Here is a 103,464-nt window from a genome sequence, read left to right on the forward strand (position 1 = left end):
TCAAGAATCGTTCCCCAGCAACACTTTTGGAGAGTTCTGACTGTTAGGTCCACTTAAGCAGATAAGCAGTAAGTATGTTCGAAGCCGACGCGTCATGGGAGCTGGTGCTCTGCATCGGTGACTCGGTGTCGGAAGAGGCCATGCTCATGGCGTCGCGGATGGCGATGATCGGTGAACTGCTCAACCGGCGCATCGCCGAAGTCGAGATTGAGGATGACGATCCCGGCCACATGTTGCTGACCGGGTTTGCCCGCACCGTCGCCGAAGTCGGTGCGGCCATGCACCTGTCGCCGTCGGCGGCGTCGCAGGTCGTGTCGCAGGCGGAATCACTGACGAACCGATTGCCACGGGTGGCGCAGGTGTTGCGACGCGGCGAGATCGATTGGGAGTCGGTGGCGGTGATCATCGCTCGCACCGAGCTGGTCGTCACCCCGTCGATCCTGGCTCGGTTGGATGAGACGTTGGCTGAGCGGATTGCCGGGTGGACGTCGTGGTCACGCAAGCGGGTATCCAACGCCGTCGATGCCTTGGTGCGCGAACTGGATCCCGATGCGATCGCCGAACGTGAGCAGGCTGAACGTCGCCGATACATGCGGGTGCGTCCCGCAGGCGACGGCACAGTACGGGTGGATGGAGTACTCACTGCGCGGGGCGGCGCGGTGTTCGACCAGCGGCTGACGGAAATGGCGCGGGGAGTGTGTGCAGAGGACCCTCACACGCTTGCCCAGCGCCGGTCGGATGCGGTCGAGGCGCTGGCAGAAGGACTGCCATTGCGGTGCCTGTGCGGTCGGGATGAGTGCCCGCAGGCCCAGACGACTGAACCGAGCCCGGTGCGGGTCGTGCTCAATGTGATCGCCCCGCAATCGGCACTGCTCGGCGGGCGGGAGCCGGCCTACATAGCGGGGCACGGTGTGATCGACGCGGACAAACTGCGTGAGTTGGCGGAGCAGGCCACGCTGCGGATCCTGCAGGCCCCCGATGTGCCCACCGGTGACGCATTGCGCTACCACCCGTCAGCTGCGTTGGCGCGCTGGATCCGCTGCCGTGACATCACGTGCCGGTTTCCTGGGTGTGACCGTCCCGCCGAACAGTGCGACATCGACCACACCATCCCGTTCGATCATCGGCGCCCTGAAAACGGCGGTCTGACAGTCCCGTGGAATTTGAAATGCCTTTGCCGTCAACATCATCGCTTGAAAACTTTCCATGACGGATGGCAGGATCACCAGCTGGCCGACGGGACGGTGATCTGGACGGCGCCGACCGGGCAGACCTACCGGACCTGCCCCGGCGCGACCGAGATCTTTGCGCCGGAGGCTCGGCCTCGGCGTCGCCCGCATAGGTCCATGCCAACCTCCCGGGCGGCGCGGGTCGCGCAGCGCCGTGCCAAGAACAACCGGCTACGGCCTCTCAATGCCGAAGCCCGCCGAGTCAAGACGGCTCGTACCAAAGAAATCCGACAGCGCACCGAGCGCAACCGTATGCGTGCCACGCTGACCCTGTTCAAAGGCACTCGGCCGAGCACCAGCCCGTTCTGCGCCTGGATCAACGATCCGTATGAACCCGAAGATCTTCCGCGCGACTGGCAACCCCCACCGCCGCCAGACCCGGGCCCTGACGAACCGCCGTTCTGAGCGGGGCGACGTCTCCACGCGTTGCGATGGCCGAACTTGTCGGTGTCATCGGCGACAATGACGGGGTGACTGACACCGCTGCGACCCGCAAAGCGCGCGGTGCGTTCTTCACGCCACCCGAGATCACGCGCTACCTGACTCGGTGGGCCATTCGGTCTGCCGACGACGAGGTCTTCGAACCGGCAGCCGGGGAGGCCGCATTCCTGGTCGAGGCCGTTACCCGATTGGCCGAATTGGGGGCTGCCCAGCCGAGGGTGGACGGGGTGGAGTTCCACGCGGCCAGCGCAGCCACCGCGCGCCGCCGGGTCGCCGAGGCCGGGGGACGGGCCAGGATCAGGACGTCCGACTTCTTCGCCGTGGACCCGCGTGCCGAGTACACCACGGTGATCGGCAACCCGCCTTATATCCGCTACCAGGATTTCCGGGGCGCCACCCGGACACAGTCGCGCCGTGCCGCGCTCAAGGCCGGGGTGACGTTGTCGGGGCTGGCCTCGAGTTGGGCCGCCTTCACTGTGCATGCCGCCTTGTTCCTCCGGCCGGGTGGGCGCCTGGCGCTGGTGCTGCCCGCCGAACTGCTCAGCGTCAACTACGCGGCGGCGGTGCGGAAGTTTCTTTTCGACCGGTTCGCCAGCGTCGAGCTGGTGATGTTCGACGAGCAGGTGTTCCCCGAGGCCGAAGCCGATGTGGTGCTGCTGCTGGCCGACGGCTATGGCGGCGGCCCGACCAGCCACGCCGTCATCCACCGGGCCCGCAACGCGAGCTCGTTGACATCCGAACTCGCACAACGCCGTTGGTCACCGCGCGATCCCGCCGACAAATGGGTCAGCGGCCTGATCGGTAGTGCCCCGGTGGATGCGCTCCACGGTCTGCACGATGACGGTCACTTCTCCATACTGGAAACCTGGGGTGACACCACCCTGGGCATGGTGACCGGCAACAACAGCTTCTTCGCGCTGTCCCCGGACCGGGTACGCGAATTGGGGTTACGTCGCAGTGATCTGCTGCCGTTGTCCCCGCCGGGCAGTGCCCATCTGCGAGGTCTGGCTTTGTCGCGGGCGCAATTGGACCGGTTAGGGGAGGACGGGCGGTCCATCCACCTGTTCCGGCCGGCCGGGCAACCGTCAGCGGCCGCGCAACGCTACATCGATGCCGGCCACGCGGCCGGGGTGCATCTGGCCTACAAGTGCCGGATGCGTCAGCCCTGGTATCTGGTACCACTGGTGAACCCGGCTGACCTACTGCTGACCTGTATGAATGCCGACACCCCACGGTTGATCACCAACCGGGCCAAAGCGCATCACCTCAACTCGGTGCACGGTGTGTACCTGCGCGCCGGGGTGCGGACCTTGGGCCGTGATCTGCTGGGGTTGGCCGCGCTGAACTCGGTGACGGTGTTGCATGCCGAGATCGTCGGCCGCTCCTACGGCGGCGGCATCCTCAAGATCGAACCGCGCGAGGCCGATCGTTGGCTCGTTCCCTCACCCGAGCTCGTGACCGCTCGCGCCGATGCGCTGCGGGCGGTACGGCGACGCGTCGCAACCTTGCTGGAGCGCGGCCGGCTGCTCGACGCGGCTCAACTCGTCGACGACGCGTTGGGGCTGGAGACCGAAAGCCCGCTGGAACCCATTCGTACTGCGCGCGATTCATTGGCCACTCGCAGGACGGTAAGGTCTCGGCGTGCCCGCTGAACCGTCGACCAAAGCGACCGCATGGGCGATCTTCGACCGAATCGTGGCCGATGCGGCACCCGCCGGTGTGCACACCAACCCGTGGGTGCGCAGCGCGGGGGAGCTGAGTTATGTTCCCGATTTCCGGGTGCTGCGCAAGCTGCTCGGCGTGCCGCTGTACCTCGATGCGCCGTCCACCACCGGCGTTCCGGCGCTGGCGCTGGACGTCTGGTTGTCCTACGAACTCCGCCGCGCCGGCTTTGCCCCAGATGCGGTGTGGCCGCGGCCCACCGATCCGCGCATCATGCCCAGCGCCATCGCCAGCCTGCTGGAGGCGCTGCCGCAGAAGGAGCGCCAGCTTATCGAACAACGGCTGCGCCGGTCGATGAAAGGGGTTGCCGCGTCGAGTGCGAGCGTGCTGGGCAAGCACTACATGAAACAGGTCGATGTGGTGATGTCCGATTGGGACACCGGCCCGGAACTACTGATCAGCACCAAGCGGATGGATTCGAGCTTCGGCAAGAACGCCGCCAACCGGGTCGAGGAAAGCTACGGCGACGCCAAGAATCTCCGGCTGCGACATCCGTTGTCAGCGCTTGGGTTCGTCTACGGCCTGCGTTCGACGATCCTGAGCACGGAGCCGGACAAGGCCGAGTGGCTCATCGACCTGCTCGGCAAGCTCGGCACCGAAGACGACGCCTATCACGCTGTGGCGTTGGTGATGATCGACTACGACTCCGAGGTCGCGGAGGCCGCCGACGAGGAAGTGGACAGCATCGAAAAGGCCGAGCCCGATACTCTTTTCGAGATCGTCGACGTGGCGACGGCCGCCGTCGACGAGGCGATGGCCGCATTGCCCGACATCGCCATCCGCCACGACACCGTGCCTGCACAGCTGCAGCCGTCACGTTTCCTGGCCACCATGGTCGGCCGCGTCATCGACACCACCCCGGTGACCCGGCACCGCGAGGCGCGTCGGCGTCGCAACACCCCGGCCGAGGCCTGACGGCAGCGCCGAGATCAACGCTAAGGTCGTAAATCCGCGCGGCGAACGACCTTAGCGTCGCACTCGCGGGAATCACAGCACCCGCGAGCTGGCCTTGGCCCGTGCGCTCCAGCGGCCGTCGTCGTAGCCCACCACCACCGGATGAGCGAAGGCCTCACTGACGTGCTCGGTGTTGACGACGTCACGCGCCAGTCCGCTGGCAACCGTGCGGCCGTGCGCGATCAGCAACGCGTGGGTGGTGCTGGTCGGCAGTTCCTCGAGGTGATGGGTGACCAGGATCGAGGCCATCTCCGGATGTGAATCATCCAGGGTGTCAAGCGTTTCCAGGAGCTGCTCACGTGCGGCGACATCGAGACCGGTGGTGGGCTCGTCGAGTAGCAGCAGCTCCGGATCGGAGATCAGCGCCCGGGCGATCAGGGTGCGTCCCCGCTCACCCTGCGACAGGGTCGGCCACACCGAATCGGCCCGCTCGGCGAGTCCGACGGTGTCGATCAACTCGACGGCCCGCTGCACCTGCTCGTCAGTCGGCGTCCAATGCGCGGCGATGTCGATGGTGGCGGTGATTCCGGTCAGCACCACTTCACGCACGGTCAGCGGGTACTGCAGGCGGTGGCGCGGGTTGACGTGGCCGATCGAGCGGCGCAGCACGGACAGATCGGTGCGGCCCATCTGGTTGCCGAGCACCCGCACGGTGCCGGTCGTCGGAAATGTCACGGCCGCACAGAAACCCAGCAGGGTGCTCTTGCCGGCGCCGTTCGGTCCGAGCAACGCCCAGTGTTCACCGGCCTGCACGGTCAGTGAGATGCCGTCGATGATCTGCTTGCCGTCACGACGGAACGTCACATCGTTGATGTCGAGGACCGGGGTCATGAGAAGGACTCCTTCAAAGAGCTCAGGTGGGTTCGGCTGGCCGCGGCGGCGGCCTCGGGATCTCGGGCGGCGATCGCCCCGGCCAGGTGCTCGTGCAGCTCGTGGTCGCACGGCTCGGAGACGACCGGCCGGATTTTGAGCATGTCGATCATCGCCAGCCGCAGCCGCGGCAGGAACGCGTCGAACAGCTGGGTCAGTACCTCGTTGTGGGCCGCGACAATCACGGCGCGGTGAAACGCCATATCGGCGTCGACGTGCTCGGGCACCGACTGCCCCGGCACGCTGCGGGCGGCCAGGGTGCGGCGAATCGCGCGCAGATCGGCGGGGGTGCGTCGGGCGGCGGCCAGCGCGGCGGCCTCGGCTTCGATCGCGATGCGGGCCTCGATGACCGAGACGATGGTGGCGCGCCGCAGCACGGTGTCCCAGTCCTCGGGCACATCGAGGGCCGTGACGAACACCCCGGCGCCCTGGCGGCTCTCCAGCACGCCCCTACCGGCGAGCTCGCGGATGGCTTCGCGCAACGTGGAGCGTCCCACACCGAGCTGCGCGGCCAGCGTCGTCTCACCTGGCAACCGATGGCCCAGTGGCCACTCGCCGTCGCGGATGCGGGCGAGCAGTAGCGACGCGGTTTGTGCAGCCAACGGATGGCGCTGGACCTGGGCCGTCATCACAAAACCTCTCTACTTGTCTGAGGAGTTGTGTATAGTCTAGCCATCATGACGCGCGTGCTCCTGCTTAGCCGCCGCGGCGGGGCCTGAACCGACCGGCCCCCTGCCGTGGGGCTGTGTCGCGCCGGTCGAACCCCATCCGACCGAAGGCACCCCATGACCACTTCTGCATTTCCCACCGTCAACACCCCGGCCGGGGACATCCCAGCCACCGCGCCGATCTGGAATCGGCAGCGGCATTCGCAAATGCCGTCTCACCGGTACGCCGGCGTCTATGACCGCGTCGAAGTTCCCATAACGCAACGAGATTGGCCCACCGCCCGGATCGATACCGCGCCCCTGTGGGTGCCGGTGGATCTGCGTGACGGCAACCAGGCGCTGGCCGAGCCGATGGATCCGGATCGCAAGCGCCGCTTCTTCGAGCTGCTGGTGGCCATGGGCTACAAGGAGATCGAGGTTGGATACCCGTCGGCGTCGCAGACTGACTTCGACTTCGTCCGGCTGCTGGCGCAATCTGACATCGCGCCGCCCGACGTCACCATCGTGGTATTCGTCCCAGCCCGCCGCGACCTGATCGAGCGGACCGTCGAATCGGTGCACGGCGTCGCCAACGACGTCGTCATCCACATGTACACCGCCACCGCACCCACCTGGCGTGATGTGGTCCTGGGTAAGGACCGCGCCGAACTGCGGGACCTGATCCTCGCCGGTGCTCGCGATGTTCTGGAATTGACCGACGGCATGCCGAACATCCGGTTCGAATTCTCCCCGGAGGTGTTCAACCTCACCGAGCCCGACTACGTGCTGGAGCTGTGTGACACGGTGACCGAGCTCTGGCAGGCCACGCCGGACCGTCCCGTCATCCTCAACCTGCCGGCCACCGTCGAAATCGCCACGCCGAACGTCTATGCCGACCAGATCGAGTACATGCACCGCAACCTGTCCCGCCGCGACAGCGTCATCCTCTCGGTGCATCCACACAACGACCGGGGCACCGGCATCGCCTGCGCCGAGCTCGCCGTGCTGGCCGGGGCGCAGCGGGTGGAGGGGTGCGTGTTCGGCAACGGGGAGCGCACCGGCAATGTTGACATCGCCACGTTGGCGCTGAACCTGCATGCCCAGGGCGTGGATCCGATGATCGATTTCTCCGACATCGACGAGATCGCCCGCACCGTCAGCCATTGCACCCGCATGCCGATTCACGAACGCCATCCCTACGTCGGGGACCTGGTCCACACGGCGTTCTCCGGGACACATCAGGATGCCATCAAGAAAGGCTTTGCCGAACACCGTCGACGCGCCACCGCGACCGGGCGCTCTGAACGTGAAATCGATTGGCGGGTACCGTATCTGCCAATCGACCCGGCCGACATCGGTCGCAGCTACGACGCGGTGATCCGGGTGAACTCGCAATCCGGCAAGGGCGGTGTCGCCTACCTGCTGGCCACCGAATACGGGCTGGAGTTGCCGCGGCGGCTGCAGATCGACTTCGCCCGCCACGTCCAGGCCCACACCGACGAAAGCGGCGCGGAGGTGACTGCCGCCGACCTGTTCGACCTGTTCGAGGCGACCTATCTGGATCCGTCCGGCCCGGTGCAACTCAAGGACTGGAACACCGGCGGCGACGGTGAGGCTGCGGTCACGGAGCTGACCTTGATCACCGACGGACGCACCATGACCAGCCGTTACCGCGGCATCGGCCCGGTGGACGCGCTGTGTGCCGCACTCGCCGAACTCGGGTACCCGATCGAGGTGCTGAGTCTGACCCAACAATCGATCGGTTCCACCGCGATCAGTTATCTGGAATACCGGTCGGGCGATCGGACCGGCTGGGCAGGCGGGCGCAGCGATTCGGTGCTCGCCGCGTCGATGGCGGCGGTACTGGTCGCGGTCAACGCGCCTTGAGCACCTCCAGCGCCTTGTCGGCGTGGGTGTCCATGCTGATTTCGCTCGAGATCACCGCGAGAACAGTGCGGTCGGTGTCGATGACGAACGTGGTCCGCTTGACCGGCATCAGCTTGCCGAGCAGGCCACGTTTGACCCCGAACTGGGCCGCCACCATGCCATCGGCATCCGAGAGCAGCGGGTAGTCGAAGTTCTGGATATCGGCGAACTTCGCTTGTTTGGCGACCGGGTCGGTGCTGATGCCGACCCGGGTCGCGCCGGCCACGGCGAACTCGGCGGCCAGGTCCCGGAAGTGACAAGCCTCCTTGGTGCATCCCGGTGTCATCGCCGCGGGATAGAAGAAGAGCACCACCGGTCCGTCGGCGAGCAGGCTCGTCAGGCTGCGAATCGTGCCGGTTTGATCCGGCAACTCGAACTCGGCGACGGTGTCACCCGTCTTGAGGGAAGTCATGGCTGCCCACGCTACGCCGTCTGCCTGCCGGGGCAGTGGCGTCAGTCTGGGAAGATTGGTCTGTGCAATCCACCTCCGACAGCCTCACCAGCACCACCTCGCGCGAGGATTTCCGGGCGCTGGCGGCCGAGCATCGCGTGGTCCCGGTGACGCGCAAGGTGCTGGCCGACAGCGAGACGCCGTTGTCTGCGTACCGCAAGCTCGCCGCCAACCGTCCCGGCACGTTCTTGCTGGAATCGGCCGAGAACGGGCGCTCGTGGTCGCGGTGGTCATTCATCGGCGCCGGCGCACCGTCGGCCCTGACGGTCCGCGGCGACGAGGCGGTGTGGCTGGGCACCGCCCCCACCGACGCGCCCAGCGGTGGTGAACCGTTGGCGGCGCTACGCGCCACCCTGGACGTGCTGCAAACCGAGGCCGTGCCGGACTTGCCGCCGCTGTCCTCGGGGTTGGTGGGCTATTTCGCTTATGACATGGTGCGTCGGTTGGAGCGGCTGCCCGAGCTGGCCGTCGACGACCTGGGCCTGCCGGACATGGTGTTGCTGCTGGCCACCGACATCGCTGCCGTCGACCACCACGAGGGCACGATCACCCTGATCGCGAACGCGGTGAACTGGAACGGCACCGATGAGCGGGTCGACGAGGCCTACGACGATGCCGTCGCCCGGCTCGATGTGATGACCGCCGCGCTCGGTCAGCCGCTGCCATCGACGGTGGCGACCTTCAGTCGGCCCGCCCCCAACCACCGGGCCCAGCGCACAGTCGAGGAATACACCGCCATCGTGGAGAAGCTGGTCGGCGATATCGAGGCAGGTGAAGCATTCCAGGTGGTGCCGTCGCAGCGGTTCGAGATGGACACCGCCGCCGATCCACTCGACGTCTACCGGATGCTGCGGGTGAGCAACCCGAGTCCGTACATGTACCTGCTCAACGTCCCCGATGCCGACGGTGGACTGGACTTCTCGGTCGTCGGCTCCAGTCCCGAGGCGTTGGTCACCGTGAAAGACAGACGGGCCACCACCCACCCGATCGCCGGGACCAGATGGCGCGGGGCCACCGAGGAAGAGGATGTGCTCCTGGAGAAGGAGCTGCTGGCCGACGACAAGGAACGGGCCGAGCACCTGATGCTGGTCGATCTGGGCCGCAACGACCTGGGCCGGGTGTGCCGTCCCGGGACGGTGCGGGTCGAGGACTACAGCCACATCGAGCGCTACAGCCACGTCATGCACCTGGTGTCGACGGTGACCGGTGAGCTGGCCGAAGGGAAGACCGCGCTGGACGCGGTGACGGCCTGCTTTCCGGCCGGCACGCTGTCCGGGGCACCAAAGGTGCGGGCCATGGAGTTGATCGAAGAGGTCGAGAAGACCCGGCGTGGCCTCTACGGTGGCGTGCTCGGCTACCTCGACTTCGCCGGCAACGCCGACTTCGCCATCGCCATCCGGACCGCGTTGATGCGCAACGGCACGGCATATGTGCAGGCCGGCGGGGGAGTCGTCGCCGATTCCAACGGCGTCTACGAGTACAACGAGTCGGCGAACAAGGCCAAGGCCGTCCTCAACGCCATCGCCGCGGCCGACACCTTGGCCGAGCCGTGACGCGGGGGGCGCAGGCGCTGTTCGTCGTCGCGGCCGCGGCACTGTGGGCGGCGTCGCGGATGACCTGGGTCGAGGTGACGTCGTCGGACGGGCTCGGCCAGCCCAAGACCACGGCGGTCAGTGGCGCGACCTGGTCGACGGCGCTGATCCCGCTGGCATTGCTGGTGCTGGCGGCGGCGGTGGCGGCGCTGGCCGTGCACGGCTGGGCGTTGCGGCTGCTGGCCGTGCTGATCGCGGCGGCCAGTGCCGGGATGGGCTACCTGGCGATCAGCTTGTGGGTGGTCAAGGACGTCGCAAAGCGGGCCGCTGACCTGGCATCTATACCCGTTGCCCAGTTGACCGGGGCCGGTACCGGAACCAGCCGGTCCTACGGCGGCGCGGTATTGACCCTGGCCGCAGCGGTATGTGCCCTGGTCGGCGCCGTACTGCTGATGCGGTCGGCCAAGGGTGCCAAGCGGGCGGCGGCCGGCCGCTACGCGGCGCCGGCCGCCCGCCGGAATGCGATCAAGAGCGACGACAGCGGAGAACCGCTGTCGGAGCGAATGCTGTGGGACGCGCTGGACGAGGGGCAGGATCCGACCGGCGACGACAGCGACCCACCACAACGCGATCCAAGACAATAAGGGCCGGTGAACGGTGAAGGTGTGGCGACGGCTACCCTTCCAGGGAGGGCAACCGGGACCGGCCCGGAGGCACCAGAAAGGAACCGACGGGCGATGAGTTCGGCCACAGTGCTCGACTCCATAATCGAGGGAGTCCGCGCCGACGTTGCCGCCCGCGAGGCCGTTATCAGCCTGGCTGATATCAAGGCGCGGGCCCAGGACGCACCTCCGCCGCTCAACGTGATGGCTGCGTTGCGGGAACCGGGAATTGCGGTGATCGCCGAGGTGAAACGCGCCAGCCCGTCCCGGGGTGAATTGGCGAACATCGCCGACCCGGCGCAGTTGGCACAGGCGTATGAGGCCGGCGGTGCCCGGGTCATCAGCGTGCTCACCGAGCAGCGCAGGTTCAACGGGTCGCTCGCCGACCTCGATGCGGTGCGGGCCGCGGTGTCAATCCCGGTGCTGCGCAAGGACTTTATCGTCAAGCCCTACCAGATCCACGAAGCTCGGGCGCACGGCGCCGACATGTTGCTGCTGATCGTGGCGGCGCTCGAGCAGTCGGTGCTGGAATCTCTGCTGGAGCGCACGGAATCCCTGGGGATGACCGCACTTGTGGAGGTACACACCGAGGAAGAGGCCGACCGGGCGCTGCAGGCCGGGGCAAAGGTCATCGGTGTCAATGCACGCGACCTCAAGACCCTGGAAGTCGATCGTGACTGCTTCGGCCGCATCGCCCCGGGGCTGCCCAGCAACGTCATCCGCGTCGCGGAGTCCGGTGTCCGCGGGACTGCCGATCTGCTGGCCTACGCCGGTGCGGGCGCCGATGCTGTGTTGGTCGGTGAGGGCTTGGTGACCAGCGGGGATCCTCGCACTGCGGTCGCCGATCTGGTCACCGCCGGTACGCACCCGTCCTGCCCGAAACCGGCTCGCTGAATCACGCAATGAGCCGCTTGCACGAGAAGGCACTTTGATGGCGGATCTCGCGGGGCCCGAGCTGCCCCGGTCCAGCGCAGGCGTCGCCGAACCCACCGCTCACGATCCGGATGCCCGGGGGCATTTCGGTTCCTACGGTGGCCGGTTGGTGCCCGAGGCGCTGATGGCAGTGATCGAGGAGGTCACGGCGGCATACGAGAAGTCGCGGGGTGATCAAGCTTTTCTCGACGAACTCGACCGGTTGCAGCGTCATTACAGCGGCCGGCCGTCACCGCTGTATGAGGCAACCCGGCTATCCGAGCATGCCGGCGGTGCGCGGATCTTCCTCAAACGAGAAGACCTGAACCACACCGGCTCTCACAAGATCAACAACGTCCTGGGGCAGGCGCTGCTGGCGCGGAACATGGGCAAGACCCGCGTCATCGCCGAGACCGGTGCCGGCCAGCACGGCGTGGCCACCGCCACCGCGTGTGCGCTGCTCGGTCTGGAATGCGTCATCTACATGGGCGCGGTGGACACTGCCCGGCAAGCTCTCAACGTCGCCCGGATGCGGCTGCTCGGCGCCACGGTGGTGTCGGTCGAGGCCGGGTCCAAGACCCTCAAGGACGCGATCAACGAGGCGTTCCGGGATTGGGTCACCAACGCCGACAACACCTATTACTGCTTTGGGACGGCCGCGGGCCCGCATCCGTTCCCGCTCATGGTGCGTGACTTTCAACGGGTCATCGGCCTGGAGGCACGGGCGCAGATTCTCGATCAGGCTGGGCGGCTGCCCGACGCGGTCACCGCTTGCGTCGGCGGTGGGTCGAATGCCATCGGCATCTTCCACGCTTTCATCGACGACCCGGCCGTGCGGCTGATCGGTTTCGAGGCGGCCGGCGACGGGGTGGAAACCGGACGTCACGCTGCGACTTTCACCGGTGGATCTCCCGGGGCATTCCAGGGATCGTTCTCCTACCTGCTCCAGGACGAGGACGGCCAGACCATCGAATCGCATTCCATTTCAGCAGGTTTGGACTACCCCGGCGTCGGGCCCGAGCATGCCTTCCTCCGCGACATCGGCCGCGCCGAGTACCGCCCGGTGACCGATACCGAGGCCATGGACGCGTTCTCGCTGCTGTGCCGAAGCGAGGGGATCATCCCGGCGATCGAGTCGGCCCATGCCGTGGCCGGCGCGCTCAAGCTCGGACCGGAGCTGGGCAGCGGGTCGATCATCGTGGTGAACTTGTCCGGACGCGGCGACAAAGACGTCGAGACGGCGGCCAAATGGTTCGGACTGCTCGATGAGGGGAGCGCGGGATGAGCCGGCTGGCGGAGTTGTTCGACGGCTGTCGGGCCGACGGTCGCGCCGCGCTGATCGGTTACCTGCCGACCGGGTTTCCGGATGTGCCCACCTCGATCGCCGCGATGACCGCCATGGTCGAATCTGGCTGCGACCTGGTGGAAGTCGGCGTGCCGTACTCGGATCCGGGTATGGACGGTCCGACCATCGCAGCCGCTACCGAGACGGCGTTGGCCGGCGGTGTGCGGGTGCGTGACACATTGGCCGCCGTCGAGGCGATCAGCAATGCCGGCGGCCGCGCGGTCGTGATGACCTACTGGAACCCGGTGCTGCGCAAGGGCGTTGACACCTTCGCACGTGATCTGGCTGCTGCCGGCGGGTACGGCCTGATCACCCCCGATCTGATCCCCGAGGAAGCCGACGACTGGATGGCCGCGTCCGAGACGCACAATCTCGATCGGATCTTCCTGGTCGCTCCGTCCTCGACCCCGGAGCGCTTGGCGGCCACGGTGAACGCCTCCCGCGGCTTTGTGTATGCGGCCTCCACGATGGGTGTGACCGGGGCGCGTGACGCGGTGTCGAACGCGGCACCGGAACTGGTACGCCGGGTCCGGGAAGTGTCCGACATCCCCGTTGGGGTCGGACTGGGCGTACGTTCGGGGGCGCAGGCAGCCGAGATCGGCGCGTACGCGGACGGAGTCATCGTCGGGTCGGCTCTGGTGTCGGCCCTGGGCGAGGGATTGGACGCGGTGCGTCGCCTCACCGAAGAACTGGCCAACGGCGTTAGGCAGAGGATTTCAGCTTGACCACTACCGTGCTCGCATATTTGCCCAGCCCATCACAGGGCGTTTGGCATCTGGGGCCGGTGCCGATACGCGCGTATGCGCTCTGCATCATCATCGGGATCGTCGCGGCGCTGATCATCGGCGATCGGCGTTGGCAGGCGCGAGGCGGGCAAGCCGGCGTCATCTACGACATCGCCTTGTGGGCCGTACCTTTCGGGCTCGTCGGCGGGCGGCTTTACCACGTCATGACGGACTGGCGAACGTATTTCGGGCCCGGAGGCAAGGGCCTCGGTGCGGCGTTCCAGGTCTGGGAAGGCGGACTGGGCATCTGGGGCGCGGTCGCCCTCGGCGGCGTCGGAGCCTGGATCGCCTGCCGTACACGCGGGATCCCGCTGCCGGCCTTCGGCGACGCGATCGCACCCGGGATCATCCTGGCTCAGGCCATCGGCCGTCTCGGGAACTACTTCAACCAGGAGTTGTACGGCGGGGACACCACGCTGCCGTGGGGTTTGGAGATCTACCAGCGTCTCAATTCCTACGGCCAGGTCGACTACCTCAACGGGGTGTCCACCGGCGAGGTGCTGAAGGTGGTGCACCCCACCTTCCTCTACGAATTGCTGTGGAACCTCCTGGTTTTCGCTCTGCTGATCTGGGCCGACCGCAGGTTCAAACTGGGCCACGGGCGGCTGTTCGCGCTGTATGTCGCCGGTTATTGCGCCGGCCGCTTCATGGTCGAATTGATACGCACCGATGCGGCAACCGAATTCGCCGGGATCCGGGTCAACACCTTCACCTCGACGTTTGTGTTCATCGGCGCCGTCGTCTACATCATGCTCGCCACCAAGGGCCGAGAAGATCCAGCCAGTCTGGCCGGCAAGAGCGATGACGAAGACCAATCGACCGTCGACGAACTCGGCAAGGAACTGGTTACCGCGGCCGCCGGCAGCGGTGTGGTTGCGGCTGCGGCGGCGGCCGGGCACGACGAAGACGACGACAGCGCCGACGACGCCGACCACATGCATCCCGATGAAGTGGGCGCGAGCGAGGACGACGGAGCTGAAGCCGCCGCGGCAATCGAACTCAAGGCGATCGTCAAGGAACCCGGTGACGCCAGTACCGACGAAGACGAAGACGAAGACGAAAGCGACGAAGCAGCCGACGAGGCGCAGGAACTCGCCGGAGCGACCACTGACGAAGAGGCAGTCGAAGACTCCGCTGAAGTTGACGGTGAACCGGACGCTGAGGCCGACGAGGCGGACGCGGCGGACACGGCGGCAGCTGAGGATGAGGAGCTCGAAGCCGAGGCGGGCGCCGACGAAGAATCTGGTGACGAGCCGGCCGAGGCTGAGGGCGAACTTGTCGATGAGCCGACCGACGTCGACGCCACTGACGAGGACGTAGAGGCCGACGAAGAACTCGAAGCCGAGGCAGACGTCGAGGACACTGAGGGCGACGAGTCTGTAGCTGTCGCTGAGGGCGACGAAGCTGAAGCGACGGTGACTGAGGAGGACACCGACGCCGACGAGGAGCTCGAAACCGAGTCCGACGCCGGTGAAACGGCCGAGGCTGAGGCCGAACTTGTCGATGAGCCGACCGACGCTGACGCCGCTGGCGAGGACGTAGAGGCCGACGAGGAACTCGCGGCTGAGGCGGATGCCGACGAACAATCCGCCGACGGCACTGACGTCGAGGACACTGAAGGTGCCGAGTCTGTAGCTGTCGCTGAGGGCGACGAAGCTGAAGCGGCGGTGACTGAGCACCACACTGACGCCGACGAGGAGCTCGAAACCGAGTCCGACGCCGGCGAAGAACCTGGTGACGAGCCGGCCGAGGCTGAGACCGAATCCGTGGATGAGTCGGCAGATGCTGACGCCGCTGGTGAGGACGCAGAGGCCGACGAGGAACGTGAGGCTGAGGCGGTTGCCGACGAACAATCCGCCGACGGCACTGACGTCGAGGACACTGAGGGCGACGAAGCTGAAGCGACGGTGACTGAGGACGACACCGACGCCGACGCCAAAGAAGAACCTGGTGACGAGCCGGCCGAGGCTGAGGCCGAATCCGTGGATGAGTCGGCAGATGCTGAAGCCGCTGGCGAGGACGCAGAGGCCGACGAAGAACTCGAAACCGGGGCAGAAGTCGACGAAGAGCCTGCCGACGTCGGTGGCGCCGAGACTGAAGCTGTCGCTGAGGGCGACGAAGCTGAAGCCGAGGAGCTCGAAACCGAAGCCGACGCCGATGAAACGGCCGAGGCTGGGGCCGAATCCGTGGATGAGTCGGCAGATGCTGAAGCCGCTGGCGAGGACGCAGAGGCCGACGAGGAACTCGAGGCTGAGGCGGTTGCCGATGTACGGCCCGCCGACGGCACTGACGTCGAGGACACCGAGGACACCGAGGACACCGAGGACACCGAGGGCGACGAGGCTGTAGCTGTCGCTGAGGACGACGCTGACGCCGACGAAGAGACTGCGGATCAGATTGCCGCCGGCGATGAGTCTTCCGAGGCGGAAGACGCCGATCCTGACAACGAGCCCGAGGGGCAGGAGCAGGAGTCGGGCGTCGAGGCCGATGGTGTCGACGACACTGAGACCGCGGGTGTCGAAGCAGATTCCAGCGACGCTGCTGACGAGTCGGAGGCTGCGGAGCCCGCTGAGGAGTCCGAAGCGGTGGAGGCTGCCGAGCCGCCCAAACCTTCGGCGCCGCAGGGTGGCCGGTTGCGCCGCTTGTTCCGCCGCAACCGGTAGTCACCCGCTCTCTGGCATCCTGGCTGTATGACTGATCCGTCGCAGTCCGCCGGCCCGTCGGACGGGCCGCAGGCCAGCTTTCCGCCGCCGTCGTCGGGCTATCCGCCGCCTGCCGGTTACCCGCAGTATTCGTCGGCGTATGTGGACCCCGGCGCGCCGTATGGCCGCCACCCGCTCACCGGCGAGCCCTTCTCCGACAAGTCCAAGGTCGTTGCCGCGCTGCTGCAGTTGGTGGGGTTGTTCGGCTTCGTCGGGATCGGGCGCATCTACCTCGGCCAGACCGGGTTCGGCGTGGCCCAGCTGATCGTGGGCCTGGTCACCTGCGGACTGGGCGCGGTGATCTGGGGCATCATCGATGCCATCCTGATTCTCACCGACAAGGTGCGCGATCCGTACGGACGTCCGCTTCGAGATGGAACCTAGCGGTCCTTCGAGCACCACGACGGGCCGGATTCCGCTTCTCGTCGGGGGCGTGCTCGGGGTCGGCGCGCTGACCTATGTCGGCGTGGCCGACCCGCACCGCCCGGGCTTCCTGTTTCCCGGGTGCCCGTTCAAAGCACTCACGGGGTGGGACTGTCCGGCCTGCGGCGGCCTGCGGATGACCCACGATCTGCTGCACGGTGACCTCGGGGCAGCGGTGGTCGACAACGTGTTCGCACTGGTCGGCCTGCCGATGCTGGCCCTGTGGCTGCTGGTGCGGTGGCGACGGGGCAAGTCGCTGTTCCCGTTGCCGGCGGTGGTGACCATCGTGGTGACGTTGGTGGTCTGGACCGTGGTGCGTAACCTACCGGGCTTTCCCCTGGTACCGACCTTGACCGGCCAGTAGTAGCCCACCAGCGCTGATACACTGAAAATTCGGGCCGGTGCAGTCCCGGGACCAGGATGTTCCGGACTTGCGGAGGTGCGATCAAGTGCTGTTCTCGGCATTGCCAGAGGCGCAGGGGCTCTATGACCCTGCCAATGAGGCCGATTCCTGCGGCGTCGCCATGATCACCGATATCCAGGGCCGTCGCTCCCACGGCATCGTCTCTGACGGTCTGACCGCATTGGAGCACCTCGAACACCGCGGCGCGGCCGGGGCCGAACCCAACAGCGGCGACGGTGCCGGCATCCTGTTGCAGCTGCCGGTCGAACTGCTGCGTGACGTGGTCGACTTCACGCTGCCCGGCCCTGCGGCCGACGGCAGCAACACCTTCGCCACCGGCATCTGCTTCCTGGCGCAGGATGAGGACGCGCGCAGCGCCGCCCGCGCCCGCATCGAAGCGTTGGCCGCCGAAGAAGGCCTCGAGGTGTTGGGTTGGCGGGAGGTGCCCGTCGATCCGGACGGTGCCGGAATCGGACTGACCGCGTTGGGCTGTATGCCCCACATGGCGCAGTTGTTCGTCGCCGCACCAGAGGTCAACGGTGCGCGTCCGGGCGGCATCGCGCTCGACCGCCTGGTCTACCCGCTGCGCAAGCGAGCCGAACAGGCTGCCGGCGTCGACGCCGTGTATTTCCCGTCGTTGTCGAGCCGCACCATGGTCTACAAGGGCATGCTGACGACAATGCAGCTGCCGCAATACTTTCCGGATCTGCGCGACGAACGCTGCATGAGTGCGATCGCCATCGTGCACAGTCGCTTCTCCACCAACACATTCCCGTCGTGGCCATTGGCGCATCCGTTCCGGTTCGTCGCCCACAACGGCGAGATCAACACCGTGCGCGGCAATCGCAACCGCATGCACGCCCGGGAGGCCCTCCTGGCGAGCGCGAAGATTCCCGGTGACCTGAGCCGGTTGTCGCCGATCTGTACCCCGGATGCCTCCGATTCGGCATCCTTCGACGAGGTGCTCGAGCTGCTGCATCTGGGCGGCCGCAACCTGCCCCATGCCGTGCTCATGATGATCCCCGAGGCGTGGGAGAACGCCACCACGATGGATGCTGCCGAGCGGGCGTTCTGGAAGTTTCACGCCTCCCTGATGGAGCCCTGGGACGGTCCGGCCTGCGTCACCTTCACCGACGGCACGGTGGTCGGTGCGGTGTTGGACCGCAACGGTTTACGGCCCGGGCGCTGGTGGCGCACGGTCAACGACCGGGTCATCCTGGCCAGCGAGAGCGGGGTGCTCGACATACCGTCGGGAGAGATCGTCGCCAAGGGCCGGCTGCAGCCCGGCAAGATGTTCCTGGTCGATACTGCCGCCGGACGCATCATCGGCGACGACGAGATCAAGGAGCAGTTGGCCGCGGCCGCACCGTACGCGGAGTGGCTGCACGCCGGTCTGCTCGATCTGGGCACGTTGCCCGAGCGGTCCCGCAGCTGTCCCAACCACGATTCGGTGGTGCGCCGGCAGATCGCCTTCGGCTATACCGAAGAGGAGCTGCGGATCCTGCTGACGCCGATGGCGGCCTCGGGTGGTGAGCCGCTGGGTTCGATGGGCACCGATACTCCGGTCGCGGTGCTCTCGAAGCGCTCGCGGTTGCTGTACGACTACTTCGTCGAATTATTCGCTCAGGTGACCAACCCTCCGCTGGATGCCATCCGTGAGGAGGTGGTGACCTCGATGGCCCGGGTGATGGGGCCCGAGGAGAACCTGCTGGAATCCACGGCCGCCTCCTGCCGCCAGATCGTGCTGCGCTGGCCGGTTCTCGACAACGACGAGCTTGGCAAGATCATCCACATCAACGACGACGGTGAGCATCCCGGGCTGCGGACCACGGTGCTGCGCGCTCTCTACGACGTCGAGCGGGGCGGGGAGGGGCTGGCCGAAGCGCTCGACGACCTACGGATGCGGGCCACCGAGGCGATCGACAAAGGCGCTCGTACCCTGGTGATCTCCGACCGCGACTCCGATCACACCCGGGCCCCGATCCCGTCGCTGCTGGCGGTGTCGGCGGTCCACCACCACTTGGTGCGCACCAAAGAACGCACAAAGGTGGCGCTGGTGGTGGAATCCGGCGACGCCCGTGAAGTCCACCACATCGCGATGCTGATCGGCTTCGGTGCCGCCGCGGTCAACCCGTACCTGGCGTTCGAGTCGATCGAGGACCTGATTCGCGAAGGTGAGCTCACCGGCGTCGAAACTGCCACCGCGGTACGCAATTACGTCAAGGCCCTGGGGAAGGGCGTGGTCAAGGTGATGAGCAAGATGGGCATCTCCACGGTCGCGTCCTACACCGCCGCGCAGGTGTTCGAGGCGATCGGGCTCAGCCGCGAGGTGGTCGACGAGTACTTCACCGGGACCACCAGTCAACTCGGTGGCGTCGGCCTGGACGTGCTGGCCGAGGAAGTCCGGTTCCGGCATCGGCGCGCCTACCCGGAGAATCCGACCGAGCGGGCGCACCGACGGCTGTCGGTCGGCGGCGAGTACCAGTTCCGCCGCGACGGCGAGCTACACCTGTTCACCCCGGAAGTGGTGTTCCTGCTTCAGCATTCGACGCGGACCGGTCGGCGCGACATCTTCGCCAGGTACTCCGAGGAAGTCGACCGGCTGTCCCGTGAGGGCGGGACGCTGCGCGGATTGTTCGAGCTGAAGAAGGGCGTGCGGCCCCCGGTTCCGCTCGACGAGGTGGAACCGGTCGAGGCCATCGTGGCCCGGTTCAACACCGGCGCGATGAGCTACGGCTCCATCTCGGCCGAAGCGCACGAGACCATGGCGATCGCCATGAACAACCTTGGTGGGCGGTCCAACAGCGGTGAGGGCGGCGAGGATGTCGACCGGCTCTATGACCCGCGCCGGCGCAGCGCCGTCAAGCAGGTGGCATCCGGGCGTTTCGGGGTCACCAGCGACTACCTGGTGAACGCCACCGACATTCAGATCAAGATGGCCCAGGGCGCCAAACCCGGCGAGGGTGGCCAGCTTCCGGGCTACAAGGTGTATCCCAACATCGCCAAGACCCGGCACTCGACTCCCGGTGTGGGGCTGATCTCACCGCCCCCGCACCACGACATCTATTCGATCGAGGATCTCGCACAACTGATCCACGATCTGAAGAACGCCAACGCCGATGCCCGGATTCACGTGAAGCTGGTCAGCAGTGTCGGGGTGGGGACGGTCGCGGCCGGGGTGTCCAAGGCGCACGCCGACGTGGTGTTGATCTCCGGGCACGACGGCGGTACCGGTGCTGCGCCGTTGACCTCGCTCAAGCACGCCGGCGCGCCGTGGGAGATCGGCTTGGCCGACACCCAGCAGACGTTGGTACTCAACGGTTTGCGAGACCGCATCACGGTGCAGTGCGACGGCGGTATGCGCAGTGCCCGCGACGTGATCGTGGCGACGCTGCTGGGCGCCGAGGAGTTCGGTTTCGCCACCGCACCGCTGGTGGTGGCGGGCTGCATCATGATGCGGGTCTGTCATCTCGACACCTGCCCGGTCGGCGTGGCCACGCAGAATCCCGAACTGCGGGCACGCTTCAACGGCAAGCCCGAGTTCGTGGAGAATTTCTTCACGTTCATCGCCGAGGACATTCGTCGCTATCTCGCCGAGCTGGGTTTCCGCAGCCTCGATGAGGCCGTCGGTCATGCTGAGCTGCTCGACACCGATCCCGGTGTGGCGCATTGGAAGAGCCATGGGCTCGACCTCAGCCCGGTCTTCGCCGTCCCCACCGATGCCCATGGGAACATCACCCAGCGCCGGCGCGTGCGCGACCAGGACCATGGTCTGGAGCAGGCGCTGGACCGAACCCTCATCCAGCTTGCCGAGGGTGCGCTCGAGGACGCGCTTCCGGTTCGGCTGGAGTTGCCGGTCCGCAACGTCAACCGCACGGTGGGCACTCTGCTGGGTTCGGAGGTCACCCGCCGTTACGGCGCTGCCGGGTTGCCCGACAACACGATTCACGTCACCCTCACCGGTTCGGCCGGACAGTCGATCGGTGCCTTCCTGCCGCCCGGGGTGACCCTGGAACTGGTCGGTGACGCCAACGATTATGTGGGCAAGGGTCTTTCCGGTGGGCGGGTGATCGTGCGTCCACCCGACGATGTGTTGTTCCTGCCCGAGGACAATGTGATCGCCGGCAACACCCTGCTCTATGGCGCCACCTCGGGAGAGGTGTTCCTGCGCGGCCGGGTCGGCGAGCGCTTCTGTGCCCGCAATTCTGGGGCTCTGGCGGTCGTCGAGGGCGTCGGCGACCACGCGTGTGAGTACATGACCGGTGGGCGGGTGGTCATCCTGGGTAAGACCGGACGCAATCTGGCAGCCGGCATGTCCGGTGGCATCGCCTATGTACTCGGCCTGGACCCGGCCCGGGTCAACACGGACATGGTGCAGTTGCAGCGTCTGGAGGCCGAGGACCTGGTCTGGCTGCACGACGTAGTGGCCCGGCACGCCCGGCATACCGGCAGCACCCTGGCCGGCTCGATCTTGGCTGACTGGCCAAGGCGCAGCGCACAATTCACCAAAGTAATGCCCACCGACTACCAGCGCGTCCTGCAGGCGACCCGGATGGCCAAGGCCGAGGGACGTGATGTGGACAGCGCGATCATGGAGGCCAGCCGTGGCTGATCCGACCGGATTTCTTCGTGTCCCCAAGATCGAGGCGGCCAAGCGGCCGGTCGAGGAACGGGTGGGGGACTGGCGCGAGGTGTACGAGCGTGAGGACCCGAATGAGCGCGCCGGCGAGGTGTCGCAGCAGGCGCGCCGGTGCATGGACTGCGGAATCCCGTTCTGTCACTCCGGCAAAGCCGGATGCCCGCTGGGCAACCTGATCCCGGAGTGGAACGACCTGGTGCGCCGCGGTCGGTGGGATGCGGCCAGCGATCGGCTGCATGCCACCAACAACTTTCCGGAGTTCACCGGGCGGTTGTGCCCGGCGCCGTGTGAAGCCGCGTGCGTGCTGTCGATCGCCGAGGAGCAGACCGGCGGCAGCGTGACGATCAAGCGGATCGAGCAGACCATCGCCGACCACGCCTGGATGAACGGCACCGTGGAACCGCAGCCCGCCGCGATCGCCACCGGCAAGAGCGTCGCGGTGGTCGGTTCCGGGCCGGCCGGATTGGCTGCGGCGCAACAACTCACCCGCGCCGGCCACGAGGTGACCGTGTACGAGCGTGACGATCGAGTGGGCGGGCTGCTGCGGTACGGCATTCCCGAGTACAAGCTGGAGAAGTCGGTGCTCAATCAGCGGCTGGCCCAGATGCGCGCCGAGGGAACCCGATTCGTCACCGAATGTGAAGTCGGTGTCGATATGACCGTCGAGCAACTGCGTCAGCGCCATCAGGCGGTGGTGCTGGCGGTCGGTGCGCTGCGTGGTCGCGACAACGATGTGCCCGGGCGTCAACTGGACGGGGTGCACCTGGCGATGGAGCATCTGGTGCCGGCCAACCGGGAGTGTGAGGGCGACAGGGAGTCGTCGCTGTCGGCGGCCGGGAAGCACGTGGTGATCATCGGTGGCGGTGACACCGGTGCCGACTGCCTGGGCACCGCGCACCGGCAGGGTGCCGCCTCGGTGACCCAGCTCGACTACAACACCGAGCCGCCCGAGACGCGCGACGACGCGCTGTCGCCGTGGCCGACGTGGCCCCTGGTGCTGCGGACGTCGCCGGCGCACGCCGAAGGCGGCGCCCGTCACTTCGAGGTGGCGGTGCAGCGCTTCATCGGCGACGACAACGGACATGTGCGGGCCATCGAGATCGCCGAGGTGCGGGTGACCCGCGACGCCGAGGGGCGCCGGGAGATCACGCCGGTGGGCGAGTCGTTGGAGATTCCCTGCGACCTGGCGCTGTTGGCCATCGGGTTCGAGGGGGTCGAGCAGATGGCCCTGCTCGACGACCTGAACCTGGAGCTGACCCGGCGCGGCACGGTGTCGTGCGGGTCGGACTGGCAGACCGACGCGCCCGGGGTGTTCGTCTGCGGGGATGCGCACCGGGGCGCGTCGCTGGTGGTGTGGGCGATCGCCGAGGGGCGCAGCGCGGCGCATGCCGTGGACGCTTACCTGATGGGCGACTCGGACCTGCCGTCACCGGTACGGCCCGGAACGCTGCCGCTGAGCGTCGTCTGAATCGATCAACGACTATGCTGACATGACGTGAGCAGACGCGGAAAGATCGTTTGTACGCTTGGCCCGGCGACCAGCTCGGATGAGACGGTACGTGCCCTGGTCGAGGCGGGTATGGACGTCGCCCGGCTGAACTTCAGCCACGGTGACTACACCGATCACGAGGCCGCGTACAAGCGGGTACGGGCGGCATCGGATGCCACCGGGCGCGCCGTGGGCGTCCTCGCCGATCTGCAGGGCCCCAAGATCCGGTTGGGCCGTTTCGCCGAGGGGCCGACGTACTGGGCCACCGGCGAATCGGTGCGGATCACCGTCGATGACTGTGAAGGCACCCACGACCGGGTGTCCACCACCTACAAGCGGCTGGCCGAAGACGCCCGGTCCGGGGACCGGGTCCTGGTCGACGACGGCAACGTCGGGCTGGTCGTCGACGAGATCGACGGCAACGACGTGGTCTGCACGGTCACCGAGGGCGGCCCGGTGAGCAACAACAAGGGCATGTCGTTGCCCGGCATGAACGTCACGGCCCCGGCGCTGTCGGAGAAGGACATCGACGACCTGGAGTTCGCGCTGCGCCTCGGCGTGGATCTGGTGGCGCTGTCGTTCGTGCGGTCACCGGCCGACGTCGAGTTGGTGCACGAGGTGATGGACCGGGTCGGTCGGCGGGTTCCGGTCATCGCGAAGCTGGAGAAGCCCGAGGCGGTGGAGAACCTCGAGGCCATCGTGCTGGCGTTCGACGCGATCATGGTGGCGCGCGGTGATCTCGGGGTGGAGCTGCCCCTGGAAGAAGTGCCGCTGGTGCAGAAGCGTGCCATCCAAATGGCAAGGGAGAACGCCAAACCCGTCATCGTCGCCACCCAGATGCTGGAGTCGATGATCGAGAGTTCCCGGCCCACCCGGGCCGAGGCGTCCGATGTGGCCAACGCCGTGCTCGACGGTGCGGACGCGGTGATGCTGTCGGGGGAGACGTCCGTCGGCAAGTACCCGCTGGAAGCGGTCAAGACGATGGCCCGCATCATCAAGGCGGTCGAGGACAACTCGGTGTCGGTGCCGCCGTTGACCCACACTCCCCGCACCAAGCGCGGGGTGATCTCGTATGCGGCCCGCGATATCGGGGAACGTCTCGACGCGAAGGCATTGGTGGCCTTCACCCAGTCCGGGGATACGGTGCGTCGGCTGGCCCGGCTGCACACCCCGCTTCCGGTGCTGGCCTTCACGGCACTGCCCGAGGTGCGCAGTCAGCTGGCGCTGACCTGGGGCACCGAGACGTTCATCGTGCCGCAGATGGCCAGCACCGATGACATGATCCGTCAGGTCGACAAGTCGCTGCTGGACATGGGCCGTTACAAGCGTGGTGAGATGGTGGTCATCGTGGCAGGCGCCCCTCCGGGCACAGTAGGCTCCACGAATCTGATCCACGTGCATCGCATCGGCGAGGACGACGTCTGACCTCGAAAGGCCTTCCGTGACACACCCGGATTTCGAGGAGCTGCTGGCTGTCCTCGATCTGAACCGCGTCGATGACGATCTGTTCATCGGCTCGCATCCGAGCAAGAACCCGGTGCGGACCTTCGGCGGGCAGATGATGGCCCAGGCGTTCGTCGCCGGTGGGCGCAGCTTGGAGCACAAGGTCGCCCCGAGCGCGTTGAATGCCCATTTCATCGCCGGTGGTGATCCGGAGAAGGATCTGGAGTTCCACGTCGTGCGGCTGCGCGACGAGCGGCGGTTCGCCAACCGCCGGGTGGATGTCATGCAGGACGGCAACCTGCTGACCAGCGTGATGATCTCGTATATGAACGCCGGCCGCGGCCTGGAGCACAGTGTGCCCGCCCCGCAGGTGCCGCATCCGGACACGCTGCCCAAGATCGACGAGTTGTTGCGCGGGTACGAGAAGACGGTGCCGCTGTTCGTCGAGGCGTTGCGTCCCATCGAGTGGCGCTACACCAACGATCCGTCCTGGGTGATGCGGCGCAAGGGCGGCAAGCTCGACCACAACCGGGTGTGGCTCAAGACCGAGGGGATGATGCCCAGCGACCCGGTGTTGCACGGTGCGGCACTGGTGTACTCGTCGGACACCACGGTGCTCGACTCGATCATCACCACCCACGGGCTGTCCTGGGGTTTCGACCGGATTTTCGCGGTGACCATGAACCACTCGGTGTGGTTTCACCGGCCGATCAAGTTCGATGAGTGGGTGCTGTATTCCACCACGTCACCGGTGGCGGCGGAATCGCGCGGGCTCGGCACCGGACATTTCTTCGACGCCTCGGGCCACTTGCTGGCGACCGTGGTGCAGGAGGGAATCGTCAAGTACTTCCCGGCGTGATCCCGCTCAGGGGGTAGGGGTCGGCGTCACGCCGAAGGAATCCTCGACCCGCCGCTGGAAGTCCTCTTCACAACGCTGCTGCGCGATGTGGTCGTCACCGGCCCGCTGCATGCAGCGCACGTAGTCGCTGCCACCGACATCGTCGAACCAGCGCACGCCGGCGGTCACCATGATGACGGTGAACACCACAGAGAGCGCCATCGCGATGAACCCGAGCACGATTCCGGTGGTGGCGACGCCGATGTTGTCGGCTTCGCCTCGTTTGCACCGGCCACGTGCGACGAATCCGAGGACGACCGCGACGATTCCGAGCACCAGGCCACCCAGCACCGTCCAGAACGACAGCAGCCCGATGATCGCGGTGACCAGTGCGGCGATGCCGAGTCCGTTGGCGGGGCCGCGCGCGGTCGGCGGCATCGGATAGCCGTAGCCGCCGTAGGGCGGCGGGACCGGAGGATAGGCACCGGGGTATGGGCCGGGAGGCGGCCCGTAGGGGTAACCGGGCGGGGGTGGGGTGGCGCCGCCCGGCGCCGGTTCGTCAGACCCCGGCGGGTTGGCTCGCTCGTCGGTCATGTCTGTGAGGCTACCCGCCGACGAGGCTGCCGGGTTGTAGGCAGCGGATGACGGGACAGGCGACGGTGTCGGGCAGATGGTGGGTGGCGACCACCACGGTCTGCTCAGGCGTGAACCACTCACCGGGGGTCAGGATCTCGGTCAGGATGCGGTCGCTGTCGGCGGCGTCGAGGTTCTCGGTGGGCTCGTCGAGCAGAACGACGGCGAATTTCGACAGCAGCACCCTGGCCAGCAGCAGGCGGCGGCGTTGTCCGGCCGACAGCGCGGTGTGGCCGCCTTCGAGGATGGTCGCCAGCCCGTCGGGCAGGCCGGTCAGCCAGTCGGTGAGGCCCACTCGTCGGAGTGCGGCGAGCAGTTCGGCGTCGGTGGCATCGCCGCGAACGACGAGCAGATTGTCTTTCACCGTGGTCTCGAAGATGTGCGCGTCCTCGGCGAAAAATGCTGCGCGCCCGGTTGTTCCACCGAGCTTGTCGGCCAGTGACATCAGCAGCGTGGTCTTGCCTGCGCCGCTCGGTCCGACGACCGCCAGTCGGCCGCCGGGTGGCAGGTCCACGTCGGGAGCCGCCGGACGCTGACGTGCCTGTGGATCGCTCTCGGTCAGCTCGAGCAGGCGCCGGGCGGCGATGCGGGCTCGGGTGAGTCCGACGGCGGCATCGGGGAGGGCGGTGGTGGCCTCGAATGCCGACAGCGGCAACAGCATCAGGATGGCCAGGGTGGTGGGCGCGGTGGTGGGGGCCAGCGCGATGCCGGCGACGACGGCCCCCACCACGCTGGCGCCGATGGCGATGCTGGGCATCGCGGCGGCCAGCGCTGCCGGGGCGGCGGCCCGGTCGGTGGCCCGGCCCCAATCGTGGTGGTGCCGTTCGACGTCGGCGATCACCTCGTCGAGGCGTCCACTGACCCGCAGCTCCGGCGCGTGTTCCAGGGCCAGCATGGTCGCGGCGTCGCGGTCGCTGCGGTGTTGGACCGCAATGGTTTCCGCGGCTGTCGCGGCGCGTGCGGTGAGGGCCGGGGCCAGCACCCCGGCGATCAGCAGGGACAGCGCCAGGACAGCGGCGGCGCCCGGTGAAATGACTGCGACCACTGCGACGGCCGCGCAGCTGAGCACGGCGGCCACCACGATCGGCAGCACCGAGCGGACCACCACGTCGGCCAGTTCGTCGACCGAGCTGCCCACCCGGGCCACCAGTTCGCCGCTGGGCAGCCGCATCGCCTCGTCCTCGGGTGCCGCGGCGAGCCGGCGGTAGAGCCCGGTCCGGGCATTGGCGGCGGCGCGCAGTGCGGTGTCGTGGGTGGCCAACCGCTGGCAGTAGCCGAGTACCCCGCGGGAGATGGCCAGCGCGCGCACGGCCACCACCGCCACCGACAGGTCCAGGATCGGCGGCATCTCCCAGGCCCGGGTGATCAGCCAGGCCGACACACCGGCGAGGGCCAGCGCAGCGCTCAGCGACAGCACCCCGAGGACACATGCGAGCAGCAACCGTCCCCACCGTGGCCGTAGCAGGTCCAGTGTCAGCCGCAGCAGCGGGTCACGACGCAACATGCGCGGCTCCCATCGTGATCACCTCATCGCCGATGGCCAGCACGGGATCTCGGTGCCCGACGACCAGCACGGTGGCACCGGAGCGGGCCCGGTCGGCGATGACACACAGCACCCGGCGCTCCAGCGCGGCATCCAGGTGGGCGGTGGGTTCGTCGAGGAGCAGCACCTGCGCGGCCGAGCCGAGGACGCGGGTCAGCCCCAACCGTTGGCGCTGTCCCAGCGACAACCCCACCCCGGCGCGGCCGATCCTGGTGTCCAGTCCATCGGGCAGCTCATCGAGCACTTCGTCGAATCCGGAGTCGCGGCAGGCCCGGTCCATATCGGTCAGCGGTCCGAGCAGTTCGAGGTTGTCGCGGACGGTTCCGGGGATCAGCACTGGACGGTGGGGGAGCCAGGCGATGTGCTGCCACCAGGCGGCCGGATCCAGCTCGCCGACGTCGACCCCGTCGACGCGTACCGCACCGCCGGGCAGTGGGGCCAGACCGAGAATGGCTTGCAGCACAGTCGATTTTCCCGCCCCGTTGGGTCCGGTCAGCACGGTCGCCCGGCCGGGCTCGATGTCCGGGCCGATCCCGTCGAGGTGGATCGTCGGAGCGGAGTCCGGTGCTGGGCGGATGCCGGTGACGAAGGATCGTGCCGGGCACAGCCGAAAAGCTTGTTCTGCTGCGGTTTTCCCGTCCTGAGCGGCGTGGAATGCCGCGCCGACCCGGCGCAGCGGCCAGAACACCTCGGGAGCCAACAGCAGCGCGGTCAGGCCCGCGGCGAGGGTGACCTCGCCGTACACCAGCCGCACCCCCACGCTGACGGCTACCAGTGCCACGCCGAGGGCAGCCAGCAGCTCCAGCACCAGCGAGGACAGGAAGGCGATGCGCAGGGTGGCCATCGCCGAACGACGGTGTGCCGCAGCCAACTCGGTGATGCGTTGGACCGAACCGCCGGCCCGACCGACGGCGCGCAGGGTCGGGATGCCGGCTACCAGATCGAGCAGACGGGCCTGCAGCGTGGTCATCGCGGACAACGCGGCCGCCGAGCGCTCGGCGGTGAGCAACCCGATCAGCACCATGAAGATCGGGATCAGCGGCAGCGCGATCACCACGATCATCGCTGCCTGCAGGTCATAGCAGGCCATCACGATCACCGCTGCCGGCGTGAGCACCGCAGCTTGCACCACCGCGGGCAGATAACCGGTGAAGTAGGGTCGCAGCCCGTCCAGACCGCGGGTGATCACCGCAGCCGCCGAATCGCGGTCGGTCGCCAATTGTCTTGGTGGTGAGGTGGTTACCGAGCGCAGCACCTGAGCGGACAACTCACCGATCACCGCCGTGGCGCCGCGCTGCGACAGCCGGCCCTGCAGCCACTGCCCGGCCGCCCGGATGAGCCACAGTGCGCCCAACGCGACGAGGGCGCCGCCGTGCCGGGTCGCCGAGTCGGGGTTGACGATGATCCCGGCCACGAGGTGGGCCAGCACGACCGCGGCGGCAATGGTGGCGGCGCTGATGGTCACGCCGCATGCCACCGCGGCCAGCAGGTATCGGCGCAGCGTGGTCGTGGACTCGGTGGCGCCGCGGATTCCGAGTGCGCGCCAGAGATTCAGGCCGACCGCCGTGACAACCCGACCGGAGCGGGGATCCGATCCGCGGAGATCCGCTTGCGGAACACCCAGTACGTCCAGCCCTGGTACACCAGGACCAGCGGCAGCAATGTCAACGAGGCCCAGCTCATGATCTTGAGGGTGTACGGGGTCGACGAGCCGTTGTAGATACTGACGCCCCACTGGAGATTCAGCGTGGACGGCAGCAGGTTGGGATACATCGAACCGAACAGCAGGATGACGACCGCGGCCACCACCACCACGGTGGCGACAAACGCCCATCCCTCCCGCGCCCCAGACCACATGAGGCCCACCGCGATCAGCAGGGCGACGACCGCCAGCGCCAACGCCGCCCAGGTCCATGGCTTGCCGTGGGCGAGCTGAGTCCACAGCCCGAAGCCACCGGCCAACACGATCACCGGCACGGTCAGGATGCGGGCGAAGCGGAAGGCATCGTCGCGCACCGCGCCGGCGGTTTTCAGCGCGATGAACACCGAACCGTAGAACGCGAACAATGACGCGGTGGCCAGCCCACCGAGCAGGGTATAGGCGCTCAGTACATCGCCGATCGAGGTGTGCACCCGATGGTCGGCGTCAATCGGCAACCCGCGCACCAGGATTGCGAAGGCAACGCCCCAGAGGATGGCGGGCACCCAGGACCCCACGGCGATGCCGATGTCTGCCCATTTGCGCCACTTGGTGTCATCGATCTTTCCGCGCCATTCGATGCCCACGATGCGCAGGATCATCGCGAACAGAATGGCCAGCAGCGGCAGGTATAACGCCGAGAACAGTGTTGCGTACCAGTTCGGGAAGGCCGCGAACATCGCTGCGCCGGCGGTGATCAGCCACACCTCGTTGGCATCCCACACCGGTCCGATGGTGTTGAGGACGGCACGCCTGCGGCTCTCGGGATCGCCTTCGCCGGTGCTGCCCAGCGGCGCCATCAGCATCCCGACGCCGAAGTCAAATCCTTCCAGCACCACGAAGCCGAGGAACAGCACCGCGATGAGCACGAACCACAGTTCTTGGAGTCCCATCTGAGATCAGTCCTCTCAGTACGCGAAAGACAGTGGGCCGGATTCATTTTCGTCCGGAGGCGTGGGTGGCGCCGGCTCGGAATCGTGTTCCAGGGGCCCTTCGGCCACGTAGCGACGCATGAGCCAGAACCAGACGACCGCCAAGACGCCGTAGAGCAAGGTGAAGACCGCAAGTGAGAAGAACACGGTGCCGGCCGAATGGTCCGAGACACCCTGCTGCACGGTGAGCCTGACCAACTGGTCGCCGGTGGGGTTGGGGACCACCACCCAAGGTTGCCGCCCCATCTCGGTGAACACCCAGCCCGCGGAATTGGCCAGGAACGGTGTGGGCAGGGTGAGCAGGGCGAAAGTGCTGTACCACCGCTGGTTGGGGAGCCGTCGGCGGCGGGTGAGCCACAGCGTCACCAGGGCGAAGGCCAAGGGCACCACCATCAGTCCGATCATCGCGCGGAACGACCAGTAGGTGACGAACAGGTTCGGCCGGTAGTCACCTGGCCCGAACTTCTCCTCGAAGGCGGCCTGAAGGTCCGTCACCCCTTCGAGGTGGACGCCGCTGAACTTGCCCTCGGCCAGGAACGGCAGGACGTACGGCACCTCGATGAGGTGGACGACGCTGTCGCAGTTGTTGTGCGTACCCACGGTCAGCACCGAGAAGTTGGGGTCGGTCTCGCTGTTGCACAGTGATTCGGCGGAGGCCATCTTCATCGGCTGTTGGACGAACATCAGCTTGCCCTGGATATCGCCGGTGAAGAACAGCACGGCTACCGCCGCCAGTGCGACCACGCTGCCCAGAATCGTTGCCGGTCGGTACATCCCGGCGGAGTCGCCGCCGTTTTCGGCGGGCGGCGTCTCCAGCTCTTCACCGCGGGCGGCCCGGCGTCGCTCCCGCACCATCAGCCAGGCGCTGACGGCGGCGACGAAGGTGCCTGCGGTGAGCAGTGATCCGGCGACGACGTGCAGGAAGGCCCAGATCGCCGTGTTGTTCGTCAGCAGGGCGCCGAAGTCGATCAGCTCGGCGCGACCGCTCTCCGGGTTGAACTTCGCACCGACCGGATGCTGCATGAACGAGTTCGCCGCGATGATGAAAAAGGCCGACGCGTTGACCGCGAAGGCCACCATCCAGATGCAGAACAGGTGAATCGAGCGGGGCAGCCGGGTCCAGCCGAAAATCCACAACCCGATGAACGTGGACTCGACGAAGAACGCGACCAGGCCCTCGAACGCCAGTGGTGCGCCGAAGATGTCCCCGACGAACCGGGAGTATTCGCTCCAGTTCATGCCGAACTGGAATTCCTGCACGATGCCGGTGGCGACACCGATGGCGAAGTTGATCAGGAACAGTTTCCCGAAGAATCGGGTCAGCCGATACCAGCTGTCATTTCCGGTGACCACCCACGCCGTCTGCATGACGGCGATCAGTGGCGCCAACCCGATGGTCAGCGGAACGAAAATGAAGTGATAGACGGTGGTGATTCCGAACTGCCACCGCGATACGTCCAAAGCGTCCATCTGGCCCTGCTTTCGAGGTCTCAGACCAATCTACGACGGAGTGTAGTAGATGGTCGGGGAACGAACGCCGGCCATGACCCGTGTGTTAGGTCACGGTTGGCGGCTGGGGTGTGAATGCGGCCTGAAGTTTCTTGGCGTCGCTGCGGATTCCGAAGGCCGAGATCACCTCGAAGATCCCGATGACGATGAGGATGATGCCGGTGACCTGGGCCAGAGCCACCAGGCCCTCCAGCGGAGCCACGAACATGATGATGCCCGCGATGACGCTGACGATGCCGATGATGATCTCCCACACCCGCCCGGGAAGTGAGGGGTCTCCGATGGCCGACATCGCCGTGGCGACACCGCGGAAGATGAACCCGACACCGATCCAGATCGCCAGCAGCGAGACCGAATTGTCCAGGCTGATGAAGCAGAGCACGGCCAGCACCAGCGCGGCGGCGCCACCGATGAACAGCAGCACGCGCCCACCGACCGACGTGCGCAAGCTGAATGCCAGTACGAGCTGGGAAATGCCGGTGAGCAACAGATAAACACCGAGGAAGATCGCGGCAACCAAAATGGTGATGCCGGGCCACACCAGGACGAGGATTCCCAGGATGACGGCGAGAATCCCTGAAACCAATGTCGATTTCCACAGATGTGGCAACAAGTTTGGCGAAGCAGTGGTTTCCATGCAGGCAGTTTGACACAAAAGCAGATGTAGATCGCGGTTTTTGCGGTACAGCTGTGATGTCGATCCGGGCTCGTTAAGGTTCCGTTACCGGCGCTGTGGCTCCGGTCGGTGACCGTTAACGTCTGCGATTTGGAACACTGCGACCGCAGTCGAGACACAGAGAAGAGGCAACCGTGACAGCTGGACGTCATCCTCGCCGGGGCAAGATGTGGCGGTTCGCCGTGGTCGTCGCGGCCAGTGGCGCGCTCGTGATGTCGGGCTGTGCCACCAACACCGAATCCGGCGGCTCGGAAACCACGCCCACGGTGGCGGCAAAGGCCGAGAAGGTCGACGCGATCGCCAACACCGTTCCGGAGCCGATCAAGTCGAGTGGCAAGCTGATCGTCGGCACCGATCCGTCCTATCCGCCCAACGAATTCAAGAACCCGGCCGGCGAGATCATCGGCTTCGACGTGGACTTGATGAATGCCATTGCCGCCACCCTCGGCCTCAGCGCCGAGTACCGACCGTCGTTGTTCGACAAGATCATCCCGTCGGTGCAGGGCGGCAACTACAACGTCGGCATGTCCTCGTTCACCGACTCGAAGAAACGTGAAGAGCAGGTCGACTTCGTGACCTACTTCAAGGCGGGCTCGGCATGGGCGCAGAAGGTCGGTGCGGGAATCGATCCAGAGGACGCCTGCGGCAAGAAGATTGCGGTGCAGACGGCAACGGTGCAGGACACCGAAGAGATGCCGGCGCGCAGCAAGAAGTGCACTGACGCGGGTAAGCCGGCCATCAACGTGGTCAAGTTCGACGACCAGACCGCGGCCACCAGTGCCGTGATGCTCGGGCAGGCCGATGCCATGTCGGCGGACTCACCGGTGACGGCCTACGCGATCAAACAGAGCAACGGAAAGCTTGAGGCGGCCGGGGACATCTTCGATTCCGCGCCCTACGGTTGGGCGGTGCAGAAAGGCTCGCCGCTTGCGGTGTCCTTGCAGCAGGCGTTGCAGCACCTCATCGACAACGGTACGTATGAGCAGGTGGCGAAGAACTGGGGCGCGGAGAACGGGATGATCGACAAGCCGGTCATCAACGGCGCGACCAGCTGAGCCGGCCGTGAGTGAGGCACTGCCGCCGGCGGCCATCGATGCCGTCCCGCTGCGCCATCCGTGGCGCTGGGTGGCGGCGGTCGTCATTCTCGTGCTGCTCGGACTCTTCGTCTGGGGTGCGGCGACCAACGAGGCATACGGCTGGGACACCTATGCCAAGTATCTGTTCGACAAGCGCATCTCGCAGGCCGCCTGGAACACGTTGCAGCTCACGATCTATTCGATGATCCTGGCGCTGGTCCTGGGCGTGCTGCTGGCGGTGATGCGGTTGTCGCCGAACCCGGTGCTCAAAGCGGTGTCGTGGACGTACCTGTGGATCTTCCGCGGCACGCCGATCTATGTGCAGTTGGTGCTGTGGGGCCTGGTACCGGTGATCTACAAGAACATTCAGCTCGGCATACCGTTCGGTCCGCGGCTTTTCGAGTTCAGCCTGTCCGATCCGAACGTCTTCTGGCTGGCGGTGGTCGGGCTGGGCCTCAACGAGGCGGCCTACATGGCTGAGATCATTCGGGCGGGTATCAATTCGGTGCCGGAGGGGCAGACCGAAGCCTCGGTGGCGCTTGGCATGTCGTGGAGCATGACGATGCGCCGTACCGTGCTGCCGCAAGCCATGCGGGTCATCATCCCCCCGACCGGCAATGAGTTCATCAGCATGCTGAAGACCACGTCGCTGGTCACGGCCGTGCCGTACAGCTTCGAGTTGTACGGTCGGTCAAAGGATATCGGCGTCGAGCTGTTCCAACCGGTGCCGCTGCTGTTGGTGGCATCCACCTGGTACCTGGCGATCACCAGCATCCTGATGGTCGGTCAGTACTACCTTGAGCGGCACTTCTCCCGCGGCGCGTCACGCAAGCTGACCTCCAAGCAGCTCGAAACGCTGGCCAAAGCGCAGATGGGGGAGCCGCATCCATGACCGCCGCCGAACCGATGGTGCGGGCCGAGAGCGTCTGCAAGAACTTCGGCGCGCTGCATGTGCTGAAGGGCGTCACCTTGGACGTCGGGCGCGGCGAAGTGCTGTGCATGATCGGCCCGTCCGGCTCGGGCAAGTCGACCTTCCTGCGCTGCATCAACCATCTGGAGCAGGTCAACGCCGGCCGGCTGTATGTCGACGGCGCGTTGATCGGTTATCGCGAGCGGGGCGGCAAACTGCACGAGATGCCCCCGCGGGAGGCCGCCAAGCAGCGCCGTGACATCGGCATGGTGTTCCAGCATTTCAACCTGTTCCCACATCGAACGGCGCTGGAGAACATCATCGAGGCGCCCATCCATGTCAAGGGGGTGAAGAAGGACGCCGCGCTGGCCCGGGCCAAGGATCTGCTCGATCAGGTGGGGCTGGCCGCCAAGGCCGACGCCTACCCGGCGCAGCTGTCGGGCGGACAGCAGCAGCGCGTTGCGATCGCGCGGGCGCTGGCCATGAACCCGAAGTTGATGTTGTTCGACGAGCCGACCTCGGCCCTGGATCCCGAGCTCGTCGGTGAGGTGCTGGCCGTCATCAAACGGCTGGCCGCCGAGGGGATGACGATGGTGGTGGTCACCCACGAGATGGGTTTCGCCCGTGAGGTCGCCGACAAATTGGTCTTCATGGACGGCGGCGTGGTCGTCGAGAGTGGTGCCCCCCGCGAGGTGATGGCCAACCCCAAACATGAACGCACAAAGGAGTTTCTGTCGAAGGTGAGGTAGCTTCGACGACATGGCTTCCGCGCGGGATGACGTATTCGTCACGGTCGGAGAACTTCGCGGGCTGATCGCCGCGGGCGGTCCCGTCGTTGTGCTGGATGTGCGCTGGTCGCTGGCCGAACCGGACGGAGAACAAGCCTATCTGGCCGGTCATCTGCCCGGCGCGGTCTACGTCTCACTCGACGACGAGCTCACCGACCACGGCGTCACCGCACGTGGTCGTCACCCATTGCCGTCGGGGCAGCACCTACAAGCGGCTGCGCGCCGCTGGGGTGTGCGCCAGGGGGTCCCCACCGTTGTCTACGACGACTGGAACCGTGCCGGATCGGCGCGCGCGTGGTGGGTACTGACGGCAGCCGGGGTCGGGGACGTCCGCATTCTCGACGGCGGGCTGTCGGCCTGGTCCGCCGCGGGTGAGGGCCTCGAGCGCGGCCCGGTCACACCCGAACCGGGCGACGTCGAGATCCGCCACGACGACCTGTATCGCGGAGCCCGTCGCACGCTCACCGCCGAACAGACACAGTCCGGCGTCGAGGTGCTGCTGGACGCGCGGGCACCCGAGCGGTTCCGCGGCGAGGTCGAGCCAGTCGACCCGGTGGCCGGGCACATCCCGGGTGCGGTGAACCTGCCCAGCACCCAGTTGCTTTCCGCCGACGGCACGCTGCTGCCCGAGGCGCAACTGCAGGCACTGTTCGCCGATCGGGGTGTGGATGCCGGCTCCGACGTCGGCGCCTACTGCGGATCGGGCGTCACCGCGGCGCTGGCAGTCGCGGTGCTGGCCGCCGCCGGGGTGGATGCTGCGCTGTATCCGGGTTCATGGTCGGAGTGGGCATCGGACCCGTCCCACCCGGTGGCCCGGGGCGCCGGGTAGCCCGACTCACCAAACGGTGCACCTACCCGCCGGTGAGCGACTTTATGCTGGGCAAATGCCCACGCGCCCGGATCCGGTCACCCCGTTGTGGCGTGCCGCTCAGATCTTTCGGTTGCTGAGCTGCCTGTACGCCCTGGGGTTCCAGATCGCGGTCAACGACGACCTGGCGCGGCCGGTGCTGGCCTGGACACTGTGCGCGGTGCTGATCCTGTGGAGCGTGGCGTGTGCGGTCGCCTACCTGCAGGGTTTCGGTCGGCGCACCTGGTGGGTGATTGCCGAGGTGGTGGTGGTCCTGGCGCTCATGCTCTCGACCGAGGCGGTGGCGTCCGCGCCGTGGATCGCCGACAACCAATCCTGGCCCACGACACTGTGGGCCACCAATGCCACCATCTCGGCCGCACTGCAATTCGGCCCGGTCGGCGGGATGGCGGCCGGGCTGGCGGTGATGGCCGCGGCCGCGACGTTGAAGGGCTACGTCAGCATCAATCTCGGCCGTAATGCCACCATCGTCATCGAGTTGGCGGTTGGCCTGGCAGTGGGCATGGCCGCCCAGACCGCACGGCGCGCCCATGCCGAGTTGGAGCGCGCGGCCCGGCTGGCCGCGTCGTTGGAGGAACGCGAGCGGTTGTCGCGTCGGGTCCACGACGGGGCGATCCAGGTGTTGGCCCTGGTGGCCCGTCGTGGCCGGGAAATCGGTGGTGAGACAACGCAATTGGCCGAGCTCGCGGGGGAGCAGGAACGTGCCCTGCGCAGATTGGTCAGCGCGCCCGACCGGGATGTGACCACCGGCGGGACGGCCGACATCGGGGCGCTGCTGCGGTCCAGGGCCTCGGACCGGGTGGCGGTGAGCCTGCCGGCCGAACCCGTGCTGCTCGAGCACGAAGTGGCCCAGGAACTCTTCGCCGCGGCCACCAATGCGCTGGACAACGCGGCCGCCCACGCCGGCCCCGAAGCCCGGGTATACGTGCTGCTGGAAGACCTGGGCGACGCCGTCACGGTGAGCATTCGTGACGACGGCGTGGGCATCGGCGACGGGCGACTGGCCGAGGCGGAACGCGAAGGCCACGTCGGCATCGCGAAATCGATTGTCGGACGGATGGACTGGCTGGGCGGTCAGGCACAGTTGAGCACCGGCCCGGGCTGCGGCACGGAATGGGAGCTGACGTTGCCGCGCGCGCCGGGCCGGCGGGCCGTCGAGAAGGGACAGGGATGACCGAGGCTGCACTGACCGTGATGGTCGTCGACGACCACCCGATCTGGCGTGACGCGGTGGCACGTGACCTTGCCGACGAGGGATTCGACGTGGTGGCCACCGCCGACGGGGTGGCCTCGGCGCGACGGCGGGCCGCGGTGGTGCTACCCGACGTGGTGGTGATGGACATGAGCCTGTCCGACGGCACCGGCGCGGTGGCGACCGCCGAGGTGCTCGCCGTGTCACCGTCGTCGCGGGTGCTGGTGCTCTCGGCGTCGGACGAGCGTGACGACGTGCTCGAAGCCGTCAAGGCCGGCGCCACCGGGTATCTGGTGAAGAGCGCATCCAAAGCGGAGTTGACCGCGGCGGTACACGCCACCGCGCAGGGCCGGGCGGTGTTCACGCCGGGCCTGGCCGGTCTGGTCCTGGGCGAATACCGCAGGATCGCCCAACGCCCCGAGGACGGACCGGCGACGCCCAGCCTGACCGAACGCGAGACCGAGGTGCTGCGCTACGTGGCAAAAGGGTTGACGGCCAAGCAGATCGCGTCCCGGCTGTCGTTGAGTCACCGCACCGTCGAGAACCACGTGCAGGCCACGTTCCGCAAGCTGCAGGTCGCCAACCGGGTCGAGCTGGCCCGCTACGCCATCGAACACGGACTCGACGAGTAGTCCTACTCATCCGGCCAAGCGGTTTCGTTGCCACGATGAGCCCATGAGCGAATCTGATCGCGTGGTGATCGCCCGGATGTCGTCCGATCTGGCCGCGATCTCGGCCTATGTGAACCGGGTCTCGACGGATCTGGCGGAGTTGACCTGCATGCTGGAGCCGCGTCCGGCACCCGCGCCGGCTCCGCTGCCGGTGGCCGCCGTCATGCCGTCTCCTACCGCAGTGGCGGCGCCGATGGTGCCTGCGCCCGCGGTGCCCGCGGCCCGTCCCGAGCGCACCGAAGGCTGGATCGGCAAGGCGCTCGCGGCGGCCGGAGTGGCGGTGACGCTCACCGGGGTGGTGCTCCTGCTCGTACTGGCGGCGCAGGCGGGTCTGTTGCGGCCGGAGTTCCGGGTCACCGCGGGCGCGGCGCTGGCAGCGGGGTTGGTCGTTGCCGGGTGTTGGCTGCACAGCCGTCCCGGGGGCCGGGTTGGCGCAGTTGCCTTGGCCGCGACGGGTATTGCCGCGGCGTACATGGACGTGATCGCTGTGACGGCGATCTACGCATGGGTGCCGGCTCCGGTCGGTCTGGTGCTGGCCGGGGTGATCGGCGGCGGGGGATTGGTGCTGGCCCGACGGTGGAACGCCGAGCTTCTCGGGCTGTTGGTCCTGGTGCCGTTGCTGGTTCTGGCGCCCGTGATCACCGACGGGGTGACGCTGTTGTTGATCGGCTTCATGCTGGCGTTGTCGGCCGCGGCGCTGCCCGTCCAACTTGGACGGGACTGGCCGTGGTTGCACGCCGCCCGCATGGTCGCGGTCACGCTGCCGCTGTTGGTCGCGCTGGTGGGGGCGGCATTCGACGGCCGCCACCAGTTCCCGCTGGCGGCGGCCTGCGGTATCGCTGCGGTACTGGCGTTGACCGGCGGGCTGATGGCGCTGCGCTGGGGCGCCAAGCCGGGGGCGACGGCGGTGCTCACGGCGGGTGGTGTGCTGCCGGTGTTGTGTGTCTCGGCTGCCGTCGATCGGGTGATCGCCGCCCTGATGGTGTCTGCGTTGGCTGCTGGGTTGGTGGCGATCGCGGCGCTCGGCGACCGGTTGCCCGGCGTGAGCCCGGTGGTCCGCCAGGTGTGGTCGGTCCTGGCCGGGGTCGCTGCCCTGATCGCGGTGCTGGTGGCCTTCGACGGCCCGGTGGCCGGGCCGGTGTTGCTGGCGATGGCCTCGGTGATCGCCGTGCTCGGACGGCGCAACCTCGTGGCGCGCTGGATTGCCGTCGGGATGGCGGTGATCGGTGGCGGGTTCTACCTCGACTCCACCGGTCCGGGCATGTTGGCCGAGGCGACGAAATTGTCTGCTGGACTGTCCGTTTCGGTGTTGATCGGCAGCGTGCTGGTGGTCGTCGCGGCGGCGACCATCGCGTGGGCCTGGGCGGGTGACACCGACACCGACCGGGAGGTGGTGCGGCTGGTGTGGGCGGTGGCGGCCGTGGTGGCCGGCTACGCCGTCACCGCGTTCACGGTGACGGCGGGCGTCGTCCTCGGCGGTACCGGCGCCGGGTTCTTCGGCGGGCACATGGCTGCGACGATCTGCTGGATCGCGTTGGCGGCGGGTCTGCTCGGTTACGCCGCGCGCCGCCCCAAGGCGCAGCGATCGTTGCTGATCGGCGGGGGGATGGCCGTGGTCGCCGCGGCGATGGCCAAGCTGTTCCTGTTCGACCTGGGGACCCTGGACGGGATGTTCCGGGTCGCGGTGTTCATCGTGGTCGGGCTGGCGCTGCTGGGTATGGGTGCGGGGTACGCGCGCCTGCTCAGCCAGCAGGACGAGCAGGCCGAATCGCATCCGGTGTGAGGGTGGCCACAACGCTCGCCAATCTGGATTGATTCCAGAATAAGGATCGTTGTGTAGGGCATGAGTACACGTCGCAACGAATCCGATATCCAGGGCTACCAGGCCACCTCCGAACTCAGCGGCCATCTACAGCAGGTGCTCGTCGACTTGATCGAGCTGGGCTTGCAGGGCAAGCAGGCGCATTGGAACGTCGTCGGCACGAACTTCCGCGACCTCCACCTGCAGCTCGACGAACTGGTCGATTTCGCCAGGGAGGGCAGTGACACCATCGCCGAGCGGATGCGCGCACTCGATGCCGTACCCGACGGACGCTCCGACACCGTGGTGGCAACCACCACCCTGCCGGCCTTCCCCGGCTATGAGCGCAGCACTGACGAAGTCGTCGACCTGATCAGCACGCGCGTCTACGCGACCGTGGGCACCCTGCGCGGGGTCCACGATGCCGTCGACGCGCAGGATCCGAGCACCGCCGACATCCTGCACCAGCTGATCGATGGTTTGGAGAAGCTGGCCTGGCTGATCAAGTCGGAGAACCGCAAGGTCTAACCACCGAGCGGCGGAGCGATGGTGGCGGCCCGCGCCGGGGGACTGTTGTCCAGCTCGGGGCCGGCCGCCTCGTCGCGCCGGCCGACCAGGTACCAGGTGTGCATCAGGCCTTTGCCCTTGATCTCGACATCACCACGTTCCTCGAGCACGAAGGCGTGGCTGATCCGGTCATACACGTTCTGCGGCACCTGGATTCGTCCGGCGATGTCGGTGGTCTCCATGCGGGAGGCCACGTTGACGGCATCGCCCCAGACGTCGTAGAAGAACTTGCGGGCTCCGACCACCCCGGCCACCACGGGCCCGGCGGCCAGCCCCATGCGCAGCGGTACGGTGCGGCCGCGCGGATCCTTGAGATCGGCGACCGCGGCGGCCAGGTCGAGCGCCAGACAGGCCAACGCCTCGATGTGGTCGGCGCGTGGCTTGGGCACGCCGGCGACCACCATGTAGGAATCGCCACTGGTCTTGACTTTCTCCAGACCGTGCCGATCCACCAGCGCGTCGAGATCGGTGTACAGCCGGTCCAGGAACCGCACCAGATCGGTCGGGGTGATGTCACTGGCCCGTTCGGTGTAACCGGCGATGTCGGCGAACAGGATGGACGCGTCGTCGTATTTGTCGGCGATGACGGTGCGCGACGGCTCCTTGAGCCGCTGGGCGATCGTGGCCGGCAGGATGTTGCCGAGCAGTTGCTCGGACCGCTGATATTCGGCTTCCATCGCCTCCTCGGCCCGGGCGTTCTCCCGCAACGACATCCAGACCGTGGCAAACACCATCACCGCCGCCGACACCGTGGAGAGCACGAAACCCGCGGTCAGCGCCCACGGCGGCCCCAGCCCGCGGTCGTGCGGAACGAGGAACTCGAGCGCGATCGTGGCCGCTACCGCCAGGCCCGCCAACGTCGCGGCCAGCACGATGCGCTCGATGCCCAACACCAGCACCACGAGCGAGGCGGCCACCACGAAGTAGAACTGCAAACCCGAGCCGGTGCCGGTCGCGAAACACATCACCGAGACCGAGGCGTAGGCGATCAGGAAGAACGCCAACGGCGCGATCAGTTCGCCGAACCGGTACAGCAGGGGGATCAGCAGGAACAGACCTGCGGAAACAAGGTTGACGAACCCGAACCGCCACATCGGGCCGCCGAGGGTCAGTTGAAAGACGCCGAACCCGCCGGATACCGCGGCGGCGATCCACGTGGCGATGTTCAGCACGCGCAGCCGGCTGGACACGCGCTCGGCGTAATGACGAGTGCGGGCCGACATGTGATTGTTCAGCGCCAACTCCGGTATGCACACCGCGCGGCGGAACTCGCTGACCACCACGAACACAGGGTATCGCTGCCTGTCGCCGGGGCGGGCGGCATTGGCCGTGACGCAGGTACAGTCCAGCAAACCCGGGCAGATTCCGGTGTGTTTCAATGGGAACTTGTTCCAGTGAGTGCGGCCGTCGAGCCGCAGACCTCATTTGGGGGGATCGCGTGGCGGATCGGTCATGGGTGCGCAACACCGCAGCCGGCTGTGCAATCGCGTGTGGCGCCATGGTGGTTGGCCCCGGCGGCCTCGGAGCCGGGGTGGCCTCGGCCGACCTGCTCGGCATCGACGTCGACGTCCTGCACATCTTCGACCACCACCACAAGCACAAGAAGAAGAACAAAAAGAACTTCAACCGCGGCGCCAAGGTGGGCGCGCAGCGCAATGGCGGAGCCAGCGTCGGTGGCGCGCGGCGCGGAGGCGCCAGAAACACCGGTGGCGGCCTCAATCTCGGTGGGCCGACGGTCAAGGTGGGAGCCACCCGGGCCGGGACGAATACCGCTGGGCAGAGCCCTTCCTCGGCGGTATCCACCGGTTCGGGCGCAGCCGCTGGATCACCACAGTCGGCGGCGCCACAGTCACAAGCACCACAGTCGACCCTTGCTGCGGTGTCCGACCAAGCCCCTGCGGCCCTCACCTCGAGCGGCGCAGCCCAAATGCCGGCTGCGGCGACGTCCGGGGCGACGGGACAGGTGCCCGCGGCAGCTGTGGCCGGCACGGTGTCGGGCGGTGGCGGAGGTGGCGGCGGCGTTCCGATCAACAGCCGCCTCAACCGGGCACCGAACCTCGCACCGGTGCCGACCTCGCCATCCAGCCGCACGATCGTCATCCGCTCGACCCCGCCGCAAGCCCCTGCGGCTCCGAGTCCTGCGGCCCCGGCGGTTCCCGCCGCGCCCGCTGTTCCAGTTGCCCCGGCGCCGGTCGTTGTCCCACCCGCTCCGGTGATCACGGCTCCGGTCCCTTCGGCGCCACCATTGGGGCCGCCTGCGGCACCGAGCGCACCGCCCGTCGCCGGACCGCGTCCGGAAACCCCGCCGGCACAGCAACTTTCGGTAGCACCACCGCCGGAATCGTTCCGGATCGGCTACGCCGACTACCTGCGTACGGCCAGCACCAGCGACCTACTCTTTGCTGTGTTGCCCGGGCTGGCCGGCATGGTGTTGATGACGGCCGCCGGCAGCGTGGTGGGTGTGCGTCAGGCCCGCGCCGCGCAGACGCTGCCGTCACCGCAGATCGCAAGGTTCCTGCCGTAGGCAACGGACTCGTCGCGTGCGTCGCCTTCAGTGACGCTGGTGGTGCCCTCGGTGAGATTCGAACTCACACTGTACGGGTTTTGAATCCGTTTCCTCTGCCAGTTGGGATACGAGGGCCGTTCCGTTCTGTACTGCGGCCTACCACCATAGAGGATGGCCCCGCGCTCGCCGAATGGTGGTCTGCACGACAGAATGTTTGCATGACCGCCGCACCGACAGACGCTGACAGACCACGCCGCGTACTCATCGCCGAGGACGAAGCGTTGATCCGGCTCGACCTCGCCGAGATGCTCCGTGAAGAGGGCTACGAGGTCATCGGCGAGGCAGGTGACGGCCAGGAGGCCGTCGAGCTCGCCGAGGCGCTGCGCCCGGACCTGGTGATCATGGACGTCAAGATGCCGCGGCGCGACGGCATCGACGCGGCCTCCGAGATCGCCGCCAAGCGCATCGCCCCCATCGTGATCCTCACCGCCTTCAGCCAGCGCGAGCTGGTGGAGCGGGCGCGTGATGCCGGCGCGATGGCGTATCTGGTCAAGCCGTTCAACATCACCGACCTGGTGCCGGCCATCGAGGTGGCGGTGAGCCGGTTCAGCGAGATCGCGGCATTGGAAAACGAAGTCGCGACGCTGGGGGACCGGCTGGAGACCCGCAAGCTGGTCGAGCGGGCCAAGGGTTTGCTGCAGAGCAAGCATCAGATGACCGAGCCCGAGGCGTTCAAGTGGATCCAGCGGGCCGCGATGGACCGCCGCACGACGATGAAGCGGGTCGCCGAGGTTGTTCTGGAAACTCTCGACGAGGAGCAGGGCGCGCCCGCTCAGGAGACCTGATCGGGCCCCCACCCGTTAATTGTGGGTTTCTCTTCGCCAGAAATGCCACGTTCAGCCAGTACACGCGGGAAGAGCATTCGTGCAACAGCGCGCACTTGGGCCGGTGGTTGGCTATGTTCTACCCGAAGCTCCAGCGCCCGGGCCTGACTGGTCGGGGCGCTGGTGCCGCTGACAACTCTGACCCGGAGGTGAAGCGTGCGCGGTCGCGTGGCACGGAAAGCATTTGCTATCGGAAGTGCGGGTGTGGTTGCCCTGGCGATTGCCGGGTGTAACCAGTCCGCGCCGGGCGGCGAGGCAGCTCAGGCCGATCTGAAGATCGTCGAGAAGGTTCAGATCGACGAGAACGGTGCCGAGGTGAAGGCCGCCCAGGACGTGGCCCCCGCCGACCCCGCCGGTGACGGCAAGGCCACCTGCCCGCCGGTGATGCTCGGCATGATGGGCGCGCTCAACGGTCCCGACGCGGCGCTGGGGATCAACATCAAGAATGGCGTTCAGCTGGCGATCGACAAGCACAACGCCGCCAACCCCCAGTGCCAGGTGCAGCTCAAGAGCTTTGACACCGAGGGTGATCCGCAGCGCGCGACGGCGGTGGCGCCGCAGGTCGTCGACGACGCATTCATCATCGGCCTGATCGGGCCGGCGTTCTCCGGCGAGACCAAGGCCACCGGCGATGTGTTCAACCAGGCCGGTCTGGTCGCCACCAGTGCGTCGGCCACCAACGTCACGTTGAGCGAAAACGGCTGGCGCACGTTCTTCCGGGGCCTGGCCAACGATGGCGTGCAGGGGCCGGCGGTGGCCAATTACCTCAAGAACACCCTCGACAACAAAAAGGTCTGTGTGGTCGACGACAGCACCGACTACGGCCTCGGACTGGCCCAGGTGGTGCGTGAAACCCTTGGCCCGGTTGCCGATTCGTCGTGCAACATCTCGGTGAAGAAGGGTGACAAGGAGTTCTCCGCCGCGGTCACCCAGATCAAGGGGGCTGCCCCGGATTCGGTGTTCTACAGCGGTTACTACTCCGAGGCCGCGCCGTTTGTGCAGCAACTCAAGGACGGCGGTGTGACGGCGACGTTCGTCAGTGCCGACGGCACCAAGGACCAGCAGTTCGTCAACCAGGCCGGCGAATCGGCGAAGGGCGCATTGCTGTCGTGCCCGTGCGGTCCGGCCACCGAGGAATTCGCCGACGAATACACCAAGAAGTTCGGCCAGGCCCCCGGCACCTACAGCACCGAGGGTTATGACCTGGGCACCATCCTGCTCAAGGGCATCGACTCCGGCGCCATCACCCGGCCCGCGCTGCTGGACTACGTCCGGCATTACGAGGGCCAGGGGGTGGGCCGCAAGTACCAGTGGAACGACAAGGGTGAGCTCACCACCACCCTGATCTGGATGTACGAAGTCCAGTAGCCCATCGCACGAAACGCGTCCGAGACCCTCCCCTGGACTCGGACGCGTTTCGTTACACACCACTTCAGTCAGGAGCCGCCACCGGATGATCCACCAGTGCGTCGAGCAGTCCGCCTGCCTGGCCGCCAACATCAACTTCAACTGGGACGGCCTACGAGACGGCTTCTGGCAGTTGACGATCGACGGCCTGTCCTGGGGTGCGATCTACGCGCTCGTGGCGGTGGGCTACACCCTGGTCTTCGGCGTGCTGCGGCTGATCAACTTCGCCCACTCCGAGATCTTCATGCTGGGCATGTTCGGCGCGTACTTCTGTCTGGACGTGATCCTGGGCTTCACGCCGAGCGGCAACGGCTACAACAAGGGCATCGCGCTGACGGTGCTCTACCTCGGCATCGCGATGCTGTTCGCGATGCTGGTGTCCGGGTCGGCGGCAATCGGGCTGGAACTCGTCGCCTACCGGCCACTGCGTAAACGCAATGCGCGGGCCCTGACCTTTCTCATCACCGCCATCGGTATGTCGTTCGTACTGCAGGAGTTTGTGCATTTCGTGTTGCCCAAACTCATGAAGGGTTACGGCGGCAGCAACGCACAGCAACCGATCGTTCTGGTCCAGCCCAAAACCCAGTTCACGGTGTTCGGCGCCACGGTGTCGAACGTGACACTGGTGGTGGTGGGCGCCGCTCTGGTGCTCGCGCTGCTGACCGACATCGCCATCAACCGCACCAGGTTCGGCCGCGGGATCCGCGCGGTGGCACAGGATCCGACCACCGCCACCCTGATGGGGGTCTCCCGCGAGCGCATCATCATGCGCACCTTTCTCATCGGCGGGCTGCTGGCCGGTGCGGCGGCACTGCTCTACACGCTCAAGGTGCCGCAGGGCATCATCTATTCCGGCGGGTTCCTGCTGGGCATCAAGGCGTTCTCGGCGGCAGTCCTCGGCGGGATCGGCAACCTGCGCGGAGCGCTGCTGGGCGGTCTGCTGCTGGGCATCATGGAGAACTACGGGCAGGCCGTGTTCGGAACCCAGTGGCGCGACGTGGTGGCGTTCGTACTGCTGGTGTTGGTCCTGCTGTTCCGTCCGACCGGCATACTCGGTGAGAGCCTCGGGAAGGCGCGGGTATGAGCGAGCATCACGGTTCAGTGTCCGGCGGTTCGGTGACCAGGACACTGCTGGCGCCGGGTGACGCCGTCCGCGACTGGTGGGCCACACTGCCGCGGGTGTCCAAATGGCTTGTCGGGCTGGTGGGTTTCACCTTGCTCGGCCTGTTGCCGTTGGTCACCCCGACCTTCCTGGACACCCCGGGCATCAGCTTCGGCGGCACCATGGCGCAGTTCGCGATGGTGGCCATCATCGCGATCGGCCTCAATGTCGTGGTCGGGCAAGCCGGGCTGCTCGATCTCGGCTACGTCGGCTTCTATGCGGTCGGGGCGTACACGGTCGCGCTGCTCACGAGCCCGGACAGTCCATGGAACAAGATGGGGCCCAACGGGTTCTTCAGCCAGGACTGGGCGTGGCTCTCGTGCGTGCCGCTGGCCATGGCCGTCACCGCCCTGGCCGGTCTCATCCTGGGGACCCCCACCCTGCGGCTGCGCGGGGACTATCTGGCCATCGTCACGCTCGGTTTCGGTGAGATCATCCGGCTGGTGGCCGACAATCTGTCCGATGTCACCAATGGTTCCCGTGGACTCAACCAGATCGCCTACCCGCGGGTGGGGGAGAGTGAAAAACTGCCCAGCGGCGTGTTCTCCAGCGGCAACTCGGCCGGTGATGCCAACTACGGCACTTGGTGGTTCTGGCTGGGGCTGATCCTGATGGTGGGCATCCTGCTGCTGGTCGGCAACCTGGAACGCAGCCGGGTCGGCCGGGCCTGGGTGGCCATCCGCGAGGACGAGGACGCGGCCGAGGTGATGGGCCTCAACACGTTCCGGTTCAAGCTGTGGGCGTTTGTGATCGGCGCCGCGATCGGTGGACTCTCCGGGGCGCTCTATGCCGGTCAGGTTCAGTACGTGGCACCTCCGACGTTCAACATCATCAATTCGATGTTGTTCTTGTGCGCGGTGGTGCTCGGTGGGCAGGGCAACAAACTCGGTGTCATCTTCGGCGCGTTCATCGTCGTGTACCTGCCCAACCGGTTGCTGGGTGTGGAGTTTCTCGGGATCAACCTGGGCGACCTGAAGTACCTGTTCTTCGGTCTGGCCCTGGTGGTGCTGATGATCTTCCGGCCGCAGGGGCTGTTCCCGGTGCGCCAGCAACTCTTGACCTACGGCAAGTCGGCCCGAGAGTTGTTGCGCGGCAACACCGAGAAGGAGCCGGTCGGATGAGCGACCCCATGCCCGGAGTCAGCGAGAGTATCGAAGAACTGGCCGGTGTTCATCGTGACATTCAGGCCGCCGAAGGTGAGATTCTGCTGGCCACACACGATCTCACCGTGAAGTTCGGTGGGCTCGTGGCGCTGGATTCGGTGAGCTTCGACATCCGTCGCGGTGAGATCCTCGGTCTGATCGGGCCTAACGGTGCCGGCAAGACCACCTGCTTCAACGCCATCACCGGGGTGTACCGCCCCAGCTCAGGTTCGGTGACGTTCGACGGTGCGGTACTGGGCCGGATCAAACGCCACCAGATCACCCGCCGAGGCATTGCCCGTACCTTCCAGAACATCCGGCTCTTCGGTGAGATGACGGCGCTGGAGAACGTGATGGTGGGAACCGATGCGCGGCACAAGACCTCGGTGCCCGGCGCTCTGGTGCGCTCGCCCCGGCATCGCCGCGAGGAGCGGTCGGCGATCGAACGGTCGGCGGCATTGCTCCACTTTGTCGGGATCGCCCACCGGGGTGAGGAAAAGGCCAAGAACCTGTCGTACGGCGATCAGCGCCGCCTGGAGATCGCCCGCGCCCTGGCCACCGAACCCAAGCTGCTGTGTCTGGATGAGCCGGCGGCAGGGTTCAATCCGGCCGAGAAGGTGGCCCTGATCGAGCTGATCCGCAAGATTCGCGACGACGGCTACACGGTGCTGTTGATCGAGCACGATATGCGCCTGGTGATGGGTGTGACCGATCGCATCGTGGTGCTGGAGTTCGGCCGCAAGATCGCCGACGGACTGCCTGCCGAGATCCGCGAGGATCCCCGGGTGATCGCGGCCTATCTGGGAGTACCTGATGACAGCAGCACCTGAATCCACCCGCCCCGTGCTGCTCGAGGTGCGCGACGCGGTCGTGCACTACGGCAAAATCAAGGCGCTGCACGGCGTTTCGCTGGTGGTGCATGAAGGCGAACTCGTCACGCTGCTGGGCTCCAACGGGGCCGGGAAGACCACCATGATGCGGGCGATCTCGGGACTGCGGCCGCTGACCTCGGGCTCGATCTGGTTCGAGGGCCGCGACATCTCCCGGGTCAAGGCGCACCAGCGTGTCATCGACGGTCTGATTCAGGCACCGGAGGGCCGTGGGGTGTTTCCCGGGATGACCGTGCTGGAGAACCTCGAGATGGGCTGCTATGGACGGAAGTTCGCGACCCGCGCCGAGCATGACGAGCGGCTGGACTGGGTGTTCGAGACGTTCCCCAGACTCGCCGAGCGGCGCGCTCAGGTGGGCGGCACCCTCTCGGGTGGCGAACAGCAGATGTTGGCCATCGGCCGGGCGCTGATGGCCCGGCCTCGGGTGCTGCTGCTCGACGAGCCGTCGATGGGGTTGGCACCGATGGTGATCTCGCAGATCTTCACGATCATTTCCGAGATCAACGCTGCCGGCACCACGGTGTTGCTCGTGGAGCAGAATGCCCAGCAGGCGCTGAGCCGGTCGGACCGGGCCTACATTCTGGAGACCGGCGATATCACGCGTACCGGTGCGGCGCGGGAGTTGTTGGCAGATGACAGTATTCGCGCCGCCTACCTGGGGGTGGCCTGACGCATGGTGGCGAAATCGATCGCCTTGTTCGTGCTTGCCGCGGTTCTGGAGATCGGCGGCGCCTGGCTGGTCTGGCAGGGTGTGCGTGAGCATCGTGGCTGGGTCTGGGTGGGTGCCGGGGTGATCGCGCTCGGCGCGTACGGCTTCGTCGCGGCGTTCCAGCCCGACGCCCACTTCGGGCGGGTGCTGGCGGCGTACGGCGGGGTGTTCATCGCCGGTTCGTTGTTGTGGGGCATGGTGGCCGACGGCTTCCGGCCGGACCGCTGGGATGTGACGGGCGCGTTGGTGGCACTGGCCGGCGTCGGGCTGATCATGTACGCGCCGCGCTGAGCCGCTCAGTGCAGATGGGCGTTGTCGTCGTCGAGATCGTCGCGGTTCAGGCCCATCGGTGTGGCGGCCGGGACATCACCGGCGGCCACCACCTGCCGGGTGATCGGGGTCAGCACCCGGAACAGGGTGGTGATCTCGTCGTCGGTCAACGCCGCCAACGCACCGAGGGCCAGTTCATCGGTGCGGTCCTCGATCCGCTGCTTGACGTCACGACCGACGGCCGTGAGCGCGTCGTGCCCGTCCAGCCAGCCGCGGGCACGCAGCTGCTCGACGTACCCGCCCCACTGCTCGTCGTCGTAGTCGCGGCTGCGCATGATCATCTCGCGCGGCACCCGGCCGGCCGCGGCGTGCAGGACATTGCATTCCCGGCCGCTGATCCCCTCCGAGACCAGGACGGCGATGTGGCCGTCGCCGCGTTGCTCGCGCAGTAGCGTCACGGCGTGCCACAACGTGGCGAGGGGTTCCTCTGGCCAGGGCAGGGCGCGGTTGGCGGCGTAGAGCGGCCGGCCATCCAGTGGGGCGCTGCGCGCGGCTTTGGCCGCCAATTCACCGGCGAGCCGGGTGGATTCGGAGTCGGTCACCCCGCAGCGGCGCAGGGCGTCAACGGCCGATTCCGAGCGCACCGCCAACAGCGTTGCCGGGTCTGCCATCTCCCAGGCGGCGGGCAGCGCCTTGGCGACGCGCTCAGTGGTGAAGTTGTAGAACGCGGCGGCGACCACCTCGGGTGCGACGATGCCCAGTGGGGCTGACCGGGAGGCGAAGTAGCCCATCCAGAAACCGGGGTAGCCCAGGGAGTCAAGTGCCGCGCGTGCCTCGGGTGCGAAGTAGGTGACGGCGTGGACCGGCTCCAGCCGGTCGAAGAAGCGACGTGCCAATGCAGCGGAGCGACCCATGCCGCTCAGTTAAGCACCACTGGCGTCGCGCTCGGTGACCGCGGTGGCGGCTTCGTCGATGATGGCGCGCATGGCCCGTTCGGCGGCGTCCTCGTCACGCAGCCGAACGGCCCGGGCCACCTCGTCGTGCAGTTCGATGGCCGCGGGGTTGGGGGAGTCGGGCATCAGGCCGTGTTCGGTCCGCCCGGCCAGCACCTCGGCCACCACGTCGTTGAGCGCACGAAACATCTCGTTGCCGCTGGCGTCCAGAAGTGTCTGGTGAAAAAGTGTGTCGGCCCGTAGATAGGCCTCGAGGTCGCCGGAGCGGCCGTGCATCACCATGTCGGACACCGCGGCGGCCATCACCCGGCATTGGTCCGGGTTCGCCCGGCGCGCGGCCAGCGCCGCGGCCGCCGGCTCGAAACCGCGTCGAAGTTCGGACAGCGACGCCAGCTGGGCAGCGCGGTCCCCGGCCTGGAGGCGCCAGCGAATCAGCCTGGGGTCAAAGACATTCCATTTGTGCGACGGCTGGACGGTGATACCGACGCGGCGGCGGGATTCCACCATGCCCATCGACTCGAGCACGCGGATCACCTCGCGCGCGACGCTGCGGGACACCTCGTGTTCGGTGCTGAGCCGTTCCAAGGTCAGCACCTGCTGCGCGGCCAGCTCACCGGAGACGATCCCGGTGCCGAGCGCGGTCAGCAGGTTGGCGTGCAGTGCGCCGACCTTTGCAGGGGAAGACACGGTTACATCGTGTCATATGACCCAATAAACGAGTAAAGAACTGACGTAATAACCAAACCGTTGCAAACGTATGATGTTTACGTCATGATGTGTGACGACAAACACATCGTGCGAGGCGGTTGTATGGGTTCACCAGTCGTGGTCATGGGCGTATCCGGATCAGGTAAGTCGACCGTCGGCGCAGCACTGGCACAACGGCTGCGGGTGCCGTTCGCCGATGCCGACGACTTTCACCCGGCTGCCAACATTGCCAAGATGTCGGCCGGCCACCCCCTGGACGACCAGGACCGCCATCCCTGGCTGGAAGCGATCGGAGAGTGGCTGGCCGAGCACAGCGCAGGCGGTGTGATGAGTTGTTCTGCGCTCAAGCGCAAGTACCGCGACCAGTTGCGCAGTCACTGCGCCGGCGTGGTGTTTCTGCATCTGAGCGGCTCGCCCGAGGTCATCCGCAAACGTCAGGCCAGCCGACCCGGCCACTTCATGCCGGCCGCGCTACTCGATTCGCAATTCGCCACCCTGGAGCCGCTCGGAGCGGACGAGGGCGGTGTCACCATCGACGTCGATCAGAGCGTCGACGCCATCGTCGATGACTACGTCAGCACAGCTACCACCCGAACCGGCACGGCGACAACCGAACAGGAGAACCGATGAGCTCATCGCTCACCCAGCTCGCGGCCGGCACAGAGCTGGTTGAGCCGGTCGCCGGTGGCACGCAGTTGATCCTGGCCGCCCTGGCCGGCATCGCCTTGATCGTCGTCCTCATCACTCTCCTGAAGCTGCACCCGTTCCTGGCCCTGATCTTCGGCGCGCTGACCGTCGGCCTGGTGGCCGGCGAGAACATCGGCACAGTGCTCGACTCGTTCTCCAGCGGATTCGGCTCCACCGCAGCCAGTGTCGGCATCTTGATCGCGCTCGGGGCGATGTTCGCCAAACTGCTGGCCGACACCGGGGGCGCCGACGAGATCGTGGACACGATTGTCGGGCATGCCTCACCCCGGATGTTGCCGTGGGCAATGGCGTTGGTGGGCGCGATCATCGGCCTGCCGATGTTCTTCGAGATCGGCCTGGTGCTGTTGATGCCGGTGATCTACCTCGTGGCCCGCCGGTCGCAGCTGTCCCTGGTGACGGTCGGTATCCCGGCCCTGGCGGGCCTGTCGGCCATGCACGGGTTCGTGCCGCCGCATCCCGGGCCCGTCGCCGCCATCTCGCTGCTCAACGCCGATCTCGGCGTCACGCTGGCGCTGGGGGTGCTGGTGGCGATCCCGACGATCGTGGTGGCCGGTCCGCTGTTCGGCAAGCTGGCCGGGCGCTGGGTGGTTCTCGACGTACCGGATCGGTTCGACAGCACCGATCCGGCTGCTGCGCAACAGGATTCTGGCCCCGGCATCGGTGGCTCCGGCCCGGCCACCGCCACCGCCACCGGGACAAAGGCGCGACCGAGCTTCGGCATCACCATGGCCAGTGTCCTGCTGCCAGTGGCCCTGATGATGGGCAAGGCGCTCGTCGACATTTTCATCGACGACACCTCGCATCCGTTGCGTCAGGCCTTCGACCTGCTCGGCCGCCCCCTGATGGCACTGCTGATCGCGGTGGTGGTCGGCATGTTCACCCTCGGTGGCGGCGCCAAGATGTCGCGCGATCAGATCGTGAAATGTGTTGAATCGTCACTGCCGCCGGTCGCCGGCATCATCATGATCGTCGCCGCCGGCGGCGGATTCAAACAGGTGTTGGTGGATACCGGGATCGGGACGCTGCTGGCCGAATGGGCCAAGAGCGCCAACCTGTCGGTGGTGTTGCTGGCCTGGGTGCTGGCGGTCCTGATCCGGCTGGCGACGGGATCGGCGACGGTGGCCACCATCACCGCGTCCTCGCTGATGCTGGCCCTGGTCGAAGGGATGAGCACCGGCGAGGTGTCGCTGGTGGTGCTTGCGGTGGGCGCCGGTTCGCTGTTCTTCTCGCATGTCAACGACGCCGGATTCTGGCTGGTGAAGGAGTATTTCGGGATGACCGTCGGTCAGACCATCAAAACCTGGTCGCTCATGGAGACGGCACTGTCGGTGGCGGGCCTGGTCTTCGTACTCCTGCTCGGTCTCGTCGTCTGATCCACCGGCAGATCAGCCCCGGACCACCTGGGTGCCGCCGGCGAGTTCGTCGTGCTTGCCCTGTTTGGTGGCACTGCCGCTGATGGTCACCGCGATGACGATCATCGCGATCACAGCGAGGAATCCACCGACCCACGGGATGATCGGCAGCACGGTGAAGGCGTTGCGAATCGCGGACTGGCCCAGGCTGGGTTTCGGGGCATTCCCCGGCCCACGTACCGCAAGCCCCAGCAGCTTCTTGCCCGGTGTCGCGCCCGCGGCCACTTCGAAGCCGACGAAGTAGACGAACATCAGCAATCCGGTGAAAAGGCCGGTCACCCAGTAACTCGACAGCGAGTCGGTGATGAACGACAGGAAGAACGCCACGATGGCGACAAGGATTCCGTCGATCACGCGCGCGAAAAATCGCCGCGCCAGACCACCGGCCGCCCCGCCGTACGGAGGCGGGTAACCGCCGGGGGCTTGCTGATACGGCGGGGGATAGCCGCCGGGCGCCTGCCCATAAGGCGGGGGCGGAGGCGGATAGCCGCCAGGTTGTCCGTACTGCTCAGGTGGAAAGTCGCCCGTTGTCATACCGACAACGCTACCGACCACGCCGCTGATCGAGTTGGGTTCGAGCCAGATCAGCCAGGGCCACGGACCGTTCGCGAGCCGCCTCGGCGAGTTCGGGTGCGCGCTCTCGGGCCGCCTCGGCGAGTTCGGTGGCCCGTTCGCGGGCCGCTTCGGCCACCTCGGGTGCGCGCTCGCGGGCGGCGTGGGCCAACTCGCCGGCACGTTCCCGTGCCACGTCGGCCAGCTCGCGACCACGTTCCGCACCGACCGCCAGGCCGTGGCCGACCTTCTCGGCGACCGCACTGTCGGAAATGGCCTCGGTCAACGAATGGTCGGTGAGGTGGTGGCCCGCGCTGACACCGGGTACGGCGGCGGCGACGCTGGCCGAGACCTGGCGTGCGGCGCGGCGCCCGCGCCAGGCCAGCGACGGCTTGCCGGCGGTGTCGGCTGCCGCGATGATCAGGCCGCCGAGCAGGCTGATGTCGGTGATGAAATCGCGGCGTTGGGCCGCCGCCCGCTGCGGATCGGACTCCCGCAGGAACGATTGCGCACCCAGGCTTCCCGGCACCATGGTGACGGCCAGGGCGGCTGCGGTCAGCCGTGGCGCCCGGCCGAGTGCCAGCAAGAGTCCACCGGCAACCTGAACCGCGGCGTTCACCCGTGCGACCGTGCGGGCATCGGAGGGCACTCCGGCGCTCATCGGACCGGGCAGTGCACTCAGCGCACCCAGCGTGTTGCGGGTCGATTCGGTGGCGCCGGCGGGGTCGCGCAGGGTCTCCACGCCGCGGGCGATGAAGGTGGCAGACAACATGGGACGAGCGATTCGTCTGATCAACATGAGCTAGGAGTTCCCACAGCCCGCCAGGGCAAACCTCGCGAGATTCACCGATGCCGCACGGAGTAGCTTCACAGACATGCGGCACCGGCCCCCCATCGGCACCGGGCGATGAACCCCGATGAACTATGACTGGAAGCAGCTGGGCCGGGGTGTCTGGCGCACCCGGCTGCCGTTCCTGGACGTGACGGTCGGCCTCGTCGCCGGTACCGAGCGCTGCTTGCTGGTGGATTCGGGCACCACACTGGCCGAGGCCCGCGGCATCGCCGCCGATGTGTCGGCGCTGACGCCGCACCGCGTCGGGCATATTGTGCTGACGCACAATCATTTCGACCATATTCTCGGTGCATCGTGGTTCAGGGGAGCCGAGATATGGTGCGCCCCCGAGGTTGTCACGTCGTTGTCTGCGGGCCGAGATGAGCTGCGTGCCGATGCCATTCGCCACGGGGCCGACCCCGGCGACGTCGACCGGGCGCTCGCCGCGATCGCGGTGCCGGACCGGCAGATCTGCTACGGCGACATCGATCTCGGTGGCCGGACCGTGAGCGTTCGCCACCCCGGCCGTGGCCACACCAGTCACGACCTGATCGTCGTCGTGCCCGGCGATCCCGCGGTGGTGTTCTGCGGTGATCTCGTCGAGGAGTCCGGCGACCCGGTGATCGACGCCGATTCCGACCTCGCGGCCTGGCCGGCCACCCTGCAGGAGGTGCTGGCCGCCGGCGGCGACGACGGGGTGTTCGTCCCCGGGCACGGCGCCGTGGTGGGCGCCGAGTTCGTCCGGCGGCAGCAGCGCCGACTGGCCGCTCACAGAGGTTCGTGAGCCCGCCGACGGATTTAGTTAGCCCATATGCGACGATTCGCCGATGACCGAGGTTGTCGCCCATTTCGTGCAATCCGAGCAGGACAGGTTCGCCCCGACCCGCTTTGCGCAGAGCCACTGGGGTGAGGACCACCTGAACGGTCCGGCCCTGGTCGGGTTGGCCGCCCAGGCGCTGGAGTCGGCCTTCGGGCTGCCCGAGTTCCTGCCGGCCCGGTTGACCGTCGACCTGTTCAGAGCCGCGCGCGGCGTGCCGACCACGACAAAGGTGGCGCTGATCCGTGCCGGTCGGCGGGTGCGCAACTCCGAGTGCGAACTGGTGCAGGACGGCGTGACGGTGGCCCGCGCAACCCTGGTGCAGTACCGGTTGGGGGCGGCCCCGCGGGGTGAAGAGTGGGTGGCTCCGGTCACTTTCGACCACCCGGGCGCGCTCGACGACGACCGGACGACGTACATCGGCAGCGATGCAGGCGGCTGGAGTCGCGCCATCGCCGACCATCAGAACGACTCCCGTAAGCGGTTCATGAACCGCACCATCACCGTCATCGACGGACACCCCAACTCGCCGTTCGTGCGGGCGGCGATGGCGGCCGAGGGCACGAGCCTGGTGACCAACCTGGGCACCGCCGGGGTGGGCTACATCAACGGCGACCTCACCGTGGCGTTGTCCCGGCTGCCCGGTGACGATTGGATCGGCGTTCAGGCCGACGCGCACTGGGCCAACGATGGCATTGCCGTCGGCGCCTCCACCCTGTTCGACGGTGCCGGGGCGTTCGGCACCGGAATGGTCACCGCCATCGGCAATCCGGCGGCGCAGATCGATTTCACCGACGATCCGTTTCCGGAACGCACCGCGCCCAGGTAGCGCCGCGGCCACCGGAACACAGGTTTCACGGCCGGCGTACCCGGCAATCCGGCAGGCATGGCCGAAGTGGATGACGGGTTCACGCGTGACCTCCTGCAGGAGCTGTTGTGGGCGTACGGCCCGTGCGGTCAGGAGGATGCGGTTCGCGATGTGTGCGGTCGGGAAGTGGGGCCTCATGCCGAGCGGACGTGGACGGATGCCGCGGGCAACCTGGTCGCCCGGATCGGTGGGGCGGACCCCGAAGCCCCGGCCACCCGGATCCTGGCTCATCTCGACGAGCTCTCGATGCTCGTCAAGCGAATAGAACCGGACGGTAGGCTGCGTCTCACCCCACTGGGCACGATGTACCCGGCCAACTTCGGCCTGGGCCTGGTGGCCATCCTGGGTGACGACGAAACCATTTGTGGGGTACTGGCTTTAGGCTCGGAGCACACCACCCAGGAAACCCCGCACGTGTGGCGGACGAAGCCCGATCAGGGCGACAAGGCGCTGGACTGGCCCGATGTGCATGTCTTCACCGGTTTGGACCCGGAGCAGTTGGCGAAATCGGGGATCGGACCGGGCACCCGGGTGTGTATCGACCGCAGCAAGCGTGACCTCATCGAGATCGGTGACTATCTCGGCTGCTACTTCATGGACGACCGAGCCGCGGTACTGACCCTGCTGCTGCTCGCGCGGCGACTCACCGCGACCGGCCGGCGCCCAGCCGGTGACCTGCACCTGGTCTTCACCACGAACGAAGAGGTAGGCGGGGTGGGGGCGGCGTATGCCTGCCGGACACTGCCCGGCGATCTGACGTTGGCCGTGGAAGTCGGGCCGACCGAGGCCGAGTACGGGACCACGGTGACCGGCGGGCCGATCGTGGCCTACAGCGACGCACAGTGCGTCTACGACAAGGGCGTGGCGGATCGGCTGTGCGACGTGGCACGGAACCTGGGGTACGCACCGCAGGCCGCAGTTCTGGGCGCCTTCGAATCGGACGCCTCCCATGCCAAGGCGGCCGGGCTGTCTCCGCAGGCCGGATTGCTGTGTCTGCCGACGCTGAGCACGCACGGCTATGAGGTGATCGCCCGGTCCGCGATCACCGCCGTGACCGACGTCCTGGTCGATTTTGTGGTCCAGATCTGATCGGCCCGCCTCTGGCTAACGTCTGACAGGATGGGGACATGGCCGAACGCTGGACCAAGCAACGCCGCCTGGAGCACACCCGCAACGTCTTGCTGGATGCTGCCGAAGAAGTGTTCGCGCGCAAGGGATTCGAGGGTGCGGCGCTGGAGGACATCGCCGAGGTCGGTGGGTACACCCGGGGTGCGATCTACTCGCATTTCGGCAGCAAGGCCGAACTGTTCCTGGCGGTCGTCGAACGGCAGCGGCAACAGTTTCTCGACGGCTTCGCCGATGTCATCGCCAACTTCCACCGACTCGACGATCTCGACGCCGACGAGCTCGGTGACCGGTGGCGGGATCTGGTCGCCGTCGAGGGTCCCGACCGCGCGGCGCTCGGATTCGAGTACACGCTTTTCCTGCTCCGCAACCCCGAGGCGCGGGAACGGGTGGCCGCTCAACGGGAGGAGACCGTGCACGCCCTCGCCGACTACATCGCCAAAGGCGCGGCTCGGCTCGGCGGGCAGTTGCGCATACCGGCGCTGGACCTGGCTCGGGTGATCCTGGCCGGCAACGACGGAGTGACCCTCAACAGCCTGCTCGACGATCAGGCCGTCTACCGCCCGTTCCTGCGCATGGTGCTCGCCAATATCGTTGTCCCCAAGAGCAACCGGTCGTGACCAGGCCACGGCATCCCGCGCGATCCGGCGCGCTGATGGCCGTCGCCTCGATGTTGTGCGTCCAGACCGGGCTGGCCGTGGCCGTCGGGCTGATCGACGACATCGGCGCCGAGGGCGCGGCCTGGCTGCGGCTGATCTGGGCCGCGGTCCTGATGCTGCTGATCGTGCGGCCGCGGCCCTCGGCATTCACCGCATCGGCCTTCTGGACCTGCGTTGCACTCGGTGTGGTGACCGCCGGGGTGACCATGCTGTTCATGGCTGCGCTGTCCCGGATCCCGCTCGGCACGGCCAGCGCACTGGAATTCCTCGGTCCGCTCGGTGTCGCGGTGGCACACGGAAAGGGCAGCAGTCGGGTGCTGTGGCCCGGACTGGCCGCGGCCGGCGTGTTGCTGCTGACCGAACCGTGGACGGGTGACGTCGATTTTCTGGGCGTGGTCTACGCGCTGGGCGCCGCGTTGTGCTGGGCCGGGTACATCCTGCTGACGCAACGGGTCGGCGACGAAGTGGCCGGGATCAAGGGATTGGCGGTGTCCATGCCGGTGGCGGCGATCGTGTGTACCGCGATCGCCGGGCCGTCGGTGTTCGGACAGCTGACGCCGCAGTTGTTGGTGATCGGGGTGGGGCTGGCGATCCTGCTGCCGGTGATCCCGTTTGCCCTGGAGATGTCGGCGCTGCGCCATCTGACCACCGCCGCCTTCGGCACGTTGATGGCGTTGGAGCCGGCGATCGCGATGCTCGTCGGTCTGGCCATGCTGCACCAGGTGCCGGATTCGACTGCGGTGATCGGCATCTGTCTGGTGGTGGCCGCCGGGGTCGGCGCAGCACGTACCGGCGCACGCGATACGCCGATCCCGGCCGAGGTTGGCTGAGCGGGCTACGCTGGCGCCAATGGGACGTGGAATCTTCAATTCGCCGCTGGTGCGGTGGTTCAACACCGCTGCGGTGGGCCTCACCCGGATTCCGGTGCTGGGCCGCTGGATCGGCCACGGCGTGGTGGTCATCCGCTACACCGGGCGCCGGTCGGGGCAGACGTTCGACACCCCGGTGTCAGTGCAGCGCGACGGCGATCGGGTGACCATCCACGTGATGGCGCCGGACAGCAAGAACTGGTGGCGCAACTTTCTGGGTGCGGGGGCCCCGCTCACACTGGTCAACCTCGACGGCACGGACCGCACCGGGCACGCGGTGGCCCGCCGTGACGAACAGGGCAGGGTCGCGGTCACGGTGGCGCTCGACGCCCCCTGACTTCAGGCGTCGATCCGCTTGCGCCGGTACAGCGTTCCGGCCATCAGCAACAGCAGGCTCACCACCAGGATCGCCGTGGCCAGCACGTTGATCTGCGGCGGTACTGCGGCCTTGACCGCCGCATTGACGTACAGCGGGTAGGTCACCGTCGACCCGCTGACGAAGTACGTGATGATGAAGTCGTCGAGGGACAACGCGAACGAGAGCATCGCCGCGGCCACGATGCCGGGAACGATCAGCGGCAGAGTCACTTTGAAGAACGTCCGGGCCGGTCCGGCACCCAGATCCATCGAGGCGTCTTCCAGCGTCCAGTCGAAACCGCGCACCCGGGCGCGCACCGTCATCGCGATGAAGCTGACCTGGAACGCGATGTGCGCCACGACTATCGTGCTGTATCCGGTGGCCCAGCGCAGGTCGAGGAACAGGGTCAGCAGCGAGGCGCCCATGACCACCTCGGGCGCGGTCAACGGCAACACCAGGAACGTGTCGACGGCCTTGTGGCCGCGGAACCGTTGGCGCACCAGGGCGATGGCCACCAGTGTGCCGAGCACCAGGGCGATCGCGGTCGACACCGCAGCCACGTTGAGGCTCAGTTTCAGGGCCTCGGTGAGCGCCGGGTACTTGAACGGGTCGGCCCAGTTGTCCAGGGTGAAGCCCTGCCAGGTGTAGTTGAACTTGCCGGCCGGCTTGTTGAAGGAGAACAGCACGATCACGAAGATCGGCAGGAACAGATACAGCAACACCAGCGCGGCCACCAGGCGCAGCACCAGGTCGCCCCATCGCGGGGATCCTCTGACGGCCGTCGCGCTGGGGCGGTCCAGGGTCTCGGTCATGGCCTGCGTGGTCACACCAGGTCCTCCGTTCCCAGCGCGCGGGTATAGAGCAACACCCCGGCCAGGATTATGGCCATCAGCACCATGCTCAGCGCCGCCGCGGCCGGGTAATCCTTGACCACCAGGAACTGCTTCTGGATCACGTTGCCGATCATCGTGGTCTGCGTGCTGCCCAGGTAATCGGCGTTGATGAAGTCGCCGACCGCCGGGATGAACACCAGCATGCTTCCCGCCAGCACACCCGGCATCGACAGCGGCAGAACGACTTTGGTGAAGCTGCGGCGGCTGCTGGAGTACAGGTCCCTGGAGGCCTCGATCAGGCGTGGATCGATCTTCTCCAGGCTCACGTAGAGCGGCAGGATCATGAAGATGATCCAGTTGTAGACCAGGCCCCCGATTACCGCCCAGCTCGTCGAGAGCAGCCGGCCCTCACTGGGCAGCAGCCCGATCGAGCCCAGCGCAGCGACCACGACACCGTCGTCGGCCAAGATTGTCTTCCAGGCCAACGTCCGGATCAGGAACGTGACGAAGAACGGCAGGATCACCAGCCCCAGGATGAGGTTCTTGTATCGGCCCGCCTTGAATGCGATGACGTAGGCCAGTGGGAACGCCAGCACCACACACACCACGGTGGCCACCAGGGCGTAGCCGAAGGACCGCAGTATCTGGTCCTGGTAGTGGTTGAACGCGTCGACGTAGTTGCCGAAGTTCCAGTCGAAGGTCAGCGTCGGCAGGTAGATCGACCCACCGGAGGTGGACAGTGAGGTGCGCGCCAGCGAGAAGAACGGCACCACGAAGAAGATCCCGAGGTAGGCCAGGGCCGGGAGGATCATCAGGTACGGCGCGATCCTGCTGCGCCGCCTTCCACTGGTGGCTACGCCTGCCACGCCGTCAACCCCCGGTCACTGCGGCGTAGAGCCCGTTGAACTCCTGGGTCTGCTCGTCGGTCATGGCCGCCCAGGACTTGAGGTTGTCCAGCATGGCCGCGGGCGGGTTGATCAGCTGGTTGCCGGCGATCGTCGGGTCGATCTTGCTCAACTCGTCGGTCATGTGCGACAGCACCGGCACGAACTGGGTGGTGGCGATCAGCTTCGCGTAGTTGGCCCGGTCGTAGAGGTAGTCGATCCAGGCTTCGGCGGCTTTCTGGTTGCCCGTGGTGTAGGGGATGACCATGGTGTCGATGAACCAGGTTCCGCCGGCGTCGGGGACGATGAACTCGATGTCGGGGTTGTCGGCCTTGAGCTGGACCGCATCACCCGAATAGGCCTGGGCGAGCACTACATTGCCCGACGCCAGCTCTTCGGCGTAGTCGTTGCCGGTGAACTTGCGGATCTGTCCTTTGTCCTTGTTCTCCCGGATCGTGGCGACGGCCTTCTCGACCGCCTCGGTCGTCGGATTCTCCGGCGAATTCCCCTGCGAGAGCATCACCATGCCCAGCCCGTCCTGCAGATCCGACAGCAGGCTGACCCGGCCCTTGAAGGCGGGGTCCCACAGATCTTCGGTCTTGGTGATCGGCCGCCCGGTGGCGGCCTTGTTGTAGGCCAGGCCCACCATGCCGGACATGAACGGCGCAATGTACTTGCGTCCCGGGTCGATCGTGGAGTTCAGCAGGTCGGGCCGCAGATTCTTCTTGTTGGGTACCCGTGCATCCCGGATCTCGTTGAGCCAGTGCAGGTCCAGAATCCGGGCCGCCATGAACTCGGTGGGTACCACCAGATCGGCACCGATGTCCTGCTTGCGCGACAACGGTTCTTTGAACTTGGCGAACCACTGCTCGTTGTCGTTGAAGTCCTCCTTGTAGTCCACCTGCAGGCCGGAGGTCTTCTGGAAGGCGTCGATGAAGCCGGGCGCCATGTAGAGCGGCCAGTTCGACACCCGCAGCAATCCGCTGGCCGGTGAACCGTCGTCGGGTTCGGCCGACGTGGATGGGGCGCTGGACTTCTCATCGGAACCGCACGCGGCCAAGACGGCCGGACCCAGCGCCAGCGCCGCGGCGGCGGCGGCGCTGCGACCCAGGAATCGGCGGCGGGACGTGCGGTTGGTGGCGAGGTGGGCGAACGGATCGGTGTTTTCGGGCATGGGCCACCTTTTTCGGTGTATTCGGTCGACGGGGAGGCGGGTTGAGGATCAGGTGTCGTCGAGCATGTCTTCGAGATCTTCGGCCGTGGGGATGTCGGCGGCCGGAAGCACTCGTGAGGCCTCCGGTGACCAGCTGACGTGTACCTGGTCACCAGGGCGCAGCAATGGCAGGTCCTGCTCGGGTCCGACGTGGGCGATGATCGACGAATCATCAGCTGCGGCAAGGGAAAGCCGGAGCACCGGCCCCTGGAATGTCAGATCTTCGACGGTGGCGGGCACGGTGGCCACGTTGCCGGCGGGAGCGTCCATGGAGATGCGGACCCGCTCGGGCCGGACCATCAGGGTGGCCTGGCCGCCGGGCTCGATCGTGGTGTCGCCGGGTTTGGCCTTCAGCGTGGCCCCGAGCGCCTCGATCTCGACGAAGTCCCGGTTGGCCCGACCGGTCTGCCGGCCGGGCCAGAGGTTGGCCTGGCCGATGAAGCTGGCGACGAAAACTGTTGCGGGACGGTCGTAGATCTCGGTCGGACTTCCGATCTGCTCGACGTTGCCGTTGTTCATCACCGCGATCCGGTCGCTCATGGTGAGCGCCTCTTCCTGATCGTGGGTGACGTAGACGAACGTGATGCCGAGCTCGCGCTGGATGCGTTTGAGTTCAAACTGCATCACATGCCGCAGTTTGAGATCCAGCGCACCCAGCGGCTCGTCGAGCAGCAAGGCACTGGGGTAGTTGACCAGCGCCCTGGCCAGCGCCACCCGCTGCTGTTGACCACCGGAGAGTTGTCCGGGCTTGCGCTCGGCGAAGTCGGTGAGCCGGACGATCTCGAGCAGCTCGTCCACGCCGTGCTTGATCTCGGCGCTGGTCTTCCTGGCGGACTTTTTCCTGCTGCGCGGACCGTAGGCGACGTTGTCCCACACTGTCATGTGGGGAAACAGCGCATAGTGCTGGAACACCGTGTTGACGTTGCGTTTGTGCGGCGGGACGCGGGAGACGTCGACGCCCTCGAGCCGGATCGCCCCGGCGCTCGGGCTCTCGAATCCGGCGATCATGCGCAACGTGGTGGTCTTTCCGCATCCCGACGGGCCGAGCATCGAGAAGAACTCGCCCGAGGCGATGGCGAAATCCGCGTCGTCGACGGCCACCTGCTCGCCGAACCGTTTCGTGACGTGGTCGATCTCGATGACGGGCCTGCCGGCGCGTGGGGCGTCGGCCCGGCCTGTCGGCGTCTCGACGGCGGTGATGTCCGGTCCGGTCAGCGGTCTCCTCCTCCGGTGCAGTGGGCGCTGTCGGTAAACCCTCGCCGATTGCGCCGACCTCTGCAAGCGATTCCGCAGCGATTTAACATTTCTACAATGGATTCCTTCGTCAAATGCCGCCTAGGCATCTTGATTCCATAGTTGCGGGCCGTCTGGGTGGCGGATGCCGCGCCCTCAAGTTTGGCAGTTCGGTGCGCTGTCGCGGCACGAAACCGGCGACTGGAGCCCTCAGCCCCACTCGTGGTTCATCGCACGGGATTCCGACAGCGTACGCACGGACTCGCGGTGGCGATCCGGGGCACGCGACACTGCGATCAGCACCATCGCCAACGCGGCACTGACCGCACCGGCGAGGAAGATCGTCACGAAGCTGATCTCGGTGGGCACCAGGCGGTGCCCGAGCAGCACGGCCACCACCGCGGCGGCCACCGAGCTGCCGATGGTCCGGGCGATGGCGTTCATGCTCGTGGCGATGCCCGTCTCGCTGCCGTCGACCTCACTGACGACCAGCGCGGGCAATGCGCCGTAGCCCAGGCTGACGTAGGCGTTGGCCAACATTCCGGCCACGATGACCTCCCACGGCCGGCCGTGCGCGAAGGCCAGCAGGACAAATCCCGCGATACCGGCGGTGGCAGCCACCACCAGCACCCGCCGGGCGCCGTACCGGTCGATGTAGCGGCCGCTGACGAGCGCCACCACGAAGCCGGTGAGCGCTCCCGGCAGCAGAAAGTAGACGCTGGCCTGCAGCACGGTGGCCCCGAAGCCGTATCCGGCCTGACGTGGAATCTGGACGAACTGGGTGAGACCGAGGAACGCGAAGTACAGCCCCATCCCGACCAGCACGGTGGCCAGATTGGTCAGCAGGATCGGGCGCCGGGCCAGCATCGTGGTCGACACCAGGGGTTGGCCGGCCCGCCGCTCCCACCACCACCAGGCGATCAGCACAGCGCTTCCGCCCGCCAGCAGCGCGACCGTGCCGGGATGACCCCACCCCCAGGAATTGCCCTGGGTGATCGCCAGCAGCACCGCCGACAGACCCAGGGCCAGGCCCGCGGCGCCCAGCCAGTCGACTCTGCCGCCGGCGGCAACCCGGCGGCTGGGGACAACCACGATCGCCACCACGATCACCGCGACGGTGAATGCGGTGGTCAGCCAGAACACCCGGTGATATCCGGGCTCACCGGACATCAGCAGCCCGGTGACGACGAGGCCGACGCCGCCGCCGAAGCCGAGCGTCCCCGACAGCACCGACATCGCCCCCACCAGTCGGTCCTCGGGAAGCTCCTCGCGCAGGATCGCGATGCTGATCGGGTAGAGCGCGTAGGAGGCGCCCTGCAAGATGCGGGCCGTGATGAGCAGGGGCACCGATGCGGTGACGGCGGCCAGCACCGAGCCGGCCAGCACCACGGCGAGGACTCCGAGCAGCACCCGCTTCTTGCTGTAGAGATCCGACAGCCGTCCGATCAGCGGGGTGGTCGCCGCTGCGGCCAGCAGGTTGGCGGTGACGACCCAACTGACCGCCACCGACGACGTGTTCAGCTGCCGGGCGATGACACCCAGGACGGGAACCACCGCGGTCTGCAGGATGGCGACGGTGAGGACCACCAGGCTCAGGCCGGCGATGAGGACACCGGGACGAGGGTGCGTAGCGGCCGGGGCAGAGGCGGACCGGTCGGTCTCGGTCCTGGACACTTCCGCTCCGATCGTTAGCTCATCTTGATGTTTGTCGATTATGACCCGGGTGCGTGGCGGGCCCGCACACCGGGGGCGCGTGGTCGAATAGGCGAATGGCCTTTGGAGTCAGTGCGCTCAATGCGTCGACGTTCAGCGGGCGACGCCCGGCCGGCTCGGGCGATCTGTCCGTGGAGACCCACGGCATCGCACCGTTGGCACCCGACCAGCGTTATGGGCATCCCGCGCGACTGTTCACCGTGTGGTTCGCACCGCAGGTGAACATGGCCGGGGTGTTCACCGGCACCCTGGCGATCACCCTCGGGCTGGGTTTCTGGCTCGGCCTGCTGGCGATGGTGATCGGCACCGTGGTGGGCTCGGCCGTGGTCGCCTACCTGTCGACGTGGGGCCCACGCACCGGTGCCGGCCAGCTTCCCAACGCCCGCATGGCATTTGGTGGTCTGGTCGTGGTGCCGGGAATTCTGCAGTGGGGATCGTCGATCGCCTGGGATGCGCTCGTGGGGTTGTTCGGCGGGGAGGCGCTCGCCGTGCTGCTGGGGATTCCGTTCTGGAGTGCGGTGCTGATCGTGCTGGCCGTGCAGGGTGTCGTGGGGTTCTTCGGGTACGAGGTGATCCATCGCCTACAGGCCGTGCTGACGGTCATCCTGTTCGTCACCTTCCTCGTCTTCGCGGTGAAGCTCATCGGTGGCCATGACGGCCATGACGTTGCCGTGGCGCCCTCGGCGGCCGGTGCGGACCTGGCCGGGGCATTTGTTTTCGAAGTGACCATCGCACTGAGCCTGGCGATCTCGTGGGCCAGTTACGCGGCCGATTTCAGCCGCTACCTTCCGGCCGATTCGCCACGACGCCAGGTGTTCGGTTACTCGTTCGCCGGGATCGTGTTGGGCTACATCTTCGTTCAGGGCATCGGGATCGCCGCCGCGGGCGTCATCGGGGAACACACCGCCGACGGAGTGCACGCGGTGATGGGCGGGGGACTGCTCGGCGGGGTGGCATTGTTGGTGATCGCGCTGGCGGCCATCGGCTCGGGAGTGATGAACGACTACAGCGGGTCGTTGGCGTTGCAGACCATCGGCGTACGCGTGCGTCGGCCGGTGTCGGCGCTCATCGTGACGGCGCTGGCTTTCGGTCTGATCCTGTGGCTGCACGCCGCCGACACCGCAACCCGGTTCACCGATGTGCTGCTGTTGGTCAGCTACTGGATTCCGGCGTTCGTCGCGGTGGTCGTGGTGGATTGGGTGATCCGCACCCGTGGCCGCGACAGCATCGACCCTGCCGCTGAGCCCACCGGGCGCCGTGACGCGGTGGCGGCACTGGTCGCTTTCGCGCTGGCCTACCTGATCGCCGTGCCGTTCATGAACACCACGCTGATCCAGGGCGCGGTGGCCACCGCCTGGCACGGTGCCGACATTGCCTACTTTGTCAATTTCCTTGCGGCCCTGCTGCTTTACGGTGGTTACCGGCTGGTGACCCGGCCGGCGCGCTGACGGTCAGGGCAGTAAGGACAGCACCTGCTCGGTGAACGAGGAGGTCGACGCGCTGCCACCGATGTCGGGAGTGCCCACGCCGGCGTCGAGGGTGCGCCGGACGGCGTCCTCGATGAGGTCGGCAGCGGCGCCCAGCGCAGGGGTGCCGCCGTCCTGGCCGGACAGCCAGCGCAGCAACATGGCGGTCGACAGGATCATCGCGACCGGGTTGGCGATGTCACGGCCGGCGATGTCGGGCGCCGAGCCGTGCGCGGCCTGCGCCATGGCGTGGGTATTCGAGGCGTTGATCGAGGGCGCCATCCCCAGTGAGCCGCTCAATTGGCCGGCCAGGTCCGAGAGGATGTCGCCGAACATGTTCTCGGCCACGATCACGTCGAAGGTGCGGGGGTGGCTGACCAGGCGTGCCGCCAGCGCGTCGATGTGCTCGCCGTGCACCTTGACCTCGGGGTAGTGCTCGGCGACGGTCAGGCAGGCGTCCCGGAACAGCCCGGTGGTCTTGGCCAGGACGTTCGTCTTGTGCGCGATGGTGACGGACTTACGCCGGCCCAGCGCCAACCGGAACGCCTGGTGGGCGATCCGCTCGCACGCCGCCCGGGTGAAGACGGCGACGGCCAGCGCGACGTCAGGGGTGGGCATGAATTCGCCTGAGCCGTCGTACATGTTGCGGTCGGCGTAGAAGCCTTCGGTGTTCTCTCGCACGATCACCACGTCGAGATCCGGGCACACCGCGGTGACGGCCGCGCTCAGCGCCCGGGCCGGCCGGATGTTGGCGAACAGGTTGTAGTGCTTGCGGATCGCCCCTCCGGGTGACAATGTGCCGCGGAATTGCTCCGGGTATCCGGCGTTGTCGTGGGGCCCGAGTATCCACCCGGGCAGCCCGTCGAGTTCGGTCAGGGTCCGTTGCGGCAGCGGGGTTCCGAACTCGGTGATCGCCGTCAGTCCGAACGGTAGTTCGCGCCACGCCACACCTACCGACACTCGGTCCAGTGCCCGCTCGGCGACCCGGGTGGCCGACGCCACGATCTCGGGGCCGATTCCGTCGCCGGGTAATACCCCCAGCGTCAGTGCGCCGCGAACCACTGCACCAACATTTTGGTGATCTCGGCCGGTTTCTCCTCGGGCAGCCAGTGCGACGCCCCGGCGACAGTCTCGTACCGGTATGGACCAGTCACGTACGCCGCGGTGCCGAGTGCCGGTTTCTCCGTGAGCGCGATATCGCGATCACTCCACACATAGAGCGTCGGCACCGTGATCTTCGGGGCCGAACCCAGATCCGACCAACTGAACGGGATCGCCCGGTACCAGTTCAGCGCCGCGGTCAGCGCCCCCGGCTGAGCCATGAAACGGCTGTCGCGCTCGGCGGCCTCGGCCGGCAGACCGCTGTGGATCAGGAATTTCGCCAGCGCGGCACCATTCCCATCCCTTCCGAGCATGAAACGCTCTGTGAGCCACGGCAGTTGGATGACGTACATGTACCACGACGCCAACCCCTGCCGGCTGGTGAAGAGGGAGCGGACGAACGCGGCCGGGTGCGGGACCGACAGCGTCGACAGGGTGGCCAGCCGCTCCGGTGCCCGGCCGGCCACGTTCCAGGCCACCGCCGCGCCCCAGTCGTGACCGACCAGGTGCACCCGCTCGGCGCCGCTGGCATCGATCAGGGCCAGGGTGTCGGCCACCAGTTCGGCGGTGCGGTAGTCACGGCGGCGGCGCGGCCGGGCCCCGGGCGAGTATCCGCGCTGATTGGGGGCCAGACACCGGAACCCCTGGGCCGTGAGCCTCGAGATGATCGGTTCCCAGCTCCTGTTCTGCTGCGGGAAGCCATGCAGCAGGATGACCACCGGCCCGTCGGCCGGACCCGCATCGACGACGTCGAACACGAGTTCTCCGCGACGGTACTGTTCCATGGACCACCTCGTCTCCCGAATGCCTTCTCGCATCATGCCAGGCACCGCCGGCACCTGGGTATGCCGTGCACCAGCCAACCCGGTTCGTATGTGGTCGCTGACAAGTCGGCGGCGATGGCGGAACCATCGGCGATGCGAGAATTGTTGTTTGCCAGTCGATCCCGTGGGCCCGGTGCGACAGGTTGCCGTGACCTACCGGTCGCCGACTTGTGATCGCACCGTGCCGTTGCCGGGACGCCCGACCGGTTGCCGCGCTCACGCACCGTGCGGTACCAATCATGAGGTGCCGGCGGGAAGGATCGACTGATGAGCGCTATTGGGGCAGAGGATGTTCCGGGTCACTGGCTGACCGCGGCCGAGGTCGCCCGGGCGTCGCAGTTGCGGGAGGATCTGGTCGACCGGTTCCTACCGGCCGTGCAACCGCCGGAAAATCTCTACAGCCGTGATCTGGTCTCGGTGGCGCGCTTCGTCAAGGCACTCACCGATCTGGGTACCCCCACCGCTGCCGTCGAGGTGGCCGTCACCGAGCTCCGCGCCCGTCCGGATGCGGCGTTCAGCGTGGCACTGGGAAGCGGCAGCGGGGGCGGGCGCCGGCTGCCTGTGGCACTGAGCGCCAGGCGAGCTCGGGCGTGGAGGACGATCGGAGTTGCCACCGCCGCCGCACTGCTCGTCGGCGGCGCCGTGGCCATCACGTGGCCCCGGGACGCGGATGAGCAGGCCGCCCATCCGGCCCCCACCGAGACGGCCAAACCGATACCCGCCGAAGCGGTTGCCTCCACCGGCGCCAAGCCCGGTGGCCAAGCCGTCCAGGCGTTCGCCGCAGCCAAGCCCGATCCGGTCTGTGATCCGTGGCAGCGCACCAGCGCCGGCTTCGACCGCAAACAGCAGGCATGGGCCAAGACCGATCACCGACTGCCCGCGGCGCGCTGGTCGCCCAAGCAGCGGTCGGTGACCCTGGCGGTCGTGCCGGTCCTGCGGGAGGAAGCCGCAGAGCTACGGGGGTTGGCCGACAAGGCCAAAGACCCGCTTCTGACCGGCCTGCTGCGGGCACAGTCGCGCTATCTCGACAGTTACGCCGGCAAGCTACCCAAATTCGAGCCGAGGGACCACGCGCACTGGACCGCCGCCACCGCCATGGGTGGTGCGGTGAAAGCCGTGTGCACCACCACGCGGTGAGCAGTCGAACCGTAAAAGGCGTGGTTACAGCGGAATCCAGGTCCCGAGGAACCAGAATCCCCAGCCGTGGCCGTCACCGGCGGGCATCGGGGTGACCCGCTGCCCATTCCAGTCGAACGGCTGGTGATCGCGACGTCCCTGGTCGATACCGCGGTTGTGCCACTCGTCGGGCTGGGGACCGCGATTTTCCGGGCCCCGGTTGTCCTGCGGGCCACGCTGGTCGTGGCGCTCGCACTGCGGCGCGCCGGGGCGGTCACAACCGGGCCCGGGATCGGCGCCGGCCGTGCCGATACCCAAGCCCAGTAGACCGGACACACCGATACCTGCCGCCATCACCGAGATGCCTACGGATTTCCTGAAACGCATTGCCTGACTCCGTTTCTCACAGGTGCGACGACGATGCCGCACGGAGAGCAACGCTATTTCGCCGGGTTGTGCCCGCCCTGTGCTGATTGTTGGTGCACGCTGTGCGAACGGTCACGACCTGGATACCGGGGTGTCGGCTTAGGGACGGGTCAGGAAACCCAGCACGGTCTGCTCGAAAGCCTCCTTGGCCTCGATCATCGCCCAGTGCCCGCAGTTGGGGAACACGTGCAGCTCGGCGTTGGGAATCGTGCGCATCGGAATGAGGGCCATGTCCAGGGGGCTCACCCGGTCATCGCGGCCCCAGGTGAGCAGCGTGGGTGCGGCGACCTTGTGCATCTGCGCCCACGGCATCGGGGCATCCGAGGACCGCAGCGCGGCCATCATGCCGGCGAACGCGGCCTTGCCGTACATCCGCTTGGCTGCGGCCAGCGTCGCGGGGTCGGTGGCGAGTTCCCAGCGCTGTTCGATCAGCTCGTCGGTGACCAGCGCGGGGTCATAGACCATTGAGTTGAGCCAGTCGACCAGGCGTTGCCGGGTCGGGTCCTCGGTGAACTCCTGCAGCAGCCGAATGCCCTCACTGGGCCCCGGACTGAACAGGTTGGTGCCGATCCCGCCGATGGTGACGAGCTTGCCGATGCGATCGGGCCGGCAGATCGCGAAGTTGATCCCGACGCCACCGCCCATCGAGTTACCGACGATGTGGACCCGGTCGACACCGAGGGCATCGAGGAACGGCGTCACCACGCCCTGCGCGGTGACCATCGGATGCCCGCCGATGTCATCGGTGACCCCAAACCCGGGGAATTCCAATATCAGACAACGGAATTGCTCAGAGAAGGCGGGCAGGACGCCACGGAAATTGCGCCAGCCGGTGACGCCGGGGCCCGAGCCGTGCAGGAACAGCAGCGCCGGGCCGTCACCGGTGTCGTAGTACCGCAACACTCCGACGGATGTCTCGATCTCCTGGAGGTCCAACTCGGTCATGGCAGACAAACTTACGGGTATCGGCCGCTCGGCCCGGCAGTGGTCCCGGGGAGACAGGGACCAAAGCCCCTATCGGGTCGCCGGATCGACGGGTTCGCTTGGTGGTGTGACGGATTCCGGTGCGCGATCCGGTTGGGGCACCGCTGCGGGTGTCGCTGTTGGGCTGTTCGCAGTGCTGCTTGCGGTAGTGCTGGCCGGCACCGGACAACCGGTAGGCGTCGATCCGGCGGGGGCTGGGGAGGTCCGCACCATCGACGTCGAGTTGAACGGCATGCGCGTGCGGCCCGACACCGTGGAGGTCCCGGCCGGGACGCGCCTGCTGTTGCGGGTGACCAACCGGGAGGCGCTGGTGCACGATCTGCGGCTGGACGACGGGCGGCACACGCCGCGGCTGCGCCAGGGGGAAACCGCACTGCTCGAGGTGGGGGCGGTGACCGCTGACCGGCAGGCCTGGTGCGAGGTGGCCGGGCACCGCGCGGCGGGGATGACGATGACGATCCGGATGGCAGGGGAGCGGGCTCACGGTCCGGTGGCGAGCCCTGCGCTCGAGGCGTTGCCCGACGTCGACCCGGCCGCCGCCCCTTCGCCTGGTTGGGTTCCGCGTGATGCCGAGCTGGCGCCAGCCGCCGGAGCCGTCCACCGCATCGAATTACGGACGGCGGAAATGGAATTGGAGATCGCCCCCGGAATTCGGGAGCGGCGGTGGACATTTGCCGGCACCGCACCGGGTCCCACGCTGCGCGGGCAGGTGGGCGATCGGTTCGAGATCACGTTGATCAACGGCACCGCGATGGGCCACGGCATCGACTTTCACGCCGGGGCGCTGGCACCCGATGAACCGATGCGCACCATCGAACCGGGGGAGCGCCTGGTGTACCGGTTCACCGCGACGCGGGCCGGGGCCTGGCTCTACCACTGCAGCACCATGCCCATGTCCCAGCACATCGCCAACGGCATGTACGGCGCGGTCATCGTGGATCCACCCCGATTGGCACGGGTCGACCGGGAGTACATCCTGGTCAGCGCGCAGCTGTTTCTGGGGGCGCCGGGCAGCCAGGAGCAGGTGGACAGGATCCGCGCCGACCAACCTGACGGCTGGATGTTCAACGGAATGGCCGGCCAGTACGACCATGCGCCCCTGGCTGCTCGCAGCGGCGAACGAGTGCGGATCTGGGTGGTCAATGCCGGGCCGGGCGACACCACCGCGTTCCACGTCGTCGGTGGGCAGTTCGACACCGTCTACCGAGAGGGCGCCTGGGCACTGCGCCCCGGCGACGGATCGGGCGGCGCTCAAGTGTTGGATCTGGCGCCCGCACAAGGCGGATTCGCCGAGCTGAGTTTCCCTGAGCCCGGCCGATACCCGTTCATCGACCACGACGTGCGGCACGCCGAGAGCGGTGCCCACGGCATCTTCGCGGTGACACCATGATCGACCTGTGGAGCGTGGTGCGCTTCTTGCACGTCGTCGGCGCCATCATCTGGGTGGGTGGGCAGTTGACCGTCACGGTGGTACTGCTGCCGGTGGCGCAACGCCAGTTGGCCATCGCCGAACGGGCGGCTGTGCTGCGCGCTGTCGGCCGGCGATTTGCCCTCATCACGGTCGCGGTGTTCCTGCCGGTGCAGATCATCACCGGCGTCCTGCTGGCCATGCACAACGGGGTGACCTGGGCGGCGCTGCTCGAGCCCGGCTACGGGCGGGTGCTGGCCGCCAAGCTGCTGCTGTTCGCGGTGGTGATGCTGGCTGCGGCGGTGCACGGCATGGCCCAACGTCACCGCCGGCCCCAGGCCGCGCGGATCGCCTCGATCGCGGCGCTGGTCGGTTCGCTGGGCGTGGTGCTGCTGGCAACCGTGCTGGTGGAGGGGTGAGCTTTGCTCCGAGACGGTATGTCACCGGGCGTCACGGAAAAGTGATGGGCGGTATTGCCGACGGCAAGGGGACCGGGGGAATCTCAGCGGGCATCTCAACCGGGGGCACCTCGGCCGGAAGCCCGACCCGCGGGATTTCGCTCGGCAGTTCCACCCTGGGAACGGCGCTGGGCAACGGAACCGGCGGAATGTCGCTGGGCAACGGCATCGGTGGAATGTTGGCCGGTATCGGTAGCGTCGTCTCAGGGTTCTCCGATGCAATGGCCGGATTCGAACTGTCACCGCAGCCGACAGCCATCGCGAGTATGACCACACTGAAACACAGGGTCGCCGATCGCCGGGCCCCCACCCGTGTTTCCTGACTCATGGACATTCTCCGGCATGCACCAGGAAGCAATCAGGACAGATCTTTTCCGGCTGGGCCGGCTGCGACGGATCGTTCGCGCCGAGATGGACGTGGCCGAGAGGTGTCAGCGAAATTTTGGGGTCCAACTCCCGCAGCTTGGCCAACTTCGTTCTGATGTGCTGCGTCAGTTCCGGCGAACGACGGTAGTTCAGCAACTCGCGGTAAAGGCCCGCTTGCTCGGCGGCGTCAGACGGAGCCGACACGAGCTCGTCGTCAAGCGATAGGCGCACCAGCCTGCGGACGTTGCCAACGCTCTCAGCATTGATCGGTTCCCTGGCTTCGGCAGCCTCTTTCGCCATCTCAGCGTCGGTGAGTCCACGCTGCATGCCGAGCAGGACCTTCGCGTAACGGGTGCGCGGGTGATCGATCAGGATCTGTTGAATCTCTGCACGGATCGAATCGGACCGGCAGGCACCAGCGTGGACCATGAAGCAACCGTCCCATAACCTCGAGCCGCGGGAAACGCGCTGAAGCATACTGAGGCCGATGCAGCATTGGAAGACCACATGTGTGGTGGCCGGTGGCGGGCCGGCCGGGATGATGCTGGGCTACTTACTGGCACGGTCAGGGGTGCAGACCATCCTGCTGGAAAAGCATGACGACTTCTTCCGTGACTTCCGCGGGGACACCGTGCACCCGTCCACCACTGACCTACTGCATGAACTCGGGCTCCTCGACGAATTCCTCGCGGAGGTGCCACACCAGAACGTGGAGCAATTGGGCATCGGGATCAACGGGCAGACCTACGATCTGATTGATTTCCGTCGGCTGCCGACAGCGTGCAAATACGTCGCCTTCATGCCGCAGTGGGACTTCTTGAACTTCCTGGCCGACCACGCCCAGCGATACCCGACCTTCCGACTGCAGATGGGCACGGAAGTGACCGGCCTGCTGCGCGACGGTGGGCGAATTTCGGGAGTGAGCGCACAGACGCCGGACGGACCTGTCGAGATCCGCGCCGATCTCACCGTCGCCTGCGACGGGCGATGGTCAATCCTTCGAGACCAATCCGGGTTGCCGCTCAAGGAATTTCGGATGCCCATCGACGTGCTGTGGTTTCGGCTGCCACGCGGTGAGAACGCCTCCGAAACACTCGGGTACCTCGGTGGCGGGCAGATCATCCTGGCGATCGACCGCGGTGACTACTGGCAGTGCGGCACAGTCATCGAAAAGGGTTCCTTCGGACGGTTGCAGGCCGACGGACTCCCGGCTTTCCGATCCAAGGTGGCCGCCGCGGCTCCTTTCCTGGCCGCGTCCCTGAACTCGTTGGTCGACTGGGACCAAGTCAAATTGCTCTCGGTGCGGGCCAACCGGCTGCGCCGCTGGTGGCTGCCGGGCTTCCTCTGTATCGGCGACGCCGCGCACGCGATGTCACCCGTCGGCGGGATCGGGGTCAATTATGCGATCTCCGACGCCGTGGCCGCCGCCAATGTGCTTGCCACCCCACTGCGAGATGGGACGGTGGGGGATGAGGATCTCCAAGCGGTGCAGGATCGTCGCTGCCCTCCCACCAGGATTGCCCAGTTCCTCCAAGGCGCCCAGACAGCGAATCTGGCCCGGATGAGCCGGACGGAACCGCCGCTGTGGTTGGTGCGGGCATTGAGTCGATCGTCCTTGGTCAAACGAATGCTCGGCCGGATGATGGGTCTTGGCTTTCGCCGTGAACATATCCACACCGTAGACCGGGTCAGGCCTGCAGAATGACCTTGAGCGCCTTCGTTTCTGCGGCGCGCGCGAAGGTGTCGTAGGCGTCGATGATGTCGTTCAGGGCAAACCGGTGGCTGATGAATCCGGCGACGTCGAGCTTCTGCTGCGCGAGCAACTTGATCAACATGGCCGAGCTGTCGGTGTTGACCAAACCCGTTGTGATGGTCAGGTTGTCGATCCACACCTGGTCGAGGGGGAACTCGACGGGCTGACCGTGCACGCCGACATTGGCGACGTGACCGGCCGGCCGCACGATCGCCAGCGCCATGTCCCAGGTGGCGGGCAGGCCGACGGCTTCGATCGACACGTCGACACCGAGACCATCGGTCAGCGCGAGCACCTGATCCCGCCAATCCGGGTCGGATGCCACCACGCTGTCGGTGGCGCCGAACCGTTTGGCCTGTTCCACTCGGTTGGCATCGAGGTCGACGGCGATGACGCGACTGGGGCCGTACAATCCCGCCGTGGCGATCGCCGCCAGACCCACCGGCCCGGCGCCGACCACGGCCACCACGTCGCCCGGCTTGACCTGCCCGTACTGGACACCGATTTCGTGGCCGGTGGGCAGGATGTCGCTGATCAGCACCGCCTGCTCGGCGGGTACCCCGTCAGGTACGCGGTACAGCGAGGTCTCGGCGAACGGCACCCGCACGAGCTCGGCCTGCGTGCCGTCGATGAGATGGCCGAACACCCAGCCGATACCGGGAGCGCCCTCGTCGGCCTGGCAGTGCGAGTAGACACCTGCCTTGCAGTAAATACACTTGCCGCACGCCGAGATGCAGCTGATGATGACGTGATCGCCAACAGCGAGATCGGTGACCGCCGAACCTATCTCGGTGATGACGCCGACACCTTCGTGGCCGAGGATGCGTCCATCGGTCACCGCCGGTACATCGCCCTTCAGGATGTGCAGGTCGGTGCCGCAGATCGTGGTCGTCTCAACTTTCACGATCGCGTCGGTGGGTTTGCGGATGGCCGGGTCGGGCACGTCTTGCCACGCTTTGACACCGGGACCGTGATACACGAGCGCCTTCATGTTCGCCCCTCCGTCAGCAACTCATATCTGAGCCCAAAGTTACCCCGGTCTGAACCGGGCTGGGGTGTGATGCGGTCCCGGTAATTGACCACCGCTCCATTAGCTGGCCGGCAAAGTCAAGTAGCTGGTCAAGGGTGGAGTACACCGCGAAGGCGTCCACGATCGCCTCGTCAGCACCGGACCCGGCGAGGCGCTCGAGTGTGCCGGCAACCGCGTCGACGGGCGTGCCCGGTTCGAGGTTGATCCGCATGGCCGTCTTCAGCGCGTCAGGATCGCGACCGGCGTCCTGCGCCGCACGACGCGCGATCGACCACAGGTGGTCGGTGACCTCGGCCTGTAGCCCCTCGACCCCGAGCCAGCCGGTGCCACTGCGGCCGACCCGGCGCATCGCGGCCTCGCTGGCGCCGCCGATCCAGATGGGCGGACCGCCGGTCTGGACCGGACGAAGGTCGGCGTGGACGGGTGGTAGGGAGAAGAACTCGCTATCCCAGGACACCGGGGTGGTCGTCCACCACTCGTGCAGGAACGCCAGCACATCATCGAGCATCTGCCCGCGCCGGTGCCAGTCCGCGCCACGCGCGATGTCATGTTCGTCCTTCATCCACCCGATTCCCACGCCAACGTCGAGGCGGCCATCGCTGAGCACGTCGAGCGTCGTCAACAGCCGGGCCAGGTGGACCGGCTCGTAGTAGAACGTGCTGAGAGTGCTGGCGTTCAGCCGCACCCTACTGGTCGCCGCTGCGGCGACCGTCCACAGCAGGACCGGATCGAGGTATCGGGTCATCTGCGGTGGGTATGGCTGCTCTTTGCCGGGGTAGGTGCTGTGCATGTCGACCGGCGTGACCAGGCGATCGCCGACCCAGAGCGTGTCGTAGCCAAGGTCCTCGATTCCTCGGCAGAACGCACTCAAACCAGCGGCGCTGCTAATGGCGGGCCCGACTATGGGTAGTGCGAAACCGAGCTTCATCGTGAGAGTCCTCTCCGGGCGGAGCATGGTCCGCCGGCATTCGAATGGAATTATTATTGATACATCAACCACTATCGTGGCGCGACGGGTCCCGGCCATCGGCCGCCTGGATCGGCGGCGGTCAGGCAGCGCCGAGGGCAAAGTCGAAGTGCCCCAGCCCGTTCCGAGCCAGGCCCATCACGACCAGGCCCGTCGCCTCCAGCCAGTGCGCCATGTGCACGCCGCCGACGTCCAGTGGGCGCAGCCCGAGGCTCTCGATGAACTCCGCCACGCTCGCCTTGGCCCGCGCGTCGTCGCCGGCGATGAAGACGTCGAGCGGCCGGCCCTGGGCAAGGACCGCACCGAAGATCGTGTTGAATGCCTTCACCACGTCGGCGCTGGCCGGGGCCGCCTTGGCGACCTCCTGTGCGATCGACGTGTCATCGGGGATGGCCAGTCCGTCGGCCGCGGCATTGAAAGGGTTGCTGATGTCGACTATGACCTTGCCCGCGAGGGCGTCTCCGTATTGGGAGACAACCGGAATGACACTGGCGTACAACAGCGCCACGATGACGATATCCCCGGCCGGGACGGCACCGAACTCTCCTGTCGTAGCGCTGCCGCCGAGAGCCTTGGCCAGGTCGGCGGCCTTGGCCCGATCGCGGCCGATCACCTCGACGGTGTTGCCGCCCGCTACCGCCAGTGCGCCGATGGCGCGGGCCATGTTCCCGGTGCCAATGATGCTGATATTGCTCATGATGCGTCCCCTCTGGACTGAGGATCGAAAGGTTGACGACTCAACCTTATGCCCAGTCTGTTGATGCGTCAACCAATTGGGTAACATGGGTCCAATGGAGCCGAACTGGTTGAGTCCTCGCGAAGACCGCGCCTGGCGAGCCTTCATGCACGCACATCATCAGCTCGTCGTGCACCTGAATCGGGGGTTGCAAGAGTCGGGCCTCTCCGGGGCCGACTACGAGATCCTCGCAGTGCTCTCGGGCCACGACGGGGATCGCATGACCGCCCACGATCTGTGCAACACACTGGGCTGGGAGAAGAGCCGCGTCTCCCACCAGGTGCGGCGCATGCAGAAGGACGGGATGATCAGCCGCGAGCCCAATCCCGATGACGCCCGCAGCACCATGGTCTGCCTGCTGCCGGCCGGCCGCACCGCGATCGAGAAGGCGGCGCCCGAGCACGTCGCGGACGTTCGCCGGAAGTTCATCGACGTGCTCACCCCGGCCGAGCTCGACATGTTCGCCGCCCTCAACGAACGGATCCTGCAGCACTTGGCCGAAAACGATGACTCCGCCGTCGAAGGTGGGCCCACATAGCCTTGGTGGATGCGCCGATGGCGGCACAGCCCAAGTACGCCCGCGGTGAGGCTAGCGGTGTCCGTTCTCATTGAATCTGGGGCAACTCTGCTTCGTGGCGGCAGTACGAGAATCGTCTGAATTTCGGATCGTGCCCGGTTCGGCACCACTGAGCACGTGTCCCGCATGGCTAAACGCCGCGGCCCGGGAAGCGTTCGGGCGCAGTGGCTTCGAAGGGGTCAGTCTGCGAGCCATTGCCACCACGGCCGGGGGCTAGGTGCGGCCCGGTCGGGTCTCAGGTAATCCTTTGCAGGATCAGGTAGCCGGTCTCTATGCTGTCGCGGGCATCGGCCGCGCAGAGCACTGCGTGGTCATCGATTTGGCGGAAGTAGTCGATAACGGGTAGGCGGTCGTAGATCATGGCCGCGGTTACGGTGCCCCGGTGGTCGATCATGCGTAGGCGTCCCATCGGTTGGTCGGTTTCGATCTCGGATCGGATCTGGCAGAGGTTGCTGGTGGCTCCAGGGGCGACCGCGGCGAGCTTGAGCACGTCGGCGGCGAACATCTCGTCCCCGTCGGGGCTGGCTATCAGCATCGTGTCGACATTCTCCGGATCGTTGAACCGCATGCCGTACCAGCCTTTTTCGATCAAAATCGGGTAGACCGTGGACACGCCGGGGATTGCGAGTGCCCGCCAGGTGCCTAGGAGGGCGTTGACCGAGACCGCGGGCAGTGTGGCGAAGAGCGTGTCAATCTGATGGTAGGTCTTGGCGCTGGTGCCGATCAGTTCGTCGAGGGTCATGCGGGCACCGGCTCGGTGGCGGCGACGAGGTCGACGTTGCGGTCCCGGATCAGCGGGACGACCCTGGCGGCGAGCCGGATCACCGGCGCCAGCCAGGGCCGGCGCAACTGCGACTGGATGAGTTTGCGCACCGTGATGGCCCGCTCGTTGGGTGGGGTGAACGCCAACGCTCCGGTGGCACCCATCTTCTGGTAGCTGTCGGTGTAGGGCCGGAGTCGACGCTCCCAATCGGTCAGCGCCGCTTCCAGGCTCACGGGATGCTCCTCAAGCACTGCACCGAGCAGGTCGGCGCCGGCCATGCCGGTCGATGAGCCCATGCCGGAATACAGGGTCGGGCACCACGCCGAGTCACCGACCAACACCACCCGGCCTTTGTGCCAGGTATCCATCTTGACCTGCTCGGCGGAATCGAAGAGGTAGCTGCCTGCCTTCTCGAAGTCGGCGACGACCTCCTCGAACAGTTGGCCGTACGGCGCCGGCCCGTAGACCTCGCGCAGCCGCTCAGCCGGGGCCTGGGTGAACTCGGCATCCACGTCGTCGGTCTTGTAGGAGAACAGCGCGGTAGGCAGGTGGTCGGCGAACGGGTAGATGATCAACGAGCGGCCCACCTCGAACTGCATGGCGCCGTCGGACGGGCCCAATCCGGTGGGCACCCTGGGCAACTGGAAGGCAGCGATCATGAAGCCCAGGTGGTGCAAGTACTTCTCGTGCGGGCCGAAGACCAGCTGCCGCACTGTGGAGCGCAGCCCGTCGGCTCCCACCACCAGGTCGAACCGTTCGGTGGTTTCAGTTTCGGTGCCGAGCTCGCGCAGGGTCACCTCGACGCCGTCGGCGTCTTGGACGATCTGTACCGGCGTGGTCCGGGTGCGCACCGTGGCGTCGGCGGGCAGGGCGTTGAACAGCGCTTCCTCCACGTCGCCTCGCAGCATCAGCATCGGCTTGGGCCTCAGCGGTATGTCGAACACCCCCACCGACTTACTCCGACCACCGTCGCGGGTCACCTGATACTGGGCGCTGCCGGGTGGCGAGGTGCGGTTGGGTAGCGCGTCCAGAATCCCCAGCCGGCGGGCCGCGGCCTGCCCGGTGCCCATCGTGGCGATGAAATAGCCCTCGGTGCGCCGCCCCGGGGCCCGCTCCACAATGGTCGGCTCCCAGCCCAAGCCGTGCAGCCGGATTGCGGTGGACATGCCGCTGATACCGAGGCCCACGACCAAGACCCGGCCCGGCTGAACGCCCGTCGTACCCATTGCCTCTTCCTTTCGCTCCGACACCATTAAGAAACGCTTGCACTTCTTATACGCCGGACTGTACGTTGGAGCAATAAGATATGCAACCGCTTCTTAGGGGGTGTCAGATGGCGGCAGAGCGGCGCCGGGGCGCAGCGCTGGAACAGGCCTTGCTCGACGCGGCGTGTGCGGAACTGTCCGAAAAGAGCTACGCCGGGTTCACCATCGAGTCGGTGGCCACCCGCGCCGGTACCAGCACGCCGGTGCTGTACCGGCGCTGGGCCGACAAGCAGGAGTTGGTGCGTGCCGCGGTCGTCCACGCGGCTCGAAGTGTCCAGGTCGAACCACCCGACACCGGGCGCCTGCGCGATGACGTGCTGGAATTGATGCGTCAGGGTAACGCGCCGGGTGCTGGGCTCATCAACATGGTCAGCGTGCACCTCAGCGGCTACTTCCAGGAGACGGGCACCAGCCCAGCTCAGTTGCTCACCCTGCTGGCCCCAGAGCTTCCCCTGCTCGGCGCGGTCAACACCATCTATCGCCGGGCCGCCGATCGCGGTGAGATCGACCCCGACCGGCTCACCGACAGGATGAAGACACTGCCCTTCGACCTTCAACGAGCCCAGGTGATGATGACCCTGCAGCCGGTGCCCGAGGCGGCCCTCGACGAGATTGTCGACACCATCTTCCTGCCCCTTGTCCGGACAGCCGCAGGCGGTTCAACGATCGACGGACGAAAGAACATCTAGCCGAAAAAGCAACTAACAGAAAGGATGTCATGACCATGGCAAGCAAAGGACTGGAAGCGATCACCACAGGCGGGCCCGTCCGGGTGGGCGCGCAGACCGACGACGTCAACGTCGACGACGCCGGAATCGACCAATGGGAGCTCAAGGCGTCCCGGCGCGCTCTGGCGAACCTGCGAACGCTGCTGTACGGACAGCCGATGATCGACCTGCTTCAGGCTCAAATCGACGAAGCAGACAGCAAACTTACGCAGTACCTGGCTGAATCCGACGGGAAGTACACCGGAACCCGGGTGGTGCTGACCGTCGAGGGACTCAAGATCGAGCAGTTCATCCCGGTACTGCGCTCCATCCTCGGCGCCGCCGCCGCCGACGACGACGAGGGTCGCAGGAAGGCCTCGATCGACTTCCTGTTCCCGACACACCCTGAGCACTATTCATTGCCGATCAAGGGCGTGGGCGTCATCGAGACCATGGGCGGCATCCCCACCCGGTCCTTTCCCGCGTTCGCTCCGCCGGAGGAGGTGCCGGACTTCGTGTCCGCGCTGATCGACAAGAGCTATGACATCTCGATGACCGGCAAGGCCGGCCTGGAGGACGGCACCATCTTCACCTATGTGCTGCAGGAATATAAGGACACTCTCGCCGGCATGGAGGTAAGCCTGCGCATCTGGTACCCGGCGGCCTGTCCACCCGAGTACGTCAAAGAGCATTCCGAGCATTACGCTGTCGAGTTCCGCAACGGTTGCCGCATGGCCGCCGCGGCGCTGCCGCCAGCACCAGTGCCCCAGATTCGATGAGAATGCCCCAACTGCGGTGAGAACGGACAGTGAGGCTGGAGGGTGTGTTCATCAATTCTGTTGCGATTCAACCGTTTCGGAGGGTTGTGGCGTGACGCAATTCGTCACAGTGACGGATATTGGCGACATCACCCCCGGGGGACTCGCAGGGAGGGGATAGTGGGGTGCCACAGATGGCCATTGGACCTGCGATCGGCCATGATGACCGTGCTGGCCTCGACCAAGAGTTGCATGCGCGCCACGATCGCAGGCACGCCCACATGCAAGAACAGTACGGCCGAGATGTCGAATCCAAATGCGGAACAGCGGTTTTGGGCCGTCGGGATATACGCGCAACCAAACCGTCACAGTGACGAATTGCGCGAGAAAGCCCTTAGGGCGGACTTGACTCAATAACCGTCGTGGCGGTAGTCCACGGAGCGGCGGGAATACCGGCGTACGCAGCCGAGGCGCCGGCGGACGGCGACGGGATCCTTGGCAGCCCGTCCAGCGCCACGCCGTTTGTGTGGCTTGCACATAGCGCAGCCACGCCAAGACCGAGAAGGATGATGGTTGGGCACGAGAGACTCCCAGGAGTGACTCCGCCACGAGGCGAAGAAACAGACTCTACGCCCAACATCCGCCGCGGCAACAGCCCGCATACCGCAGTGCCGATAAGCGACATTATGTCAAGTAAACTACGCTAGATTATGCTGCGCCCCAATAGTTTTCGCGTAGGCTGTCCGGCCTCAGTCGAACTGGCGGAGTTTTCAATAGTTCTGGCGGACTGTGGATCCCGACCCGAAGTTGCAGTCAACTTGGCGGACGCCTCGGTCGGACGGCATCGTGCGGCAGTCTGAGCACCTGGAGGAAGCTGATTTCCAGGGCGATAGGCCGCGTCAGTCGTCACCCTCTTCGCCGTCCTCGTCGTCGGAGCTGAAGAGGAAACTGCGCATGGTTTCCGTCAGGTCGAGTGGGTCATCGAGTTCGAGCTGCAACTCACCTGACAGCATCTCGTGGTAATCCTTGGCTGTTGCGCTCCATTTCCCTGTGACCGGATCGCCGTGTTCGGAAGGCACACTGAGGAATAACCCATCACTGCTGATGTATGGGTCGTTTGGTCGCGTCTCACCCACGAGCACTTCCAGGTCGACCGATCCCGAGTTGTCGATGCCGACGTTGTCGTACCGCCTATAGACCGCGGGCGGTACATCGATACCCATCATGTTGGGTAGGCGCAGAACGTCCGGTGTGAACGGAGAGACGGATCGCGGGCCCCACGGTCGCGGTGGGCGCGGCAATGGCACGTAATCCTTGTCGTCCGCGGGATTTTCGTCAGCTCGAACGGGCCCGTCGAGATGAATCTTGATCTTCACGTCCTCCAGCCAGCGGCGGCTGCGCGCCACGATATGCGCAGGGTCTTCGCGACAGATGATGGCAGCGGCGTGCCCAAGGAACCTCGGCCAGTCGGCGCGGAGTTCTTGCTCCCACTCGTCGATTTCCGCGATGTATTCTTCGCGGCTTCGTGGGTCAGGCTCCGTTGTAGCGAAAATGCTGCTTCCTACACTGGAGGCGACGCCGGACGACAGGAACCCGGCGGCGCCCGCAGAAACTCGCCGTCCGACTTCTTCGGCCTTCACAGCGGGCGGCTCGGGTGCCGCCGCTTCGAGGCGCTGGCGCTCGAAGCCGACATACTCGTCGACCAGGGACGGGTCGCAGGTGTACCGGCGGACTACGCCATCGAGGGCGACGTCGAGGTCGAGCGGAGTACTCGCCGGCGTCCCGCGCACGCGCTCAACGAGCGCCCGGATCTCGTCGTGGTTCGCTTCGCGCGTTTCTCCGTCGCCGCGTATGTAGATCCGCCCGTCGGCGAGGCCGACGCCCTCGCGGCAGCACGGCCATACCCTCCCGACGACCGGCGGCTCGGCGATTATCACGATGACGTCGTGGTCGTCGTCGACACGAACGCGCACGAAGTCCCACCGCGGGCCGGGCTCGCCGAGGTACTGCTGAACCGCGCCCCCGAGATCCTTCGCTTCGAACCGTGCAAGGCCGTGAACGTCGTTGGCGCCGACGCCGAGAAGCATCACGGCGTATCCGCCGAGGTATTTCGCAGCGCGCTCGGGGTCGCGGTGCGCCGCGCCCAGGATGAACTTCGCAACCTTGGCTGCGCCGCCCTTACCGGTTGGGTCGATCTCCGACTTCAACTCGATGAAGTGACGTTCGATGAGATCGCCAGCCCCGGCGGCCTTTTGGATGAACTCGGGGCCATTCGAGCTCGCCGGACGGCAGCCTCGTGAGATCCGGTTGTGTCTGGTCGGTCAACTTTCCCGCCCCGCCCTTTCATCGAGCAGCTCGTCGACCTGACGGCTCGACGGTTCGCCACCCTGTTCGCGTATCGACCGCCGTACCGGGGCCCGCAGGCGCTTGCTCGGCGTCGATCTCATCGCGGGTGCGCACTGGGTCCAGTTTAGATCCGTCTCCGACAACCTTCGAACATTTATTCGCCCAGTGATCGCGTGTCTTCGGAGCGCGCCGGCGACCCGGTGGAGATGCGCACCGTCGCGGGTCGCCGGGAGCGTTGCCAGGCGCCGCTAACTACCGGTAGTATAACCGGTAGTTAAACCGGAAGTTGAAGGGTTTCTCGTTATGACGGACACGTTGGACCGGGCAGTCGAAGCCACTGAGATTGTCGATGCCTTGAAACCGTTCGGCGTCACGCAGGTCGACGTCGCTACAGTAACGCAGGTCTCTGACCGGGCCGTGCGGGGCTGGCGAACCGGCGACATCCGCCCTGACCGGTACGATCGGCTCGCGCAGCTCCGTGACCTCGTCCTCCTGCTCTCAGACTCATTGACTGCCCGAGGCGTCGGCCAGTGGCTGCATGCCAAGAATCGCCTCCTGGACGGCGAACGCCCTATTGACCTGCTTGCTGAGGAGCGCTACGAGGAGGTACGCGGCGCGGCCGAATCCTTCATCGACGGCTCCTACGTGTGACGCTCGCCGACGCGGTCGCGACCGCACCACGCCGCAAGCTGACCGGGAAATACTGGCACCAGGGCTCAACGCGACACCCCCTCGTATCCTGCACCGACCCCGCCGGAGGGCCTGGCCGTTACCATCGAACCGGCGACCCAGGTGTCTGGTACGCCTCAAGCCGGGAGCAAGGTGCGTGGGCTGAGCTCTTCCGTCACTTCATCGACGAAGGTATCGATCCGTTCGAGATTCGACGCCGCGTCGGCCGCGTGTCGGTCGACCTCCAGGTACTTGACCTCACCGACGAGGAGACCCGCTCGCATCTAAATGTGAACGAGGCAGACCTCGTCTCAGACGACTATGCCACCACCCAAGCGATCGCAGCGGTCGCCCGCGACGCCGGCTTTGACGCCGTACTGGCCCCAGCAGCCGCACTACCCGGTTGTGAGACACTCGCCGTGTTCGTTCACGCTTTGCCCCGCGTCGATGCCGCACGATCAGAGGTCCGTCAACCTCCTCCACGGCTCGTCGACCTTCTTGCGGTAATCCGACCTCACGCGAACGTGCCCGACACGGTGCGTCGACTACTCAAGACGCTGGAACGAGTTGGAGCTGAAGAGATTCGGCGCCGACGCCGCTAACTGGCCGATGCTTCCCGCCGACCGCGAGCTCCAGCAAACCAACATGTCTCGAAACCTTGCAGGGGCGCGCGGGGGGATCGGGCCACATCCAGGGAATCAGCGCCTCTCCCCTGCCCCATCTCGGCCGATGCGCCGCTGAGTAGTGGAGGAATACGGCGGAATCGAATATGGCCGGTTACCAGTACAATACACCGTATTGCACTGCCACCCAAAGGGTTCTCGCCTACCGCAGGCAAAACACAGAGCTGCCACTGCTAACCGCTGCGCTGCAGCGTGTTTCACTGACGTCGTTTCGCAACCGGCGTGTTTCGCTTGCCTCCAAGCGGTTACGGCGTTGCCAAATCCCACGGATTGATGAGTTCGACGCCGGTGTCCACGAAGTCACTGACGTTGCGCGTCGCAAGCCCGGCGTTCCAGTTGCGGCAAATTGCGGCAATCTGGCCGTCGGCCATACTGATCTGGAGCCCGCTACGCTCCCGGTCAGCAACGATATCTGCATAGTGGGTTGCAGCCGGCGCATCGAACGGCAAAATCCTGTCCCGGAAATCCTCCGCCAGCAGTCCGTCAACCTTTGCGCGAAGCTCACGTCTACGACGCCCATTCGGCAATCGGGCGACGCCGTATAGCAGTTCAGCCGCGGTCACAGCAGTCAGCAATACGTCGGACACATCCAAACTGTCGACCCAACTAGTGACGCCAGGTTCCGGTGCTGGGCGCATCAGCTCCGAAATGACGTTGGTATCCAAGACGATCATTCGTCAAGGACCGCAGCACGTGGACGCTCGGTTCGGCTGGGCAGGTCAAGCTCCACCCCCCCGGTTCCGGAGAAGCGCTGCCGAATCCGCGTCGCCATCCCTGGACCGCCCACAGGGCGTTCCAATGCCATGCGCAAGATCTCACGCACCTCGGATTCCATCGACCGGCCGTGCTCTGCTGCACGAACGCGTAGTGCGGCTTTGAGTTCGTCATCGAGACCACGAATTGTCAAGGTCGCCATCAGTCACCCCTTCACCCACCGCTTGCATTGCAATCAATGCTAGCAGCCTGCCGGCAATTGGCGCGATCTTCCATGCAGCAAACTCCACGCACAGCCACTCGTATAGGACCGATGATTGAATCGACCACCAGTAAAGCACTGCATATCATGTTGCCCGACAATCCTTTTCGTTGCCGAGACGGGGCCGCCGCACAGATCTGATGGGACAGCTCAGCGCTCATAGGTCGAGGACGACGCGGAGAGCTGCATCGACACGGCGCATTTCGTCGAAGCTCAGGAACCCGACGCTCTTACCCAACCTACCCGGATCGACCGCTGCAGCCTGCTCCGCAAGCACCCGGGTGTTCACGCCGCCAATTTCCACCTCAGGCCGGAAGCTGGCAGCACGAGCCGACGTGGACGTTGGCGCCATCAGCCAGGTCGACAGCGGCAATTGATCTGACTGGACGACTACGGCGTATCGGGATCCGGACTGCTCGTGGCCGCGATTCCCCCGCGGGGCATTCAGCCGAAAAATCTCACCACGCACGCAGCGTCTCCATATCGCGCAACACCTGCATGGCCTCAGCACGGTCTGACTCGTCTTCGGCAAGCCTTTCCGCCTCGGCGCGAATCGCCGCACCAGCCTTCCGTCGTGCGGCGTCGATAAGTGCAGACCGTACGGCCGCAGACACCGCCGTACCATCTTTAGTCAACACCTCCAGCGCCTTTGAGGTGTCCTCGTCCGGACGGAAGGTAATCGTGTCAGCCATGCCAACAGTGTACGACGTTTTGTAAGACAGTGGCCCGCAACTAGGTGAACGGCGTTATCGCGCGACAGCGACACTAGCGCCTACCCGTCGACAGGCCTCACGGTTCTGCAGCAAACAGATCGAACCGCATCCGACCCTTGTCCGACATCGCGCGCAACAGCCCCACGTCACTACGGCGATTCCGGGGTTCCGCTCGGCCCAGTGGACTTGCGGCGCCAGTCCGTCGGCGAGGAATACGGCGGACTCGAATATGGCGGGATACCAGTAACGTACGCGCTATTGCGCTGTTGCCCAACGCCTTTCAACTGCGGCGGTCGGCGGCATCCAGTCTTTAGTGGTCCGGGTGAGTAACCACACGAAGGTCCAGCTGAGGTATCCCGGAGAAATCATCCGGGTTGCACGTGTACAACGGCACACCGTGTGCGACGGCGCTGGCCGCAATGAGCGCGTCATAGGCCCGCGCGGCCGGTTTGCGGCCCGAAGTGCGCAACGCGGCAGCGACACCCCCAAATGCCCGAGCACTCTCTGCGCCGAACGGAAGGACCTCGAAATCTGCCTCTGCCTGCTGCAGGTGTTGCTGACGCGCGCTACGTTCCGCATCCGTCCGCGCGACATGCGGTCCCACAGACAGCTCAGCGAGGGTGATCGCACTGATCACGGACTCGTTTGGCAGCTCGTCCGGATCCGCCAGGCGCCCCAGCAGAATCACAGTGGACGTGTCGAGCATGCCTCTTGACTGGTCGACTGATCCTGTCACAGGGCTGGATCCATCACACTGTCCACATCCGAACGCAATGTTTCCACGTCCACGCGCGGCAGGTTTCGGCGACGACGAATCAGTTCAGTTGGACTGACACTACGACGCGGCAGCGGGCTCAGCTCAGCGACCGCCTCACCATCACGCGTCACCACGATCCGTTCACCGCGCTCCACTCTGCGCAGTACTTCGCCACCGTGGTTGCGCAGGTCGCGGACGGTCACTACCTCGGTCATGCAGCGATCGTATCACCGGTGAGACATGTCTGCGTTGGCCAACAGCTAAACACGTTCGATGGGTTGTCGTCCATTCCGCAACGACCGACCGCGTCGAAGGAACTCGTTGCTCACGTTCCCGCTCCCCTGTGTCGATTACGCTGAGGCAAGCTCACGATCGGTTCACCTGAACGAGTCGAAGTGCAAACGCGCATAGAGAACGCGATCGGTGCGCCGGCCGGCCCGTACGGTCGTGCCACCGATGAATCCTTTGGCTTACTGCATCCGGGGCACGGCAATGATTGCCTGATCGCCCCCTCTGATGGATAAAACACAACACTTGAGACCGCTCACGCGCCTGCCGTCTCAAACGTCCTGGCGTCCCCAAAAGTATTCCTTGCCAGATCAATTGAGGCTGGACAGTTCTGAGTGACCGTCCGTCGCCCGGCGCTCCCGGTATAAAGCGACGTTCCACGCAACTGCGGCCTGATGCGGCGCCTTCGGCGTTTGGAAACGCGCAGAGTGTGCATGTGGTACTACGCTGTGGCACATGGTGGCGCAACGCGAAGTAAGCCAACGCGATCTACGCATGCGCTCCAAGGAGATCATGGACGCCGTCGAGCGCGGCGACTCCTTTACGGTTACCCGTGATGGACATCAGATCGGCGAGCTGGTCCCCTTGCCCCGACGGCGTCGATTCGTCTCGCGCGCCGAATTTGCCCGAGGGTCGCAACTGGCACCGCCGATCGACGTCGCCGCCTTCCGGGCCGACCAAGACGCCGCCTACGAGCATGCCTTGAGTGACCCCTATGCCCGCTGATCCACAACGCGGCCTACTCGACACGAATATCTTGATCCTGCGCCACGCGATCGACCCTGACCAACTTCCTGATGAAATGGCTATCAGTGTCATCACGTTGGCCGGACTCTCCGCAGACGTACACCTGGTGAGCGGCGACGACGCGCAGGCCGTCGAGGAGCGCGCTCGCCGTGCCGATGTGCTGCAGCGGACCGAGAACGAGTTCGACCCCATTCCGTTCGAGACAGAGGCCGCGCGGGCATTCGGGCGCATCAGCGCCGCAGTCAAGGCCCGGGTTGGACTCCCCGGCGGAGGGTAGCCGACCTCATGATCACGGCGATCGCGGCCGCCGGGCAGCTGCCCCTCTACACCACCAACCCCGACGATTTCGACGGATTAGACGGCATCATCAGGATCGTTCCGGTGCGGCGTCCGGCTTTGTAGCTGGAATCCCCAGCCGGCTTCATTCGAAATCGCCTACACCACCGTTAGCTAGAGATTTTCCGGGACCGTGAAGGCGCAGAGGTACGGCGGTGCATCAGTCGGCCACGCACGGTCTGACCACTCAAAGCGGCCCGACTGCTCGGGGGGCACCACCGGGGTGGACACTGTGGCATGGCCCTTTCTGCAACAGTATTCAAAGTCGAACTTGGCGTCTCCGATGTCGATCACGGCTACTACGCCGATCACACACTGACCGTAGCCCGTCATCCCAGTGAGACCGACGAGCGGATGGTGGTGCGGTTGTTGGCGTTTGGGCTGCGCGCACACCGACTCAGCGACGTCGACGGTGAGTTGGCATTCGGGGCGGGCCTGTCCACCCCTGGCGTACCGGACTTGCGGCTCACCGACTACACCGGCCGGGTCCTGGAGTGGATCAACGTTGGCCAGCCCGACGAACGCGTCTTGGGCAAGGCGGCCAGCCAGGCCGACCAGGTGCTGCTGTTCCCGTTCGCCGCCGGCGTGGCCACCTGGTGGCGCACCGTCGGCCCCAAAGTGGCCGGGCTGCCGAACCTGTCGGTGGTGCAGATACCGCACGCACCGGTGCAGCAACTGGCCCAGACTGTCAATCGACGGCTCTCGGCGCAGGTGATGGTGATCGAAGGTCAGGTGACGATGACCGTAGGCGGAGTCGACGTCACCTTCACGCCCGAGCCATTGCAGTGAACGTCTGAGCCCGGAGGCGAAAAGGCGAGGTTACCAGCAGCACCCGACATACGACACACTTGTTAACACGTTGTTCCCCACCATAATTCGCTGCCGTCACCGGTCGCTCGTGATTCGCCCCAGTAGGTCGTGTTCGAGGAAATCTCGGAAGATTCGCGCAAGATTCCTCGCGTTTGCGTCGGAGCAATCACCGAGTCGGTTTCCGAGTTGAAAGGCCTCGTTGATCACGGCCCGCCGGGGCAGCTCAGCACGGACCTCGTCGCCAAATTCCGCGTGTACCCGTTCCCTGATCGACTCGTCGATGCCGTTTCTACGGTCGAAACCGGACAAAACTACACCACCCCACTTGAGTGGATGTGTTCGCTGGATACGCTCAACTCTGTCACGGGCCTCGCGGGCTTTGCGTACCGCATCAAGGGTCGGTGTGATGGGCGCGTACGCAACATCACCGAGTTGCATGGCCAGGGCTTCCAGAGAGCCAGTGCGGCCGCCGGTGTCGATCAAAACAACCTCATAGCGGCCGAAGATGCCGGCAGCGTCAAAGATGGCCCGCAACAATCCGGTGTCCGGCACGCCGAAGCCCGCAACACGACCTAGGGAAGCACCCGCAGGCAGCAAATCGATACCGGGCCATCTAGTTTCAATGATCTCCTCATCGATTCGTTTCGCGCCCTTGTCCGGATTTCCCCAAAAACTGATATCGGCATCCTCGAGCACCGAACCCAAGCCGGTCGAATGCTGCGACACCCCAAAGTGATTAGACAGATTTCGCTCTGGGTCTGCGTCGACTAACAACGCGGAGATCCCCGCCCTCGAGGCCTCCCCCGCCAGCATCATCTGCCATAGCGTTTTCGCTGTTCCGCCCTTACCTGAAAGCACCAGCACCGAAACAGCTACCACTGCGAGCCTCTATGTAATGCCTGACTCACCTCGCCGTATTCCTCCATAGTGTTCGTGCTGTTGCCAGACACCGCGCGTTCTCACCTTATATGTCGAACAGCGGATATCCGTCGTCACCCGCGCTCAAACCACGGCAAGAATTGCCTCAGCTGCGGCCTCGCCGCTTTCCACCGCACCTTCCATAAAGCCGGGTCTGGTGCTTCGCTCGGATCCCGCTAGGTACACGCAGCTGGTGAAATGTGGTAATGAGCAACGAAACTCGTCGAATCGCCCAGGTAGGAAATGGCCATAAGTCCCGCGCGCGAAAGGGTCTTGCGCCCAAGTCACCAGTTCCGCATGCGCGACATCGTACGGTTTCACGCCGAATCCGTCGCAGAGATCGTCGATCACCGAGGGCAGGTCCGACGCGGTGATGTCAGGGGCGGCCAATCCGTACAACACGCTTCCCGCCGACCAACCCTGACGAACCACCGAACCACCGAACCACCGAACCACCGACAAAGCCTGTGGACCTGAGCATTCCGCGGCGATGTACAACGGCGGCAACCTTGGTCGCTTGTCCAAAGCGGAGAGCACTGTTGACATTGCCAATCCACGCCGGCAGTTGCGGCGCGAACTCGATCACATCGAGGATCGGCGCCGGGACTGCCAGCACCACCTGGTCGCCCTCGAAAACCTCATTGCGGACCGTCCGAACTGCGACGCCGTCGGCGTCGTGTTCCACGCACACCACCGCGCTGTCCACCAGCACTGGTGGGAGCCGATCCGCGAGGTGAGCACACAACGCTCCCGCTCCTTCGACGATGAAGTCGGTGAGGCCGAATCCATCGAGAAGGAACAGAAACCCATTCCCTTCACCACCGATGAGTTCCGCAAACGCCAACAGAGACACCTCACCAGGATCGGCTCCCCCGAATATCTCCCCGATCAAAGTGTCCGTTGTCGGGCGCAGTGGCCCATTTAGGCCGATACCGTCCAGCCACTCACGCACAGACCGCGCATCCTGGTCCCCAGCTCCGTGATCTTCTCCAGCTGCGGCACGAACTGCTGCAAGACTGTTGGAACCCAACGTCATCCGGACAAATGCGCGAAGGTCACGAAAAGCACCAACCGACGCCAAACGCCCATCGACGGCATTTTCACGTCTCAGCCGCGCGGTGCCAGACCAAAGACGTGTTCGCGCAAGGTGCAACCCGGCGTTGGCAACCAACTTTCGCATCCGTCTGTGCGGGCGGGACAGAAACTGGCCGCCCAGCTCGATGACGGTGCCGTCAACCAGACGCGAACGCGACCGTCCACCGATCTCGTCACGGGCTTCCAGCAGCTCCACCTCGCAGCCGGCATCGGCCAGACGAACAGCGGCGCACAATCCCGCCAGGCCAGCACCCACCACGATGACCTTCGTCATCAACCCATTACATACCACGGTGACAACAAGGTGGGGCTGCTTGGGAGCTACCGAGTAGCCGGCGTCATGACGTTTCCCACGCCATGTCCCAGAAGTGCACTTCGAGGCGGAGCACCTCGGCCACCAACGTGTCGTGACCGTCCACCGCGAGCGCACCGAGATCCTGGACGTAGCCGGCGAATTCCGGCACCGTCCAATGCTCCACGAACTCCCCGAACCGCGAGGTTGGCGACGCCGCGTACCTCCACGCCAGTAAGTAGACCCGCTCGATGACCCACAGCGCGGTGACGGCCGCGTCGTAGGGCTGGTTATCGAGCCGTTGCAGCAGTTCCCGGTAAGCCAGCGTCGCCGGCAGCGGTGCGGCCGGCATTTCGATGTGGCGCCGCGCGGCCTGCTCGTCGAACCAGTTCAGTTCGGCCACCAGTGCCGCGCACCCGCCCGCCAGAACCGTTTGCGCCGGCCGGGGCGCCCGCGCCAACAGTCGAGCCTGAAAAGTCAGCAGATCGGCGACGAACAATGCGTCCTGTGCGAGCCATCGGTCGAACGCCGCGTCGGAAACAGTGCCGTCGCGTACAGCGTCCAGAAAGGTATGTCGGGTAGCGGCAGTCCAGAGGTCATCGAGCACGTCACGAACTCTAGTCATGGAATACTCGGCCTGGTGAGTTACCGGCAAAGGGCACTATATCGCATTGTCGCCCAACCATTCTCGCCTGATGGGCAAGGCGCACCCAGTCGTCTTTGACCGGGTGCCGCCAACGATCTGATCGGCGCCTTGCACACGGCGACGTGTGCGGATCCGGAATAATCTCGCACCCAGCGAACTTGACTCAAGGGTCGCCCTTCCCCGACTCAGGAGCACCCATGACCCGTCCCGTTCGCGTCGCCGTGCAGATTCAGCCCGGCGGTGCGCCCGACTACCGCACGTGGCGCGACGCCGTGCTGGCGGCCGACGACCTCGGCACTGACGTGATCTTCGGTTACGACCACTTCCACCGCCCGGCGCTGGAGGCCATCGTCGACGGCAAACCCATCCTGCTCGACGAGCAACCTGACGTGGCCAACTTCGAGGGCTGGACCGCGCTCGCGTCGTGGGGTGAGATCACCTCGCATGCCGAGATCGGGCTCCTCGTCACCGGCGTCGGTTACCGCAACCCGGACCTGCTCGCCGACATGGCACGCACCGTCGACCACATCAGCGGCGGCCGGCTCATCCTCGGCCTCGGCACCGGGTGGTACGAAAAGGATTACACCGCCTACGGTTACGACTTCGGCACCTTCAGCTCCCGCTTCGATCTGTTCGATGAGAGCCTGATCCGCATCGAGAAGCGGCTGGCTGCCCTGATCCCGCCGCCCGTGCGTAAGTTGCCGATCCTCATCGGCGGCACGGGGCCCAAACGCTCGCTGCCCGCCGTTGCCCGGCACGCCGACATTTGGCACGCGTTCCAAGAGCTCGATGCGTTCCGCAAGTCCAGCGACCGCGTCGACGAACTGGCGGCGGCGTTCGGCCGCAGCGGTGCCGACATCGAACGCTCGACCCTGTGGCAGGAGGCCAACAGTGCCGATGCCTTCCGCGAAGCCGGCGTGACGTTGTTCCAGACCGAACTCACCGCCGACAACGGATACGACCTCACGTCTCTCAAGCAGGTGCTCACCTGGCGGGACAACGGGTGACCACGTTCTGCCAGCTCAGTGGTCATGCGGCCGCTGCTGGTCAATAGCTCATCCGTCGACGTCGTGAACACCTGCGGATATGTGTGCCCCAACGATTTTCACGACGCACTACGGGGCATCTCGCGTCCAATTGGCGGCAACGCCGAGCCGGTTCAGTCTTCGGCGACGCCGTCGTCACGCATGGTAATTGCGCACTTACCGGATGGGTATCGCGCACACTAGGACACGCATCCGACGCCATGGAGGAACGATGCCGGAATGAGCCACGTCGCCGAATTCGACTACGTCATCGTGGGAGCGGGTAGTGCGGGCTGCCTGCTCGCCAATCGGCTCAGCGCCAACCCTGATCACCGCGTGCTCTTGATCGAAGCCGGCGGCAAAGACGACTGGTTCTGGATCAAGGTGCCGGTGGGCTACCTGTACACGATCGCCAACCCCCGCACCGACTGGTGCTTCACCACGGAGGCCGACCCCGGTCTGGCCGGCCGCAGCATTCATTACGCGCGGGGCCGCGTGATCGGCGGCTGCTCGTCGATCAACGCCATGATCCACATGCGTGGACAGTCTTCCGATTACGACCTGTGGGCGCAGGCCACCGGCGACGAGCGCTGGCTGTGGGGTGGCCGAGACGGTCCCGGCGAGACACTGGCGATCTACAAGCGCTTGGAGGACTACTTCGGCGGAGGCGACGACTGGCACGGCGCCGGTGGTGAGATCCGCGTCGAGCGGCCGCGGGTGCGCTGGAAGATCCTGGACGCCTGGCAGGCCGCCGCTGCCGAGGTGGGCATCGCCCCGATCGACGAGTTCAACCGGGGCGACAACGCCGGCAGCGCGTACTTCCATGTCAACCAACGCCGCGGCCGTCGCTGGTCGATGGCCGATGCTTTCCTGCATCCCATCGCCCACCGATCCAATCTCACCGTGTACACCAACGCCCAGGCACTGCGGCTACTGATGGACGACCAGGTCCACGACGATCAGCGTCGCGGCGCCTGGACCACAGCTCAGCACCGCGCCACCGGTGTGCGGCTGCTCAAAGACGGCCGAATCGTCGACGTCCATGCCCGTCGGGAGGTGATCCTGAGCGCCGGAGCGATTGGCTCGCCGCATCTCATGCAGGCCTCGGGTCTGGGCCCAGCCGAACTGCTTACTCAGCACCAAGTACCGGTGGCGGTCGATCTGCCGGGAGTGGGTGAAAACCTCCAGGACCATCTGCAGCTGCGAACGATCTACCGGGTGCGGGGCGCCCGGACCGTCAACACGCTGTACCGCAATTGGATTACCCGTGGAGGCATGGGACTTCAGTACTTGACGCTGCGTTCAGGACCGCTGACCATGCCGCCCTCCACGCTGGGGGCTTTCGCCAAAAGCGACCCGGCGCTGGCCAGTCCGGATTTGGAGTGGCATGTGCAGCCCTTGTCTTTACCCAAGTTCGGCGAACCTCTGCACCCCTATGCAGCGATCACACCTTCGGTCTGCAATCTGCGCCCGAGCTCACGCGGCCAGGTGCATATCGCCGACGCGGATCCGCTGGTCAACCCGAAGATCGCCTGCAATTACCTGTCCACCGAGGCCGATCGTCAGATTGCCGTGACGGGCCTGCGGATGACCCGGCAGATCATGGCGGCGCCGGCGCTGGTCCGTTATCACCCGCAAGAGTTGCTGCCCGGCCCGCAACTGGTCAACGACGAAGACCTGCAGCAGGCGGCCGGTGAACTCGGTACGACGATCTTCCATCCGGTGGGCACGTGCGCGATGGGCGCCTTTGACGCGCGCGGTGTGCCGCGGTCGGCCGCGACGGTGCTCGACACCGACTGTCGGGTCTACGGCGTCGCCGGCCTTCGAGTGGCCGATGCGTCGGCGATGCCCGCCATCACCTCCGGCAACACCAACGCGCCGGTCATGCTCATCGCAGAGCGCGCCGCCCGGGCGATCCTGGGATGAGGCGGTCGACACCAAAAGGTCTCACTGCCGGCGAAAACACGACACAGGATGGATGACATGGGATTTGACGGTTCCGCTGGAACTCGGGGCGGGTCGCAGCCCACCGGCCTCGGCTACCGCTTGCTCAACGTGGTGATGACGCCGTTCATTCGCCGTCGCGGCTCTGTGGGTGGAATGAACGCGCTGCTGCTGACCACCGTTGGGCGCAAAACCGGGAAGGAACGCACGCTTCCGGTGAATTGGTTTCCCGGCTCGGACGGGAGCTGGTTGATCGTCGCGTCGGCAGCGGGCGCCGTGTCCAATCCCAGTTGGTACTACAACATCAAGGCCAACCCGGACAAAGTGCGGGTCGAGATAGATGGTCGATCCATACCCGTGCACCCTGAGCAACTCAGTGGCAGCGAGCGCGACGAAGCCTGGCGAATGATCAGTGTCCACAAGCGATTCAGCGAGTATCAGGAGAAGACTGACCGTCAGCTGCCGATCATCCGGCTTACCGCCCGCCGGTAGGGCCCTGGCTGGTACCGCCGCCCCAAAGCCGTCGGAGAGGTGGGCGTGGCGATGAGTTCTGCCTTTTGCGGCAGTCTGATCTGCATGGGCAAACTCATATATGGCTTCAACGTGTCGGTGGACGGGTATATCGCCGATGCGCAGGGCAGCATCGACTGGTCCACACCGACCGACGAATTGCATCAGTACTGGAACGACTTCGAGCGCGAGACCGCCCTGTCGATCTACGGGCGCCGACTCTACGATCTGATGTCCGCGTACTGGCCGACTGCCGACCAGGCCGCGGACGCCACCCCGCTGATCGTCGACTTCGCCCGCATTTGGCGCGACATGCCCAAGGTCGTGTTCTCACGCACCCTGGAGTCCGTCGCCTGGAACTCTCGCCTGGAACGCGGCGACCCGGTCGAGGTGGTGCGGAAGCTGAAAGCCGAAACCGACGGCAATCTGGAGGTGGCCGGCGCGACCCTGGCCGCACCGATCGTGCAGGCCGGACTGGTGGATGAGTACCGTATCGTGGTCGCGCCCATCGCCGTCGGCGGCGGTATCCCGTTCTTTCCGGCCCTGCCGTCGTGGATCTCGCTGCGACTGTTGGAGAACCGCACCTTTCCGGGCGGCACGGTCCTGCTTCGTTACGAGGCAAAAACATGACTGAGCGATGCGCAGCCGTCGGCGGAGCCGGCCTACAGAGAGTCGTCGCACAGCGCGCCGATCGGCGCCACCACGCGGTCGGCGCCGTCGACCCAAACGGCCGCCCCACTCCTGATGTCCGGGGCGAGCAAACCCTGATTGTGAGAAGGCCACTGCACGAACTCATGTCCGGCCAATTCGTCCTGAACCACGGACGCAACCCATACCATGGCCTGCTCCGAAGTCGTGTCGAATGCGAAACCCCGACCCACTGAGAACGAGCCCAGATCTACCTCATCCGTCAATGACGTAAATCCAATCGACACTGAACGATTGGAGAACACCGTGAGTGCCCACTCGACGCCATCGAAGCTGACCGCTCTCCCCTGTCGCCGACATCGAAGATCGCGGGCGATCGCCGCCAGCGCTGCAACCCATCCACCTGGAACTTCCGATGAGGCCTCACCGAACAATGGAACCCGCCACTCGTGCACGACCTCCGGGAACACCATGGCCTTACTCTGTCAGATCACACTTGCACGTTGCGTCGACGTAGCCAACCCGTTTTGCGGCAGGTGTTTCATCCAGGCCGGCTGCCCTATCGACAGCAGTTCGGGTCGAGTACCACGCACAGTGCCTGCAGCGCTTCGGGTTTGGCCTGGTGAAAGACGTTCATACCGCGTCGGTCGGAGATCACCAGCCCTGCTTTGCGGAGCTGCCCCAGATGGTGACTGACCGTGGACTCGCTCAACTCGAGCGCCGCGGCCAGATCGCCGCTGGTCTCCTCTCCTGGGCGCGAGCTGAACAGTAGAGACATGATTTTGACCCGCATCGGATCGGCGAGCGCCTTGAGTCGCATCGCCACCTCCAGAGCGTCAGCGTCACTGAGGGGCCCGGCGGCCACCGGCGAGCAGCACACCGGTGCGGACATGTCGATCGCGGGCAGCGCTTTGGGCATGGACCCATCTTGCCACATATTCTTGACATATATCGAAAAGGTGGCAGGCTGGCATCGACGTATTGGTTCGATATATGTCTCAGCCTTAGTGGGAGGTCCATCATGTCCCGTGTTCAGTTGGCGCTCAATGTCGACAATCTCGACGAGGCGATCACGTTCTACTCCAAACTGTTCGACACTGCGCCGGCCAAGGTGAAGCCCGGCTACGCCAACTTCACGGTCGCCGAGCCGCCGCTGAAGTTGGTGCTGCTGGAAAACCCCGGCAAAGGCGGCACCATCAACCACCTCGGGGTCGAGGTCGAATCCAGCGACAAGGTGCACGACGAGATCGCCCGGTTGACCGGCGAAGGATTGTTCACCGACGAGGAGATCGGCACCACGTGTTGTTTCGCCACCCAGGACAAAGTCTGGGTGACCGGCCCTGCCGGCGAGAAATGGGAGGTCTACACCGTGCTCGCCGACTCCGACACATTCGGCACCAGCCCTCAACTCCTCGCCAACGGTGAGGACGGAGTGTGCTGCGGCGGCACTGTCGCGCAGGACCCGGCTTGATGCCGGTGGTATTCGGTGCCACCACCGCGGCGGTGGCGCCGGCATGACGGGCGCCAGCACTGCACCATCTCCGGTGGTCGGCAAGCTCTCCACCCTTGACCGGTTCCTTCCCGTCTGGATCGGCGTGGCCATGGCCGCCGGGCTCTTGTTGGGCCGCTGGATCCCCGGCTTGAACACCGCACTGGAAAAGGTTCAGATCGACGGGATTTCACTGCCCATCGCCCTGGGTCTGTTGATCATGATGTATCCGGTGCTGGCGAAAGTTCGCTATGACCGCCTCGACACGGTCACCGGCGACCGCAAACTGCTGATCTCCTCGCTGCTGTTGAACTGGGTGCTGGGCCCGGCGTTGATGTTCGCGCTGGCCTGGCTGCTGTTGCCGGACCTGCCCGAATACCGCACCGGCCTGATCATCGTCGGGTTGGCCCGCTGTATCGCGATGGTCATCATCTGGAACGACCTGGCTTGCGGCGACCGTGAAGCCGCCGCCGTCCTGGTCGCACTCAACTCGATATTCCAGGTCGTCATGTTCGCCGTGTTGGGCTGGTTCTACCTCTCAGTGCTGCCTGGCCGGCTCGGCCTGGAACAGACGACGATCGACACATCACCGTGGCAGATCGCCAAATCCGTCCTCATCTTCCTGGGTATCCCGCTGATCGCCGGGTACCTCTCCCGCCGCATCGGAGAGAAGACCCGGGGCCGTGACTGGTACGAATCCAAGTTCCTGCCCAAGGTCGGGCCGTGGGCGCTCTACGGGTTGCTGTTCACCATCGTGATTCTCTTTGCCCTGCAAGGTGATCAGATCACCAACCGACCCTGGGACGTGGTCCGCATCGCGCTGCCCCTGTTGACGTATTTCGCGGTCATGTGGGGCGGCGGCTATCTGCTCGGCACCCTGCTCGACCTCGGATACGAACGGACCACCACCCTGGCGTTCACCGCCGCGGGCAACAACTTCGAACTCGCCATCGCGGTGGCGATCGCCACCTATGGCGCCACCTCCGGACAAGCCCTGGCCGGCGTCGTCGGCCCGCTGATCGAAGTCCCGGTCCTCGTCGCGCTGGTCTATGTCTCCCTGGCGCTACGCAAACGGTTCCACCATCACACCTCCGAGCACACCGACGGCGCACCGGCGAGATCGGAATGATCGTTTACAGCCCGGACGGTACGACCTTGCCGTTCACCGTCACCTCGACCTGACCGGTCTTCGTGTTGTACTCGATCTTGCCGTGCTCGAACGTCGTCGTGACGAGATCGCCGTCGGTGTTCTCGTCACTGGTCGGCACGCCCAACGGACCCGCCGAGCCATTGTCACCGGTGACCACCGGTAGACCCTCCGGGTCGCGTGGGACGTTCCAGGCCTCCCGGATCTTGCCCCCGGTGATGAATGCCGGTGTGCCCGCCTCGTCGTTCTTGGCGACGATCGCGCCGCCCTGGAACTGCTGAAACACCACGCCACTATCCCGGGTTCCGGCGTTACGGTCACCCGTCAGCGGCTTGCCGAGGGCCTGCTTCTGCTCTTCGGTTGCCGACGAATACTTGGCGGCGATCGGACCGGTCAAAGTCACCTCGACGTCCCGCTCCCCGATGAGTTTCACTTCGTTGGCCTGCGCCGGGGCTTGAGTTGTGGAGGTGGAGATCAGTCCGACCTGGGGCGACGCCGACGGGTCGACGCTCGTGCCGTTGCCGCAGCCCACAGCGATCAGCGCGACGGCGGCGGCCAGTCCAATGGCTGCGGTGTGGCGGTTTGCGGTCGTCCTCATGGGTTTCCTCTCGCGTCTTTCCGGTGGCGGATCTCCCAGCGGAGCGTAACCGAGATCTCAGTTGATGATCGCGGCCCGATCGGCACACAGGAAGCGAGCACGAGCGTGAGCGCGATTGTTGTCGTACCTGTCTGTGATGATGACGGTATGTCCGCGACCGCAGCGCCCGCCTCCACCGAGGTCAATCCCGCGCAGCGGTTGGAGATGCTGTTCGACGAGTTGTCGGAGCTGACCGGTCAACGCAACGCCATCGACGCCCGCATCGTGGAAATCGTCGCCGAAATAGACCAGGACGGACTCTGGGGCGCCACCGGCGCTCGCTCCATCAACGCCTTGGTGGCGTGGAAAACCGGCATCACCCCACACAACGCCGAGATCGTGGTCGCCGTGGCACGACGACTCGAGGAGTTTCCCCGCTGCGCGCAAGGCATGCGCGAAGGCCGGCTGTCACTGGACCAGGTCGGTGTGATCGCCGAAAAGGCCGGCGACGGCTCCGACGCGCACTACGCCGAACTCGCCGCTGTGGCCACAGTTGACCAGTTGCGCACCGCAGTCAAACTCGAGCCAGGACCTCAACCACAGCCCGAACCCGAACCGCAGCGCTTCCTCACCAAAACCGAGACCGAGCACTACACCACGTGGCGCATCCGACTCCCCCGACTGGAAGCCGCCAAACTCGACGCCGGCCTACGCTCCCACCACGACGCACTCGTCGCCGACTGGAAACACCACCAACCCGGTGACGACAAGGACCAGGGCGAGGGCCAGGCTGACTCCGACCACGACCACGGCACTGACGACGACACCAGGACCGAGGACGGGCAGCCACCGTTTCCCAATAGTGTGGATGCCTTCATGAGCCTGATCGAAGCCGGCTGGGACACCGACGTGGCCCGCCGCCCCCACGGCCAACACACCACTGTCATCGTCCACCTCAACCTTGACAACCACGGCGACAAGCCAACCGCCGCACTGCATCTGGGCCCGCTGCTCACCGACGAAGAACGACGCTATCTGCTGTGCGAGGCCACCTTCGAAGCCTGGTTCGAACGCGACGGACAACCCATCGGCGCCGCCCGCACCACCCGCCAGATCAGCCGCCGACTGCGCCGCGCCCTCGAACACCGCGACCGCTGCTGCGTGGTGCCCGGCTGCGGAGCCACCCGCGGACTACACGCCCACCACATACGCCACTGGGAAGGCGGCGGCCCCACCGAACTGTCCAACCTCGCCCTGGTCTGCCCGTATCACCACCGCGCCCACCACCAGGGCCACATCACCATCACCGGCCCCGCCCACCAACTCACCGTCACCGACAGCCGCGGGCGATCACTGCACACCGGATCACTGGCCCGCACACCCACCAAACCCCCACCAGACGTCCCGCCCTGCCCAGGCCCAACCGGCGAACGCGCCGACTGGTGGTGGTACCAACCCTTCCAGCCACAAGCCCCACCAACAACGAACTAGGACGGCCACAGGGGCAGCTCTGTCGCGGTGCATTGCTGCGCCCCAACAGATCTCGCTTGCAGAGCTACGTCTCACCCTGCTGGACAAGCATTTTCGCTCACCCGACACCGTGACCGGTTGGCGCTCACGTGACCGGTTGCAGCGCGGCACCGGCGGCTTGGCCGTACAAGTCCGCAGCCGCGTTCATCGCGGCCTTGACAGTGTTGTAGTAGTGCGTTCCGACCCCACCGTGGCGGTACTTGCGCAGTTGCGGATTCTGGGCGAGCGTGGCCGCCAGTACCGGGTCACCGGCGATGCCATATTTCTTGAACGCCTCGGTGAAACGCGCGATGAACCGGGCGATCGACTTGTTGGGGTCTTGACGTTCGGCCACGGTGCCGAAACTGGCCTTCTCCTGGAACAGGCCGATGACCTCGTCGGCCGCGGAACCGCGGCTGCCGTAGGCCTGCACGCCCCCGGATACAGCTGGGCGGAAACCGGATTCGATTTTCGCGGTGGCGATGATGGTCTTGATCTGGTCTTCGCTCAACCGGGCCGCCTGACCTTGGCTCACGATGGCCCGGACGATGTCCTGAGCGCTGGAGTCTTTGGTCACGACCACCGGCGGTGCTGGGACGACGGCGATGGCAGGCTCGGGCGGGGCGGTGGCGGCGCTCTGGAGCGCGTCGCCCGCCGGCTGCGGGTCGACTGCGACCACTGCAGGCCGGTGCATGTGCGGAGAAACCAGCGTTGCACCACCGAGGCCAGAAACAACGAGAAGCGTGCTGACGATTCTCCTGACGTGCTTCTGTTCTCCGAATGCCTCCATCAGGCGATCGACTTTCGGCATGGTCTAGCTCTCCTCTGCGGGGGTTGAACTTGTCGGTTGTTGCGCACGGGACACCCCCACCAACCCGGCCACGCGGCGTTGAAAGGCAGGGTTGGACTACGCACTGATCGCTGATGCGACGGGCTGAGCACCGACGCGATCGGATGCGTGCCAGATAATTTGCTGTGTGCGCGTCAGCCGCGGGGACGCAAGAAATCTGCCCGCCGCTGATCCATCTCACTTGTGGCAACTACTCCCCTGATTGCCACAAAGTGATACATGTCACTGTGCCTGGTGTTATTACGTTTTGCTAATTAGCCACGCACTGTATTGGAACATTCCGAATCGCGCAAAATCGCAGTGCAGCTCAGGCCGATGGCGGCTTGTGCAGTATGATCGGTGATTGGTCGTCCATTTGCCTCAGAGTTCTCTAAGGATTGATGGTGCTCTCGCCGATCTGGCGACCCCACACATACTCGGCGGTCAATGGCTGGCCCAGTTCGAAGTGGTTGTAGGGCGCGATCGAGGCACCGGTGTCCATCACCAGATACGGCGCCGGCCACAGGTCCTTGGTGATCGGCTGCCAGCAGCCGGGCCGGCCCTCGGGGCCGCCCTTGGCGTTCACCCGCGGCAGGTTGTCGGGATAGACGTAGGGATTGGCCGCGCCGATCAGGAAGTCATGGAGCTCGAGTGCGTAGCCGTTGCGGGTCTGCTGGGCGAATCGCGGCGCAGCCTCGGCGTAGTTGCGGACGGAACACGCCAGCGCCGGGCTGTTGCGGTCGAGCATGGCCGAGGTGGGCAGCAGGTCCTGGGCGCCACGCACCAGATACGGCCCGCCCCGCTCGAAGATGTCCCCGCC

General features: G+C 66.2%; 106 protein-coding genes and 1 tRNA gene. 61 read left to right on the forward strand and 46 right to left on the reverse strand.

All coding sequences use genetic code 11. The features are described from left to right. Positions 1-74: 74 nt before the first annotated feature. Genes FR943_RS14310 through FR943_RS14320 form a run of 3 tightly spaced genes read left to right on the forward strand, consistent with a single transcriptional unit; the run spans position 75 to position 4,307 of the window. On the forward strand, positions 75-1,634 hold the full coding sequence (locus tag FR943_RS14310) for an HNH endonuclease signature motif containing protein (protein WP_217158296.1): 1,560 nt from the start codon (positions 75-77) through the stop codon (positions 1,632-1,634). 26 nt (positions 1,635-1,660) lie between these two features. Continuing rightward, positions 1,661-3,322 (forward strand): N-6 DNA methylase, encoded by a 1,662-nt coding sequence (locus tag FR943_RS14315; protein ID WP_217158298.1) that lies wholly within the window; start codon positions 1,661-1,663, stop codon positions 3,320-3,322. Continuing rightward, on the forward strand, positions 3,312-4,307 hold the full coding sequence (locus tag FR943_RS14320) for a DUF1476 domain-containing protein (protein WP_217158300.1): 996 nt from the start codon (positions 3,312-3,314) through the stop codon (positions 4,305-4,307). The genes FR943_RS14315 and FR943_RS14320 overlap by 11 nt, the downstream gene beginning before the upstream one ends. A gap of 72 nt (positions 4,308-4,379) precedes the next feature. On the opposite strand, the gene FR943_RS14325 is transcribed toward FR943_RS14320, so the two are convergent. Beyond that, complete coding sequence (locus FR943_RS14325; RefSeq protein ID WP_217158301.1) at positions 4,380-5,177, reverse strand: ABC transporter ATP-binding protein; 798 nt, start codon at positions 5,175-5,177, stop codon at positions 4,380-4,382. After that, entirely contained in the window at positions 5,174-5,845 is a 672-nt protein-coding gene (locus FR943_RS14330; RefSeq protein ID WP_217158302.1) for a FadR/GntR family transcriptional regulator, read from the reverse strand. Before FR943_RS14330 ends, FR943_RS14325 begins: the two co-directional genes overlap by 4 nt. A 246-nt stretch (positions 5,846-6,091) precedes the next feature. On the opposite strand from FR943_RS14330, the gene FR943_RS14335 reads away from it, so the two are divergent. Next, positions 6,092-7,750, forward strand: a complete 1,659-nt coding sequence (locus FR943_RS14335) for a 2-isopropylmalate synthase (RefSeq protein ID WP_217158470.1) — start codon at positions 6,092-6,094, stop codon at positions 7,748-7,750. Here the strand turns inward: FR943_RS14335 and FR943_RS14340 are convergent. Next, positions 7,737-8,201, reverse strand: coding sequence for a peroxiredoxin (locus tag FR943_RS14340; RefSeq protein WP_217158303.1), 465 nt, complete (start codon positions 8,199-8,201; stop codon positions 7,737-7,739). The two genes, FR943_RS14335 and FR943_RS14340, sit on opposite strands and share 14 nt — an antisense overlap. Positions 8,202-8,263: 62 nt before the next feature. Here FR943_RS14340 and FR943_RS14345 point away from each other — a divergent pair, with 62 nt between their 5' ends. From FR943_RS14345 to FR943_RS14400, 12 genes are all read left to right on the forward strand, one after another. Next, positions 8,264-9,793, forward strand: a complete 1,530-nt coding sequence (locus FR943_RS14345) for an anthranilate synthase component I (protein ID WP_217158304.1) — start codon at positions 8,264-8,266, stop codon at positions 9,791-9,793. Beyond that, positions 9,790-10,416 carry a TIGR02234 family membrane protein gene (locus FR943_RS14350; protein WP_217158305.1) on the forward strand — a complete coding sequence of 209 codons (627 nt, stop codon included), beginning with the start codon at positions 9,790-9,792 and terminating at the stop codon, positions 10,414-10,416. Before FR943_RS14345 ends, FR943_RS14350 begins: the two co-directional genes overlap by 4 nt. A 93-nt stretch (positions 10,417-10,509) precedes the next feature. After that, positions 10,510-11,328 carry an indole-3-glycerol phosphate synthase TrpC gene (gene trpC, locus FR943_RS14355; protein WP_217158306.1) on the forward strand — a complete coding sequence of 273 codons (819 nt, stop codon included), beginning with the start codon at positions 10,510-10,512 and terminating at the stop codon, positions 11,326-11,328. Positions 11,329-11,365: 37 nt separating this feature from the next. Further along, a complete protein-coding gene (gene trpB / locus FR943_RS14360; protein ID WP_217158308.1) occupies positions 11,366-12,631 on the forward strand; it encodes a tryptophan synthase subunit beta in 1,266 nt (421 codons plus the stop codon). Continuing rightward, positions 12,628-13,416 carry a tryptophan synthase subunit alpha gene (gene trpA / locus FR943_RS14365; RefSeq protein WP_217158310.1) on the forward strand — a complete coding sequence of 263 codons (789 nt, stop codon included), beginning with the start codon at positions 12,628-12,630 and terminating at the stop codon, positions 13,414-13,416. The genes trpB and trpA overlap by 4 nt, the downstream gene beginning before the upstream one ends. Next, on the forward strand, positions 13,413-16,139 hold the full coding sequence (gene lgt, locus FR943_RS14370) for a prolipoprotein diacylglyceryl transferase (RefSeq protein WP_217158312.1): 2,727 nt from the start codon (positions 13,413-13,415) through the stop codon (positions 16,137-16,139). Before trpA ends, lgt begins: the two co-directional genes overlap by 4 nt. 27 nt (positions 16,140-16,166) lie before the next feature. After that, positions 16,167-16,562 carry a TM2 domain-containing protein gene (locus tag FR943_RS14375; RefSeq protein ID WP_217158314.1) on the forward strand — a complete coding sequence of 132 codons (396 nt, stop codon included), beginning with the start codon at positions 16,167-16,169 and terminating at the stop codon, positions 16,560-16,562. Next, positions 16,552-16,965, forward strand: coding sequence for a DUF2752 domain-containing protein (locus FR943_RS14380; protein ID WP_217158316.1), 414 nt, complete (start codon positions 16,552-16,554; stop codon positions 16,963-16,965). Before FR943_RS14375 ends, FR943_RS14380 begins: the two co-directional genes overlap by 11 nt. 85 nt (positions 16,966-17,050) lie before the next feature. Continuing rightward, entirely contained in the window at positions 17,051-21,616 is a 4,566-nt protein-coding gene (gltB, locus tag FR943_RS14385; protein ID WP_217158318.1) for a glutamate synthase large subunit, read from the forward strand. Continuing rightward, positions 21,609-23,111 (forward strand): glutamate synthase subunit beta, encoded by a 1,503-nt coding sequence (locus tag FR943_RS14390; protein WP_217158319.1) that lies wholly within the window; start codon positions 21,609-21,611, stop codon positions 23,109-23,111. The genes gltB and FR943_RS14390 overlap by 8 nt, the downstream gene beginning before the upstream one ends. A 27-nt stretch (positions 23,112-23,138) precedes the next feature. Continuing rightward, positions 23,139-24,557 carry a pyruvate kinase gene (pyk, locus tag FR943_RS14395; protein ID WP_217158320.1) on the forward strand — a complete coding sequence of 473 codons (1,419 nt, stop codon included), beginning with the start codon at positions 23,139-23,141 and terminating at the stop codon, positions 24,555-24,557. A gap of 16 nt (positions 24,558-24,573) precedes the next feature. After that, positions 24,574-25,434, forward strand: a complete 861-nt coding sequence (locus FR943_RS14400; RefSeq protein WP_217158321.1) for an acyl-CoA thioesterase II — start codon at positions 24,574-24,576, stop codon at positions 25,432-25,434. A 6-nt stretch (positions 25,435-25,440) separates the two neighbouring features. On the opposite strand, the gene FR943_RS14405 is transcribed toward FR943_RS14400, so the two are convergent. The 6 genes from FR943_RS14405 to FR943_RS14430 form a co-directional block, all read right to left on the reverse strand. After that, the gene (locus FR943_RS14405; protein ID WP_217158322.1) at positions 25,441-26,007 is read right to left on the reverse strand and encodes a DUF4190 domain-containing protein; all 567 of its coding nucleotides are present in this window, start codon (positions 26,005-26,007) and stop codon (positions 25,441-25,443) included. Positions 26,008-26,017: 10 nt separating this feature from the next. After that, entirely contained in the window at positions 26,018-27,550 is a 1,533-nt protein-coding gene (locus tag FR943_RS14410) for an ATP-binding cassette domain-containing protein (RefSeq protein ID WP_217158323.1), read from the reverse strand. Further along, positions 27,537-29,090, reverse strand: coding sequence for a thiol reductant ABC exporter subunit CydD (gene cydD / locus FR943_RS14415; RefSeq protein ID WP_217158472.1), 1,554 nt, complete (start codon positions 29,088-29,090; stop codon positions 27,537-27,539). The genes FR943_RS14410 and cydD overlap by 14 nt, the downstream gene beginning before the upstream one ends. Before the next feature lie 50 nt (positions 29,091-29,140). Further along, complete coding sequence (cydB, locus tag FR943_RS14420; RefSeq protein ID WP_217158324.1) at positions 29,141-30,181, reverse strand: cytochrome d ubiquinol oxidase subunit II; 1,041 nt, start codon at positions 30,179-30,181, stop codon at positions 29,141-29,143. Between the two features lie 15 nt (positions 30,182-30,196). Beyond that, complete coding sequence (locus tag FR943_RS14425; RefSeq protein ID WP_217158326.1) at positions 30,197-31,690, reverse strand: cytochrome ubiquinol oxidase subunit I; 1,494 nt, start codon at positions 31,688-31,690, stop codon at positions 30,197-30,199. An 85-nt stretch (positions 31,691-31,775) separates the two neighbouring features. Further along, positions 31,776-32,366 carry an HdeD family acid-resistance protein gene (locus FR943_RS14430; RefSeq protein WP_217158327.1) on the reverse strand — a complete coding sequence of 197 codons (591 nt, stop codon included), beginning with the start codon at positions 32,364-32,366 and terminating at the stop codon, positions 31,776-31,778. Positions 32,367-32,572: 206 nt separating this feature from the next. Between FR943_RS14430 and FR943_RS14435 the strand changes: the two genes are divergently transcribed. Genes FR943_RS14435 through FR943_RS14470 form a run of 8 tightly spaced genes read left to right on the forward strand, consistent with a single transcriptional unit; the run spans position 32,573 to position 40,239 of the window. Next, complete coding sequence (locus tag FR943_RS14435) at positions 32,573-33,460, forward strand: ABC transporter substrate-binding protein (RefSeq protein ID WP_217158474.1); 888 nt, start codon at positions 32,573-32,575, stop codon at positions 33,458-33,460. A 7-nt stretch (positions 33,461-33,467) separates the two neighbouring features. After that, positions 33,468-34,373: an amino acid ABC transporter permease gene (locus tag FR943_RS14440; protein ID WP_217158329.1), complete on the forward strand. Its 906-nt coding sequence runs from the start codon at positions 33,468-33,470 to the stop codon at positions 34,371-34,373. A 14-nt stretch (positions 34,374-34,387) separates the two neighbouring features. Then, on the forward strand, positions 34,388-35,140 hold the full coding sequence (locus tag FR943_RS14445) for an amino acid ABC transporter ATP-binding protein (protein WP_217158476.1): 753 nt from the start codon (positions 34,388-34,390) through the stop codon (positions 35,138-35,140). Positions 35,141-35,150: 10 nt separating this feature from the next. Further along, complete coding sequence (locus FR943_RS14450; RefSeq protein ID WP_217158331.1) at positions 35,151-36,008, forward strand: sulfurtransferase; 858 nt, start codon at positions 35,151-35,153, stop codon at positions 36,006-36,008. Positions 36,009-36,063: 55 nt separating this feature from the next. After that, complete coding sequence (macS, locus tag FR943_RS14455; RefSeq protein WP_217158333.1) at positions 36,064-37,221, forward strand: MacS family sensor histidine kinase; 1,158 nt, start codon at positions 36,064-36,066, stop codon at positions 37,219-37,221. Continuing rightward, on the forward strand, positions 37,218-37,871 hold the full coding sequence (locus tag FR943_RS14460; protein ID WP_217158335.1) for a LuxR C-terminal-related transcriptional regulator: 654 nt from the start codon (positions 37,218-37,220) through the stop codon (positions 37,869-37,871). The genes macS and FR943_RS14460 overlap by 4 nt, the downstream gene beginning before the upstream one ends. A gap of 43 nt (positions 37,872-37,914) precedes the next feature. Then, complete coding sequence (locus FR943_RS14465) at positions 37,915-39,693, forward strand: DUF2339 domain-containing protein (protein ID WP_217158339.1); 1,779 nt, start codon at positions 37,915-37,917, stop codon at positions 39,691-39,693. A 60-nt stretch (positions 39,694-39,753) separates the two neighbouring features. After that, a complete protein-coding gene (locus FR943_RS14470; RefSeq protein ID WP_217158340.1) occupies positions 39,754-40,239 on the forward strand; it encodes a Dps family protein in 486 nt (161 codons plus the stop codon). Here the strand turns inward: FR943_RS14470 and FR943_RS14475 are convergent. Then, a complete protein-coding gene (locus FR943_RS14475; RefSeq protein WP_372448146.1) occupies positions 40,236-41,561 on the reverse strand; it encodes an adenylate/guanylate cyclase domain-containing protein in 1,326 nt (441 codons plus the stop codon). The genes FR943_RS14470 and FR943_RS14475 overlap by 4 nt on opposite strands. 215 nt (positions 41,562-41,776) lie before the next feature. Between FR943_RS14475 and FR943_RS14480 the strand changes: the two genes are divergently transcribed. After that, positions 41,777-42,802 (forward strand): hypothetical protein, encoded by a 1,026-nt coding sequence (locus FR943_RS14480; protein ID WP_217158342.1) that lies wholly within the window; start codon positions 41,777-41,779, stop codon positions 42,800-42,802. A gap of 40 nt (positions 42,803-42,842) precedes the next feature. On the opposite strand, the gene FR943_RS14485 is transcribed toward FR943_RS14480, so the two are convergent. Beyond that, positions 42,843-42,919, reverse strand: a tRNA-Leu gene (locus tag FR943_RS14485). Positions 42,920-43,002: 83 nt separating this feature from the next. Here FR943_RS14485 and FR943_RS14490 point away from each other — a divergent pair. The 7 genes from FR943_RS14490 (at position 43,003) to FR943_RS14520 (ending at position 49,269) form a co-directional block, all read left to right on the forward strand. After that, on the forward strand, positions 43,003-43,629 hold the full coding sequence (locus FR943_RS14490; protein WP_217158344.1) for a two-component system response regulator PdtaR: 627 nt from the start codon (positions 43,003-43,005) through the stop codon (positions 43,627-43,629). Positions 43,630-43,824: 195 nt separating this feature from the next. Continuing rightward, positions 43,825-45,036 carry a branched-chain amino acid ABC transporter substrate-binding protein gene (locus FR943_RS14495; RefSeq protein WP_217158346.1) on the forward strand — a complete coding sequence of 404 codons (1,212 nt, stop codon included), beginning with the start codon at positions 43,825-43,827 and terminating at the stop codon, positions 45,034-45,036. Between the two features lie 85 nt (positions 45,037-45,121). Beyond that, the gene (locus tag FR943_RS14500; RefSeq protein ID WP_217158348.1) at positions 45,122-46,159 is read left to right on the forward strand and encodes a branched-chain amino acid ABC transporter permease; all 1,038 of its coding nucleotides are present in this window, start codon (positions 45,122-45,124) and stop codon (positions 46,157-46,159) included. Next, on the forward strand, positions 46,156-47,358 hold the full coding sequence (locus tag FR943_RS14505) for a branched-chain amino acid ABC transporter permease (RefSeq protein WP_217158350.1): 1,203 nt from the start codon (positions 46,156-46,158) through the stop codon (positions 47,356-47,358). The genes FR943_RS14500 and FR943_RS14505 overlap by 4 nt, the downstream gene beginning before the upstream one ends. Continuing rightward, positions 47,355-48,209, forward strand: coding sequence for an ABC transporter ATP-binding protein (locus FR943_RS14510; protein ID WP_217158352.1), 855 nt, complete (start codon positions 47,355-47,357; stop codon positions 48,207-48,209). Before FR943_RS14505 ends, FR943_RS14510 begins: the two co-directional genes overlap by 4 nt. Then, complete coding sequence (locus FR943_RS14515) at positions 48,193-48,939, forward strand: ABC transporter ATP-binding protein (RefSeq protein WP_217158353.1); 747 nt, start codon at positions 48,193-48,195, stop codon at positions 48,937-48,939. Before FR943_RS14510 ends, FR943_RS14515 begins: the two co-directional genes overlap by 17 nt. Positions 48,940-48,942: 3 nt before the next feature. Next, positions 48,943-49,269, forward strand: coding sequence for a YnfA family protein (locus tag FR943_RS14520; protein WP_217158362.1), 327 nt, complete (start codon positions 48,943-48,945; stop codon positions 49,267-49,269). Between the two features lie 5 nt (positions 49,270-49,274). Here the strand turns inward: FR943_RS14520 and FR943_RS14525 are convergent, their stop codons facing one another. Further along, a complete protein-coding gene (locus FR943_RS14525) occupies positions 49,275-50,162 on the reverse strand; it encodes an SCO6745 family protein (protein WP_217158363.1) in 888 nt (295 codons plus the stop codon). Positions 50,163-50,171: 9 nt separating this feature from the next. Continuing rightward, entirely contained in the window at positions 50,172-50,888 is a 717-nt protein-coding gene (locus FR943_RS14530; RefSeq protein WP_217158365.1) for a FadR/GntR family transcriptional regulator, read from the reverse strand. A gap of 123 nt (positions 50,889-51,011) precedes the next feature. On the opposite strand from FR943_RS14530, the gene FR943_RS14535 reads away from it, so the two are divergent. Together FR943_RS14535 and FR943_RS14540 are read left to right on the forward strand one after the other, a co-directional pair. Beyond that, complete coding sequence (locus tag FR943_RS14535) at positions 51,012-51,539, forward strand: gluconokinase (protein WP_217158366.1); 528 nt, start codon at positions 51,012-51,014, stop codon at positions 51,537-51,539. Next, positions 51,536-52,990: a GntP family permease gene (locus FR943_RS14540; protein WP_217158367.1), complete on the forward strand. Its 1,455-nt coding sequence runs from the start codon at positions 51,536-51,538 to the stop codon at positions 52,988-52,990. Before FR943_RS14535 ends, FR943_RS14540 begins: the two co-directional genes overlap by 4 nt. Positions 52,991-53,002: 12 nt before the next feature. On the opposite strand, the gene FR943_RS14545 is transcribed toward FR943_RS14540, so the two are convergent. Together FR943_RS14545 and FR943_RS14550 are read right to left on the reverse strand one after the other, a co-directional pair. After that, the gene (locus tag FR943_RS14545) at positions 53,003-53,563 is read right to left on the reverse strand and encodes an RDD family protein (protein ID WP_217158368.1); all 561 of its coding nucleotides are present in this window, start codon (positions 53,561-53,563) and stop codon (positions 53,003-53,005) included. A 10-nt stretch (positions 53,564-53,573) separates the two neighbouring features. After that, positions 53,574-54,353, reverse strand: coding sequence for a DoxX family protein (locus FR943_RS14550; protein ID WP_217158369.1), 780 nt, complete (start codon positions 54,351-54,353; stop codon positions 53,574-53,576). Between the two features lie 145 nt (positions 54,354-54,498). Between FR943_RS14550 and FR943_RS14555 the strand changes: the two genes are divergently transcribed. From FR943_RS14555 to FR943_RS14580, 6 genes are read left to right on the forward strand one after another with little or no spacing between them, the layout of a single operon-like run. Continuing rightward, the gene (locus tag FR943_RS14555; RefSeq protein ID WP_217158370.1) at positions 54,499-55,197 is read left to right on the forward strand and encodes an MBL fold metallo-hydrolase; all 699 of its coding nucleotides are present in this window, start codon (positions 54,499-54,501) and stop codon (positions 55,195-55,197) included. A 43-nt stretch (positions 55,198-55,240) separates the two neighbouring features. Next, on the forward strand, positions 55,241-56,059 hold the full coding sequence (locus FR943_RS14560) for an acyl-CoA thioesterase domain-containing protein (RefSeq protein ID WP_217158371.1): 819 nt from the start codon (positions 55,241-55,243) through the stop codon (positions 56,057-56,059). Between the two features lie 57 nt (positions 56,060-56,116). After that, on the forward strand, positions 56,117-57,187 hold the full coding sequence (locus tag FR943_RS14565) for a M20/M25/M40 family metallo-hydrolase (RefSeq protein WP_217158373.1): 1,071 nt from the start codon (positions 56,117-56,119) through the stop codon (positions 57,185-57,187). A 38-nt stretch (positions 57,188-57,225) separates the two neighbouring features. Then, positions 57,226-57,843: a TetR/AcrR family transcriptional regulator gene (locus FR943_RS14570; RefSeq protein ID WP_217158375.1), complete on the forward strand. Its 618-nt coding sequence runs from the start codon at positions 57,226-57,228 to the stop codon at positions 57,841-57,843. Positions 57,844-57,878: 35 nt separating this feature from the next. Further along, positions 57,879-58,712, forward strand: coding sequence for an EamA family transporter (locus FR943_RS14575; RefSeq protein ID WP_217158479.1), 834 nt, complete (start codon positions 57,879-57,881; stop codon positions 58,710-58,712). Between the two features lie 19 nt (positions 58,713-58,731). After that, positions 58,732-59,088 carry a nitroreductase/quinone reductase family protein gene (locus FR943_RS14580; protein ID WP_217158377.1) on the forward strand — a complete coding sequence of 119 codons (357 nt, stop codon included), beginning with the start codon at positions 58,732-58,734 and terminating at the stop codon, positions 59,086-59,088. 2 nt (positions 59,089-59,090) lie between these two features. Here the strand turns inward: FR943_RS14580 and FR943_RS14585 are convergent, their stop codons facing one another. The 5 genes from FR943_RS14585 to FR943_RS14605 all read right to left on the reverse strand — a co-directional run bounded on the left by FR943_RS14585 (position 59,091) and on the right by FR943_RS14605 (position 64,946). Beyond that, positions 59,091-59,921, reverse strand: a complete 831-nt coding sequence (locus FR943_RS14585) for an ABC transporter permease (protein ID WP_217158480.1) — start codon at positions 59,919-59,921, stop codon at positions 59,091-59,093. An 11-nt stretch (positions 59,922-59,932) separates the two neighbouring features. Beyond that, the gene (locus FR943_RS14590; protein WP_217158379.1) at positions 59,933-60,808 is read right to left on the reverse strand and encodes an ABC transporter permease; all 876 of its coding nucleotides are present in this window, start codon (positions 60,806-60,808) and stop codon (positions 59,933-59,935) included. A gap of 4 nt (positions 60,809-60,812) precedes the next feature. Then, positions 60,813-62,000: a polyamine ABC transporter substrate-binding protein gene (locus FR943_RS14595; RefSeq protein WP_217158380.1), complete on the reverse strand. Its 1,188-nt coding sequence runs from the start codon at positions 61,998-62,000 to the stop codon at positions 60,813-60,815. A 48-nt stretch (positions 62,001-62,048) separates the two neighbouring features. Then, positions 62,049-63,239: an ABC transporter ATP-binding protein gene (locus tag FR943_RS14600; RefSeq protein WP_308170562.1), complete on the reverse strand. Its 1,191-nt coding sequence runs from the start codon at positions 63,237-63,239 to the stop codon at positions 62,049-62,051. Positions 63,240-63,482: 243 nt separating this feature from the next. Next, entirely contained in the window at positions 63,483-64,946 is a 1,464-nt protein-coding gene (locus tag FR943_RS14605; protein ID WP_217158382.1) for an MFS transporter, read from the reverse strand. Between the two features lie 95 nt (positions 64,947-65,041). On the opposite strand from FR943_RS14605, the gene FR943_RS14610 reads away from it, so the two are divergent. Continuing rightward, a complete protein-coding gene (locus FR943_RS14610) occupies positions 65,042-66,433 on the forward strand; it encodes a purine-cytosine permease family protein (protein ID WP_217158385.1) in 1,392 nt (463 codons plus the stop codon). Between the two features lie 3 nt (positions 66,434-66,436). On the opposite strand, the gene FR943_RS14615 is transcribed toward FR943_RS14610, so the two are convergent. Next, positions 66,437-67,513: an isocitrate/isopropylmalate dehydrogenase family protein gene (locus tag FR943_RS14615; RefSeq protein WP_308170558.1), complete on the reverse strand. Its 1,077-nt coding sequence runs from the start codon at positions 67,511-67,513 to the stop codon at positions 66,437-66,439. After that, a complete protein-coding gene (locus FR943_RS14620) occupies positions 67,495-68,337 on the reverse strand; it encodes an alpha/beta fold hydrolase (protein WP_217158386.1) in 843 nt (280 codons plus the stop codon). Before FR943_RS14620 ends, FR943_RS14615 begins: the two co-directional genes overlap by 19 nt. A 306-nt stretch (positions 68,338-68,643) precedes the next feature. Between FR943_RS14620 and FR943_RS14625 the strand changes: the two genes are divergently transcribed. Beyond that, positions 68,644-69,513, forward strand: coding sequence for an ESX-1 system-associated protein (locus FR943_RS14625; protein WP_217158388.1), 870 nt, complete (start codon positions 68,644-68,646; stop codon positions 69,511-69,513). Between the two features lie 24 nt (positions 69,514-69,537). On the opposite strand, the gene FR943_RS14630 is transcribed toward FR943_RS14625, so the two are convergent. Both FR943_RS14630 and FR943_RS14635 read right to left on the reverse strand, forming a co-directional pair. Then, complete coding sequence (locus FR943_RS14630) at positions 69,538-69,879, reverse strand: hypothetical protein (protein ID WP_217158389.1); 342 nt, start codon at positions 69,877-69,879, stop codon at positions 69,538-69,540. A gap of 138 nt (positions 69,880-70,017) precedes the next feature. Further along, positions 70,018-70,863, reverse strand: coding sequence for an alpha/beta fold hydrolase (locus FR943_RS14635; RefSeq protein WP_217158391.1), 846 nt, complete (start codon positions 70,861-70,863; stop codon positions 70,018-70,020). Between the two features lie 172 nt (positions 70,864-71,035). On the opposite strand from FR943_RS14635, the gene FR943_RS14640 reads away from it, so the two are divergent. Genes FR943_RS14640 through FR943_RS14650 form a run of 3 tightly spaced genes read left to right on the forward strand, consistent with a single transcriptional unit; the run spans position 71,036 to position 73,091 of the window. Next, entirely contained in the window at positions 71,036-72,292 is a 1,257-nt protein-coding gene (locus tag FR943_RS14640; RefSeq protein WP_308170559.1) for a multicopper oxidase domain-containing protein, read from the forward strand. Beyond that, a complete protein-coding gene (locus tag FR943_RS14645) occupies positions 72,289-72,729 on the forward strand; it encodes a hypothetical protein (protein WP_217158395.1) in 441 nt (146 codons plus the stop codon). The genes FR943_RS14640 and FR943_RS14645 overlap by 4 nt, the downstream gene beginning before the upstream one ends. A 44-nt stretch (positions 72,730-72,773) precedes the next feature. After that, positions 72,774-73,091, forward strand: a complete 318-nt coding sequence (locus tag FR943_RS14650; protein WP_217158397.1) for a hypothetical protein — start codon at positions 72,774-72,776, stop codon at positions 73,089-73,091. Position 73,092: 1 nt separating this feature from the next. Here FR943_RS14650 and FR943_RS14655 read toward each other — a convergent pair whose 3' ends face one another. Then, the gene (locus tag FR943_RS14655) at positions 73,093-73,563 is read right to left on the reverse strand and encodes a hypothetical protein (protein ID WP_217158398.1); all 471 of its coding nucleotides are present in this window, start codon (positions 73,561-73,563) and stop codon (positions 73,093-73,095) included. A gap of 58 nt (positions 73,564-73,621) precedes the next feature. Between FR943_RS14655 and FR943_RS14660 the strand changes: the two genes are divergently transcribed. Continuing rightward, complete coding sequence (locus FR943_RS14660) at positions 73,622-74,839, forward strand: FAD-dependent oxidoreductase (protein WP_217158400.1); 1,218 nt, start codon at positions 73,622-73,624, stop codon at positions 74,837-74,839. On the opposite strand, the gene FR943_RS14665 is transcribed toward FR943_RS14660, so the two are convergent. From FR943_RS14665 to FR943_RS14675, 3 genes are all read right to left on the reverse strand, one after another. Then, on the reverse strand, positions 74,823-75,878 hold the full coding sequence (locus FR943_RS14665) for a zinc-dependent alcohol dehydrogenase family protein (protein ID WP_217158402.1): 1,056 nt from the start codon (positions 75,876-75,878) through the stop codon (positions 74,823-74,825). The two genes, FR943_RS14660 and FR943_RS14665, sit on opposite strands and share 17 nt — an antisense overlap. A gap of 13 nt (positions 75,879-75,891) precedes the next feature. Next, on the reverse strand, positions 75,892-76,845 hold the full coding sequence (locus tag FR943_RS14670) for a TIGR03619 family F420-dependent LLM class oxidoreductase (RefSeq protein ID WP_217158483.1): 954 nt from the start codon (positions 76,843-76,845) through the stop codon (positions 75,892-75,894). Between the two features lie 121 nt (positions 76,846-76,966). After that, entirely contained in the window at positions 76,967-77,581 is a 615-nt protein-coding gene (locus FR943_RS14675) for an NADPH-dependent F420 reductase (RefSeq protein WP_217158404.1), read from the reverse strand. A gap of 94 nt (positions 77,582-77,675) precedes the next feature. Between FR943_RS14675 and FR943_RS14680 the strand changes: the two genes are divergently transcribed. Continuing rightward, a complete protein-coding gene (locus FR943_RS14680; protein ID WP_217158406.1) occupies positions 77,676-78,158 on the forward strand; it encodes a MarR family winged helix-turn-helix transcriptional regulator in 483 nt (160 codons plus the stop codon). Positions 78,159-78,432: 274 nt separating this feature from the next. On the opposite strand, the gene FR943_RS14685 is transcribed toward FR943_RS14680, so the two are convergent. Together FR943_RS14685 and FR943_RS14690 are read right to left on the reverse strand one after the other, a co-directional pair. After that, positions 78,433-78,939, reverse strand: a complete 507-nt coding sequence (locus FR943_RS14685) for a DUF4334 domain-containing protein (RefSeq protein ID WP_217158408.1) — start codon at positions 78,937-78,939, stop codon at positions 78,433-78,435. Beyond that, on the reverse strand, positions 78,936-80,186 hold the full coding sequence (locus FR943_RS14690) for an FAD-dependent monooxygenase (RefSeq protein ID WP_217158410.1): 1,251 nt from the start codon (positions 80,184-80,186) through the stop codon (positions 78,936-78,938). Before FR943_RS14690 ends, FR943_RS14685 begins: the two co-directional genes overlap by 4 nt. 107 nt (positions 80,187-80,293) lie before the next feature. Between FR943_RS14690 and FR943_RS14695 the strand changes: the two genes are divergently transcribed. Both FR943_RS14695 and FR943_RS14700 read left to right on the forward strand, forming a co-directional pair. Then, entirely contained in the window at positions 80,294-80,914 is a 621-nt protein-coding gene (locus FR943_RS14695; RefSeq protein WP_217158412.1) for a TetR/AcrR family transcriptional regulator, read from the forward strand. Between the two features lie 35 nt (positions 80,915-80,949). Then, the gene (locus FR943_RS14700; protein WP_217158415.1) at positions 80,950-81,711 is read left to right on the forward strand and encodes a hypothetical protein; all 762 of its coding nucleotides are present in this window, start codon (positions 80,950-80,952) and stop codon (positions 81,709-81,711) included. 878 nt (positions 81,712-82,589) lie between these two features. Here FR943_RS14700 and FR943_RS14705 read toward each other — a convergent pair. Further along, the gene (locus FR943_RS14705; protein WP_217158417.1) at positions 82,590-83,897 is read right to left on the reverse strand and encodes a hypothetical protein; all 1,308 of its coding nucleotides are present in this window, start codon (positions 83,895-83,897) and stop codon (positions 82,590-82,592) included. A gap of 442 nt (positions 83,898-84,339) precedes the next feature. Here FR943_RS14705 and FR943_RS14710 point away from each other — a divergent pair, with 442 nt between their 5' ends. Both FR943_RS14710 and FR943_RS14715 read left to right on the forward strand, forming a co-directional pair. Next, positions 84,340-84,687, forward strand: coding sequence for an antitoxin Xre/MbcA/ParS toxin-binding domain-containing protein (locus tag FR943_RS14710; RefSeq protein ID WP_217158419.1), 348 nt, complete (start codon positions 84,340-84,342; stop codon positions 84,685-84,687). After that, positions 84,684-85,307, forward strand: coding sequence for an RES family NAD+ phosphorylase (locus FR943_RS14715; protein ID WP_217158421.1), 624 nt, complete (start codon positions 84,684-84,686; stop codon positions 85,305-85,307). The genes FR943_RS14710 and FR943_RS14715 overlap by 4 nt, the downstream gene beginning before the upstream one ends. Before the next feature lie 326 nt (positions 85,308-85,633). On the opposite strand, the gene FR943_RS14720 is transcribed toward FR943_RS14715, so the two are convergent. The 6 genes from FR943_RS14720 to FR943_RS14745 form a co-directional block, all read right to left on the reverse strand. Beyond that, a complete protein-coding gene (locus tag FR943_RS14720; RefSeq protein ID WP_217158422.1) occupies positions 85,634-86,062 on the reverse strand; it encodes a type II toxin-antitoxin system VapC family toxin in 429 nt (142 codons plus the stop codon). Continuing rightward, complete coding sequence (locus FR943_RS14725) at positions 86,059-86,304, reverse strand: FitA-like ribbon-helix-helix domain-containing protein (protein ID WP_217158424.1); 246 nt, start codon at positions 86,302-86,304, stop codon at positions 86,059-86,061. The genes FR943_RS14720 and FR943_RS14725 overlap by 4 nt, the downstream gene beginning before the upstream one ends. A 217-nt stretch (positions 86,305-86,521) precedes the next feature. Next, the gene (locus FR943_RS14730) at positions 86,522-86,833 is read right to left on the reverse strand and encodes a type II toxin-antitoxin system PemK/MazF family toxin (RefSeq protein WP_217158426.1); all 312 of its coding nucleotides are present in this window, start codon (positions 86,831-86,833) and stop codon (positions 86,522-86,524) included. Next, the gene (locus tag FR943_RS14735) at positions 86,823-87,056 is read right to left on the reverse strand and encodes a hypothetical protein (protein WP_217158428.1); all 234 of its coding nucleotides are present in this window, start codon (positions 87,054-87,056) and stop codon (positions 86,823-86,825) included. The genes FR943_RS14730 and FR943_RS14735 overlap by 11 nt, the downstream gene beginning before the upstream one ends. 331 nt (positions 87,057-87,387) lie before the next feature. Beyond that, entirely contained in the window at positions 87,388-87,783 is a 396-nt protein-coding gene (locus FR943_RS14740) for a type II toxin-antitoxin system VapC family toxin (RefSeq protein ID WP_217158431.1), read from the reverse strand. A gap of 26 nt (positions 87,784-87,809) precedes the next feature. Further along, complete coding sequence (locus FR943_RS14745) at positions 87,810-88,049, reverse strand: type II toxin-antitoxin system Phd/YefM family antitoxin (protein ID WP_217158433.1); 240 nt, start codon at positions 88,047-88,049, stop codon at positions 87,810-87,812. A 529-nt stretch (positions 88,050-88,578) separates the two neighbouring features. Between FR943_RS14745 and FR943_RS14750 the strand changes: the two genes are divergently transcribed. From FR943_RS14750 to FR943_RS14760, 3 genes are all read left to right on the forward strand, one after another. Beyond that, on the forward strand, positions 88,579-88,848 hold the full coding sequence (locus FR943_RS14750) for a type II toxin-antitoxin system Phd/YefM family antitoxin (protein ID WP_217158435.1): 270 nt from the start codon (positions 88,579-88,581) through the stop codon (positions 88,846-88,848). A gap of 76 nt (positions 88,849-88,924) precedes the next feature. Further along, positions 88,925-89,146, forward strand: a complete 222-nt coding sequence (locus FR943_RS26430) for a PIN domain-containing protein (RefSeq protein ID WP_246585035.1) — start codon at positions 88,925-88,927, stop codon at positions 89,144-89,146. A 296-nt stretch (positions 89,147-89,442) separates the two neighbouring features. Beyond that, complete coding sequence (locus FR943_RS14760) at positions 89,443-89,994, forward strand: YaeQ family protein (RefSeq protein WP_217158438.1); 552 nt, start codon at positions 89,443-89,445, stop codon at positions 89,992-89,994. Positions 89,995-90,090: 96 nt separating this feature from the next. On the opposite strand, the gene FR943_RS14765 is transcribed toward FR943_RS14760, so the two are convergent. The 4 genes from FR943_RS14765 to FR943_RS14780 all read right to left on the reverse strand — a co-directional run bounded on the left by FR943_RS14765 (position 90,091) and on the right by FR943_RS14780 (position 92,927). Next, positions 90,091-90,879, reverse strand: a complete 789-nt coding sequence (locus tag FR943_RS14765) for a ParA family protein (protein ID WP_308170560.1) — start codon at positions 90,877-90,879, stop codon at positions 90,091-90,093. Between the two features lie 138 nt (positions 90,880-91,017). Next, a complete protein-coding gene (locus tag FR943_RS26870; protein ID WP_372448149.1) occupies positions 91,018-91,389 on the reverse strand; it encodes an FAD-dependent oxidoreductase in 372 nt (123 codons plus the stop codon). Then, the gene (locus FR943_RS14775) at positions 91,310-92,302 is read right to left on the reverse strand and encodes a flavin monoamine oxidase family protein (RefSeq protein WP_217158444.1); all 993 of its coding nucleotides are present in this window, start codon (positions 92,300-92,302) and stop codon (positions 91,310-91,312) included. Before FR943_RS14775 ends, FR943_RS26870 begins: the two co-directional genes overlap by 80 nt. Positions 92,303-92,366: 64 nt before the next feature. Further along, positions 92,367-92,927: a TenA family protein gene (locus tag FR943_RS14780; RefSeq protein ID WP_217158446.1), complete on the reverse strand. Its 561-nt coding sequence runs from the start codon at positions 92,925-92,927 to the stop codon at positions 92,367-92,369. Between the two features lie 236 nt (positions 92,928-93,163). On the opposite strand from FR943_RS14780, the gene FR943_RS14785 reads away from it, so the two are divergent. The 4 genes from FR943_RS14785 (at position 93,164) to FR943_RS14800 (ending at position 97,075) form a co-directional block, all read left to right on the forward strand. Then, a complete protein-coding gene (locus FR943_RS14785; protein ID WP_217158448.1) occupies positions 93,164-93,973 on the forward strand; it encodes an LLM class F420-dependent oxidoreductase in 810 nt (269 codons plus the stop codon). 258 nt (positions 93,974-94,231) lie between these two features. Continuing rightward, positions 94,232-95,917 carry a GMC family oxidoreductase gene (locus FR943_RS14790; RefSeq protein ID WP_217158450.1) on the forward strand — a complete coding sequence of 562 codons (1,686 nt, stop codon included), beginning with the start codon at positions 94,232-94,234 and terminating at the stop codon, positions 95,915-95,917. A gap of 57 nt (positions 95,918-95,974) precedes the next feature. Further along, positions 95,975-96,427: a nitroreductase family deazaflavin-dependent oxidoreductase gene (locus FR943_RS14795; protein ID WP_217158452.1), complete on the forward strand. Its 453-nt coding sequence runs from the start codon at positions 95,975-95,977 to the stop codon at positions 96,425-96,427. A gap of 84 nt (positions 96,428-96,511) precedes the next feature. Then, positions 96,512-97,075, forward strand: coding sequence for a dihydrofolate reductase family protein (locus FR943_RS14800; protein ID WP_217158486.1), 564 nt, complete (start codon positions 96,512-96,514; stop codon positions 97,073-97,075). Between the two features lie 32 nt (positions 97,076-97,107). On the opposite strand, the gene FR943_RS14805 is transcribed toward FR943_RS14800, so the two are convergent. Together FR943_RS14805 and FR943_RS14810 are read right to left on the reverse strand one after the other, a co-directional pair. After that, entirely contained in the window at positions 97,108-97,566 is a 459-nt protein-coding gene (locus FR943_RS14805) for a hypothetical protein (protein ID WP_217158454.1), read from the reverse strand. A gap of 86 nt (positions 97,567-97,652) precedes the next feature. Continuing rightward, positions 97,653-98,012, reverse strand: a complete 360-nt coding sequence (locus FR943_RS14810; RefSeq protein WP_217158456.1) for an Rv2640c family ArsR-like transcriptional regulator — start codon at positions 98,010-98,012, stop codon at positions 97,653-97,655. A 102-nt stretch (positions 98,013-98,114) separates the two neighbouring features. Between FR943_RS14810 and FR943_RS14815 the strand changes: the two genes are divergently transcribed. Next, on the forward strand, positions 98,115-98,564 hold the full coding sequence (locus tag FR943_RS14815) for an ArsI/CadI family heavy metal resistance metalloenzyme (protein WP_217158458.1): 450 nt from the start codon (positions 98,115-98,117) through the stop codon (positions 98,562-98,564). Positions 98,565-98,607: 43 nt separating this feature from the next. Next, positions 98,608-99,711: an ACR3 family arsenite efflux transporter gene (gene arsB / locus FR943_RS14820; RefSeq protein ID WP_217158460.1), complete on the forward strand. Its 1,104-nt coding sequence runs from the start codon at positions 98,608-98,610 to the stop codon at positions 99,709-99,711. Positions 99,712-99,715: 4 nt separating this feature from the next. Here the strand turns inward: arsB and FR943_RS14825 are convergent, their stop codons facing one another. After that, positions 99,716-100,327 carry an LGFP repeat-containing protein gene (locus FR943_RS14825; RefSeq protein ID WP_217158462.1) on the reverse strand — a complete coding sequence of 204 codons (612 nt, stop codon included), beginning with the start codon at positions 100,325-100,327 and terminating at the stop codon, positions 99,716-99,718. A gap of 147 nt (positions 100,328-100,474) precedes the next feature. Here FR943_RS14825 and FR943_RS14830 point away from each other — a divergent pair, with 147 nt between their 5' ends. Beyond that, a complete protein-coding gene (locus FR943_RS14830; protein ID WP_217158464.1) occupies positions 100,475-101,797 on the forward strand; it encodes an HNH endonuclease signature motif containing protein in 1,323 nt (440 codons plus the stop codon). A gap of 124 nt (positions 101,798-101,921) precedes the next feature. Here the strand turns inward: FR943_RS14830 and FR943_RS14835 are convergent, their stop codons facing one another. Both FR943_RS14835 and FR943_RS14840 read right to left on the reverse strand, forming a co-directional pair. After that, positions 101,922-102,509, reverse strand: a complete 588-nt coding sequence (locus FR943_RS14835; RefSeq protein ID WP_246585036.1) for a hypothetical protein — start codon at positions 102,507-102,509, stop codon at positions 101,922-101,924. Positions 102,510-103,035: 526 nt separating this feature from the next. After that, positions 103,036-103,464: MCE family protein (locus tag FR943_RS14840; RefSeq protein ID WP_217158468.1), on the reverse strand; the 429-nt coding region annotated here is incomplete at its 5' end.

Source organism: [Mycobacterium] fortunisiensis, from assembly GCF_019050325.1.
GTDB lineage: Bacteria > Actinomycetota > Actinomycetes > Mycobacteriales > Mycobacteriaceae > Mycobacterium > Mycobacterium fortunisiensis.

Excerpts from the sequence above, each read along its gene's own strand:
- FR943_RS14310 (WP_217158296.1), top strand. The coding sequence starts at position 75 with ATGTTCGAAGCCGACGCGTCATGGGAGCTGGTGCTCTGCATCGGTGAC.
- FR943_RS14315 (WP_217158298.1), top strand. The coding sequence starts at position 1,661 with ATGGCCGAACTTGTCGGTGTCATCGGCGACAATGACGGGGTGACTGAC.
- FR943_RS14325 (WP_217158301.1), bottom strand. The coding sequence starts at position 5,177 with ATGACCCCGGTCCTCGACATCAACGATGTGACGTTCCGTCGTGACGGC.
- FR943_RS14330 (WP_217158302.1), bottom strand. The coding sequence starts at position 5,845 with ATGACGGCCCAGGTCCAGCGCCATCCGTTGGCTGCACAAACCGCGTCG.
- FR943_RS14335 (WP_217158470.1), top strand. The coding sequence starts at position 6,092 with ATGCCGTCTCACCGGTACGCCGGCGTCTATGACCGCGTCGAAGTTCCC.
- FR943_RS14340 (WP_217158303.1), bottom strand. The coding sequence starts at position 8,201 with ATGACTTCCCTCAAGACGGGTGACACCGTCGCCGAGTTCGAGTTGCCG.
- trpC (WP_217158306.1), top strand. The coding sequence starts at position 10,510 with ATGAGTTCGGCCACAGTGCTCGACTCCATAATCGAGGGAGTCCGCGCC.
- trpB (WP_217158308.1), top strand. The coding sequence starts at position 11,366 with ATGGCGGATCTCGCGGGGCCCGAGCTGCCCCGGTCCAGCGCAGGCGTC.
- trpA (WP_217158310.1), top strand. The coding sequence starts at position 12,628 with ATGAGCCGGCTGGCGGAGTTGTTCGACGGCTGTCGGGCCGACGGTCGC.
- FR943_RS14375 (WP_217158314.1), top strand. The coding sequence starts at position 16,167 with ATGACTGATCCGTCGCAGTCCGCCGGCCCGTCGGACGGGCCGCAGGCC.
- FR943_RS14380 (WP_217158316.1), top strand. The coding sequence starts at position 16,552 with ATGGAACCTAGCGGTCCTTCGAGCACCACGACGGGCCGGATTCCGCTT.
- FR943_RS14405 (WP_217158322.1), bottom strand. The coding sequence starts at position 26,007 with ATGACCGACGAGCGAGCCAACCCGCCGGGGTCTGACGAACCGGCGCCG.
- FR943_RS14410 (WP_217158323.1), bottom strand. The coding sequence starts at position 27,550 with ATGTTGCGTCGTGACCCGCTGCTGCGGCTGACACTGGACCTGCTACGG.
- cydB (WP_217158324.1), bottom strand. The coding sequence starts at position 30,181 with ATGGGACTCCAAGAACTGTGGTTCGTGCTCATCGCGGTGCTGTTCCTC.
- FR943_RS14425 (WP_217158326.1), bottom strand. The coding sequence starts at position 31,690 with ATGGACGCTTTGGACGTATCGCGGTGGCAGTTCGGAATCACCACCGTC.
- FR943_RS14430 (WP_217158327.1), bottom strand. The coding sequence starts at position 32,366 with ATGGAAACCACTGCTTCGCCAAACTTGTTGCCACATCTGTGGAAATCG.
- FR943_RS14435 (WP_217158474.1), top strand. The coding sequence starts at position 32,573 with ATGTGGCGGTTCGCCGTGGTCGTCGCGGCCAGTGGCGCGCTCGTGATG.
- FR943_RS14445 (WP_217158476.1), top strand. The coding sequence starts at position 34,388 with ATGGTGCGGGCCGAGAGCGTCTGCAAGAACTTCGGCGCGCTGCATGTG.
- FR943_RS14450 (WP_217158331.1), top strand. The coding sequence starts at position 35,151 with ATGGCTTCCGCGCGGGATGACGTATTCGTCACGGTCGGAGAACTTCGC.
- macS (WP_217158333.1), top strand. The coding sequence starts at position 36,064 with ATGCCCACGCGCCCGGATCCGGTCACCCCGTTGTGGCGTGCCGCTCAG.
- FR943_RS14460 (WP_217158335.1), top strand. The coding sequence starts at position 37,218 with ATGACCGAGGCTGCACTGACCGTGATGGTCGTCGACGACCACCCGATC.
- FR943_RS14465 (WP_217158339.1), top strand. The coding sequence starts at position 37,915 with ATGAGCGAATCTGATCGCGTGGTGATCGCCCGGATGTCGTCCGATCTG.
- FR943_RS14470 (WP_217158340.1), top strand. The coding sequence starts at position 39,754 with ATGAGTACACGTCGCAACGAATCCGATATCCAGGGCTACCAGGCCACC.
- FR943_RS14480 (WP_217158342.1), top strand. The coding sequence starts at position 41,777 with ATGGTGGTTGGCCCCGGCGGCCTCGGAGCCGGGGTGGCCTCGGCCGAC.
- FR943_RS14490 (WP_217158344.1), top strand. The coding sequence starts at position 43,003 with ATGACCGCCGCACCGACAGACGCTGACAGACCACGCCGCGTACTCATC.
- FR943_RS14500 (WP_217158348.1), top strand. The coding sequence starts at position 45,122 with ATGATCCACCAGTGCGTCGAGCAGTCCGCCTGCCTGGCCGCCAACATC.
- FR943_RS14505 (WP_217158350.1), top strand. The coding sequence starts at position 46,156 with ATGAGCGAGCATCACGGTTCAGTGTCCGGCGGTTCGGTGACCAGGACA.
- FR943_RS14510 (WP_217158352.1), top strand. The coding sequence starts at position 47,355 with ATGAGCGACCCCATGCCCGGAGTCAGCGAGAGTATCGAAGAACTGGCC.
- FR943_RS14515 (WP_217158353.1), top strand. The coding sequence starts at position 48,193 with ATGACAGCAGCACCTGAATCCACCCGCCCCGTGCTGCTCGAGGTGCGC.
- FR943_RS14520 (WP_217158362.1), top strand. The coding sequence starts at position 48,943 with ATGGTGGCGAAATCGATCGCCTTGTTCGTGCTTGCCGCGGTTCTGGAG.
- FR943_RS14525 (WP_217158363.1), bottom strand. The coding sequence starts at position 50,162 with ATGGGTCGCTCCGCTGCATTGGCACGTCGCTTCTTCGACCGGCTGGAG.
- FR943_RS14535 (WP_217158366.1), top strand. The coding sequence starts at position 51,012 with ATGGGTTCACCAGTCGTGGTCATGGGCGTATCCGGATCAGGTAAGTCG.
- FR943_RS14540 (WP_217158367.1), top strand. The coding sequence starts at position 51,536 with ATGAGCTCATCGCTCACCCAGCTCGCGGCCGGCACAGAGCTGGTTGAG.
- FR943_RS14545 (WP_217158368.1), bottom strand. The coding sequence starts at position 53,563 with ATGACAACGGGCGACTTTCCACCTGAGCAGTACGGACAACCTGGCGGC.
- FR943_RS14550 (WP_217158369.1), bottom strand. The coding sequence starts at position 54,353 with ATGTTGTCTGCCACCTTCATCGCCCGCGGCGTGGAGACCCTGCGCGAC.
- FR943_RS14555 (WP_217158370.1), top strand. The coding sequence starts at position 54,499 with ATGAACTATGACTGGAAGCAGCTGGGCCGGGGTGTCTGGCGCACCCGG.
- FR943_RS14560 (WP_217158371.1), top strand. The coding sequence starts at position 55,241 with ATGACCGAGGTTGTCGCCCATTTCGTGCAATCCGAGCAGGACAGGTTC.
- FR943_RS14565 (WP_217158373.1), top strand. The coding sequence starts at position 56,117 with ATGGCCGAAGTGGATGACGGGTTCACGCGTGACCTCCTGCAGGAGCTG.
- FR943_RS14570 (WP_217158375.1), top strand. The coding sequence starts at position 57,226 with ATGGCCGAACGCTGGACCAAGCAACGCCGCCTGGAGCACACCCGCAAC.
- FR943_RS14575 (WP_217158479.1), top strand. The coding sequence starts at position 57,879 with ATGGCCGTCGCCTCGATGTTGTGCGTCCAGACCGGGCTGGCCGTGGCC.
- FR943_RS14580 (WP_217158377.1), top strand. The coding sequence starts at position 58,732 with ATGGGACGTGGAATCTTCAATTCGCCGCTGGTGCGGTGGTTCAACACC.
- FR943_RS14585 (WP_217158480.1), bottom strand. The coding sequence starts at position 59,921 with ATGACCGAGACCCTGGACCGCCCCAGCGCGACGGCCGTCAGAGGATCC.
- FR943_RS14595 (WP_217158380.1), bottom strand. The coding sequence starts at position 62,000 with ATGCCCGAAAACACCGATCCGTTCGCCCACCTCGCCACCAACCGCACG.
- FR943_RS14610 (WP_217158385.1), top strand. The coding sequence starts at position 65,042 with ATGGCCTTTGGAGTCAGTGCGCTCAATGCGTCGACGTTCAGCGGGCGA.
- FR943_RS14620 (WP_217158386.1), bottom strand. The coding sequence starts at position 68,337 with ATGGAACAGTACCGTCGCGGAGAACTCGTGTTCGACGTCGTCGATGCG.
- FR943_RS14625 (WP_217158388.1), top strand. The coding sequence starts at position 68,644 with ATGAGCGCTATTGGGGCAGAGGATGTTCCGGGTCACTGGCTGACCGCG.
- FR943_RS14630 (WP_217158389.1), bottom strand. The coding sequence starts at position 69,879 with ATGCGTTTCAGGAAATCCGTAGGCATCTCGGTGATGGCGGCAGGTATC.
- FR943_RS14635 (WP_217158391.1), bottom strand. The coding sequence starts at position 70,863 with ATGACCGAGTTGGACCTCCAGGAGATCGAGACATCCGTCGGAGTGTTG.
- FR943_RS14645 (WP_217158395.1), top strand. The coding sequence starts at position 72,289 with ATGATCGACCTGTGGAGCGTGGTGCGCTTCTTGCACGTCGTCGGCGCC.
- FR943_RS14650 (WP_217158397.1), top strand. The coding sequence starts at position 72,774 with ATGGGCGGTATTGCCGACGGCAAGGGGACCGGGGGAATCTCAGCGGGC.
- FR943_RS14655 (WP_217158398.1), bottom strand. The coding sequence starts at position 73,563 with ATGGTCCACGCTGGTGCCTGCCGGTCCGATTCGATCCGTGCAGAGATT.
- FR943_RS14660 (WP_217158400.1), top strand. The coding sequence starts at position 73,622 with ATGCAGCATTGGAAGACCACATGTGTGGTGGCCGGTGGCGGGCCGGCC.
- FR943_RS14665 (WP_217158402.1), bottom strand. The coding sequence starts at position 75,878 with ATGAAGGCGCTCGTGTATCACGGTCCCGGTGTCAAAGCGTGGCAAGAC.
- FR943_RS14670 (WP_217158483.1), bottom strand. The coding sequence starts at position 76,845 with ATGAAGCTCGGTTTCGCACTACCCATAGTCGGGCCCGCCATTAGCAGC.
- FR943_RS14675 (WP_217158404.1), bottom strand. The coding sequence starts at position 77,581 with ATGAGCAATATCAGCATCATTGGCACCGGGAACATGGCCCGCGCCATC.
- FR943_RS14680 (WP_217158406.1), top strand. The coding sequence starts at position 77,676 with ATGGAGCCGAACTGGTTGAGTCCTCGCGAAGACCGCGCCTGGCGAGCC.
- FR943_RS14685 (WP_217158408.1), bottom strand. The coding sequence starts at position 78,939 with ATGACCCTCGACGAACTGATCGGCACCAGCGCCAAGACCTACCATCAG.
- FR943_RS14690 (WP_217158410.1), bottom strand. The coding sequence starts at position 80,186 with ATGGGTACGACGGGCGTTCAGCCGGGCCGGGTCTTGGTCGTGGGCCTC.
- FR943_RS14695 (WP_217158412.1), top strand. The coding sequence starts at position 80,294 with ATGGCGGCAGAGCGGCGCCGGGGCGCAGCGCTGGAACAGGCCTTGCTC.
- FR943_RS14700 (WP_217158415.1), top strand. The coding sequence starts at position 80,950 with ATGGCAAGCAAAGGACTGGAAGCGATCACCACAGGCGGGCCCGTCCGG.
- FR943_RS14710 (WP_217158419.1), top strand. The coding sequence starts at position 84,340 with ATGACGGACACGTTGGACCGGGCAGTCGAAGCCACTGAGATTGTCGAT.
- FR943_RS14720 (WP_217158422.1), bottom strand. The coding sequence starts at position 86,062 with ATGATCGTCTTGGATACCAACGTCATTTCGGAGCTGATGCGCCCAGCA.
- FR943_RS14725 (WP_217158424.1), bottom strand. The coding sequence starts at position 86,304 with ATGGCGACCTTGACAATTCGTGGTCTCGATGACGAACTCAAAGCCGCA.
- FR943_RS14735 (WP_217158428.1), bottom strand. The coding sequence starts at position 87,056 with ATGGCTGACACGATTACCTTCCGTCCGGACGAGGACACCTCAAAGGCG.
- FR943_RS14740 (WP_217158431.1), bottom strand. The coding sequence starts at position 87,783 with ATGCTCGACACGTCCACTGTGATTCTGCTGGGGCGCCTGGCGGATCCG.
- FR943_RS14745 (WP_217158433.1), bottom strand. The coding sequence starts at position 88,049 with ATGACCGAGGTAGTGACCGTCCGCGACCTGCGCAACCACGGTGGCGAA.
- FR943_RS14750 (WP_217158435.1), top strand. The coding sequence starts at position 88,579 with ATGGTGGCGCAACGCGAAGTAAGCCAACGCGATCTACGCATGCGCTCC.
- FR943_RS26430 (WP_246585035.1), top strand. The coding sequence starts at position 88,925 with ATGGCTATCAGTGTCATCACGTTGGCCGGACTCTCCGCAGACGTACAC.
- FR943_RS14760 (WP_217158438.1), top strand. The coding sequence starts at position 89,443 with ATGGCCCTTTCTGCAACAGTATTCAAAGTCGAACTTGGCGTCTCCGAT.
- FR943_RS14775 (WP_217158444.1), bottom strand. The coding sequence starts at position 92,302 with ATGACGAAGGTCATCGTGGTGGGTGCTGGCCTGGCGGGATTGTGCGCC.
- FR943_RS14785 (WP_217158448.1), top strand. The coding sequence starts at position 93,164 with ATGACCCGTCCCGTTCGCGTCGCCGTGCAGATTCAGCCCGGCGGTGCG.
- FR943_RS14790 (WP_217158450.1), top strand. The coding sequence starts at position 94,232 with ATGAGCCACGTCGCCGAATTCGACTACGTCATCGTGGGAGCGGGTAGT.
- FR943_RS14795 (WP_217158452.1), top strand. The coding sequence starts at position 95,975 with ATGGGATTTGACGGTTCCGCTGGAACTCGGGGCGGGTCGCAGCCCACC.
- FR943_RS14800 (WP_217158486.1), top strand. The coding sequence starts at position 96,512 with ATGGGCAAACTCATATATGGCTTCAACGTGTCGGTGGACGGGTATATC.
- FR943_RS14805 (WP_217158454.1), bottom strand. The coding sequence starts at position 97,566 with ATGGTGTTCCCGGAGGTCGTGCACGAGTGGCGGGTTCCATTGTTCGGT.
- FR943_RS14810 (WP_217158456.1), bottom strand. The coding sequence starts at position 98,012 with ATGCCCAAAGCGCTGCCCGCGATCGACATGTCCGCACCGGTGTGCTGC.
- FR943_RS14815 (WP_217158458.1), top strand. The coding sequence starts at position 98,115 with ATGTCCCGTGTTCAGTTGGCGCTCAATGTCGACAATCTCGACGAGGCG.
- arsB (WP_217158460.1), top strand. The coding sequence starts at position 98,608 with ATGACGGGCGCCAGCACTGCACCATCTCCGGTGGTCGGCAAGCTCTCC.
- FR943_RS14825 (WP_217158462.1), bottom strand. The coding sequence starts at position 100,327 with ATGAGGACGACCGCAAACCGCCACACCGCAGCCATTGGACTGGCCGCC.
- FR943_RS14830 (WP_217158464.1), top strand. The coding sequence starts at position 100,475 with ATGTCCGCGACCGCAGCGCCCGCCTCCACCGAGGTCAATCCCGCGCAG.
- FR943_RS14835 (WP_246585036.1), bottom strand. The coding sequence starts at position 102,509 with ATGCACCGGCCTGCAGTGGTCGCAGTCGACCCGCAGCCGGCGGGCGAC.